At 34.2% G+C, this 94,862-nt stretch carries 93 protein-coding genes (1 of these 93 cut by a window edge); 42 read left to right on the top strand and 51 right to left on the bottom strand.

Annotated elements, in window-relative coordinates:
* From T367_RS23260 to T367_RS0119430, 3 genes are all read right to left on the bottom strand, one after another.
* Positions 1 to 2,183, bottom strand: a 2,183-nt coding sequence (locus T367_RS23260; RefSeq protein WP_035846383.1) for a hypothetical protein, incomplete at its 3' end; no start/stop codon positions are given.
* Between the two features lie 7 nt (positions 2,184 to 2,190).
* The gene (locus tag T367_RS0119435; RefSeq protein WP_027421320.1) at positions 2,191 to 2,574 is read right to left on the bottom strand and encodes a hypothetical protein; all 384 of its coding nucleotides are present in this window, start codon (positions 2,572 to 2,574) and stop codon (positions 2,191 to 2,193) included.
* A 274-nt stretch (positions 2,575 to 2,848) separates the two neighbouring features.
* Complete coding sequence (locus tag T367_RS0119430) at positions 2,849 to 3,625, bottom strand: murein L,D-transpeptidase catalytic domain family protein (protein WP_051568688.1); 777 nt, start codon at positions 3,623 to 3,625, stop codon at positions 2,849 to 2,851.
* A 94-nt stretch (positions 3,626 to 3,719) separates the two neighbouring features.
* Between T367_RS0119430 and T367_RS0119425 the strand changes: the two genes are divergently transcribed.
* The 6 genes from T367_RS0119425 to T367_RS0119400 all read left to right on the top strand — a co-directional run bounded on the left by T367_RS0119425 (position 3,720) and on the right by T367_RS0119400 (position 9,401).
* Positions 3,720 to 5,318 carry a peptide chain release factor 3 gene (locus T367_RS0119425; RefSeq protein WP_027421318.1) on the top strand — a complete coding sequence of 533 codons (1,599 nt, stop codon included), beginning with the start codon at positions 3,720 to 3,722 and terminating at the stop codon, positions 5,316 to 5,318.
* A gap of 3 nt (positions 5,319 to 5,321) precedes the next feature.
* Entirely contained in the window at positions 5,322 to 5,918 is a 597-nt protein-coding gene (locus tag T367_RS0119420; RefSeq protein ID WP_027421317.1) for an ACP phosphodiesterase, read from the top strand.
* A 61-nt stretch (positions 5,919 to 5,979) separates the two neighbouring features.
* The gene (locus T367_RS23255) at positions 5,980 to 7,416 is read left to right on the top strand and encodes an MltF family protein (protein WP_035846374.1); all 1,437 of its coding nucleotides are present in this window, start codon (positions 5,980 to 5,982) and stop codon (positions 7,414 to 7,416) included.
* Between the two features lie 112 nt (positions 7,417 to 7,528).
* Positions 7,529 to 8,101 carry a 30S ribosomal protein S16 gene (locus T367_RS0119410; RefSeq protein WP_027421316.1) on the top strand — a complete coding sequence of 191 codons (573 nt, stop codon included), beginning with the start codon at positions 7,529 to 7,531 and terminating at the stop codon, positions 8,099 to 8,101.
* A 25-nt stretch (positions 8,102 to 8,126) separates the two neighbouring features.
* On the top strand, positions 8,127 to 8,678 hold the full coding sequence (gene rimM, locus T367_RS0119405; protein ID WP_027421315.1) for a ribosome maturation factor RimM: 552 nt from the start codon (positions 8,127 to 8,129) through the stop codon (positions 8,676 to 8,678).
* Between the two features lie 12 nt (positions 8,679 to 8,690).
* On the top strand, positions 8,691 to 9,401 hold the full coding sequence (locus tag T367_RS0119400; protein WP_027421314.1) for a tRNA1(Val) (adenine(37)-N6)-methyltransferase: 711 nt from the start codon (positions 8,691 to 8,693) through the stop codon (positions 9,399 to 9,401).
* Positions 9,402 to 9,427: 26 nt separating this feature from the next.
* Here the strand turns inward: T367_RS0119400 and T367_RS23250 are convergent, their stop codons facing one another.
* From T367_RS23250 to T367_RS24780, 6 genes are all read right to left on the bottom strand, one after another.
* On the bottom strand, positions 9,428 to 10,234 hold the full coding sequence (locus T367_RS23250; protein ID WP_035846366.1) for an XRE family transcriptional regulator: 807 nt from the start codon (positions 10,232 to 10,234) through the stop codon (positions 9,428 to 9,430).
* Positions 10,235 to 10,319: 85 nt separating this feature from the next.
* A complete protein-coding gene (locus tag T367_RS23245) occupies positions 10,320 to 11,270 on the bottom strand; it encodes an ABC transporter ATP-binding protein (RefSeq protein WP_051568687.1) in 951 nt (316 codons plus the stop codon).
* Positions 11,271 to 11,334: 64 nt separating this feature from the next.
* Complete coding sequence (locus tag T367_RS23240; RefSeq protein WP_035846360.1) at positions 11,335 to 11,727, bottom strand: hypothetical protein; 393 nt, start codon at positions 11,725 to 11,727, stop codon at positions 11,335 to 11,337.
* Positions 11,724 to 13,244 carry an alkaline phosphatase PhoX gene (locus tag T367_RS0119380; RefSeq protein WP_027421313.1) on the bottom strand — a complete coding sequence of 507 codons (1,521 nt, stop codon included), beginning with the start codon at positions 13,242 to 13,244 and terminating at the stop codon, positions 11,724 to 11,726. The genes T367_RS23240 and T367_RS0119380 overlap by 4 nt, the downstream gene beginning before the upstream one ends.
* Before the next feature lie 10 nt (positions 13,245 to 13,254).
* Positions 13,255 to 14,265 (bottom strand): amidohydrolase family protein, encoded by a 1,011-nt coding sequence (locus T367_RS0119375; RefSeq protein WP_035846352.1) that lies wholly within the window; start codon positions 14,263 to 14,265, stop codon positions 13,255 to 13,257.
* 45 nt (positions 14,266 to 14,310) lie between these two features.
* Complete coding sequence (locus tag T367_RS24780; RefSeq protein WP_051568686.1) at positions 14,311 to 15,138, bottom strand: nuclear transport factor 2 family protein; 828 nt, start codon at positions 15,136 to 15,138, stop codon at positions 14,311 to 14,313.
* 93 nt (positions 15,139 to 15,231) lie between these two features.
* Here T367_RS24780 and T367_RS0119365 point away from each other — a divergent pair, with 93 nt between their 5' ends.
* The 7 genes from T367_RS0119365 to T367_RS0119330 all read left to right on the top strand — a co-directional run bounded on the left by T367_RS0119365 (position 15,232) and on the right by T367_RS0119330 (position 27,763).
* Complete coding sequence (locus T367_RS0119365; RefSeq protein WP_027421310.1) at positions 15,232 to 16,725, top strand: M16 family metallopeptidase; 1,494 nt, start codon at positions 15,232 to 15,234, stop codon at positions 16,723 to 16,725.
* A gap of 21 nt (positions 16,726 to 16,746) precedes the next feature.
* Positions 16,747 to 18,900 (top strand): M16 family metallopeptidase, encoded by a 2,154-nt coding sequence (locus T367_RS23235; RefSeq protein WP_157454321.1) that lies wholly within the window; start codon positions 16,747 to 16,749, stop codon positions 18,898 to 18,900.
* Between the two features lie 129 nt (positions 18,901 to 19,029).
* Positions 19,030 to 20,148: a fibronectin type III domain-containing protein gene (locus T367_RS24360; RefSeq protein ID WP_051568684.1), complete on the top strand. Its 1,119-nt coding sequence runs from the start codon at positions 19,030 to 19,032 to the stop codon at positions 20,146 to 20,148.
* A gap of 83 nt (positions 20,149 to 20,231) precedes the next feature.
* Positions 20,232 to 21,773: a replicative DNA helicase gene (dnaB, locus tag T367_RS23225; RefSeq protein WP_035846345.1), complete on the top strand. Its 1,542-nt coding sequence runs from the start codon at positions 20,232 to 20,234 to the stop codon at positions 21,771 to 21,773.
* Positions 21,754 to 23,019 carry a hypothetical protein gene (locus tag T367_RS0119345; protein ID WP_027421309.1) on the top strand — a complete coding sequence of 422 codons (1,266 nt, stop codon included), beginning with the start codon at positions 21,754 to 21,756 and terminating at the stop codon, positions 23,017 to 23,019. The genes dnaB and T367_RS0119345 overlap by 20 nt, the downstream gene beginning before the upstream one ends.
* On the top strand, positions 23,020 to 25,359 hold the full coding sequence (locus T367_RS0119335; protein ID WP_084274497.1) for an OmpA family protein: 2,340 nt from the start codon (positions 23,020 to 23,022) through the stop codon (positions 25,357 to 25,359).
* Between the two features lie 193 nt (positions 25,360 to 25,552).
* On the top strand, positions 25,553 to 27,763 hold the full coding sequence (locus tag T367_RS0119330; RefSeq protein WP_084274496.1) for an OmpA family protein: 2,211 nt from the start codon (positions 25,553 to 25,555) through the stop codon (positions 27,761 to 27,763).
* A 523-nt stretch (positions 27,764 to 28,286) separates the two neighbouring features.
* On the opposite strand, the gene rseP is transcribed toward T367_RS0119330, so the two are convergent.
* Complete coding sequence (gene rseP, locus T367_RS0119325; protein ID WP_027421306.1) at positions 28,287 to 29,600, bottom strand: RIP metalloprotease RseP; 1,314 nt, start codon at positions 29,598 to 29,600, stop codon at positions 28,287 to 28,289.
* A gap of 88 nt (positions 29,601 to 29,688) precedes the next feature.
* The gene (locus T367_RS0119320) at positions 29,689 to 30,042 is read right to left on the bottom strand and encodes a hypothetical protein (protein WP_027421305.1); all 354 of its coding nucleotides are present in this window, start codon (positions 30,040 to 30,042) and stop codon (positions 29,689 to 29,691) included.
* A 78-nt stretch (positions 30,043 to 30,120) separates the two neighbouring features.
* Here T367_RS0119320 and T367_RS23220 point away from each other — a divergent pair, with 78 nt between their 5' ends.
* The 4 genes from T367_RS23220 (at position 30,121) to T367_RS0119300 (ending at position 35,894) form a co-directional block, all read left to right on the top strand.
* Positions 30,121 to 30,642, top strand: coding sequence for a CvpA family protein (locus T367_RS23220; protein ID WP_051568683.1), 522 nt, complete (start codon positions 30,121 to 30,123; stop codon positions 30,640 to 30,642).
* A 240-nt stretch (positions 30,643 to 30,882) separates the two neighbouring features.
* Positions 30,883 to 31,584 carry a hypothetical protein gene (locus T367_RS0119310; protein WP_027421304.1) on the top strand — a complete coding sequence of 234 codons (702 nt, stop codon included), beginning with the start codon at positions 30,883 to 30,885 and terminating at the stop codon, positions 31,582 to 31,584.
* Positions 31,585 to 31,590: 6 nt separating this feature from the next.
* Positions 31,591 to 32,478, top strand: coding sequence for a lipoyl synthase (gene lipA / locus T367_RS0119305; RefSeq protein ID WP_027421303.1), 888 nt, complete (start codon positions 31,591 to 31,593; stop codon positions 32,476 to 32,478).
* Between the two features lie 260 nt (positions 32,479 to 32,738).
* Positions 32,739 to 35,894: a T9SS type A sorting domain-containing protein gene (locus T367_RS0119300; protein WP_027421302.1), complete on the top strand. Its 3,156-nt coding sequence runs from the start codon at positions 32,739 to 32,741 to the stop codon at positions 35,892 to 35,894.
* A 156-nt stretch (positions 35,895 to 36,050) separates the two neighbouring features.
* On the opposite strand, the gene T367_RS0119295 is transcribed toward T367_RS0119300, so the two are convergent.
* Complete coding sequence (locus T367_RS0119295; RefSeq protein WP_027421301.1) at positions 36,051 to 37,208, bottom strand: 3-hydroxyacyl-CoA dehydrogenase NAD-binding domain-containing protein; 1,158 nt, start codon at positions 37,206 to 37,208, stop codon at positions 36,051 to 36,053.
* Between the two features lie 4 nt (positions 37,209 to 37,212).
* On the bottom strand, positions 37,213 to 37,989 hold the full coding sequence (locus T367_RS0119290; RefSeq protein WP_027421300.1) for an enoyl-CoA hydratase-related protein: 777 nt from the start codon (positions 37,987 to 37,989) through the stop codon (positions 37,213 to 37,215).
* Positions 37,990 to 38,204: 215 nt separating this feature from the next.
* On the opposite strand from T367_RS0119290, the gene T367_RS0119285 reads away from it, so the two are divergent.
* A complete protein-coding gene (locus tag T367_RS0119285; RefSeq protein ID WP_027421299.1) occupies positions 38,205 to 38,966 on the top strand; it encodes an SDR family NAD(P)-dependent oxidoreductase in 762 nt (253 codons plus the stop codon).
* A gap of 2 nt (positions 38,967 to 38,968) precedes the next feature.
* A complete protein-coding gene (locus tag T367_RS0119280; RefSeq protein ID WP_027421298.1) occupies positions 38,969 to 39,505 on the top strand; it encodes a methylated-DNA--[protein]-cysteine S-methyltransferase in 537 nt (178 codons plus the stop codon).
* Position 39,506: 1 nt separating this feature from the next.
* Here T367_RS0119280 and T367_RS0119275 read toward each other — a convergent pair whose 3' ends face one another.
* Positions 39,507 to 40,232, bottom strand: a complete 726-nt coding sequence (locus tag T367_RS0119275) for a glycosyltransferase family 2 protein (protein ID WP_027421297.1) — start codon at positions 40,230 to 40,232, stop codon at positions 39,507 to 39,509.
* A gap of 98 nt (positions 40,233 to 40,330) precedes the next feature.
* Between T367_RS0119275 and T367_RS0119270 the strand changes: the two genes are divergently transcribed.
* From T367_RS0119270 to T367_RS0119260, 3 genes are all read left to right on the top strand, one after another.
* Complete coding sequence (locus T367_RS0119270; RefSeq protein ID WP_027421296.1) at positions 40,331 to 41,353, top strand: hypothetical protein; 1,023 nt, start codon at positions 40,331 to 40,333, stop codon at positions 41,351 to 41,353.
* 301 nt (positions 41,354 to 41,654) lie between these two features.
* Entirely contained in the window at positions 41,655 to 43,430 is a 1,776-nt protein-coding gene (locus T367_RS0119265; protein WP_027421295.1) for a right-handed parallel beta-helix repeat-containing protein, read from the top strand.
* A 104-nt stretch (positions 43,431 to 43,534) separates the two neighbouring features.
* On the top strand, positions 43,535 to 43,909 hold the full coding sequence (locus T367_RS0119260) for a VOC family protein (RefSeq protein ID WP_027421294.1): 375 nt from the start codon (positions 43,535 to 43,537) through the stop codon (positions 43,907 to 43,909).
* Between the two features lie 115 nt (positions 43,910 to 44,024).
* On the opposite strand, the gene T367_RS0119255 is transcribed toward T367_RS0119260, so the two are convergent.
* The 11 genes from T367_RS0119255 to T367_RS0119200 form a co-directional block, all read right to left on the bottom strand.
* Positions 44,025 to 44,723, bottom strand: coding sequence for a hypothetical protein (locus T367_RS0119255; RefSeq protein WP_027421293.1), 699 nt, complete (start codon positions 44,721 to 44,723; stop codon positions 44,025 to 44,027).
* A 70-nt stretch (positions 44,724 to 44,793) separates the two neighbouring features.
* Entirely contained in the window at positions 44,794 to 45,162 is a 369-nt protein-coding gene (locus T367_RS0119250; RefSeq protein WP_027421292.1) for a TRAP transporter TatT component family protein, read from the bottom strand.
* A gap of 17 nt (positions 45,163 to 45,179) precedes the next feature.
* Positions 45,180 to 45,665 (bottom strand): Tom20 family protein, encoded by a 486-nt coding sequence (locus T367_RS0119245; protein ID WP_027421291.1) that lies wholly within the window; start codon positions 45,663 to 45,665, stop codon positions 45,180 to 45,182.
* A gap of 39 nt (positions 45,666 to 45,704) precedes the next feature.
* Positions 45,705 to 46,763 carry an alpha/beta hydrolase gene (locus T367_RS0119240; RefSeq protein WP_027421290.1) on the bottom strand — a complete coding sequence of 353 codons (1,059 nt, stop codon included), beginning with the start codon at positions 46,761 to 46,763 and terminating at the stop codon, positions 45,705 to 45,707.
* Between the two features lie 102 nt (positions 46,764 to 46,865).
* Positions 46,866 to 47,225 carry a DoxX family protein gene (locus T367_RS0119235; protein WP_027421289.1) on the bottom strand — a complete coding sequence of 120 codons (360 nt, stop codon included), beginning with the start codon at positions 47,223 to 47,225 and terminating at the stop codon, positions 46,866 to 46,868.
* A gap of 58 nt (positions 47,226 to 47,283) precedes the next feature.
* Positions 47,284 to 48,477: a TlpA family protein disulfide reductase gene (locus T367_RS0119230; RefSeq protein ID WP_027421288.1), complete on the bottom strand. Its 1,194-nt coding sequence runs from the start codon at positions 48,475 to 48,477 to the stop codon at positions 47,284 to 47,286.
* Positions 48,478 to 48,601: 124 nt separating this feature from the next.
* Positions 48,602 to 50,248, bottom strand: coding sequence for an aryl-sulfate sulfotransferase (locus T367_RS0119225; protein ID WP_051568682.1), 1,647 nt, complete (start codon positions 50,246 to 50,248; stop codon positions 48,602 to 48,604).
* A gap of 93 nt (positions 50,249 to 50,341) precedes the next feature.
* Positions 50,342 to 50,707 (bottom strand): hypothetical protein, encoded by a 366-nt coding sequence (locus T367_RS0119220; protein WP_027421286.1) that lies wholly within the window; start codon positions 50,705 to 50,707, stop codon positions 50,342 to 50,344.
* 416 nt (positions 50,708 to 51,123) lie between these two features.
* Entirely contained in the window at positions 51,124 to 51,921 is a 798-nt protein-coding gene (locus T367_RS23215) for a DJ-1/PfpI family protein (protein WP_084274495.1), read from the bottom strand.
* An 8-nt stretch (positions 51,922 to 51,929) separates the two neighbouring features.
* Positions 51,930 to 52,433, bottom strand: coding sequence for a RidA family protein (locus T367_RS0119205; protein ID WP_027421285.1), 504 nt, complete (start codon positions 52,431 to 52,433; stop codon positions 51,930 to 51,932).
* 79 nt (positions 52,434 to 52,512) lie between these two features.
* Positions 52,513 to 53,082, bottom strand: a complete 570-nt coding sequence (locus tag T367_RS0119200; RefSeq protein WP_027421284.1) for a Crp/Fnr family transcriptional regulator — start codon at positions 53,080 to 53,082, stop codon at positions 52,513 to 52,515.
* Between the two features lie 299 nt (positions 53,083 to 53,381).
* On the opposite strand from T367_RS0119200, the gene T367_RS0119195 reads away from it, so the two are divergent.
* From T367_RS0119195 to T367_RS0119180, 4 genes are read left to right on the top strand one after another with little or no spacing between them, the layout of a single operon-like run.
* Positions 53,382 to 53,873: a GbsR/MarR family transcriptional regulator gene (locus tag T367_RS0119195; RefSeq protein WP_027421283.1), complete on the top strand. Its 492-nt coding sequence runs from the start codon at positions 53,382 to 53,384 to the stop codon at positions 53,871 to 53,873.
* Positions 53,873 to 55,000 carry an efflux RND transporter periplasmic adaptor subunit gene (locus T367_RS0119190; RefSeq protein ID WP_027421282.1) on the top strand — a complete coding sequence of 376 codons (1,128 nt, stop codon included), beginning with the start codon at positions 53,873 to 53,875 and terminating at the stop codon, positions 54,998 to 55,000. The genes T367_RS0119195 and T367_RS0119190 overlap by 1 nt, the downstream gene beginning before the upstream one ends.
* Positions 55,001 to 55,015: 15 nt before the next feature.
* Positions 55,016 to 58,159, top strand: coding sequence for an efflux RND transporter permease subunit (locus T367_RS0119185; protein WP_027421281.1), 3,144 nt, complete (start codon positions 55,016 to 55,018; stop codon positions 58,157 to 58,159).
* Complete coding sequence (locus T367_RS0119180) at positions 58,159 to 59,574, top strand: efflux transporter outer membrane subunit (protein ID WP_027421280.1); 1,416 nt, start codon at positions 58,159 to 58,161, stop codon at positions 59,572 to 59,574. The genes T367_RS0119185 and T367_RS0119180 overlap by 1 nt, the downstream gene beginning before the upstream one ends.
* Before the next feature lie 121 nt (positions 59,575 to 59,695).
* On the opposite strand, the gene T367_RS0119175 is transcribed toward T367_RS0119180, so the two are convergent.
* The 12 genes from T367_RS0119175 to T367_RS0119125 all read right to left on the bottom strand — a co-directional run bounded on the left by T367_RS0119175 (position 59,696) and on the right by T367_RS0119125 (position 69,855).
* Positions 59,696 to 61,705: a PKD domain-containing protein gene (locus T367_RS0119175; protein WP_027421279.1), complete on the bottom strand. Its 2,010-nt coding sequence runs from the start codon at positions 61,703 to 61,705 to the stop codon at positions 59,696 to 59,698.
* 169 nt (positions 61,706 to 61,874) lie between these two features.
* Entirely contained in the window at positions 61,875 to 62,390 is a 516-nt protein-coding gene (locus T367_RS0119170; protein WP_027421278.1) for a hypothetical protein, read from the bottom strand.
* Between the two features lie 126 nt (positions 62,391 to 62,516).
* A complete protein-coding gene (locus tag T367_RS0119165) occupies positions 62,517 to 63,731 on the bottom strand; it encodes a tetratricopeptide repeat protein (protein WP_084274494.1) in 1,215 nt (404 codons plus the stop codon).
* A gap of 196 nt (positions 63,732 to 63,927) precedes the next feature.
* Positions 63,928 to 64,386: a hypothetical protein gene (locus T367_RS0119160; protein WP_027421276.1), complete on the bottom strand. Its 459-nt coding sequence runs from the start codon at positions 64,384 to 64,386 to the stop codon at positions 63,928 to 63,930.
* Positions 64,387 to 64,564: 178 nt separating this feature from the next.
* Complete coding sequence (locus T367_RS23210; RefSeq protein ID WP_072032230.1) at positions 64,565 to 64,993, bottom strand: DUF2141 domain-containing protein; 429 nt, start codon at positions 64,991 to 64,993, stop codon at positions 64,565 to 64,567.
* On the bottom strand, positions 64,932 to 65,546 hold the full coding sequence (locus T367_RS0119150; protein WP_027421275.1) for a redoxin domain-containing protein: 615 nt from the start codon (positions 65,544 to 65,546) through the stop codon (positions 64,932 to 64,934). The genes T367_RS23210 and T367_RS0119150 overlap by 62 nt, the downstream gene beginning before the upstream one ends.
* Positions 65,543 to 66,028 (bottom strand): hypothetical protein, encoded by a 486-nt coding sequence (locus T367_RS0119145; RefSeq protein WP_035846270.1) that lies wholly within the window; start codon positions 66,026 to 66,028, stop codon positions 65,543 to 65,545. The genes T367_RS0119150 and T367_RS0119145 overlap by 4 nt, the downstream gene beginning before the upstream one ends.
* A gap of 78 nt (positions 66,029 to 66,106) precedes the next feature.
* Complete coding sequence (locus tag T367_RS0119140; protein WP_027421273.1) at positions 66,107 to 66,493, bottom strand: DoxX family protein; 387 nt, start codon at positions 66,491 to 66,493, stop codon at positions 66,107 to 66,109.
* Between the two features lie 123 nt (positions 66,494 to 66,616).
* Positions 66,617 to 67,273 carry a helix-turn-helix transcriptional regulator gene (locus T367_RS25645; protein ID WP_394331580.1) on the bottom strand — a complete coding sequence of 219 codons (657 nt, stop codon included), beginning with the start codon at positions 67,271 to 67,273 and terminating at the stop codon, positions 66,617 to 66,619.
* Positions 67,264 to 67,455, bottom strand: coding sequence for a hypothetical protein (locus T367_RS25225; protein WP_051568678.1), 192 nt, complete (start codon positions 67,453 to 67,455; stop codon positions 67,264 to 67,266). The genes T367_RS25645 and T367_RS25225 overlap by 10 nt, the downstream gene beginning before the upstream one ends.
* A 291-nt stretch (positions 67,456 to 67,746) precedes the next feature.
* Entirely contained in the window at positions 67,747 to 68,463 is a 717-nt protein-coding gene (locus tag T367_RS0119130; RefSeq protein ID WP_027421272.1) for a hypothetical protein, read from the bottom strand.
* A 489-nt stretch (positions 68,464 to 68,952) separates the two neighbouring features.
* On the bottom strand, positions 68,953 to 69,855 hold the full coding sequence (locus T367_RS0119125; RefSeq protein ID WP_027421271.1) for a LysR family transcriptional regulator: 903 nt from the start codon (positions 69,853 to 69,855) through the stop codon (positions 68,953 to 68,955).
* 93 nt (positions 69,856 to 69,948) lie between these two features.
* Between T367_RS0119125 and T367_RS0119120 the strand changes: the two genes are divergently transcribed.
* Positions 69,949 to 70,545 carry an NAD(P)H-dependent oxidoreductase gene (locus T367_RS0119120; RefSeq protein ID WP_027421270.1) on the top strand — a complete coding sequence of 199 codons (597 nt, stop codon included), beginning with the start codon at positions 69,949 to 69,951 and terminating at the stop codon, positions 70,543 to 70,545.
* 442 nt (positions 70,546 to 70,987) lie between these two features.
* Here T367_RS0119120 and htpG read toward each other — a convergent pair whose 3' ends face one another.
* Together htpG and T367_RS0119110 are read right to left on the bottom strand one after the other, a co-directional pair.
* Positions 70,988 to 72,889 carry a molecular chaperone HtpG gene (gene htpG / locus T367_RS0119115; protein WP_027421269.1) on the bottom strand — a complete coding sequence of 634 codons (1,902 nt, stop codon included), beginning with the start codon at positions 72,887 to 72,889 and terminating at the stop codon, positions 70,988 to 70,990.
* Between the two features lie 117 nt (positions 72,890 to 73,006).
* Positions 73,007 to 74,272 (bottom strand): hypothetical protein, encoded by a 1,266-nt coding sequence (locus T367_RS0119110; RefSeq protein ID WP_027421268.1) that lies wholly within the window; start codon positions 74,270 to 74,272, stop codon positions 73,007 to 73,009.
* A 114-nt stretch (positions 74,273 to 74,386) separates the two neighbouring features.
* On the opposite strand from T367_RS0119110, the gene T367_RS0119105 reads away from it, so the two are divergent.
* The 8 genes from T367_RS0119105 to T367_RS0119070 all read left to right on the top strand — a co-directional run bounded on the left by T367_RS0119105 (position 74,387) and on the right by T367_RS0119070 (position 80,315).
* The gene (locus T367_RS0119105) at positions 74,387 to 74,929 is read left to right on the top strand and encodes a hypothetical protein (RefSeq protein ID WP_157454319.1); all 543 of its coding nucleotides are present in this window, start codon (positions 74,387 to 74,389) and stop codon (positions 74,927 to 74,929) included.
* Positions 74,930 to 74,940: 11 nt separating this feature from the next.
* The gene (meaB, locus tag T367_RS23200) at positions 74,941 to 75,999 is read left to right on the top strand and encodes a methylmalonyl Co-A mutase-associated GTPase MeaB (protein ID WP_084274493.1); all 1,059 of its coding nucleotides are present in this window, start codon (positions 74,941 to 74,943) and stop codon (positions 75,997 to 75,999) included.
* A complete protein-coding gene (locus T367_RS0119095; protein WP_027421266.1) occupies positions 75,977 to 76,198 on the top strand; it encodes an RNA-binding S4 domain-containing protein in 222 nt (73 codons plus the stop codon). Before meaB ends, T367_RS0119095 begins: the two co-directional genes overlap by 23 nt.
* A gap of 27 nt (positions 76,199 to 76,225) precedes the next feature.
* On the top strand, positions 76,226 to 77,215 hold the full coding sequence (locus tag T367_RS0119090; RefSeq protein ID WP_027421265.1) for a LemA family protein: 990 nt from the start codon (positions 76,226 to 76,228) through the stop codon (positions 77,213 to 77,215).
* Positions 77,205 to 78,521 (top strand): TPM domain-containing protein, encoded by a 1,317-nt coding sequence (locus T367_RS25110; protein ID WP_027421264.1) that lies wholly within the window; start codon positions 77,205 to 77,207, stop codon positions 78,519 to 78,521. The genes T367_RS0119090 and T367_RS25110 overlap by 11 nt, the downstream gene beginning before the upstream one ends.
* A gap of 52 nt (positions 78,522 to 78,573) precedes the next feature.
* Positions 78,574 to 79,113, top strand: a complete 540-nt coding sequence (locus tag T367_RS0119080) for a hypothetical protein (RefSeq protein WP_027421263.1) — start codon at positions 78,574 to 78,576, stop codon at positions 79,111 to 79,113.
* A 124-nt stretch (positions 79,114 to 79,237) separates the two neighbouring features.
* Positions 79,238 to 80,008, top strand: a complete 771-nt coding sequence (surE, locus tag T367_RS0119075) for a 5'/3'-nucleotidase SurE (RefSeq protein WP_027421262.1) — start codon at positions 79,238 to 79,240, stop codon at positions 80,006 to 80,008.
* Between the two features lie 4 nt (positions 80,009 to 80,012).
* Positions 80,013 to 80,315 carry a hypothetical protein gene (locus T367_RS0119070; RefSeq protein ID WP_027421261.1) on the top strand — a complete coding sequence of 101 codons (303 nt, stop codon included), beginning with the start codon at positions 80,013 to 80,015 and terminating at the stop codon, positions 80,313 to 80,315.
* Here the strand turns inward: T367_RS0119070 and T367_RS0119065 are convergent.
* Positions 80,312 to 81,763, bottom strand: coding sequence for an oligosaccharide flippase family protein (locus tag T367_RS0119065; RefSeq protein ID WP_027421260.1), 1,452 nt, complete (start codon positions 81,761 to 81,763; stop codon positions 80,312 to 80,314). The two genes, T367_RS0119070 and T367_RS0119065, sit on opposite strands and share 4 nt — an antisense overlap.
* Positions 81,764 to 82,495: 732 nt before the next feature.
* On the opposite strand from T367_RS0119065, the gene T367_RS0119060 reads away from it, so the two are divergent.
* From T367_RS0119060 to T367_RS0119045, 4 genes are all read left to right on the top strand, one after another.
* On the top strand, positions 82,496 to 83,542 hold the full coding sequence (locus tag T367_RS0119060; protein ID WP_027421259.1) for a hypothetical protein: 1,047 nt from the start codon (positions 82,496 to 82,498) through the stop codon (positions 83,540 to 83,542).
* A 135-nt stretch (positions 83,543 to 83,677) separates the two neighbouring features.
* Positions 83,678 to 84,724, top strand: coding sequence for a hypothetical protein (locus T367_RS0119055; RefSeq protein ID WP_157454318.1), 1,047 nt, complete (start codon positions 83,678 to 83,680; stop codon positions 84,722 to 84,724).
* Between the two features lie 162 nt (positions 84,725 to 84,886).
* Entirely contained in the window at positions 84,887 to 85,603 is a 717-nt protein-coding gene (locus T367_RS24345) for an META domain-containing protein (RefSeq protein ID WP_169736089.1), read from the top strand.
* Between the two features lie 62 nt (positions 85,604 to 85,665).
* Positions 85,666 to 86,082 (top strand): hypothetical protein, encoded by a 417-nt coding sequence (locus T367_RS0119045; protein WP_027421257.1) that lies wholly within the window; start codon positions 85,666 to 85,668, stop codon positions 86,080 to 86,082.
* Positions 86,083 to 86,146: 64 nt separating this feature from the next.
* Here the strand turns inward: T367_RS0119045 and T367_RS0119040 are convergent, their stop codons facing one another.
* Positions 86,147 to 86,800, bottom strand: coding sequence for a L,D-transpeptidase family protein (locus T367_RS0119040; protein ID WP_245593080.1), 654 nt, complete (start codon positions 86,798 to 86,800; stop codon positions 86,147 to 86,149).
* A 36-nt stretch (positions 86,801 to 86,836) separates the two neighbouring features.
* Here T367_RS0119040 and T367_RS25105 point away from each other — a divergent pair, with 36 nt between their 5' ends.
* Positions 86,837 to 86,983 (top strand): hypothetical protein, encoded by a 147-nt coding sequence (locus T367_RS25105; RefSeq protein ID WP_169736087.1) that lies wholly within the window; start codon positions 86,837 to 86,839, stop codon positions 86,981 to 86,983.
* Here the strand turns inward: T367_RS25105 and T367_RS0119035 are convergent.
* From T367_RS0119035 to T367_RS23180, 10 genes are all read right to left on the bottom strand, one after another.
* Positions 86,980 to 87,396 carry a hypothetical protein gene (locus tag T367_RS0119035; protein ID WP_027421255.1) on the bottom strand — a complete coding sequence of 139 codons (417 nt, stop codon included), beginning with the start codon at positions 87,394 to 87,396 and terminating at the stop codon, positions 86,980 to 86,982. The genes T367_RS25105 and T367_RS0119035 overlap by 4 nt on opposite strands.
* A 125-nt stretch (positions 87,397 to 87,521) precedes the next feature.
* Complete coding sequence (locus T367_RS0119030) at positions 87,522 to 88,172, bottom strand: hypothetical protein (RefSeq protein ID WP_027421254.1); 651 nt, start codon at positions 88,170 to 88,172, stop codon at positions 87,522 to 87,524.
* A gap of 81 nt (positions 88,173 to 88,253) precedes the next feature.
* Positions 88,254 to 88,823: a hypothetical protein gene (locus T367_RS0119025; protein WP_027421253.1), complete on the bottom strand. Its 570-nt coding sequence runs from the start codon at positions 88,821 to 88,823 to the stop codon at positions 88,254 to 88,256.
* 195 nt (positions 88,824 to 89,018) lie between these two features.
* Positions 89,019 to 90,824, bottom strand: coding sequence for a helix-turn-helix domain-containing protein (locus T367_RS0119020; protein WP_211252735.1), 1,806 nt, complete (start codon positions 90,822 to 90,824; stop codon positions 89,019 to 89,021).
* Positions 90,825 to 91,120: 296 nt separating this feature from the next.
* Complete coding sequence (locus tag T367_RS25530; RefSeq protein WP_051568676.1) at positions 91,121 to 91,306, bottom strand: GNAT family N-acetyltransferase; 186 nt, start codon at positions 91,304 to 91,306, stop codon at positions 91,121 to 91,123.
* A gap of 11 nt (positions 91,307 to 91,317) precedes the next feature.
* Positions 91,318 to 91,608: a GNAT family N-acetyltransferase gene (locus T367_RS25525; RefSeq protein WP_051568675.1), complete on the bottom strand. Its 291-nt coding sequence runs from the start codon at positions 91,606 to 91,608 to the stop codon at positions 91,318 to 91,320.
* 53 nt (positions 91,609 to 91,661) lie between these two features.
* Complete coding sequence (locus T367_RS0119010) at positions 91,662 to 91,889, bottom strand: hypothetical protein (RefSeq protein ID WP_027421251.1); 228 nt, start codon at positions 91,887 to 91,889, stop codon at positions 91,662 to 91,664.
* A gap of 232 nt (positions 91,890 to 92,121) precedes the next feature.
* Positions 92,122 to 92,388 carry a type II toxin-antitoxin system RelE/ParE family toxin gene (locus tag T367_RS0119005; RefSeq protein WP_245593079.1) on the bottom strand — a complete coding sequence of 89 codons (267 nt, stop codon included), beginning with the start codon at positions 92,386 to 92,388 and terminating at the stop codon, positions 92,122 to 92,124.
* A gap of 29 nt (positions 92,389 to 92,417) precedes the next feature.
* Positions 92,418 to 92,660 (bottom strand): hypothetical protein, encoded by a 243-nt coding sequence (locus T367_RS0119000; protein WP_027421249.1) that lies wholly within the window; start codon positions 92,658 to 92,660, stop codon positions 92,418 to 92,420.
* A 470-nt stretch (positions 92,661 to 93,130) separates the two neighbouring features.
* Positions 93,131 to 93,673 carry an SRPBCC family protein gene (locus T367_RS23180; protein ID WP_157454317.1) on the bottom strand — a complete coding sequence of 181 codons (543 nt, stop codon included), beginning with the start codon at positions 93,671 to 93,673 and terminating at the stop codon, positions 93,131 to 93,133.
* A 203-nt stretch (positions 93,674 to 93,876) separates the two neighbouring features.
* Between T367_RS23180 and T367_RS0118990 the strand changes: the two genes are divergently transcribed.
* Together T367_RS0118990 and T367_RS0118985 are read left to right on the top strand one after the other, a co-directional pair.
* Positions 93,877 to 94,698: a hypothetical protein gene (locus T367_RS0118990; RefSeq protein WP_027421248.1), complete on the top strand. Its 822-nt coding sequence runs from the start codon at positions 93,877 to 93,879 to the stop codon at positions 94,696 to 94,698.
* Between the two features lie 28 nt (positions 94,699 to 94,726).
* Positions 94,727 to 94,862, top strand: partial view of a hypothetical protein gene (locus T367_RS0118985; protein WP_027421247.1) — the start only. The gene runs 362 nt beyond the window's last position; the window shows 136 of its 498 coding nt (coding positions 1-136); the start codon lies at positions 94,727 to 94,729; the stop codon falls past the right edge of the window.

The following is a 94,862-nucleotide window of genomic DNA, read 5'->3' as shown; positions in this document are numbered from 1 at the left end:
CCTGTTCCAATTGCAGGATCATTACCAGCCAATGTAGCTGTTCCTGGATCTTCACATACCGTTTGATCCTCACCAGCATCTGCTGTAGTAGGTTCTGCATCCACATTAATTGTGATTTCATCTACAGAACTTTCAGGACAAACAAGTGTTGAAATAGCCCATTGAAAAGTATTTACACCGACAGTCAAATCAGATATTTCTGAATCAAAATCTGTTGGTGAATCGATTGTTGCACCACCAGCAAGAACAGTCCAAAGACCAGTTCCTTCAACAGGCTCATTACCATCTAAAGTAGTAGTTCCCGGATCAATACAAAGTGTTTGGTCTGCCCCAGCATCTGCTACAGTCGGTCCTAGAACATAAGACGCAACTGTTATTTGAACTGTATCAGTACAACCATCATAAGCTTCATAAATCCCATAATAATCTCCAACACCAACAGCTTCCGTTACTGGTGCAAAAGCATCATCGAAATAATCATAACCTTCGTATGGAAAATCTGCAAATTCAATATTTGAACAATAAACTGCCACCGTTGTATCTGGAGGAAAACTACATCCTGAAATATTAACAGTTGTTTGAGTCGTTCCAATAATTGGACAACCATCCACATCAAAAACACCAGGATTACTACCATTATTAAAAACTGTTCCAGAAGATGGTCCAGTAGCATAAATAAATGCCCTATTGTCTACAATATTATCACAGAATAAGTTGATACAATCATCAACAATAACAGCAAGGAAAGTAAAAATTGTACTATCTGCACCAGTTGGATCGTTTAACACCGTTCCACCATCTGCATCATCCGCACCAGTTCCAATTCGAACTTTAATCGTTCGGTTAGCGGCATCATAATCCGCTTGATCATCACCAGCAGCATCTGTTTTAATTCCTAAATTCGGACCGTAAGTAATTTCAATTGAATTTGGAACATAATTTGCGTTCATTTCAATTGTATCGGTAACAAATGCATTGATTGCAGGATCAGATCCTATATTAATCCCTTTAACTGTATACTTTAATGTATCCCCAGGAAAAGCATCACCTCCATTTAAATCTTCAACAGTTACTGACGCTCTAACATCTGGTTCGTAAACATCAATTGCCAGTGTTATTACTTGGCTAAGTACTGTTTCACCACCAGTAGTCAAACGAATTTCTGCAGAAGTTGCAGAATTTCCAATAAAATCAAAGGCACTATTGTCTGGTGAAAAAATATCCGCATCAATACTTATATTATTTAAAATAAGTGGAGATTGAGAAGTACTAACTACATCTCGTTTTGTTATACTAAAATTGAAAATATCATCTATCGGGTTGGTTGTATTGAATATGTTTTGGTAGCCTGAACCTCCATCAAACAATAATTCATCCCCAACAAAACCTCTATCTCCATCATAGCCAAATACACCTACATCAAAAGTTACAGCTCCAGTAGGCGGTGTAATAAAACCATCAATACTTATATCAACATCTGTTAACCCTTCAACATTTACAACTCCATCATAAACCGTCAAATTTCGTCTTACTTCTAGATCATTTCTGTATACAATAACAATATTCCATCCACCCCAGTTATTTGTACCACTTATTCGCGCATACATATCTGCAACCGTATAAATAGCTTGCAATGGGTTTGACTGAACTAAGTCCGTAATATCAGCTCTACAGTGATAAGAGTCATACCCTTCTGTGTTATCAATTAAAGTATCTGAAGTTATGGTAGTATAAGCACCACCATCAACACCAATTTTTATTTGATTTCTATTCGCATACCTCGCATCAGCAGTTCTCACTTTTGCACCCCAATAAATTTCAGCAAATAATATTTCACTACAAGGTGCCAAATGAATACTATCAGAACTAGAACTAAACGTCAACGGGTCACTATCGATATCGATATAATCTACGCCATGATCATTGTTTTGACTAATGTCAGTAAATGTTGGAGGCGCTTGAGTATCTAAAACACCTAAGCCACATGCTAACTTACCTGCAACTGATCCACTTCCACCAATACTGGAATTACATTCAAGAATAGTATTGGTAATAAAATCGATATTTCCTCTTTGCGTAGTTTCAAAACGCTGATTAAACGACACCACTGTTTGTGAAAAGCCTGTTAAACCAATTGAAAGAGATATTAATAATAAGTATATGTTTCTCATAATTTCTTTCATTAAATATTTAAAATCTAATTACTTCTTGATAAAAATAATCTTCCGAAGAAACAGAAATTTTAATGCTAGAATTTTTAAATTTATCCATCGATAAAACCTTAAAAATTTGACCATTTATCATTTCTACTTCTTCAGTCAATAACACCTCTCCTTGTTCGGTTGTTATTGTAAAAACAGCTTGCTCGAATGGAATATCGGCAATGCAAGTAAAAAATATTTTACCCTTCGTTTGATCTACTTTATAAGTAAACGCGTCTGCATGTTTTGGTTGATCTTGTGATTGAACGGGCCATTCAATAACATCATTAACACCTGCGTATAAACTCGGTGATACCAAAATCACCAACCCTAAAGCGGCAATCCAATTCTTAATCTGTTTTTTACGTATCATAATATTTAATTCAATTAACTAAATTTAATCGGAGCAAAGATTAACAATAAAATGTTAGTAAGCTCATCTCGATTGATGAAATAAACTATTTACTCGATAGAATTACTACGTAAAAATTAACGAAAGGTTAGCTTTAAATTATATGTACGAACATGTATTCAATCAAGCTACTATGAATCAAACAATTCAAGAAATAGAATTATAACCACTGTTAAGCGTTAGGAATTAATTAGATACAGAAGTTTAATATAAAGTTAATATGAGAAAACAGACGCTACTGGAGGTATCCATTTAAATAATCATTCGAATTGATTAATTTAGAATGCATTTGATATACTTCATCAGGGTAATAAGCAAAGACACATGTTCCACCTTTAATCCAATCAACAACCTGATCGAATTCTTTATGCGGCAAAGCAGGACAACCATATGAACGACCTAATTGCCCGCCATTATTTCTTAGAAATTGTTTAGTTGCATAATCCGCAGCATGAATTACCACTCCCCTATCTTTAGCCTTACTATTTGTATATTCTAAACCTTCTAATCTTAAAGCCAAATCGAACTTTCCACGATAAGTTTCGCCTGTGAGATAAAAACCAATGCTACTTTTTAACGAATTAGGTTTATTGGAAAAATTTTCAGCAAATAAGCCCCCAGTATTTTTCCCATGCGCTACTAAACTTTTATGGAGAATTTTATTCGAACATAGATCGACGATATAAAACCTTTCGACGTTTGAAGGTTTTGAGAAATCAATAATTGCAAAAGTGTCGGTTCTGGTTAATTTATTTTGAGCAGCCAAAACATAGTATCCTTTTAAACCGGTTTTGAAAGCATGAAAATCAAGTGCTGTATCCGCTAAAATATGATAAAGATTTTCTGCATAATTATCAAACACTATTTTCTGCTCTATTGAAGTAGAATCAACTTCATCAATCTTCAACGAAACTGAAGAATCTAACTTACCGATCTTCCCGTCCTGAAACGAAAACGATATGAATAATAAGAAGAAAAATGTGAGTAAAAAATACGGTTTTCTTAAAAACATAAGCGGCAAATATAGTAAAAAGCTTACTTTTGTGCCTTATAAAAGCAATTTTGACAATTATAAGTTAAAATTCTTATTCTTTACAGAGCAATACATGAAACACAATTCAGATATAGAGAAAAGGAGAACATTTGCCATTATATCGCATCCCGATGCGGGTAAAACGACCTTAACTGAAAAATTATTACTTTTTGGTGGAGCCATTCAAACAGCCGGAGCAGTTAAAAATAATAAGATAAAAAAGACGGCTACATCCGATTTCATGGAGATTGAAAAACAAAGAGGAATCTCTGTTGCGACATCTGTAATGGCGTTCGAATATTTGAACAAACAAATCAATATTCTTGATACACCCGGTCACAAAGATTTCGCGGAAGACACATATAGAACTTTAACTGCTGTTGATAGTGTTATTCTAATTATTGACTGTGCGAATGGTGTTGAGGCGCAAACGAAAAGACTGATGGAAGTTTGCCGAATGCGTAAGACGCCGGTAATCATATTCATAAATAAATTGGATAGAGAAGGTCGTGAATCGTTTGATTTATTAGATGAATTAGAAGAAATTCTTAAAATTAAAGTTTGTCCTTTATCGTGGCCAATTGGAATTGGAGCGACTTTTAAAGGCGTTTATAACATATACAGTAAAGAGCTTAACTTATTTGCAGCGAACAAAACTAAAATCTCCGAAGAAGTCATTCAAATTGAAGATGTCAATTCGAGTGATTTGGATGAACAAATAGGAAACAACGAAGCTGATTTACTAAGAGAAGAATTAGATCTTGTTAGTGGAGTTTATGATCATTTTAATCGTGAGGACTATCTTTCAGGTGAAGTAGCTCCTGTATTTTTTGGTAGTGCTATTAATAATTTTGGTGTCAAAGAATTGCTTGAAGCATTCCTCGATATTTCACCCTCACCATTAGGCCGTGAAACAGACATGGGTTTTATAGAGCCAAATGATAAAAAATTCAGCGGTTTCATTTTTAAAATACATGCCAATTTAGATCCTAAACACAGGGATAGAATCGCGTTTTTAAGAATAGTATCCGGAAAATTCGAAAGAAACACCTTTTATAATCACGTTCGTTTAGATAAAAAAATAAAATTCGCGAATCCAACCTCTTTTATGGCACAGGACAAGAGTGTAATTGACGAAGCCTTTCCTGGTGATGTGATTGGACTTTACGATACTGGTACTTTTAAAATTGGCGATTCATTAACAGAAGGATCCGAATTTTCATTCAAAGGAATTCCTAGTTTTTCTCCAGAAATTTTCATGGAGCTTGAGAATAAAGATCCGATGAAATCTAAACAATTAGAGAAAGGAATTCAACAATTAACTGACGAGGGTGTTGCACAATTATTCATTCAACAACCTGGTAATAGAAAAATTGTTGGAACAGTTGGTCAACTTCAATTTGACGTTATCGCTTATCGACTTGAGCATGAATATGGAGCAAAATGTGCTTTTACCCCTAAAAGGTATTTCAAAGCATGTTGGATGACAACGGATAACCAAAAAGAATTGGAGCAATTTATTAAAGCTAAATCAGTATATATTGCAAAGGATAAAGATGATAACTTTGTATTTTTAGCAGAGACACCTTTCCTTTTACAAATGGCACAAGCTGATTATCCAAATATTAAATTCCACTTTACATCCGATTTTAAGGTTGGTATAGAAAACTAGGATTTGAATTTTATTGGACATGCCTATATCGCTCGTAATCAACCTCAATTAATTGCGGGCAACTTTGCTGGTGATTCTTATAAAGGTAATCTAGATAAATTCACTTATTTACCGGACCATATTCAACAAGGCATTCATTTACATCGATTCATTGATAATTTTACTGATACTTCGGCAAGAATAAAGTCTGTTGGAAAGATATTTCAAAATGAAGGCGTCACCAAGGTTGCTTTCATTGCCAGCGATATCCTTCTCGATCATTATATCATCAAGAACTGGTCGGATTATTCGAACGAAACATATGCTGATTTCATACAAATTATTTACAAAGAGACCGACAAAAATCTTATTTATTTAGAGGAGGAGTTTTGTTTCTTGTATCGGAAATTAAAACAATATAAGTGGCTATACCAATACGATACTGAAGAAGGCATAGAAATGATTCTTTGGCAATTTTCCAGAAGATTAGGTTTCAAGAATGACTTATTAAAGTGTATGGAGATCTATAAAAGAGAAAAAGACACTATAGATCAGCATTTTAAAATTTTCATGGATGAGATTTTAATGAATTCTAAGCGTTATATTGACGATTTGATATAAATTTTCTTAGTTTTATTGACGAATCAATTTGTTTGATTCTCAAATCATAAAATGAGGTACTATGCATAAATTCCTTTTTCTACTTTTTTTTGCGTGCCTAACAATTCAATCCTGTAGTGAAATCAGGAAGAAAAGGGCGAAGGTTGAAACCGTGCCCAGCCGAGATTGGAACGAAATCAAAAAGGATTCTGTACTTGTAGTCCTCGCAGAAAATAGTCCGGTAAGTTATTTTATCTATCGTGGGCGAAACATGGGATACGAATACGAGTTATTACACGAATTCGCTAAAGATAAAGACATCCGATTACAAATTCGAATGGTGAATGATTTGGATGAAATGCTCAACTTATTAGACAATAAAGAAGGAGACATCATTGCGTGCAATTTAACCATAACAGAAGAAAGGCAAGCCTATCTCGCTTTCACTGAACCTCATCTAATCTCACATCAAGTATTAATTCAACGTAAGCCTGAGAATCATAAAGAGTTAAACAAAAAAGAACTTCAAGACACTTTGATTCAAAATATCGAAGAATTATCTGGAAAAAAAGTTCATGTTTGGAAAAACTCATCTTACTTCAGTCATTTAGAATTACTGAACAAACAACTAAACTTATCAATAAATATAGCCCCAACAGATGGTGACCTGATTACAGCTGAGCTCATTAGAATGGTAAGCATTGGATTAATTGATTATACCATTGCTGATGAGAATGTTGCGAAAATAGATTTAAATTATTATCCCAATTTAGACATCAGTTTAAAATTGAGCGATGACCAAGCACTGGGGTTCGCTACCCGAAAAGACTCACCTGAATTAATTAATGAGCTTAACGAATGGCTTTTAGCCAAGGAAAACCGGTCGACGATAGCAGAAGTTAAACGCAAGTATTTTACGAGAAAAAATCTAACTAGAAAAGCCAATTCGAATTATTCGTCTTTAAGTGGCAATATACTTTCTCCATATGATGAAATAATAAAAAGTGAAAGCGAAAAGATTGGTTGGGATTGGCGCTTAATATCTGCAGTCATTTATCAAGAGTCAAAATTTGAAACCTGGAAAACCTCTTGGGCTGGAGCTTTCGGAATTTTTCAATTTATGCCTGCTACCGCAATAAGTTATGGTATTGATACGAGTTCATCTACAGAAAGTCAGCTTAGAGCTGGTATCAGAAAACTAAATAAGAATTATAGGCAATGGCAGAAAGTAATTAGTGACAGTTTAGAATGCATAAAATTCACTTTAGCCACTTATAATGCAGGAAGAGGACATATTGATGACGGAAGACGGTTGGCAAGAAAACACAATTTGAAGGATAGTATTTGGGACGATAATGTTGCTATTATGGTAAAAAACCTCTCACATCCAAAATATTATGGCGACAAAATTGTAAGAGCTGGTTATTGCCGAGGAATTGAGACTTTTGAGTATGTGACCGAAATTATGCAGCGATATGAGGAATACAAATCGGCATTCCCTGATATATCTAAAAAATAATAATTCTTAAAACATTGTTAGTTAATAAAAATAACTAAATTTGCACTCCCAATTTTGGGAAATAAATCATTATTAACTAGAGTTTCGAACTCTAAATTATAATTACAAGAGAATGGCAACAAAAATTAGATTGCAAAGACACGGTAAAAAGAAAAGTGCTTTTTATCATTTAGTAGCTGCTGACGAAAAAGCAAAAAGAGACGGTAAGTTCATTGAGAAATTAGGAACTTATAATCCAAATACTAACCCTGCTACTATCGATATCGATTTTGAAAGAGCGTTATACTGGGTAAAAGTTGGTGCACAACCTACTGATACAGCTAAGGCATTATTATCTTACAAAGGTGTTTTATTAAAAAACCACTTAGATAAAGGTATTGCTAAAGGTGCTTTAACTGAAGCTGATGCTCAAAAGAAATTTGATGCATGGATGGCAGATAAAACTGGTAAAATTACTGGTAAATCAGATTCATTAGCAAAAGCAAAATTAGATGAAATGGCTAAAAAATTAGCTTCTGAGAAAGCTGTATCTGAAGCAAGAGCAACTGAAATTGCTGCTAAAAATGCACCAATCGTAGAAGAAGTTGAAGAAGTTGTTGCTGAAGAGGCTCCTGCTGCTGAAACTGCAACTGAAGAAGCTCCTGCTGCTGAAGCTGCTGAAGATGTAAAGAAAGAAGAAGAGTAAATACAACTTTATACGGCGTTGAAAAATGTTTAAAAAAGACGACTGCTTCCGATTGGGTAACATAGTTAAGTTGCACAGTTTTAAAGGAGAAGTTACCATTTTTTTAGACGTTGATGAACCCGAAGAATTTAGAAAATTGGAATCAGTTTTCGTCGATTTTGACGATAAACTGATTCCTTTTTTTATTGAAAAAATTACCCTAAGAAATAATGGGTTTGCCGTTGTTAAATTCGAAGATAACGACAACGAAAGACAAGTTAAAAAACTAGTCAAATGTGGACTTTATCTTCCTTTAGAAAGTTTACCAGAATTAGATGGTGATGAATTCTATTATCACGAAATTGAAGGATATAAAGCAATTGATAAAAACTTAGGCGAAATTGGTATCGTCTCAGGCATTTTAGATTATGCTTCCAACCCGCTAATTCAATTGGAGTATCAATCCCGAGAAATTCTTATCCCGAAGCAAGATCAATTCATTGAAAGGTTAGACAAAGAATCGAAAACGATCTATTTAAATTTACCAGAAGGATTATTAGATATTTATTTTAATGATCATACAAATGACGAAAATTAATTAGCACTGTTTATGGCTAATATTTTTCGATTCAAAACGTTTGCTGTTCAGCAAGATATAAACACACAAAAAGTAGGTACCGATTCGATGTTATTAGGTGCCTGGAGCAAAGGTAATTTTAAAAGAGTGCTTGATATTGGAACTGGAACAGGAATTTTAGCTTTAATGCTAGCGCAGCAGAATCCTACGGCAAATATAACAGCGATTGAACCTGATTTAGATTCATTAAACGAAGCTAAACAGAATTTTAAAGGTTCTATATACAGTTCCCGCTTATTGGCAATCCATGCAACACTGCAGAACTTTGCGAGTATGGATAAATATGATTTGATCATTTCCAACCCACCTTATTTTAACAATACTTTTCTAAGTCAAGACGACAATAAAAATAGAACGAGACAAAGTGCTTCTTTGGCCCCTTTCGAACTTTATGAATCTGCGTCAGAATTACTTTCTGAAAACGGTCAAGTGAATGTTATCATTCCTTTTGAAATGGAAGATACACACCTAATTTACGCTGCCGATTCGAATTTGCATCCACAACAAATTTTAAGAACTGTTAAACCAGGAGGAGGTTATAAAAGATCACTCATTCAATTTTCATTCGCTTCTAACAATTGTATTGAAACCGAAATGATAATAAAAAACAGCTCAAATCAATATTCGCCCGAATATGTTGCTTTAACAAAAGATTTTTACGAGAAGAATTTGACAAGCTATTGACCTGCAAATAGGTTCATTAAATAGACTTATTTGGTTTTAGGAATATAGACATTCTTTAGATGCTTTACATCCGTTTGTAAATCTAAGATAGCCTGTGTTAAATCACTCTCCTTAAAAGATGTGCTAGGCATGTCAGACGAAATATAATTTACGAATTTCCAGATTTCTACGATATCATTTGCATGCACCTCATAAGGTGAAAACAAAGGATTTGTTGAACATAATTGGAATGATTGGTTATCATCTAAACGCTTATATACATTCTTAAATACAATGCCATCATCAATAGTGACCACAATATGAGGGAATCCATCCTTCACCGAATTCCAATTCTCAACATATTCAGCAACAACATAACTACCATCTGAAACAGGCGGCATAGAATCACCTTTAATAGGGAATGTTCTGTATTTTCGATCTCTTTTTAAGAAAGGTAAATTAAACGTTGGCAGGACACTAATAAATTCAGGATCAGAAAATCCAGTTGTATATCCAGCTCTTGCTTTTTTAGAAACCAATTCGATATTATCATTATCGTCATTATCTACAGTAAGTGCAATCACACGTAAACTTTTGCCATCAACATCGACATCAATACCCTTGTCTATTTTAGACCATTCATTTTCTGAAATTTTACCTAAATTCCTTTTAATCAATTTATCTAAAGAGATATTAAAATACTCGCTAAATTTGATTAGATTTTCGAGATTCGGCTCCGCTACTCCATTTTCATAACCGCTATAAGATGACCTTGTCAATCCTAATTCACTTGCAATCTCCTCTTGAGACAATTGTCTCCTCTTTCGCAATAATTTTAAATTTTCACCGATCATTTCAATAAGAATTTGAATTTTAGAGTGTTTAAAAACACTTAAAATGATTAATAATTAGTCAAATATAAATAATTTAGACAATATTTTAATCATTTATTTCCAATCTTTTCACAAAAATTTCATTTATTATGGAAATATCAGTCGTTGAATAGAGTTTGATTTTCTGTTGACCTGACTTAAAGTGGTAAACACTGTACCATCCCAAGTTTTCTTGTCGAATAAAAGTGAGTGTTAATTTAATAGAGAATTGTTTATTTTTCTTTAATCGATAAGCTTCAGGGCGAAAGTAAATTTTCTTCTCCTCTATTTTCACTTTATTAATTTCGCCAAAAAACCTTGCTTGATGTAAATTTTCAGGTTGATTGTAAAAATTGTCAGGCGTATCTACTCGCTCAATTTTTCCTTTATTCAAGAGTACAACTTTATCCGCCCATTCCATTGCTTCTATCCCATTATGCGTTACCATAATTGCAGCAATATTGCTTCGTTTTAAATAAGCACGAATATGAGATGCGATTGTCGCTTTTGTAGGAAAATCTAATTGGTTAAATGGTTCATCCAATAGAACTAATTCAGGTTCGTCTGCTAAAGCTCTAGCAATAGCCAAACGTTGTTTTTGTCCACCTGATAGTTCGTTCGCACGAAAAGCTTTGTACTTCGTTAATTTGGTCAATCGCAATAATTTCAGCACACGGTGTTGCTTATAAGCCTCATCATACTGCAATAATCTGAGTGCAATATTCTCTTCCACCGTGTGGAAATCTGCTAAATTAAAATCCTGATGAATTAGTTTGATTCGATCGTGGCCTGGTAATAATTTCTCATCTGGACCGGGTACATTCTCTCCTTGAAATTTAACAAATCCTGATTTTTTGGGTATTAATCCTGCGATAGTTTTCAGTAAAGTTGATTTGCCATCTCCACTTGCCCCTAACACAACTATTATTTCCCCTGCATCAAGTTCGAAATTGCAATTATCTAAAACTTTATTTTGACCTAGAATTACGGATAAGTTTTCTATTGCTAAAATTGACATGTGTCAAAATTATAAAAATTAGCACGTTAGATAAAGTGTGATTGAAAAATATATGAACAGTTTATTATTCGTAAACCGTTAGATTGTATATATCATATTCGTTTTCAGCAGCCCATATACTTAACTGGTAATGCCCTGTATCCGCAAAACTAATTGGATAATCCGTCGTTCTAGTTTCGTAAATATCTTCACATGCACAACTATTATATTCGATAATTAGACTTGCTTCCAATGTTTTGTCTTCCAAATTCGCATCAATCGAATGTAATTCTCCACAAGAATTCTCTACTAAAAATTCAATTGTCAGCGAATAAATTTCATTCTTCCTCAAACTATCTGGTGCATTTAATATGGATGCTGAACCACGTTTTTCTTGGCGACAATCATCTCCACTTTTTTTACAAGCAACTACGCACCCCAAAACAGACAACGTCACAAGCAATATTATTTTTTTCATTTCTTAAATCCCTCTACTATAACCGTACTCGATTTATTCAACTTACTATTATTTCGTGTACTAGGATGCATAATATTCATAAGCATGCTTCCATCAGGTAAAAATATTACGCCTGTAGTTTCAGCTCCAATAGGTGCTACACAGAATCGTAATAAATCAGCTCGACTGGGATTTTCAATATCCAATGGTAAAAAATAAATTTCGTTTACCATTAATCTTCTCTTCTCAGTCTCCGGACTAACCCGACCGCGAGAATACCAATTTATATCTTCACTAAGTACTAAATAATCTCTTCCATTTAACCTAACGGAAGTATTGCAGTCAGGGTTGGAAAAACAATGCAAACTATCCTCAATAAATCCACCTTCTAGTAAAACACTCATCTTATTTGTCACTGGATCGAACTCCAAAACACGTCCAAAAGTATCGTCAAAATCAGTTTCTCCAACGGCTAAATTTTCACGCATATAATTGGGTACTGTTCCTCCCCTAGCGATTGACCTTGCCCAAGAAAACGAATCCTCACCCGTTTCGTTTATATATAATTTACCATTCACTTCTTCAATCCATTCATGTCGAATGAACATAGTAGCACCTCGCGCGATTGCGGTATCTCTACAATAAATTAAAGAAATTGTATCCATCGGTAACTTTAACCAATTACCACTTTCCCCATCTTCTGTTTGTTGGTAAGCAAATAATTGGCCGTCCGAATAATCGTATGGTGTAAAAGTTTCGTATTTAAAAAAAATCCCTGGACTCATGTCATCAGTTAGGTAAACTGTTTTTCCATCAGGTGTACACAATGCATCCTCATGTACAAATTTCCCCAATTTATAGTGTTTCTGAATCACTTCTCTGGTACGCGGATCTACTTCAACCACATATCCCATGTTCTGCCAAACAGCAAGACCATTTACCCAAGAAGTGTCTGTATGTCCTTCCCCTCCTCTATACAAAGCTTCGGTATTCCAAGCCCAAGTTTCTTCGCAAGAAAAAACTGTATTATTCGGTGTTAAACTTCCCCCACAATTTCTATTTGTATATCCAACTGGTGCAAAATCTACATGATCAAAATCAGATGTGACTTGCCATTGCCCATCAATTAATTCAATTCCAAATACAGTTGCACCGCCACCATCACCAAGATTAGGATCGGCATATTTTGTTTCGTGACTGATGTAGATCAACCCTTTTGTTTCAGGCGCCTTTTCGTCTGGAATAAAAACACTTAAATCGTGATTGCCTTTAGCGGGAAATTTCTTTCCGTCAGCCCTTGTTACAAGATCTGTTTTTTCTTGGAATATAACGCGGTAAGTAAATCCTTCTGGGAGCACTAAATCTTGAGAATCAAAAATAGGATCTACCTGAATAAATGGAGGAGTTGTGTCAATGACTTCAATCATCTCCTCCGTTACAATGCTATCTAGAGTAATAACCTCCGCTTCTCTTTCCGTTTCACTACCTGTACAAGCCGCCAAAACGAATAATGCAAAGGCACTTACAATAAATTTCATAGGCTATTTTTTAAATAAAATCAGCTTTGTCTAATTTAAGCCAATTTAAAGTTGAATCACAAAACATATTATCGATATCCTTTTGAGGGATGTCACTGTCTTCAATAAATTTACCAAATTCAAGATCACCTAATGGAAAAGGGTAATCTGTACCTAAACACACTTTATTTGATCCTTGAACTTTAAGTATATATTTTAATAAATCAATATCATGTGTTATACAATCCGTCCAAAATTTCCCTAAATACTCTCTTGGATTTCTTTTATTATCCACAGCAACCAAATCAGGACGACAATTATACCCATGTTCAATTCGACCGATAGTTGGAATAAATGCACCACCTGCATGCGATAAAAGAATACGTAAATTAGGAAGTCGCTCCATTACGCCTCCAAAAATAAGCGAACACATGGCTCTTGAAGTTTCAGCCGGCATCCCAACTAACCAAGGCAACCAATATTTTTCCATACTATGAAACCCCATCATATCCCACGGATGAATCATAATCGCAATATCTAACTCGTCACAAGCTTGAAAAATGGGAAAGAATTTGGGATCACTTAAATTTAAATCGTTGATATTAGAGCCAATTTGAATACCTTTTATATTCAATTCATTTTTTAGACGATGTAATTCTTGAATTGCCAAATCGGCATCCTGCATAGGAATTGTACCTAAGCCTATATATTCTTTTGGGTAATCAGCTTGCAATTGCGCAATATGATCATTTAAAAATCTACTTAAATCTAAAGTGTCTTGTGCTTTTGCCCAATAAGAAAACATAACTGGAATAGTACATACCACTTGCACATTTGTGTTAAACGCTGCATATTCGTCAATACGTACTTTTGGATCCCAACAGTTTTCTTCTATTGTTCTAAAGAATTTACCGCCTTTCATCATATCTGCATATCCTGGTTTAGCTTGTTTTAACCAAATAAAATCTCCGTAGCCGAATTTTTCTGTCCAGTTAGGCATTTCAGGGGGTAGTATATGTGTATGCGCGTCTATTTTTAACATCTTTAGCTCTTCTTTTTTAATTTATCAACCATCAAATATACAATATTACCGTTGTCTCAAAAGAATAAAGTCTTTCATTTTTTCATTTTCTATCGTTACTGATAAATTGTATTGCGCTATCGACCAGACACCTTCTTGAAGTAATAAAACGCCAGACCCTCTGCACTCCTCCATTTGGGTATTCAACGATTCTTCAAACCAAGCAGTATTGCCATCTTTAGAGAAATACCAATTCCTCCAATTGGTTGTAAAGGTCCATGTTTTCCCATTTTTAACATGTGGCATGGTATAAGATTTAAAATCTTCTTTATTCCACCGTTCATGAGGATCTGTTCCAAGAAAAATAAAAGTAGAATCCATAAAGCCAAAATAATCACCCGCGTTTAAGGTCGCTATATCAGCATGCCATTTCAACATTAAACTATCCACAACTTTTTCTACATTTTGAAATTGAGTACCTTTATATTGACTGCTATATATTGATTCAATTTTTAAAACTTCCCCCATTTTACTGAAGCAGAAATGATCCATTCCCATATGGTTGAATTTACCATCTATAAAAAACGAAAATTCCACATCCGCATAAATTAAATCAGTAGCAGTATAATTGATATCAATTGATCTTACTTCCTCTTGATAAGATTTCGATTTAAATTTCGGTGCCACCTGTAAAAAAGTTTTCAGATCCAAAGTTAATACGTCATTATCCCCAATATGTTTGATCAATGCATGTTTGTGAAAAAATGCTGAAATTTTCATTTCATCCCCTGAATTAAGATCAATATAAAAAGCCCGTAATAAACTATCGACATTGGACTGAGCTTGCGTTACAAAGGCAAATAAAACTCCGCATACCACTATTATTAACCTCATACCTTTTAACTTAATTAAGAACCTATTATCATACAAATTTAAAATATTCTAAAACATCTGTTATTTTTGCAACAGACTTAAATTCTAATTCTTATGATTATACGCACCTTTATTACCGGTACATTACTTTTGAGTAGCATGTTCACATTTGCTCAAAAGAAAATTGAATATGTTGAATATGACTTACCGAATGGTATTCATGTAATTCTCCATGAAGACCACACAACTCCTATCACGGCGGTTACTATATTATATAAAGTAGGATCTAAGAATGAAGAAGTAGGACTAACTGGTTTTGCACATTTTTTCGAGCATTTGATGTTTGAAGGAACTGAAAACATAGATAGACATCAGTACGATAAATATGTTGAAGCAGCAGGTGGTACATTAAATGCTAACACTTCACAAGACAGAACATTTTACTATGAGATTCTTCCTTCAAATCAACTTGAATTAGGATTATGGTTAGAGTCTGAAAGAATGTTACATGCGAAAGTAGAGAACATAGGAATTGAAACACAAAGAGAAGTTGTAAAAGAAGAAAAAAGACAACGTGTAGACAACCAACCATACGGATCGTTCATGGCTGAAATATTTAAACGTGCTTATACAGAGCATCCTTATCAATGGACACCAATTGGAAGTATGGAAGATTTGGATGCGGCGCAAGAAAAGGATTATGTAGATTTTTACAGAACTTTTTATGTGCCTCACAATGCGACAATAACAATTGCGGGTGATTTAGATGTTAAGCAAACAAAAAAATGGATAGCAGATTATTTCGGTACCATTCCAAATGGTGATAAATTAAACGTTTATAGAGATAGAGAGTTTTTAGATTTTGAAAAGTTTCAAAATAACTATGCAAGTAGAGTTGGTAAGAAGGGCGCTAATGTTGAAGATTATAAGAAAGACTATAATGGAGAAATGAGCACTGAAGACTTTATTTTAAAGTATTTTCCCACTGTAAGTGAAAAACCTCATACTGTTCCAAGACCAACGATTAAGGAAGGATTAATTCAACAAGAAATTAGAGATACAATTTATGACAACATTCAATTGCCTGCAGTTGTAACAGGTTATAGAACTCCTGAACTAAACCATAAAGATTTTTACGCTGTTGATATGTTAACGATGTTATTGTCCGAAGGAAACAGTTCAAGATTCAATAAAAACATTGTTGAGAAACAACAAATTGCAACCGTTGCTTTTTCATTCCCCTTCCCGCTTGAAGATCCAGGAATTGCGATTTCATTGGCATTAGCGAGAGTTGATGTTGACTTAAAAGATTTAGAGGCAGCTTTAGAAAAAGAAGTAGAGGATATTCAGCAAAATTTAATTTCTGATTTAGAATTCGAAAAATTAAGAAATATGATTGAAAGTAATTATGTTTCATCAAATTCGACAATGGCAGGAATAGCGGAATCATTAGCTGATTACCATGTTTACCAAAATGACACAGAATTAATCAATACAGAATTAAGTAAATATATGACTGTTACTAAAGAGGATATCAAACGTGTTGCAGCTACCTACTTTACAAAGAACAATAGAGTAGTATTATATTATTTACCGAAAGAACAATAAACCTTGCCAAAAAATAGAGATATGAAAATTTTATTGACATTATTAACAGTATTTACATTTGCTTGGCAAGCTAACAGCCAAATCAACAGGAAAGAAGCTCCAAAAGCTCAACCTAATCCTGCTATTGCGATTGAAATTCCGGAAGAAATGATTTTTTCTAATGGATTAAAAGTAATTGTAGTAGAGAACCATAAATTACCACAAGTATCTTTTCAATTATTTGTTGATTATCCAGAATTAACTGAAAAGGATAAAACTGGACTCGCTAGTGTTTTCGGTGAAATGTTAGGCTCAGGAACTAAAACGACGACTAAAGACGAATTTGATCAACAAATTGACTTTATGGGCGCTAGTTTTTATGCTAGTTCAACTGGTTTTTACGCTTCTTCTTTAACAAAACATTCTCAGAAATTACTAAAACTTTTAGACGAAGTAATTAGAGAACCTGCATTTACACAGGATGATTTCGATCGAATTATTTCAGCAAATTTATCCAACTTAGCTGCGATTCCTTCTTCACCTGATGCAATGGCTGAGAACGTAAGTTCTGTTGTGAACTACGGTAATAATCATCCTTATGGTGAAATAACTACTGAGGCAACTTTAAATGCTATCACTTTAGATGACGTTAAGGAATTCTATAAAAACTACTTTATTCCTAACTATGCTTATTTGGTAATTGTTGGAGATATTACGACTAAAGAAGCAAAAGAAATAGTTGACAATTACTTTATTTCATGGCCAAAAGCTGCAGCTATTGAGCAGCCTAATTATACTGTACCAAGAGCAAGTGGTCAACAAGTTTATTTTGTTGAAAAACCAGGAGCAGTTCAAAGTGTTATTCAAGTTACAAATAACATTAAATTGACACCAGGCCATGCTGACGTATTACCGTTAAATGTGATGAATAACATTCTAGGAGGCGGAACATTCTCTGCACGTTTAATGCGTAACCTGAGAGAAGACAAAGCATATACATATGGTGCATACTCTTCTATTTCAAGTGATCCTTTAATTGGATATTTCAACGCAAGTGGTAATTTCAGAAACGAAGTTACAGACAGTGCTATTGTTCAACTTTTAAAAGAGATTAAAACAATTTCAACTGAAGAAGTTACTGATTACGAGTTAGATTTAGTAAAGAAATCAATGACTGGAAGTTTTGCAAGATCACTTGAAAGACCACAAACAATTGCCAATTTCGCATTAAACATTGTTCGTTATAATCTTCCAAGAGATTACTATACCGACTATTTAAAACGACTAGAAGCATTAACAAAAGCTGACATTTTAGCTGCTGCTAAGAAATATCTTACTCCGGATGATATAAATATAATTGTTGTTGGTAGCGAAGATGTTGTAGAAAAATTAAAAGTGTTAGACAGCGACGGTGAAATTGCATACAAAGATTATTATGGTGAAGAAAAAGCATTGACTAAACCCGCAGCAGAGGGTGTTACCGCTCAAACTGTAATCGACAACTATATTCTCAAGACTTTTATGGTGGCTGACAAAAGTGAATTACCAAAAAAGTTGAAGAAAATAAAAATGATTGAAACAATTTCTAAATCAGAAATGCCTGAATTTAGTGCAACAATTATAATTTATAGTTTAGTTGGCGCTGAGAATATGGTAGCGGATTATATGATGATCAAAAGTCCAATGGGGAACCAAGTTGCGCAAAAAAAATGGTTTAACGGAACAAATGGTGTTGAAACAGCAATGATGGACACAAAAGCTATTGAAGGTGATGATTTGAATATATTAATGAATAAAAACGCAATCTTCCCTCAGCTTAAATACGGACAAGAAAATGTGAACACAATTGAATTGATAGGTGTTGAAACAATCTCAGATAAAGAATATCATAAAATCAAAGTAACACCTGCTTTCGGGACTGATTATTCTTTCGAGTATTACAGTGTTGAAACTGGTCTTTTGATGATACATGAAATTTTCTCAAGTGATGCTGAAGGCAACCCAGTAACCGTTCGTTATGAACACAGTAATTATGAAGCCGTGAATGAGCAAATGCTTATGCCTAAAGCTTCAAAACTAAATGCTGGTGGTCAAATATTGGATTTAAAAGTTACTGAAGTGACAATCGGCAAAAAAGCGAAAGCGAAAGCATTTGATGGTGACTTTACAGAAATAGCAAACAAATTATCGAAATAATACAAGGACTGTTTATCAGTAATCTAAGTATTTAAACGGATTTGATTTTATACTTTTACTTACTTTTTGTATTTAAATACGTAACTTCGTTGATTGAACGTTGTTATACAACAAATTGCAAGTTAAATTATGAGAAGCGTATTGCTCATTTTCTTGGTCTTCCTTAACGGAGTTTCTGGCTCCGGGCAAATCGTGTTCAGTGAAGAATTTGATGAGATTGACATGACTACTGGTGGAGCTGATGCTATCGGCCCAACAGATTGGAATACGGCTTGTTTCGCTTGTGTGGATGCTGGAGATTATTTTTACGTTCTAGGTAATGAATTAGTTGCGCAAGACATAAATGGAACGGGAGCAACCTGGACGACGGATCTTTTTGACATTTCAAGTTGTGTAGGACTGACCATTTCAATGGATATCGATCAAGTCGGAACGATGGAAGGTTGTGGCGATTGTGGTGCTGGAGATGGAACTGCCTGTGTTGATTGGATTAAATTAGAATATAGCTTTGACGGAGTAACATGGATCGAAGTTGTTGGTACAACATGTGCTCTTTTGCTTGCTCCTGGTGAACTAATTCAAATTGGTGATATTGCCGGCGCTACACCTTGGGCTTACGAAAGTCCATGTGTTGATTTCGGTACAGATTTAGCGATTAGAATAACTGCTTTAAATTGGGAAGGTGGTGAAAATTGGATTTTTGATAATATCATTGTAGAATGTAATGATTGCGTTCTCCCTATCGAAATCGAATCCTTCGATATCAAAAAATTAAACGACGAAATTCATTTAAATTGGGAAACGTCATCTGAGAGGAATAACGATTATTTTGAAATTGAACGTTCATACAATCATAATAATTTCGAGGTCGTTGGAAAAGTGGATGGTGCAGGAAATTCAACATTAAATCAACAATATCAATTTATCGATTCTGATTTTCATGGAATTAATGCGATGGCATATTATCGTTTAAAGCAAATTGACTTTGATGGAGCTCACACTTATTCTGAGACAATTTCTCAACACTTAGGGAATCATAAAGTTTATTATCTTCCAAACGAATTGCATTTAGATGGACTTGGAAATGACATTATAAACGAATTCGTTTATACAATTTACAATCTCACAGGTAAAGTTGTACACCAAGGAATTTACAGCGCGAATGAAATAATTGATTGGCAAATGAAAGGTTATTTCATCATTGAAATTCCAGAATTAGGGTTACGTGAAAAGTTTATTGCTTATTAAATTTACAGATTAATTTTCTGTTAATAAATTAATTCACATGGTTTCTCTAAAATCACCTTGTGATTATCTATATTTGCGTACTCATGGAACAGGAAAATAAAGCAAAACCAACACACAAAAGAAGTCTTATTAAGTCTAGTGTGAACGCAATATCTGAAATAGGTAAATTACCTCCACAGGCAATTGACTTAGAAGAAGCTGTATTGGGTGCTATGTTACTTGAGAAAAATGCAGTTAACGATGCCATTGACATTCTTCAACCGGAGAGTTTCTACAAGGCAGAGCATCAAAAGATATTCTCTGCAATTTTGGAATTATTCGCCAGTTCAGAAAGTATTGATATTTTAAGTGTTTCCGAAAAACTTCGTAAAAAAGGTGAATTACAGTTCGTTGGTGGACCGGGTTTTATTGCTCAGTTAACAAATAGAATTGCCTCTGCTGCGCATATTGAATATCACGCAAGATTAATATCTGAAAAATTTATTTTACGTTCATTAATTGAAGTTTCATCGGATGTAATTAAAAACGCTTACGATGAAACTCAAGATGTATTCAACGTACTAAACGAAGCGGAGGAAGGCTTATTTAAGATTGCTGAAGGTAACTTGAAGAAAAGTTATAGTAAGGTGAACGATTTGGTTCAAGAAGCCATGGAGGAGATTGAAAAAGCCAGTCTAAATACAGATGGTGTAAGTGGTGTTCCTTCAGGTTTCACAGATTTAGACCGTTTGACATCTGGATGGCAAAAATCAGATATGATTGTATTGGCAGCTCGACCTGGTATGGGAAAAACAGCATTCGTACTTTCGATGGCTAAAAATACAGCTGTTCAATTTGGACAAGGTGTCGCTGTATTTTCATTAGAGATGTCAAGTGTTCAATTGGTTAAACGTTTGATGGCCATGGAGACGGGGATTTCTTCTGAGAAATTAAGAAAAGGATTTACCAGTCAAGCAGATTGGGATCAATTACACAGTAGAATTAATGCATTGGCGGAGGCGCCTATTTTCATCGATGACACACCTGCCCTATCGATTTTCGAATTGCGTGCAAAATGTCGTAGAATGAAAATGCAACACGACATTCAATTGGTAATTATAGATTATTTGCAATTGATGACCGCCGGTTCGAAAGGCGGTAATAGAGAGCAAGAGATCAGTACAATTTCACGATCAATAAAAGAGATCGCTAAAGAATTAAGTATTCCTATCATTGCCCTATCGCAATTAAGTCGTTCTGTTGAAACAAGGGGAGGTGATAAACGACCAATGTTATCCGATTTACGTGAATCTGGAGCGATTGAGCAAGATGCAGATATGGTAATGTTTATCTACAGACCGGAGTATTATGGTTTGGTAGAAGATGAAAATGGTATGCCTACTGAAGGAATTGGCGAGATTATTGTAGCAAAGCACAGAAATGGATCATTAGATTCCGTCCGTTTGCGCTTTATTAAACAACTTACTAAATTTGATAACTTAGATAGTTTTGATGCAGACGATCACAGCAGTGGTTTTTCACCAAATAAAGAATTCGAACAAAGTTCTGACACCATTACGTTAGGCAGTAAAATGAATGATGAAAATGATTTTTTAACAAACACAAATGAAGAAGTACCTTTTTAGAATAACGCTTTTCTTCCTTTTTTGCTTGCCGATTCAAACATTTGCGGGTGCTATTCTGGTACCCATGGATGAAACACAAAAGAATCATTTAAAAGCATACGGAATAGCCTATTGGGTGCTGGACAACGATGTAGTTATGGAATGGCTTTTGAATTACCGTGGCGGAAGTTTTCTCTTTCCACAGAATGCCATGATTGAGGCCGAATTAAAAATTAAAGGTGTTTCTTTTTCAATTCTACCCGATGCTAAAGTCAAACAAATAAAATCTGAGATTGCAAATCCAGAAGTAAATATGGAAGTTGTCCAATTAGAAACAGCTCCAAAAATCGCAGTTTATACACCCTCTGGCAAACAACCTTGGGATGACGCTGTTACTTTAGTTTTAACCTATGCCGAGATTCCTTACGAAGAAATTTATGATTCATTAGTCGTTAAAGGTGGTCTACCTGAATTCGATTGGTTGCATTTACATCACGAAGATTTTACAGGTCAGTACGGTAAGTTTTATAAAAATTACCACAACCAATCCTGGTATCAACAACAAGTTAAAGACAATGAGGCTACAGCAAAAATGTTAGGTTTTTCTAAAGTTTCTCAACTTAAATTAAATGTTGCTTTAAAAATAAAAGAATTCATGGCGGGCGGAGGCTTTCTATTTACAATGTGTTCGGGAACAGATAGTTTTGACATTGCACTCTCAGCTCAAGAAACTGATATCTGCGAACATATGTATGATCACGATCCTGCGGAACCTAATTTTCAGAATAAAATAGATTACTCCCAGACTTTAGCCTTTACAGATTATACGGTTTCAACTGATCCTATGGAATATGAATATTCGAACATAGATGGAACGAAAAATCACAAGGTCCCAGAAAATCAAGATAAATTTTATTTATTCGATTTTTCTGCAAAATGGGATATTGTACCGACTATGTTATGTCAAAATCATACACAAGAAATTAACGGTTTTATGGGACAAACAACAGACTTCAATAAAGACTATATTAAGTCTGAAGTCTTGGTACTAGCAGAGAATAAAGCTCTTGGAACTGCGAGATATTTACATGGCGAATATGGTGAAGGCACGTGGACATTTTATGGAGGACACGATCCTGAAGATTATAGACATTATGTCAATGATCCACCAACTGATTTAAATTTACACCCGAATTCTCCAGGATATCGATTAATTTTGAATAATATTTTATTTCCAGCTGCGAAAAAGAAAAAAAGGAAGACTTAGATGAAAAATATAAAGTTACGCACACTTTTAACGCCTAATTTAAAAGCATTATCGCTTTTCACATTGGTAATTAGCATGTTCTTAACACTCAATGTGAATGGGCAAAGTAAAGGTATACTTGCGTGGCGTGCGCACAATAAAGTTAAAAAAATTGACTATTCTAACGCTGTACAACTCTACAAAAAAGCGTTGAATGCCGATGCAGAATATTATAAAGCCAATCGTGGTTTAGCGCAAATTTATTTGTTCGAATATGAACTTTATGATTCTGCCGAATATTTTTTTAATAAGGCTTTAGCTAATCCTAAAAAAGATACCAACTATATCGACCTATTCAATTTAGCCTATACTTATAGGTTACAAGAAAAGCCAGGTGAATCAATTCATAAAATGAATCAATTCTACAAAGGTTATTTAGAAGGTAATAAAGATAAATATCCCTTACTTTTTGAAGCGTACAATCAGAACATGAAGTATGCACAAAACGCACTCAACAACACCTACTCATTCGACAAGGATAAGGAAGTCAAAAATATGGACTTCTATATCAATTCAATTCAAAGTGAATATACACCTGTTTTTATAGCTAAAGACAGTGTACTTATTTACAATGCACGATATAAAGACAATAAAAAAGAAAAACAATTCGAAGATGACAAGTTCATGGAGAATCTTTACTACTTCAATCTTGAGGAATCTGTCTCTACCACTTTTGACGAATCAACAGAACAAAAAAGTCACCACGCTATCGTGAGTAATAGTATCGATAGTGATACATTGATAATTTTCTATAAAAACATACTTTGGTCGGCAAAAATAGCCGCTGGTAGAATGAGTAAACCAGAACCTCTACCTCGTATTTTAACTAAGTTTTATTTCCAACCTCATGGTGTCTATTCGAACGATCGTAAAACGTTTATCTTTAGTGCATCAAAAGAACCTACAGACGATCTTGATTTATACTATTCTACCCTAGCTGAGGATGGAAACTGGAATGCTCCTGTTCTACTTTCAGACAAAATAAATACGGAATTGAACGAGGATAGCCCTTTCATGTCAGCCGATGGAACAAAATTATATTTCTCATCAAAAGGACATGATTCATTTGGTGGATATGATATTTTTGTTTCTAACCTTGATGCGGAAGGACAATGGTCGGCTCCAAAAAACTTAGGTAGACCATACAATTCAGCAGGTGACGATATCTATTTTGTCTTGTCAAAGGACGAATCATTTGGTTATTTATCTTCAAATAGAAACGGTGGCTTTGGTTTAATGGACATCTACAGTATTGGCGAACCAACTGAAGAAATCAAAGAAAAAGTAGAAGATGAAAATATTGCTGAAAACAAAAGTGAAAACTTAGAAGAAATTGCGACAGAAAAATCTAATGATTCAAAATTAAACAATACTGATACTGCAGCAGACGCAGCTATTGAATCTACTAATAATGACGTTGCTGAAGTTATTGAAGACACATCGCGCGAAGAAAATAATAGTGAAGACGATAATATAACCGTTGATACAAATGAAAAAAAGGATACTGATGTAGCTGCTAATAAGTCTGAAAAAATTGAATTAAGCGGATTTCAATTTAAAAAAATAAAAGGAGAACAAAGTAAACTTCGTCTTTCTGGAACGAATGACGACGGATTTGAATTCAAGTCTTATACATGGAACGTTAATGGTAAAACCATCGAAACGACTGAACCAGAAATCGAATTTCCTTTTACCAAACCAGGTAAATATCCAGTAGAATTATTTATTGAAGCTGTTGATGAGAATGGAGATACCCGCATTTTACACTATAATGCAGTTGTTGAATATTTCGAAAGTGACTTTGTTGTAAAAGACTTAACACTTATTGATAATGATAAAAAGAACGACACTGAAGATTCGTTTGAAGTGGAACTGAGCAAGGATGACGGATTCGTTCCTCAAGAAACAGTAACTGAAACCCTGAATAAAAATGATGCCAAAGAAGATATTAGCACCTTTAAACCTATTTATTTTGGATTCGACAGATACGATTTAACAAGTGCCTCAGTTGCGGATTTAGATGCTTTAATAGATTATTTAAACACAAACAAATCTACTAAATTGATCATTCAGGGACATACTGATGCTATTGGTAGTAGTGCTTACAATAATTTATTAGCTAAAAAGAGAGCAAATGCTGCTGTTAATTATTTAAAAAAGAATGGCATTGAAAGCGTTCGCATTTTGAAAACTGTTAGTTTGGGTGAAGCGAAACCTGCTGCTCCAAATACACTTCCAAACGGAAAAGATAATGCATCTGGCAGAAAGCTAAATAGACGTGTCGAATTTATTGTTCAATAGGTAAAAAAATATTAAATTCTTGAGCACAGTTATTAAGTAATCATTAATGTTTACATTTTTTTACTTTTCGTGCAATTTCCTTATTGCTTACTAATCAATTTATTTTAATTTTACGTGCTAAATGTAAATTACACATTTAGCTGATATAAAAACGAATAAGGTTTTTATATGTATATAGAATTAAGAGACCGCTATGAGAAAATACTTTATCTATCCCACAATATTCTTGTTGACTTTAAACATAATGTTGCCGACTTCATTACACGCGCAAAAAAATGTCAATAGTTTATTAAATGAAGCTGAACAAAAGAAATCTGACTTTGAATTTATCCAAGCGATTGACCTTTACAAAAAAGTACTAAAAGAAGAGCCTTCGAATCAGTGGGCGCTAGAAGGACTGGTAGAATTGTATTTATATAAATATGAAATTTTCGATTCTGCAGCGATGTATATCGAAAAGCGCATTCAACATATGCCGAAAGACACCAACTACTTAACGTTTTTTGATTATGCTAATTGTTTGAGGATGCAAGAAAAACCAATCGAAGCAATTAAGTATTACAATCTATTTAAATCATATAGTGGCTCTATTAAAAGATATTCGAAATTTCTACCTGAAGTTGAAAAGCAATTGAACGCCTGCAGAAACTCTGTAAAGAATAAAACAATCAAATCAGAAACAAGTGATTTTGAAGTCTCTAATATGGATTTCTTTGTCAACTCAATCGATCCTGAATATACACCTGTATTTATTGAAGATGAAAATTTATTACTTTTTAATGCCCGCTATAAAGATTTTGAATCAGAAGAAATAACAAAGGACAGTAAATACTATGAAAACATTTATTATTATGATATTGAAGAATCTGTTTCCTCCAGTTACAACCCAGATATTGATCAAGAAAGTCATCACGCCGTAGTAGGTAAAAGATATGACAGTGATACTATTTTAATTTTCAATAAAAATAAACTTTACGTTACTACATTAAATCAAAATAGACTAAAAAAAGGAGATCCTCTACCAAAGGAATTATCTAATTTTTACTTCCAACCGCATGGTGCCTTTTCAGACAGAGGAAATACATTTGTCTTTAGTGCTATGATAAAAAAAGAAGCGAATGGTGGAAATTTAGATATTTATATCAGTCATAAAAAGAATGGTACTTGGTCGGAACCAATACCAATAAGTGTATTGATCAATTCAAGTCAAAATGAGGATAGTCCGTATTTAAGTAGAGACGGTAAAACGCTTTACTTCTCTTCTAAAGGACACAATAGTTCTGGTGGATATGATTTCTACAAATCAGAATTGGTTGACGGAAACTGGACCACTCCTGAGAATTTAGGCTATCCTATGAACTCTGCAGGAGATGACATCTACCTTATCTTCTCTGAGGATGAAAAAAAGGGATTCTTTGCATCTAATAGAAATGGTGGTTTTGGAGGAATGGATATCTACTCTTTTGAAGTCAATAAAATAAAATTGAGTGGATTTGTAATTGACAAGGATGGAAACAAATTAGAAAACGCGAAACTAACGTTTACAAATCTTAGCGATGAGTCTGAAATAGAATATATAACGGATGCATCAGGAGAATACGAATTCAATGTCGAACCAGGTATCAAATACCAATTAAAAGGTAGCAAAGATGATTATTTCCCTAATAATTCTTCATTCTTTCAAGAAGATGCAAGTGAAAACATTCGACAAAACTTCATACTAGAAAAAGATCCAGGGCTTTCTTTAAGCATGGTTATTACTGATAAAGAAAGTAATACACCAATCGATGCAGCACAAATTGTTTATATCAATAATATGACTGGCGTATCAAGCACACATACAACTGATGCCAACGGTCAATTTCTGAAACCACAAACTGATAAAAAAATTGGTGATCGTGGTAGTTATAACTTGACGATTTCAAAAGAAGGATATCTGGCTAAGACAGTTACATATAACGTACATTTTAAAGAACAAGGAATCTATAGTGTAAGTGATAGTTTAAATTTAAGTTTAGAAAAAGTAGCTATTGGACAAGACATTTCTAAAATTGTAGACATTCAACCTATTTATTTTGACGTTAATAAAGCAACCATCAAACCTGCCTCGGCGATAGAGTTAGATAAGGTTGTAACTGTTATGAACGATAATCCTAATATGGTTATTGAACTTGGTTCTCATACGGACTCGCGTGGCAGTGCCAAATCTAACGCAGCATTATCCGAACGTCGCGCATTTGCTTCAGCAGAATATATTAAGTCACGAATTTCTCATCCTGAACGAATAGAAGGTAAAGGTTATGGAGAATCGAAACTGGTGAATGAATGTGCTGACGGTGTAAAATGTTCGCCAGAACAACATCAAGAAAATAGACGAACAGAATTCATCATCGTTAAGATGTAATTCAAAATATTTCAAATGAAAAGAGACTGGATTTATCCGGTCTTTTTTTTGCCCATATATCCTACTATCATTCCAGCTATTATTATTGATTTCGCAAGGAACCGTAAAACGAACAAAAGCAGACACGCTTGTCATTTGAATTTCATTTTAAGGCATAGGTAGATAATGACTTTCTTTATAAAGTAAAACACTTAAGCAAACCGAATTTACAATATGGAAATCGAATTCAGTTGTGTCCAACACCCACTCTCCCCTCTTACCTTGCTATTTAAATGCTAATTCCTGTGGTACAACATTGCGCTAAAGGTTGAATGAGAATAGTAAGCCCGCTATTCTGGCATTTGATTGATAAGTCATTAAATCTTCTTCCATCAAGCCTAGTCAATTCGATTGCTATGATTCATTTGATAATTATTCATGCAAGCGATCTCAGTGTAAATGTCTTAATTCTTGGAATATATAAAACAAAAAAAAGTCCTGCAGTTCTAGACTACAGGACTTAGATTATGTAAAAATATATTATTTAGAAAAATGCTTTAACAATATCATTCCCATTTGCATAGATCAAAAGACCTAACAATAGAATGATTCCAGCCATTTGTGCATATTCCATGAATTTCTCATTAGGTTTTCTACCAGAGATTATTTCATACATTAAGAACATGATATGTCCACCATCTAAGGCAGGTATTGGTAAGAAGTTCATAAATGCTAACATGATAGAAATAAATGCCGTCATCATCCAGAACACATGCCAATCCCAAGTTGGTGAGAATAAAGAACCAAATGCACCGAATCCACCAATACTTTGTGCTCCTTTTTTAGTGAATAAAAACTTTAATTGTGATACATAATCACTTAATGAATTCATTCCTAATTTAAGACCACCAGGTATCGCTGTCATGAAAGTATAATCCGTATGTGATACAATTGATTCTGACAAACCAGCAGTACTAACACCGATCGTACCTAACGAATCTGTTTCAACTTGAGCGCGAACAGTTTCGCCAGCTCTATCTACAATAATCTCTAAAGTTTCATTTGGTCGACTTTGAACAGCATCAGTGAACTCATTCCAGTAAGCAATCTCTTGACCATCTACAGCAATGACACGATCACCATTCTCTAAACCTGCTTGTTTTGCTGGTCTATCAATAATAACAGAATCAATTAAGGATGAAAATCTAGGCGTAATACCATTCATTGCACTCGACTTGAAAGCAATCATGTCAATATCTTCAGGTAACTGGATATCCAACTGCTCCCCTGCTCTTGTAATTGTTACAACTTCGGCACCACGTAATAAAATAGTTTTATTGATATCACCAACATCATGAATTTTCTCACCGTTTATTGCCACAATATCATCCCCATCTACAAAACCTACTTCCTTATAAATTTCATGGAATGAATAACCGTTTGCAATATCTTCAGGAGCAACGTAATCATCTCCCCAAACCAACAATACACCGATATAAATAATTACACCAACAATTAAATTCACAACTACACCGCCAATCATAATGATTAATCGTTGCCATGCTGGTTTAGATCTGAATTCGTACGGTTGAGGCGGTAATGCCATTTGTTCTTTTTCCATCGACTCGTCGATCATACCAGAAATTTTCACATATCCACCTAAGGGTATCCAACCAATTCCCCATTCGGTATCACCAATTTTTTTCTTAAATAAAGAAAATTTATAATCAAAAAATAAGTAGAATTTTTCAACCCTTGTTTTGAACCATCTTGCAGGAAGATAATGTCCAAATTCGTGTAAAACAATTAATATGGATAAACTTAAAATAAGTTGCCCCGCTTTGATTAGAATTTCCATTCACTAAAATTTTAAGGCACAAAGATAAGGTTTAGATTGGCTAATCGAAACGATTTTTATTTTTTTAACCGATTGGAGAGAGATAAACCTATTCGTTTGGCGCTACGTACTCGTTTGTTTCAAAATATCCGATGGTCGCTTCCTTCAATAAATGTTCCTGTTCACGACCAGCAATATGCGGAATTGCTTTCAACTTTTCATAATGAGGCCAACCGTCTTCATCGTTCGATATAAACCGATAGACACCATAAGGTTCTAGAATTGTGCAAATTGCTATATGCATCAAATTCATTTTTTCATCCTTTGAGAAATCTTTATAACCCTTGCCTAATTCTTGAATACCAACCAATAAAAGTACGGTATCCAATTCAAGCCCTTCCCCGAATTTAACTTCAAGTTTTTTAATCAATTCCTGGAATTTCAATTCTAACGCGTAATCCATCTCTATAAACAGTCTTTTGTTTGAAAGTTAAACAGTACATATTAACAGGTACAAAGTTCTGAATTATTTTTGTTAAAAATGAATTACCTCGATTTTATATTTTTAATTCCAATTATTGTAAGTGCTTGGCGCGGATTTAAAAAAGGGCTGGTTATCGAACTTTTCACTTTGCTAGCGCTATTACTAGGCATCTACGGTGGAATTCATTTTTCTGATTACGCGGCAAACTTTTTAAAAGTACAGGTTGGTTTGGATAGCGAGTACCTTCCTGTCGTTTCTTTTACATTAACATTTTTAGCGATTGGCGCCATGGTTTATTTTGCAGGTAAAATGGTGGAACAAGGTTTGAAACTGGTCGCATTAGGCACCCTGAATAAGTTTGCAGGTATGGTTTTCGGTATCACAAAAATGGTATTTATTCTAAGCGCTATTTTAGTTATTCTAGAATCTTATGATGAAAAAAGTAAATTTATTCCAGATGATTTAAAAACCGAATCATTATTATATCAGCCCCTTAAAGCGACCTCGTTAAAAACTATCCCTGCTTTAGAATACAGCGATTTATTTAGGAAAACACTTTTTTCGACTGAAGAGGAATAACATCATTTTCCCATCTCACTTCGATCCTTAATTTGACAAAATCACACTAGATTATTATTGATACACAATCAAATTAATTCCCCTATTTTTATTCCTTAGTTCAATAATTAACCGTTCACTTGTAAAAAATTTAATACATATTATAATGTTTGTTTGATAAAAGAGTAGTTGACTCAACAAGAATTCATTAAATTTGTACCTATGCTTCAAAAATACTTATGTATCCTTTTAACTTTTGTTATGTCAACTGGCATAGCACAAGAATTGGACAAAGAAGATGGCAATACAGTGATGCGTAAAGATTATACCTTTGGCATAAACTTCAATGCCAATAACGGAGCAACAGGTTGGGGATTTGCTTTCGACTACGGTTTTCAGAAGAATTATAAATACAAGAATTTAATCAGTTTAACTGTTACGAATATTCGTCATCCAAAAGAATTTAAAATTTTCAATCCCAACAGTAATTCGAGAGGCTATTATTATGGTAAACTTGAATCCCTAGTAAATATTCGACCAACATATGGCGGAAAGCGCGTAATGTACAAAGCCAGTAGAGAAGAAGGTATTGAAATTTCGGCAAAATGGTCTATTGGCCCATCTTTTGGAATCTTAAAACCAGTTTATCTGCGCATTCAAAAATTCAATTCACCGCTGCTTGACGAAAAGTACGATCCGACTGTACACAATACTGAAAATATTAACTCTCGATCGAACTATTTTAAAGGATTAAGCGAAGCTAAAATTAGAGTTGGTGGCTTTGCTAAGCTTGGAATTGATTTTAATTTCTCTACAAAAAAAGATAATATTAGTGGTGGAGAGGTCGGAATTATGATTGATTATATGACAGGAAGTCCTATCGTTTTATTAAATAACAATGCAGGCAAAAACATTTTTGGTGTTTTATATCTGCAATTCAATTTAGGTCAAAAACTATATTAAAGTGCAATGGAATTAAGTGTAAAAGATAAAGAAACGACCAATAAAAGTGGTGTACGCATAAAAAAACCAAGTTGGTTACGAGTAAAATTGCCTACGGGTGAAAATTATAAAAAAGTTAGAGGGTTAGTAGACGAGCATAAATTACATACTATTTGTGAGAGTGGTAATTGTCCTAATATGGGTGAATGCTGGGGTGAAGGCACGGCAACATTTATGATTTTAGGAAATATTTGTACGCGCTCATGTGGATTCTGTGCTGTTACGACCGGTAAACCATTAGAAGCAGACATATTTGAGCCAGCAAAAGTCGCTCAATCAATACAGCTAATGAAAATAAAACATGCTGTAATTACCTCTGTTGATCGCGATGATTTAAAAGATGGAGGTGCATCTATTTGGGTGGCGACTGTAAAATCTATTCGTCGTAAAAGTCCTGGTACAACAATGGAAACACTGATCCCTGATTTTGGAGGACATTGGGAAAACTTAGCTGAAATTATTAAAGTTGGACCAGAGGTTGTTTCACACAATCTGGAAACTGTTCGACGTTTGACAAAACAAGTTCGAATTCAAGCGAAATACGATAGAAGCCTTGAGGTACTTGTTCGTTTAAAAAAAGGTGGAATGAAAACTAAATCAGGCATTATGCTTGGCTTAGGAGAAACCGAGGCTGAAGTTTACGAAACGATAGATGATTTAAGTAATGTTGGCTGTGACATTTTAACAATGGGACAATATTTACAACCAACACCTAAACATTTACCGATTGTAGAATTTGTGACACCAGAACAATTTGATACTTATAGAGAATATGCTTTGAAAAAAGGATTCAGATTTGTTGAAAGTGGACCATTGGTACGTTCGTCATATCATGCTGAGAAGCATTTGTTCTAAATCAATTTACCTATTAATAGATTAAAAATAATAGAGATGTATAATTTTGTAAGAAATTGATACATCCCTCTATAGAAACATAAAAAATAATATCGATATTAGCTTTAAAATGTGGGTATTGTACAAATAATTATTCTGCTATTACTTTAATGCCGTCGGTATTCAGCTGATTTGGGTCAAAACAAATTTAGTTTTCGAAGATAGTCGACGCATAAGTTTTAAGATATTAGTTGTATATTAGTCGCTCTAAACGCGCTTAGATGAAAAATACAAATATGAAGAAAAAAGCATTACTATTTGGGACTTTACCTGTACTGGCATTAGCCGCAGGCATGTTCTTTATTAACTCTGATGATGAAAAGGGAGCATATCAGCCTAGAGCTACTGCTGAATTTGCCAATCCTACCCTTGGAGAAAGATTCGAATTATACGAATTGATGAAAGGTGACGTTTCAAAAGAAAATTGGGAAAGAATTAGAGCTCAAGCTAATGCTATTCCTCAAAATAGAGCAACATTTAATTGGATTGATGAAGGTCCAGACAATATTGGTGGTAGAACAAGAGCTATTGCTATAGACAGAACGAATCAAGGGCATATTTATGCGGGATCTGTTTCTGGAGGGTTATTTGAGTCGGTTACTCGTGCAAATAACTGGACAAGAGTTGAGGAGTTTACTTCTAATCTTGCTATCTCTTCTATTTGTCAAACACCTGACGGAGTTTTATACGTGGCTACAGGTCATTTACAAGAAAGAGTTTCTGGAACATCTGGTTCAGTTGATTCTGGCGCTAATGGTGATGGTGTTTATAAAAGAGCAGCAGATTTATCATGGTCAGTAATTCCTGGAACTGAAGATTTTACATTTATCAACGAAATTGTTTCTGACGATGTTAATAATATCGTTTGGATGGCAACAAATGATGGTTTAAAAAAATACGATCCAGTTACAGATGTTTTATATGATATTGATGGTGGTATTGGCGGTGGTACTTGTACTTCGTTAGCTATCTCTAAAGATGGAACTTTACTTGTTGTAAATGCTGGTGCTGGAACAAAAACTTATGTATCAACTGATGGTGGTGTTACTTTCTCAGACAGAAGTGACGGAGATTTACCAAATCCAATAGGAACATCAGGTTCAAGATTTGAATATGCTATTTCTCATGAGCGATTAGACGGAAACTACGTTGTTTATTGTTCTGCCGCTTCAAGTTTTTTAACTGGCGTATACCGTTCGGCTGATAATGGAATGAACTGGTCATTAATTGCTCCAGGTCATAATCAAGTAACAGGTCCTTTACCTGGAACATTCGCTCCATTCTCTTCAGGAGGAAATGGTCAAGGTACTTACGATAATATTATTACTGTAGTACCTGGTTCACCAAATAGAATTTTATTAGGTGGTATTGATTGTTATACATGGGCTTTAGGTACTGTTAACTGGAAAAGAGTATCACAATGGTTTTACTCTCCAACAAGTTTTAAATATGTGCACGCTGATAACCACGAAATGGTTTGGGATAATTTAGGTAGACTTTATATTGGTAATGATGGAGGTATTTCTTTTTCTGACAACGCAAAGACTTCTATTGATCCAGATTTTCACCATGCAAACAGAGGATATAACGTAACACAATTTTATGCAATGGGCTTCTCTGCTCATGGAGACGTAATTGGTGGAGCTCAAGATAATGGTACTACAGTTAATTATCACGATAATTCAACTTGGTCTGAACATAAAAGATATGGTGGCGGTGACGGTTTTACAGCTGACATTTCTTTTATCAATAGAAACTTAGCTTTTGGTACTGTTTATTTTGCTTCTATGTACAGATCAAATGATAGAGGTGCAAATGCTTCTACTTTTGGTCCTGATTTAGAATCAGAATATGGTTGTGTTACTGGTATGATTGGTGGAACTGGTTGTGGTAGCTTTTATACGGTAATTGAATTATGGGAAAATCCTAACGATTTAGCATCTGAAGATTCAATTAAATTTATCCCACAACGTGCTTATGAAACAGGTGAGAATGTAGAAGTACCTTCTATGACTTCTCAAATGATCATTAATTACACTTCACCTATTGATGTAGTATTTGACGATACACTTTATTTTGATCCTTCATTAACTGAAGATGATCCAGTTGTAAGAGATCTTTTAACTGGTGCTGAATTTAATTTAGATATTGTTGAATTTTCATTTATTTCAGGTGCTCCAGATTTAGATCTTGGTGATAGTTTATTAATTGTTGCTTTAAATGATACAATTATTATTGACTCTATCTATGCTAAAGATCATTATTATGGAAGTAATCCTGATCGTCCAGGTCAGAAAATTGACATGGGTGATAAAACGCATTTATCAAATATCTCTTGGGATACATTAACAGTACAAGATCCTTACCAATCATGGTTTGCTCTTGGATTAGGTGACGGCCAAGGTATATGGATGACAAGAAATGCATTAAGATTCTCTGCTCCTAGAGAGGATTGGATTTTAGTTGCGGATGGTTTATCAGCGGTTTCAACATTAGAATTCTCTAAAGATGGCGATTACTTATTCGCTGGTACATGGAATGGACAACTTTATCGTTTAACTGGTTATAACGGTATTTATTCACCTGAAGCTGGTGTTGATACTTTAATGGATATTAGAGAAACTGACCATACACAGATTACTTCTTTCGAAAGAATTGGTAATTTCAGTGGAGCTCCAGTAACTGGTATTGCGAGTGGAGCGATTGATGATCCTGATCATTTAGCTGTTTCATTGGGTCTATTTGGTGAAGATGAAAGAGTATTAGAGACAACAATTGCAACAGGAGTAGCTGCTGCTGTAAGCTCTTCATGGTCTGACATGAATTTCCCGGCTGGAATTCCTTGTTATGGTATTGTAATTGAAAGAAATGATCCAAATACAATGCTTGTAGCTACTGAATTCGGAGTATATGCTACTGAAACAGGTGGTTCATCTTGGGAAAATGTTTCTGGTGACTTCGGTAATACACCAGTACATGACATCGGACAAAACTGGAGAACGTGGGATGAAGGTTGTTATAGACCAGGTGAGATTTACATTGGAACACATGGACGTGGAATCTGGAGTACTAGTACTTTCTTAGGTACAACTAAACCAATCGCTGATAGAGAAGATGAGTTCAAATCTAATCTATTACTTTATCCAAATCCCGCAGTTTCTGATGCTACAATTTCTTTTGACTTAGAAAGTGATGCAAAAGCAACAGTTCAAGTGTTTAACTTAAATGGTCAAGTTGTTCTTGAAATACAAAAAGAAAACTTATCAGCTGGAAATAATTTAATTAAATTCGGTGTAGATCAATTAACAACTGGAACGTATATCGTAAGATTAACAACTGGTTCTTCAACTTCTACTACGAAGTTTATTAAGAAATAATTAGTCTAACTATAATATAAAGGGCGTTCATCATTCGATGGACGCCCTTTTTTTATACAGTAACTTGTCATATAATTTCGCTCCAAACTAGAAAGGTTTGGACATAAAAAAAGCCCTTCACTAATAGGCAAAGGGATTTGTATTTAATCGTTTTTCTTAAAGATCGAATGTTTCTTTTTGTGCAACCATTCTTCTTAATAATACACTTGCTCTATATTTTTCGTCACGATAAGCATCGTATAAAGTATCTAATTGATTCAATACATATTCTAACCCAATCTCATTTCCCCAAGCTAATAATCCTTTAGGATAATTTACACCTTTGGTCATCGCCAAGTCAACATCCTTTGCCGAAGCAATATTTAAGAATACAGCATCTATCGCTTCATTGATTAATAATACTAGAATTCTATTTAAAATTACTTCTCCTACTACCTTATCTTCATTTGGTTGAATTACTTCTGCTCCTTCAGCATAATTATAATACCCCCTACCCGATTTGCGTCCTAACCATCCTGCTTCAGAATGACGTTTCTGAGTAAATGAAGGACGATATCTTCCATCATAATAAAAAGCAGCGAATACCGTTTCAGTTACTGTATAATTTATATCATTACCGATATAATCCATTAAAGTAAAAGGTCCCATTCTAAAACCTCCCAATGTTGTCATTGCCCAATCAATTGTTGCAAAATCAGCAATTCCTTCTTCATAAATCTTTAAAGCTTCACCATAGAATGGTCTCGCTACACGATTCACGATAAAACCTGGTGTATCTTTTGCCAATACCGTCACTTTTTTCCACGAATCTATTAATGCTCTTGCCGAATTAGTTGTTGCTTCAGAAGTTTGCACTGCTGGAATAATTTCAACCAATGGCATTAATGGTGCAGGATTGAAAAAATGAATTCCAATTACACGGTCAGACTTTTCACATGCCGCTGCGATTGATGCAATAGATAAGGAAGACGTATTTGACGCCAAAATACAATTGTCATCAACAATCCCTTCTAATTGTTTGAATACTGATTTTTTAATTTCTAAATTTTCAATAATCGCTTCAATAATAAGTCCTGCTCCAGCAAAACCTTTCATATCTGAAATGTATACAATTCGAGATTCAATTCCATCAGCTGTTGCTCGATCAATTTTCTCCTTCTCAACCAAACGTGCCATTATCTTTGCCAATTGCACTTTTGCTTTTAACAATTGCTCTTCATTTGTATCAAATAATACCACCTCATGCCCCGATTGTGACGCAACTTGTGCAATACCTGACCCCATCGAACCAGCACCTATAATTCCAACTTTTATCATCTTATTCTCCTTTAAATTCTGGTTTTCTTTTCTCTAAAAATGCAGCAACACCTTCGTTATAATCATGTGTTTGACCTGCAGCAGACTGTAATTCCTCTTCTGTCTTTAATTGTGTTGTTAAATCACTAATCATAGAAACATTCAAAGCTCTCTTTGTCCAGCCTAAACCTTTTGTTGGCATCTTCGCCAATTTCTCAGCTATTTTTAATGATGACGCAGCAAATTCTTCGTCAGAAAAAGCTTTATAGATCATGCCCATTTCTTGTGCTTCTTGTGCTCCAACTTTATCACCCAACATCATCAATGCAGTGGCACGTTGAAATCCAACCAATCTCGGTAAGAAAAATGTTCCACCAGAATCTGGAATTAAGCCAATTTTACTGAAAGCTTGAATAAAGCTTGCTGAAGCAGTGGCTACACAAATATCACAAGCCAATGCAATATTCGCACCTGCGCCCGCCGCTACTCCATTAACAGCAGCTACAACCGGTTTTTCAATATTTCTAATACGCTCTATTATCGGATTATAATGCTCCCTTACAATCGATGTCAAATCTGGTCCGTCAGGATCAGTCACCTCTTGCAAATCTTGACCGGCACAAAATGCTTTTCCTTCTCCAATGATATAAATTGCTCGAACTTCAGCATTTTCATCACAATCATCTAAAATAGATTGCATTGATTTTGCCATTTCTTTGTTAAAACTATTGAATACATTCGGTCTATTTAATCGAATGATACCAACGTTATTTTCTATGTTGAATAGTATTGAACTCATAATTTTATTTTTGAATGGCTAAGTTAAGTATCACACGTTAAAAATCAATTTTTAAGAGGGATAAAACGTTAGATATTGATTTGATAAATAATCCTAATCCATTATTATTTACATTCATTTCAAGTTCAGTTCTTTAATTTAAATAATGTAATCTGTCTATCTTTTTAGGAATAAATTAACATATCGTCATTGCTATTTTCTGTAAATTTGAGCGTATGAAAAAAACCGTATTTATTACTGGAGCAACATCTGGTTTTGGTGAAGCTACTGCCAAATTATTCGCTCAAAATGGCCACAACATTATCATTACTGGTCGAAGAAATGAGCGTTTAATAGCGTTGCAAAAAGGCATAGAAAGTTCATACGGTACACAAGTTTTACCACTCTGTTTTGATGTTCGAGATGAGCAAGCCGTTACAGAAGCAATTGCAAGTCTACCAGAATGGTGGAAAAATATTGATATTTTGATCAATAATGCGGGATTAGCAAGTGGTTTAGAACCAATTCAAGAAGGAAGTACTGAAGATTGGGAGAAAATGATCGACACCAACGTCAAAGGATTACTTTTTGTATCCAAAGCAATCATTCCAACCATGACCGCAAATAAAAAAGGACATATTATTAATATTGGATCAACTGCTGGTAAGGAAGTTTATCCAAACGGCAATGTTTACTGTGCTTCAAAACATGCGGTTGACGCAATAACTAAAGGTATGCGTATTGATTTATTACCTGAAGGAATAAAGGTGACACAAATCGCACCTGGTGCAGCGAATACTGAATTCTCTACGGTTCGTTTCCATGGTGATACTGAACGTGCAGATAATGCTTATAAAGGTTATCAACCTATGGTGGCTGAAGATATCGCTGAAGTGATTTATTATACAACTACCCTGCCCGATCATTTGTGTATTAATGATTTAGTGTTAACTTCATTGGCTCAGGCAAATAGTTATGTCATTCACAGAAATGAATAAATATGAAATCAACGCTTTACACTGCTAATTTTAGTACACCGATTGGTGAAATGTACGGACTTGCAACAGATGATGGAATTTGTTTGTTAGAATTTGCAGAGCGTAAAGAGTTGAAAGAGGAAATTGCATCACTAAAGGATTATTTTAAATCTGAAATTCTTGATGATGAAAATGATCATTTACTATTACTACACAAAGAACTACACGATTATTTTAAAGGAAAATTACAAAAATTCACTGTTCCAACTTTATTGATTGGAACGGATTTTCAAGTCAGTGTTTGGGAATCACTCAAATCTGTTCCTTATGCCGAAACTAGATCCTATCTCGAGCAGACTGAATCTATTGGCGAGCCCAATGCTATTCGAGCAGTAGCAACTGCAAATGGGAAAAACAAATTAGCCATTATCATTCCTTGTCACAGAATTATAGGATCTGACGGAAGTTTAACTGGTTATGCTGGTGGAATTGATCGCAAAAGATTTTTACTAAATCTCGAACGTGAAGTTGCTGGGCCAAAAGACCTATTTTCAGCATAAACTATTTTGAACGGAAGAGTCCGTATTTTAGAATACAATAAATGGCTCTAAATCCATCTTTCCATCCAATTTTCTTCCCCTCTTCGTAAGTTCTTCCATAATAAGAAATCCCTACTTCATAAATTCGAATTTTAGGAATACGCGAAATTTTAGCTGTTACTTCCGGTTCAAATCCAAAACGGTTTTCTTTGAGTTTTATACCTTGAATGATGTCTGTTTTAAACATTTTATAACAGGTTTCCATATCCGTTATATTAAGGTTAGAAAACATATTTGATAAAGACGTTAAAAATTTATTCCCAATACTGTGCCAATAAAACAATACACGATGTGGATTACCACCAATAAAACGGGAACCGTAAACAACATCCGCAAAGCCTAATAATATTGGCTTTAATAAGTCATTATATTCATTCGGATCATATTCCAAATCTGCATCTTGAATGACTAAATATTCGCCAGTCGCCTTTGAAATACCAGTGTGTAAAGCAGCTCCTTTTCCTTTATTTTCCTCGTGCTCAAAATACTGAATATTATAATCAGGATGCCCCGCAATATAAGCCATGATTGATTCCTTCGTGTTATCTGTAGAAAAATCATTCACAATAATCAATTCCTTTTTAATATTCCCAGCCAATTCAACTTCTTTTATTTTATCTAAAATCAAATGAATGGTTGGCCCTTCATTAAAAACTGGAATGATGATGGAAAGTTTGTTGATTGTCATTATAATCGTCTTTAAAAGCCTAAAAATAACACTATCTTTACAAAAACATCGAATTTCACTAAAGAGTTATTTTTAAGTCATAAAAAATAAAGAAAAACATGAAATATTTGTTACTGATTCATCCCAATATTTATCGATTTGGCATACCATTATTAATTATCCTAAGTTCGGTACTCTTAGCCGTAAACATCTCGTTTTTTCAAGAGGATTCGAATCTTTTAGCTTTAGGAATCACTTTAGATCTTGTTTTATTATCCCCGTTAGTTTACTTTTTGCTCATTCGTAAATCAAATATTTCAAAATTTACAATTACACCGTTTTTTGTACTTGGTTTAGTCCTGAGTTTCATATTTATCCCAAAAGAAAATCAAGCTGCTTTAAACTTCATTATAACCTATATCCTACCCTTTATTGAATTGTTAATTGCAAGTGTAATCCTCATTCAAATATTAAAAATCCGGAAACATTATCAAGTCAATAAAAAGGAACAACTTAACTTTATTGACACCCTCGAATTGGCAGTATCTAAACAATTCCCTAAAAAAGTAGCTTCCGCTGTAGCCATTGAAGTCGGCATGTTCTATTATGCCTTCTATAAATGGAATAAACCAAAGTATTCAGCTAACGAATTTACTTACCATAAAAACAGTGGAATCCTCGCTATATTAATCGTTTTGTTATTCGTTGCATTCATTGAATTATTTGCTTTGCATCTTTTATTACACTCTTGGAGTATAACAGCAGCTTGGATATTTTCAGGCATTAGTATTTACGGGATTTTTCAGATTTTCGGACTCATAAAATCCATTCCACGTACCCCTATTCAATTTAAAGAAAACACCATTGTTTTTCGGTTCGGAATTTTTCTAAAAACAATAATTCCCTATCAATCTATTCAATCATTCGAATTGACAACGAAGGATTTGCCAGCAGATGATAAATCCTATCAAAAAATAGTCTTCAATGATTATAATATACTATTGCACTTAACTGACCAAGGAACCATACACGGTTTATTCGGTATAAAACGTAAATACCAGCACCTTGCAGTCTCAATCGATGACAAAGAAAAATTTAGTGAAGTGCTGTCTGAAAAATTGAATTTAGATGCATTGGCTTAATAAAAATCTAATTTTAGATTAATTTTTTTTACGATTACTAAAATTTATAGAATTTTATATCTAAAACCCTTGAAATTATTGACTTCTCAATCCTAAACTTCATCTTTTTGATGGCCCATAATTGAATTCAATTTTAAAACAAATCGACATAGCTCAAACCTCCTGTTTTACTGATAATATGAATTCCATTATTCATTAATTTACCAATAGTTATTTTTGACTTTAAAGCCCTTTACTCTAAAAAAGAGAATGCAACTATCTGATTATTCGCTCCGTTTAGCTAGTAATTAAATCTTAAGCTATGAAATATCTTTTACGTATACTAACATTTACTTTTTCATCACTCTTTTTATTAATTTGCAATGCGCAAACATATGTTCCAGGCGGTACATTGGCTTCTGCAAATTGGACGAGTGACGCATCCCCTTACATCATTCAAGGAGATATAGAAATCACAGGTAAATTAAAAGTCGGACCCGGTGTAGACGTTCAAATAGATGGGTATTATCAGATTGTTGTAATTGGTCATTTACAAGTAGATGGAACTGAACTTATGCCGGTATCTTTTTCGGCAGTAGATACCACTGGGTGGCATCTCGACATCAGCACGAGTGGCGGTTGGCGAGGAATTTATGCCAAAGTGAATTATACACCTGACAGTTCATATTTCAAACATTGTTTAATAAAGGATACAAAAAGTAATAATAATGAACTGGCAAACGGTGAAGCTGCATTAAGAGCAGAAAGAGAAATTTTTTTAGATCATTGCGAATTCACACACCATAAACACTATAATCTTACTTATGCCAACCAAGGCGTCATTCTTTGGATGTCATCGGTAATAGAAGATCAAAATACTGTTGTTCAGAATTGTAAGTTTCACAATAATAAAGCCTTTTACAGTGTAATTTTATACAACGGTATTATTGGAGGTACTTTTGAATTAAAAAATAGTCATATTCATCACAATTCAGAAGGTCTTGGCATTAATCTGTTAAATACACATGCGTTAATTGAGAATAATGAATTTGATCATAATGTTGTTACACATCCATTCTCTGCTGTCATTCTCGCTGGTCCCGGAGAACACATCATACGAGGGAATAAAATACATCATAACAAAACCTATAGAACTGCAGCTTTAACATGTTTAGATACCAAAGCAATTATTGAAAAAAACTTAATTTGCAATAATGAAATGACATATGGTAATTGCGGTTTAACAGATGGAGGTGGAGGAATTCATATAGCTGGTTTAAACGGTTGGAGGTATGAAACGCACTACACAGTACGTGATAATATTATTGCGAATAATAAAACAGCTCATTATGCTGGCGGCATATATATACACACTTGTAATGCAGATATTTACAACAACACCATCGTCAATAATTTCGCAGAAACCGGATATTCAGCAGGAATAAATGTTTATGGTACTGGAATATTAAATTTGCACAACAATATAATTACAGGAAACGAAAATGCTGCAGGATCTTCAAGACAGCTATCAATTTTAGCCCCTGTTGAGCTACATTTTAATCATAATTATTTAGGCACTTCAGTTTATGAATCCTTAGCATACAACGAGGATTTTGATTGTGATACATTAAATTGTGTGACAGATACTGAAGTTAATTTCGTCAACCCAACTTTAACAAGTGATTTTACAGAAGATGCCACCACAAAGAATTTTGCATTGCAGCCTTCTAGTAGTTGTATTAATGCAGGAAGTATGGAATATACATTTGTAGGACATACTGATTTCTCTTACAGTCCTAGAGTACAAGGTGAAAGTATTGATATAGGGGCAATAGAATATTTTAAAACGGTGAATACAGGTTTAACGGCCGTAAATAAACCTAGTCTCCACATATATCCGAATCCACATAATGGCCAATTTACTTTAACAGGTTTATCTGATGCCGCAATTGTAACAATGTTTAGTCTAACAGGGAAAAAAATTGGTTCATTTTATGGTCCTCAATCTCCTGACTATTCACATATAGAACCAGGTGTATATGTATTACAAATTGAGGCAGATGGGAACATCAATTCTCTTAAGGTTATTAAAAAATAGAGGGCTTCATTACTTGTCGTTCATCAATCCAGTCGTAGATATCATAACAGATTGGGGGATCCATTCTATTCATTTGAATATATTTGTTACACAATAAATAATTCATGAAGTTTAGACTTGCCCGGCACACCAATTTTCTCGACCCGATAATCATCTTTTATACCCAAGTATTAGGTATGGAATTAAAAGGCAAGTTCGAAAAACATGCAGGTTATGATGGTGTCTTTATTGGACCTGTAAATGCTGATTGGGAATTGGAGTTCACCGTTTCGTGGGAACAGCCATTACATCGTCCCGACGAGGATGACGTTTTAGTATTTTATCCAAAAAATAGTGAGACCTTCGAGTTGATTGTCAAAAAGCTAAAACATGCCAATATCAAACCTTCAAAACCCAAGAATCCCTATTGGCAATTGAATGGAATTATGGTGCTAGATCCCGATGGATATGGCGTTGTTATCGTTCGGCCGACTATTTAGGGGCGTCTCCCAATCGAATTGGGAGTCGGGCTCTCCAGCGTCGCTTTGCTAAAAAAGCAAGAGCTCCACAATGCTTCCTATCCCTTAGCCGAAAGGAACTAAAAAATTCACAACCTCAACATATTAATAGTAAACGGTGTTCTCCTTTTTTCTCTACCGGAGCGCGGTGAACACAAGGCTGCACCAGACTTTCAGGATGATCAACAGCTAACCTCCACAAATTACCTACTCCTAAGTTGGTAGGTTGAGCATTTGGCTTAACTTGGTAATGTAAATCAAAGAAAAACTCAGTTAAAAAAGATTCAAAACCTTCATCTACTCCATCATATAGTTTTTTGAGTTCAGCACGAATTTCTGGCACTAATATTTTTTGTTCTGCTTGTGCATTGGCCATAATTTCACTCGCAGCGCCATAATAGGTGCATAAAAAAGTATCAACAGGAATTGGAGAGCGATCGACGTGATAAGAATAAACATCCGTTGGGAATGGCGGATAAGCATCATCGCGTTCATAATACTTAATCATATTTAAAATCGGAGATCCGCCATGCGCTGTCAATACTTTCATGTCATTTAAAAGAATGTCACGCGCAAGCTGCCCTTGTGCACTCAAATCAAGTCCGAGAAGTTCATCTTGATCAATTTCCGCCATGTTTTCGTCTAGGCTAATCTTTTCAATAATCTCTGAAAAATCACCGATCAGTTCCCGTGTCCAACATAGCGCATTAACCTCATCTTTAAAGGGCGTGTTAACTAGTTCTTGAAAATTTTTAACACATCGAATTTGATTCTCAGCATGTGATAAATCTACCATAAAGGGCAATATTAGTATTTAAAATCGTTGAATAACAACGTGAGATTCACTATCCTTTTTGTTTTAAGAATTATTTCTTTCCTGCCAACATTTTCCACGCATCCTCTTGAAAATAAACATTCCAAGGATAAGTATTCCCTTCTTTACTTGGGTTTTGAGCAATTACCCACTGTAAATCGGACTCAAATTCGGCCATTTCACCAGTTAAATCATAAAGATATTTAGCTCTTCCCCAACGATGAATCAAATAATTGGGCCCAATTTCAATTGCTTTTAAAAATTCATTAGCAGCCAATGGTTTACTACCTCCAAATTTTGCTGGTACAGCAATATAATACAAAGCTCTCGAAAAATAATTTGCACCTCCAAACCAAGTAGAATCTAATTCATCAATCCTTTGAATCATGGCGTTATTTTCAATAATTATGTCCGTATTCATTAATCTACCAAGCGGTTTTAAACACTCTTTAAAATAATAAAACCTGCCGTATACCAATTGCCCATTGCATCAACCTCATTGACAGATAGTTTGTCAAAGGCATTTGGAACCTCATCTACATTATTTAGTTCGTTCGAAAAATCCTCGTTTACACTCATTGCTTTCTCACAATATTTAATTGCCTCACGGTAGTAAGTTTTCTTGTCTTTAACTTTGTTAGCGTAAGCTGCTCCCATTAAAATATTGTAATTCCCAATATTCCATAATGCCTCATAATTATTAGGATCTGCTTGTTCTACTTTTTTAAAAGCATCAATAAGCAATTGTAAACGTTCTGCCGTTCCAGCTGTCGATTCAATTTCATAAGCTTCGGCTAATAATTCAGCAACGTTTTCAGAATTATTCTTTTCGTTAAACGCCCCCCATCCAGGTTTAAAATTGACACAAGACGCCAAGCTAGCCATCAAACTAAAAATGATTAATCGACCAATATATTTATTCATGTTCTTCATTTTATTCTTTATTTAAATCTCTAGTGCGTATTAAAAGACGATATCAAAACCAACACCTTTTTTACTTAAAATAAATTGATTTTGTTGAGAAAAATCAATTTCTAAACCGTGAAAAGAATCTGAATAGAAGCTGCGTATATTCTCGCTTTCATTCGGAATATTGCCTATAAAATAAGTATGTGTTGTTCCAGTTGGAAAACGGAAGCCTACAGCTTTTGAAAACTGAACATAATTTGCGTTCTTAGCGATTGGTAGTTTCGCTTTCTCCCCTAATTGATTGCCACTTCTTGAAAATATATGAAGTCCTTTTAAATTAAAGTCCGACTTATTATTCGTTATATAAATTCTTTTCTGCAAAGCAATCTTCTCGACCCACGCCTTGTGTTTTTTTTGATTTACTGCTGCCGAATTGATAATTATATTTTCGAATATAATCTCGTGCTCTATTTCTTCAGTAGCATCGTTCACTATATTCTCCAGGTATAAATTTCCAAGACTATGCAATAACATTGATAATTTAGCCTGCTCTTCAAAAGCTTTATTTGATTTTTTAAAAACATCCATAAAACTCAATAGTTCATTAAAATGATGCATCGATTTTAACACATTTCGCTTGGAGTTATTCAAATTTTTTAAGCCTGTTAAATCTTTAACCTTACTCGGCCAACTGAAAACAATCACATTAATATTATGTGTTTTTTGAATTTTAAAACCTCGCTTCACTGATTGTTCGTATGTTTTACTATCACCGTGTACAAAAAGTAACCAATCAGAGGTTTTAAGACAGACCTGTGTCATAAAATCATCATAGGTTAACGCGTGACTGACAGTTTCTTCAGATTCATTTAAAGTGACGCTTAAATACACAAGTGATGCATTTTCATTCACCTGATTACTAAAGTATAAATCTTCGCGTGTTGAATCTACAGTTCTGTTGGTGACAACATAAAGTGTATCTCCACTCCTTAAATCGTTAAACGAATCGGAAGTATTCGACTGAGCATGAAATGAATGAATACAGAAAAGTAAAACAAGAATAGCCTGGATTGAAAAAATTTGGTTGCTGCTTATATTTGGAGTGAGTTTCATATTGATTCAATACTATTTTAAAGTTTGGGAACAGTATTCGTATTCAATATACCTACTTTTCAACTTAATATCGCACAGTTTACAAAGATATTACCTGAGAATTTAAATGTACAGTTTATTCATATAAATATTTGAAATAATCAAAATCCCCATTAGAATAAAAAGTAAAATCATTATTCCAATAGAATCTTTGTGTGCAATATGGGCAACAACTGCAGTTACTAGAAATAAACCAACACCTGCATAAGTCCATTCTTTTACTGGCAAGGATGTAAAAGTAAATGGCAATAATAATATAATAGCTGCAATCAGTTTCAATACGGCTAATTCTATTCTGAAAAAATCAGGAAAACCTAAATCTTTTATTCCATCAATCGTGCTTTTACTAAACAAATAGGTATAAGAACTTAAGAATAGAAATGCAGAAATTATTAAAGTAGATGACCAATATATTGTTTTCATAGTTACTGCTTATTAAATATTTTTACTCCTTTATTAACCTTCTAAAATGAATCAACTTTTATGGTTTCATTAAAAATTGGTTGTCTTTACTTTTATCCTCTTTTATTATTTTCCAAAAATTCGTTTTACGGGTCTCCTTTTTAAGCACTATTCCATATTCCTTTTCAAGTGTTGCTATTGCTTTTTCAAAATCATCCATACGCAATTTAATATCATATCTAATTTCACTCGATTTTTCAATTATTATTAATTGACCGTAATTGTTTTCTAAAAAATCTTTCAACCCCTCTATAGTTACACTTCGAGCCTCCCAATACTTTCGATTCGAAGATGCACCTGCATTTTGATGTTTGGTAACATGTTCACTTAACAATGAATTATTTGCTACCTCTAAAACACTCACGGTAGTATCTTTTTCTATTTCTAATAATTCAAAACCCAACTCTTGTGGTATTAAAACCTTTACCATTTCAATACAATTTGCTTCAGTTGTGATTTTTTTATCAGCATTTAAAGTCAAATCATAACATGTCTTTAATAAAACTGAATCCTTCGTAAGGATCCTTGATTTATTGATCTCATATAAAGTTTTAAGCATAGTTTCTAGATCATAATTCAATATGTTAATCTCAAAAGGATAAAAGTGCATATAGCTTAACTTCCCCATCTCAAGAAAATGTTCCTGCATTGTAAAAGTATAAGCCGAATTCTCTACAGGAACTTCACCATTGTTTATATTCAAGTTAACTGTTTTTGTTTCTCGACCCAATGATTCATATATTACCTGCTCATCAATATGTGTTGTGTGACCTTGCCATATTATTATCCCCTCCTCATTAATCAGATAAGCTTCAGGAAAACAAGAAACTTCATAAGCATCAATAATTCTTCTATCAGGGTCGGAACCAACAGGATAATTCATGATCATTTTATCTAAGAATTTATCAATCTCTTCTGGTTTGTCAAATGTGATAGATAGAAATTCTATTTCTGGAAATTGTTTGGATAAATGATTTAATTTAGGAATAGAGGCCACACAAGGTGCGCACTTTATGAACCAAAAATCAAGGAGAATAATTTTACCCGTTAAGTCGTTTGGCGTGTTTTTCCTGTCAATCAATTTAATTTTAGGATCTATCCAATTTTCAAGTTCAATTGGCGGCGCTTTTTGCCCAACTTTGTCTGGATTACATTGAGCAGTGCCTATAGAAGCATAAACAATCAATATGATTATTAAAATCGTATTTTTCATGTAGGTAGTTAGGTGTGAATCAAATATACAACTTCTCTACCGATATATTTAAGTGCATTAGATTATACTATTGGTCAATAACCCCAATTTTTCCGTATCAAGGCTACTTATAGTGAATACTATTTTACTTTTCAATTATTATTTTTCTAGTCGAATACTGCCCATTTTCAAACAATAGCTTTGAAAGATAAACGCCATTTTGAAGTTGCGAGGTGTTTATTAGGATGCTTTTTTCAGTTGTAAATTGCTCAATAACTACCGCTCCTATCATATTATAAATAGTGATTGAGTTGAATTGGTCACTCGCAGCTATTGTAATACTATTTTTAGCTGGATTGGGATATAATGAAGTTTCTATTTCAAACGATTCGTCATTTATTCCCGTAGTGAATAAATCGCAAATAAATGTCGACCCACTTTCGATATAACCTTCGGGTGTTAATGTATGCCCACCGAATCCACTATAATCGACAGGATATCTATAAGTTCTAAAAACCATATTCTGTGTTACAGGACTGCCTTGTGCGATAATTCCTGTATTGGTAACGGGATTTATATATTCCCATACGATCGCTCCACTATAATCAACTTCAAAAAACTTTCCTTCCGGACCATTACAAATGAGTGTATTTCCATTGGGTAATCTTTCTGCTCCAGAAATATTTGATGCATAAAAATCAGTTGGTGTGATAGATCTATAAGTCCAATGAAAACTTGAAGGGGCATACGCTGAACCATCGTAAGTATAATGACCACCAATTTCAATAGGCGGATTTATGATGTTTACTTCCGAATAGTTTGCAGGAGAACCTGCTTGGTTATTAAACACCATTATCATTCCTCCATCAGTTAATGCATCAGCTATCCAATGTGCATCATGTTGTTTAAACAGTAATTGGTCAGCTGCTGTTCCTTGGTTATATGTTTGAGGATTCCCCCAGCGATACAATAAATCTCCTCCTTTACCATAATCACCACCTGCATGTCTGGCTGCTTGAGTTGTACTTGTGGAATGATCAATAATCCAAATTTCACTAAAGCTATGACTACTTAATATAATCTGATCTAATTCAACATTGTAATCAATTGAATTCATATGTAGCCAATCTTCATTCATTGGAGCGCCAGATGTAAAATTAATATCTAACAATTCGGGGGAATCTGCTATTGTACCGAAATTAGCTTTTGTGATATCGAAATCTTGTACTAAATGATCCCATGCATTCCATTCCCAAACAATTGTTCCACCACCGTCTATTAAATTGGGTTGTATTTCTATTATTTTTTCAGACCAAATAGTAGCACCTACTATATTCCGCCCAGCATCTATTGCTGCTGTTGATGTTTTAGCATCCCACACAATCGCTAAAATATTTCCGTTGGGCAAATATTCAATATCATGATGTTGACATTCGGTATCCGAAGAGATGGTATACTCCCAAATAATATTCCCGTCCCAATATAACAGCTCTATTCCACCGCCAGAACCGCCGGCTGTAAATGTAGAATTATTCGTATTTCGGGTTCTTAATAGCGTTCCATCTTCTAAGAAATAAGCTGAAAGTCCCGGTCTATAATCAGAATTCCAGCTATGTACTTTTTCACCACAATTATCAATTAAATAGGTTGTGGTATTGGTTATAGGCGCGAATAATGTATAACCATTGTATGCGTCGATTGTATTTGAAAATAATCCGACTGTTTGCTGCCCAAATAACGTAGTATTCGCAAGTAAAATAACTATTAAATAAATCGTTTTTAAGGTCTTCATTTTATTATTTATTAAATGTCAGCGTTAAGACTTCAAATAAGATGAATAGTTTAATCTCAATGACAGAATACCTTCCCTAATTCCTGTTTTTAATCATTCTTCGCATTCACCTGTGATAAGATTTACAGAACGCGCAAGCGCAAAAGAGACCTGCATTGCGTCCATGTCCCACTTTGGTGTTAAAACTTCGGAAGAAAAGACAGGACAGTCATCACAATCCTGATCTATGCGCCAAAACCCTTTATAAAGTTTTACTTTTACACATCTAGAGCTGCCATTACCCGGCATTGACATCCATTTTTTTTTCTCTAGAATAACGATTGTGTATTGACCATCGGGACTTGTAGATGAAGCGATTTCAATCGATGCAAATTTGGAATAGGCTTTTACACCAAATATTCCTCCGAATAGTACAATTATGACTATTAATAGGATTGTTTTTCTTGTTTTTCTGCTCAAATTAATACTTTTTTAGCAACACAACCAATATAAAAATACAGGGTTGACCTATTCTTGCTTTTCGTTCATATTTATTTCTCGGACTTAGATATCTAAGTATGTCTAACATATTTTAAACTGCCATCCTTTTGATATTCTCGAATGCAATGTTCTTTGGAAGCTCCACATTTTCATAATTAATAACTTCACATTTTTGTTGACCCGCTTTGTTGTACTTTTTAAACTCATTTAGTTTGATGCCCATGTTTTAAGGTATCATGTTTAGGATAAATAACAGGAATATTTTTAGGTTCATAACCTTCCCCAAATCTATAAAGAAAAATATGATGCAAATAATAATTATACATTTTATGTGTTTTGCTATTGCTATCTTACAATACCTTCAAATTTTCATCTAGATAAGTAATTTTAAGATCTTAATGATTAGCAACCGCATACTCGTTGAGCGCCTCTAAATAAAGTGTGTTAAAGTAACCGCTTGAAAAAGGATTCTGGCTGGTTACTAAATTTCTATCCTTTACTGCATAATTTGCCTTGGGTAAACCACTGCTATATTTCAATCCTAATTTTCTTAATTGTTTCGCTATTTTTCTTTTCGTAGGCTTACCTTTCATTATGAATTTTTCAATAACGTACTCCTCGAATGGGGAGACCGAATTGACTTTAAAACCGATGTATGGATTTTCTTCCTTTGGTATCGTTAAAATAAGACTCGGCGCATGACAAATCAAACCAGTTGGCTTTTGCGTTTTTGCAAATTGTTTCAAAAGAATTGGGATATTTTTATTTTTTATTAAATCGATCATTAAACCTTGCCCTCCTGGAATAATTAAACCGATATAATTCTCATGATTTTTAATGGCCTTTGCAAGCGTAACAGGAGCATTAAAGCCAGTGTCTTTCGTTACAAAATGTATTGCCTGATTCTTTATTTCGAGATTGTCCAACCAATATTTATCGTTGATACTTTCCTTATCAATTGTGGCAACTACACCATTCGGCGTTGCGAATTCTATTACGTATCCATTTTCTAAAACAGATTTATATGCCAAATAGAATTCATTTAAAAAGACACCCGTTTGTCGCGTTTTTTGTCCTTTATTCAATGCTAAAGTGTCTGCGGCACTTAAAACAAATAACACCTTTTTGTTTTGAGCGATTAGAGAAGAATTTGTCATCATTGCGAATATTAAAAGTAAAATTATCGTCTTCATTTTTAATATTATTTAGCTGCAATAATTTCAATCTCAATCAGGCAATTTGGAGCTGTTGCCAATACAGGTAATGGTACAATAGTACTCGCAGGGAAATCTTTTACCCTCCACTCTTTAGCTGCTACATTAATAAGTATCTCTTTTTTCGCCGGCGTAAAATCAACAATATAAACGGTTTGTTTCACCACATCATTAATTGATAATCCCACTGCTGCTAAGGCCTTTTTAACATTAGAAACAGTTTGCTTCACTTGTCCTTCAAACGCTTTGGAAACTAATTCACCATTCGTATCTGATGCCCATTGACCTGAAAAATAATAGATTTTTTTCCCTTCGGGTACGCTTACAATATGCGAAAAACCATTGTTCTTTGGATTAAATAAGTCCTTAGGATTGATAAAAGTGTTTTCTTTTCTTGTCATTACATTCTTTTTTTGAGTGTTTGAATCTTGTGACTTTGCACACCCTAACAAGAGTAGTATTATACAAAGCATCATTATTCTTCCAGTCATCTGTTCATATTTAAATTATATGACAAAGGAAGTACACAATTGATTCGTATACATTTACATATGTAAAGAAAACTAGGCTTTACTTTTTTTGACTTCTAATGCGACTTAATTGCGTTGGAGTTATACCTAAGTATGAAGCAATATGGTATTGGGGAATGATTTGTTCTAATTGAGGATATTCTTCCTGAAAAATAGCATAGCGTTGATTGGCTTCCAATAAAACAATTTCTACTTCACGTTTTTCTTTGTCGACAAAATAGCCTTCCGCTATTTTTCTTAAAAGCCTTTCTAAATCTTGATGCTTATCTAGTAAATCTAATATACTTTGATAATTTCCAACCAACAATTCGCAATCAGTTAAAGCTTGTTGATTTATACTATTGGGAAGATTCGATACCAAAGAGGAATAGCCACCAACCATCGTATTATTTATAAAAAAATGCTTATTGTATTCAACACCATCCTTATTTCTATAAAAAGCTCGAATCACACCATTTTTCAAGAAGCCAAATACTTTCGTGACTTTACCAGCTTCAATAAAATACTCCCCTTTTTTTAATGAATATTCACTAAAAATATTCTTAACAGCATCCCAAGTATCCTCTTGAATGGGAGAAATGGCATTAAAATATTTGTATAAATCGTTCAAATTGAGATGATTTTAATGTTGACTATGATTTGGTAAATGTAGTTTTTTTGTTCGTTTACTGAAACATGCTTCGCTTGTAAATATCAAATTCATTCTCGGCTACCTCAAGGGTATAAAAAAAAATACTGGAATAGAAACCTGTATTAAAATGGATTAAGAGCATTACTCGACAAGAATTTAAATTTTAACAAATATATAACTTCGTTTAGTCCGGTTAAAACCGAACTAACTTATAACTTTGCATCTGTTATTTAGTATTTGGGTAAAATAAATACAGAAAACATAGAAAAAAAACAGCAATGGAAAAGAATGTTTGCAAAATAAAAATGGGCCTAGTGGAGAAGCTAGGTGTCCATCTCGAAAATAGAGAGCAATTGGCCCCTGTCGCTGCACGTATTTTATCTTACGTAATTCTTACAGGAAAAAAGGGAAGTACTTTTGAAGATATGGTTGCTGTTCTTGGTGCAAGTAAAAGTACAGTATCAAGTCATCTCCAACATCTTCAAAACTTGCAAAAAATCGAATACTTTACGAAGACCGGGGATCGAAAAAAATACTTTATAATCGATAAAGACATGGTTGTTCACCATATTGATAGTATGATGCAACAATGGAGTGAAACAAAACAACTTCACTTAGAAATCAAAGAATACAAAGAAGTGATCAATAGCGAATTCATTGGTGACGAATCAGAAAAATTCGATTTAAACTTCCATAACGATTACATCAAATTTCTAGACGGAGCGACTGCTTCAGTAGAAGAATTAAGAAAAAAATTAATAGAAAAATAATGAGCCACAAAAAAATAATATCGGCATTAGTACTTGGACTAGTTTTGATCCTTCAAAGTTGTTCGGCTGAGCAAGAGAATAATACAAAAATGGCGCCTGCTCCTACTTTTCCGGTTTCGCAAATAGAAACAAAAACGGTTACAGGTTTTGAAGAATATCCAACCAGTTTAGAAGGAATTGTAAATAGTGATGTGCGTGCAAAAATACCAGGTTATATTCAAGCTGTTTTAGTAGATGAGGGAGAAAAAGTACGAAAAGGACAGGTTTTATTTAGACTAGAAACGCAAACATTGAGTCAAGATGCTGGAGCAGCTAAAGCAAGAATCAATGTAGCACAAGTTGAAGTCGATAAATTGATTCCCCTTGTTGAAAAGAATATCATTAGCGCCGTTCAATTAGAAACAGCAAAAGCTAATTTAGCACAAGCCAAAGCCAATTACAGCAGTATTTCTGCAAATATTGGATATGCCACTGTAAAAAGTCCAGTTGATGGTTATGTAGGAACGATAAACTACAGAGAAGGTTCTTTGGTGAGTCCTAATGATGTCAACCCTTTGACAACTTTGAGTGATATCAGTAAAGTATATGCTTTCTTTAGTTTAAACGAAGTACAATATTTAGACTTTCTTGAAAACGCAGAAGGAAAAGATGTAGCTGAGAAATTAGCAAAATTTTCGGCTGTTAATTTGATTCTTGCCAATGGCAGTGCATATGCCGAAAAAGGAAATATACAAACCAGTTCTGGACAAATTAATTCGAAAACAGGAACGGTAAGTTTGAGAGCTATATTTGACAATCCCAACCAATTATTAACGAATGGCAACAGTGGAACGATTCAAATTCCAAGTGTATATGAAAATGCAACTGTAATTCCACAAGCGGCTACTTACGAGCAACAGGGGAACATCATGGTGTTTAAGGTTGATGATACCAATAAAGTTACCACTGAAATAGTAAAGGTAAAAGCGAGTATCGATAATCTATATGTATTAGAGTCAGGCTTGGAGAGTGGCGATAGAATTGTTGTTGCAGGTGTTGGAAAATTGAAAAATGACATGGTTATCAATCCCGAAATAACGTCTTTTAAGGATGTAATTCAACCTATTGAAACTTTATTTAAAAACTAAATTCCCCCATTCATAATGTTAAAAAAGTTTATTGAAAGACCGGTATTGTCTACCGTTATTTCTATTATTATATTAATTCTTGGGGCCATCAGTGTAACAAGTTTACCGATTGAAGAATATCCAGATATTGCCCCACCAACCATTAAGGTAGTCGCCAATTATCCTGGAGCGAATGCCGAAACGGTATTGGAAAGTGTTATCATTCCTATTGAAGAGCAAATTAACGGTGTTGAGGGAATGACTTATATCACTTCAACTGCATCGAACAATGGTACTGCAGAAATTACGGTTTATTTTGATCAAGAAATGGATGCAAATATTGCTGCTGTTAACGTTCAGAACCGCGTTGCTGCTGCTAATCCTTTATTGCCTGCAGAGGTAATTCAAACGGGTGTTACAACCAAAAAGCAAGAGACCAGTGCTTTGATGTTTGCCGCTATGTATTCAGAAAGCGATAAATACGACGCTACATTCATTCAAAACTACTTAAAAATAAATGTAATTCCGGCGATGCAACGAATCAATGGCGTTGGAGATGTAAGTTTATTCTCACAACAGGATTATGCCATGCGAATCTGGTTGAAACCAGAAAAATTAGCTGCTTACAACTTAATTCCTTCGGATGTTACTGCAGCTTTAAAAGAACAAAATTTAGAGGCTGCTGCCGGAGCACTTGGTGAGAATAACGGACAAGCATTTTCTTATATTTTAACGTATAGCGGTCGATTTAAAAAAGAAAATCAATACGCCGATATCGTGATTAAAGCATTGGGGAATGGTGAATACCTGCGCTTAAACGACATTGCCACTATCGAATTGGATGCCCAGTCTTATGCTTCTAATGCGATGAGTTTAGGTAATCCAGCGGTGTTTATGGGGATTTTTCAAACGAAAGGTTCCAACGCCAAAGTTATTATAGAAAATATTAAAGCGACCTTGGAAACGGTAAAGAAAGACTTGCCAGAAGGATTGGATGTTTTCATTCCTTACGACACGAGTTTGTTTTTGAATGCCTCTATTGAAAAGGTGATCATGACCTTGTTAGAAGCTTTTGTTCTTGTCTTTTTAGTTGTATTTCTTTTTCTACAAGATTTTAGATCGACTTTAATTCCGGCGCTTGCTGTGCCTGTATCCATTATTGGAACCTTCTTCTTTTTGAGTGTTTTTGGGTATTCGATCAACCTTTTAACCCTGTTTGCATTGGTATTGGCGATTGGAATTGTTGTGGATGATGCCATTGTGGTTGTTGAAGCGGTTCACGCCAAGTTGGACGAAGGGATTAAAGATCCAAAAGCAGCGACAGTTACGGCAATGGGCGAAATATCAGGCGCCATTATATCAATTACATTGGTCATGGCGGCAGTATTCATCCCTGTCACATTTGTGACTGGTCCAACGGGTGTTTTCTACGAACAATTCGGGGTCACCTTAATTATTGCGATTCTAATTTCTGCCGTAAATGCATTGACTTTAAGTCCTGCTCTATGTGCTTTATTATTAAAACCACACAAAGAAGACGCTGAACTAAAAGACAAAGGACCTTTAAAACGTTTCTATACCTTATTCAACCGTGGCTTTAATGCAACGGTTAATAAGTACGGTCAATCCCTTCATTTTTTATACAAAAAAAAATGGATCCCTGCTTTATTATTGGTTTTAGCATTGGTTGGAATTTTCTGGTCATCTGCAACAACACCTACAGGATTTGTACCAAATGAAGACAGAGGAATTATTTTCGCAAATATTGAATTACCAGCAGGTGCATCTTTAGATAGAACGAGTGCAGTAGCTAAAGATTTGTACAATAAAATATCTAATGTCGATGGAATTGTCGGTGTAAATTTAATTCGAGGACGTAGTTTATTGAACGGTTCTGGAAGTAATTATGGGTTTGGTATTATCAAATTAAAAGATTGGAGTGAACGTACGGATCCTGAATTGTCAGCCGATGCAATTAGCAAGAAATTATTTGGAATTGTTGCGGGTATTCCTGAGGCAAATATCATCTTCTTTTCTCCGCCTAGTATTCGTGGATTCGGTAACTCTTCTGGTTTTGAAATAAACCTATTGGATAAATTTGGTGGTGAGTTTAAAGATTTGGATATCGCGAATCAAGAGTTTGCTGCTGCCTTAACAAAACATCCAGAAATTAAATACGCACAATCTTCATTTAGTACGGAATATCCACAATACGAAATGGAAGTCAATGTTCCTTTGGCCAAAGAAAAAGGTGTTCCAGTAAATAGCATTTTCTCCACTTTACAAGGATATATTGGCGGTGTTTACGCATCTGACTTTTCTCGCTTCGGGAAACAATTCAGAGTTTACATTCAAGCTTTACCAGAAGACAGAGCAGATGTGAATGCTTTAAATAGTATGTATGTAAAAACTGAAACAGGTGAAATGACACCTATTACCCAATTTGTAACTTTAAAAAGAGTCTACGGACCTCAATCCGTAACACGATTCAACCTGTTTAACTCTACCAAATTAACAGGTGCGACAAACGATGGTTTCAGTACAGGAGATGCTATTAAAGTGATTGAAGAAGAAATAGCGAAATTACCAAGTAATTACACCGTTGCTTATTCAGGATTGACACGTGAAGAAGTAAGTGCGGGGAATCAAACAACATTCATTTTTATCTTGAGTATTTTGTTTGTGTATTTCTTATTGAGTGCACAATACGAAAGTTATTTATTGCCATTTGCGGTTATATTCTCTATTCCTTTCGGTGTATTTGGGGCTTATATCAGTACGAAGTTATTCGGATTGGAGAACAATATCTACTTCCAAATCGCCTTAATCATGTTAATTGGTTTGCTGGCCAAAAACGCCATTCTAATCGTTGAAATTGCGCTGCAAAAACGACGACAAGGAGAAAGTATTGTCGAAGCAGCTATCGACGGAGCTAAATCACGTTTACGCCCTATCCTAATGACATCATTCGCCTTTATTCTAGGTTTGATGCCTTTGGTATTGGCAAAAGGCGTTGGTTCGGAAGGGAATCGCTCTATCGGAACAGGTGCCGTTGGCGGATTGCTAATTGGAACCATTTTAGGTGTATTCGTCATTCCTATTCTATTTATATTATTTCAGTGGTTACAAGAGAAATTCTCAAGTAAACCTGCTGTACAAACGATTGAAGACAAGCAATAATGAAAGCAATGAGAACAATAAAATATATGCGTAAAGGAATTGTGTTTGTCGTATTAATTGGAACGCTACAAAGTTGTTTAGTCGCTAAAGACTATGAGCGTCCAGAAATAACGATAACGGATTCACTTTATCGAACAGATAATTTATCAGCAGATACTAATTCGTTGGCTGATGTATCTTGGAAAACCCTTTTTACGGATCCCGAATTGCAAAATTATATTGCAGAAGGATTGGAAAACAATATGGATGTTCGAATTGCCATTCAGCAAATGATCGCAAGTGAAGCTTATGCTAAACAAGGAAAAGCAGGTTATTTGCCAACAGCAAATGTAGGCGTAAACGGATCCCATCAGGAATTTTCAGCGAATAGTCAATTTGGTTCTATTTTTAGTGGCGGTCTGAACAGTTTCGATATTACAGGAAATGTATCCTGGGAAATTGACCTTTGGGGTAAAATTAGAAGTCAACAAAGAGCAACACAAGCAGCATATTTACAAAGTTATGCAGGACATCAAGCCATTAAAACACGTTTGATTTCTAATATTGCCAGCACGTATTACAACCTCTTGGCATTAGATGCGCAACTGGAAGTTACACGGGAAACGATTGCTTCTAGAGAGAGCAGTGTAGCTACAATTACGGCTTTGAAAGATGCTGGGCAAGTTACACAGGTTGCGGTCGACCAAAATATAGCACAATACAATAGTGCACGCGCTTTAGAAGTAGATCTTGAGACTGCGATTTTTAAGACAGAAAATAAATTGAGCATTCTTTTGGGTAGACCAGCACAAGGTTTTGAAAGAGGAAGTTTAGACGCACAAGAAATAGATCAGGAATTAAATCAAGGTGTTCCAGCTGCTTTGTTAAGCAATAGACCAGATGTATTGGCTGCTGAATATAATTTAATTCAAGCTTTTGAAATGACGAATATTGCGCGGACCAATTTTTATCCTTCTTTGGCTTTAACTGCTTCTGGAGGATTCCAAAGTATAGAATTGGACAAATTACTGAGTGTAAATTCTTTATTTGCAACAATTGCTGGTGGATTGACACAACCGCTGTTGAACCAAAGAAAATTAAAAACGGAAAAAGAAGTCGCTTTAGCGAATCAGGAACGCGCATTATTGGAGTTTAAAGAGACTTTACTTATTGCTGGAAATGAAGTTTCGAATGCCTTGTATACTTATCAGAACGAATCGAAAAAAATGGTTTTTCGTGAGAATGAAGTGGCTGCATTACGAACAGCAGAATCGAACTCAGAAGAATTATTAAAAAGTGGTTTCGCGAATTACCTGGATTTATTAACAGCACGACAAAGTGCTTTAAATGCAGAGATCAACAGTATTAATACCAAACTTCAACAATTAGAGTCGGTTGTCAATTTATACGAAGCCCTTGGAGGCGGTTGGAAATAAATAGGTCCTATTCAGTTTTAATACTACCTCAACACTGCGCTCCATATGAAGTGCAGTGTTGAATTACATTTCTAAACCTTAATTGAGGATAAAGACTTTAGATCTTAAAACGAAAAGTTGATTATCTCAATAAAGTAAAAGTACCACGATCTGTCTTTTTTTCATCTGACGCTAACAAACCAAAGTCAACTTGCCAAACATAGACACCACTTTGGCATAATCCAGAACCACCATAACTTCCATCCCATCCGTAAAAAGAATCAAACGATTCGAATACGACTTCGCCATATTGATTAAAAATTAGCAAGTGGTAATCATATACATCGTAACCTGAAGTGAAGACTGGTTTAAAGTCTGCATTAAACCCATCGTTATCCGGTGTAAAAGCATTGGGTACATAATATAAAACAACATCCTTAATTGTTATACTTTTTTCAGCAATAGAGATACAATTAGCATCATTCGTAGCTGTCAGCTCTACGTCGTATGTTCCACCTGTTTCAAAAGGATAGATATGGATTGGATTAATATCGTTTACTTCACCCGAACCATCACCAAAATTCCAAGTTACATCTGTTGCTAAAGCCGATTCGTTGATAAAGTTAACTTCAGGATCCAATGCGTCTATATCAGATGATTGGAATGAAAAAGCAGCAACTGGACTTGGTAAAGTTTCAATATAATCTGTTCTCGACAATTCTGCCACACATCCTTCTGCAGATTCTACACGTAGCGTCACATCATAAATTCCTGGAGAATTATACGTATGTGTTACAGGACCACAAATATTCGAAATACTTCCATCTCCAAAATTCCAACTACAACGGAATGATTCGCTAGAAAGGTTCGTATAATTAACAATATGCTCAGGACAATCAAATAAATTATCCCCGAAAAAGTCAACAACAGGTAAAGGATTAACGACAACATCTACATCGTCCATTTGAATACATTCTCCACCACAAACAGCGGCAGTTACTGAATAATTCGTTGTTCCTATTCCAGGAACAAAAGCTATACCATCTGCAATTATAGGCGTCCAACTAATTGCAGCCCCATCAGGATTAAAAGCAGTTAATGTAACCTCTGAACCTTCACATAATGCTTGATCCAATCCAGCATCAACACTAGGCGTTATAACCTCAATATTAATAATTTGCGTCACATTGATTGAATTCCCACAAGCATCTGTAATTGCATAAATACGAGAAATACTTTCTAGATTACAAACGTCACCGTCCGAAGTATCAGAAATAAAAGTAACAGTCGGAACCCCACAATTATCTGCTGCATCCGTCACAACTGTAGGATCAGGTGCAGGAACATCAGACGCACAACTTACAGTAATTGCAGAGGGATTAGATCCTGTTGGACTGATAATATCATTTACGGTTATCATTTGAGTTACAGCAAGTGTATTTCCACATTCGTCAGTTACAGCATAAGTTCGAGTAATTGTTTCTGGGCAAGATGCACCGTCCGAAACATCTGATAAAAAAGTAACCGTTGGTACGGAGCAATTATCCATCGCATCAGTAATAACTGCGACATCAGCAACTGGAATATCAGCAACACAACTTACATTAATAGGTAACGGACTAGATGCAGTAGGTGCAATATTATCATACATTTGAATTAATAAGTCTTCCGCAATAATTTCCCGACCAGCATCAGCACCAGCAGAAACTGAATGGATAATAAAATTAAAACCTGTCGTTGATGGTAATCTAAAAGTCAATCGGTGCATTTCGTAAATTTGTCCCAAAACAACATTGGTTGTAGTTAAAGTAACTCCAAAATCATCCTTAACAATTAAGTCAATATCCATTGGTGCACCTGTAGACATTCTCATGGAGAGAGAGATGGTAATTTCAGATGATAAACAAGCATCAAAATGACGGTCGTAGACATCGACATCAGCTAAACCCGTTGATACATTAAACCATCCATAAGGAGTACCATCAAAGGTATATGCGATATCATCATTTGGACCAGCAGGTCCTGTAAGATTCGATCCTACTTCGCCAATTATAGGCCCCGTATTAAAATCTTCAGACAATAATGTAGTAGGACATTGTGAATAAGCATTATAACTTCCAATAATTAGGAAAAGTGCTATAAATAATTTCATATTTTTTATTATTGATTCATCGTCTTTTGAGGAGACAAGGCGCAATGTAGGGGTTCCTATTCGGTTTTAACAGAACTATTCGATAACGTTAAATTTTTATACGATTAGTGGTAATCCTAGATTATTAAAGGAAAATACGCGACGCGTATCCTCCATTTAGTGAAGGTTTTTATTGGAAAATTGGCGCTGAATCAATTTTCATCTCCACTTCTTCATGATCTCTCCAAAACAAATTATAATCGAATGACTTATTGGGCTGCTGAGGATATGGACTCAAATATTTATTTTCTTCTAATTTCCACAAGTACAATGTATCAACTATCATTATATCAATTACTGTTGAGTCCATCCCTTTTAAAGCGAAGTCGTATTGATATCCAATAGTATCTTTTAGAATAATTCGATCCTCATGATAGGTATAGTGCCCAAAAATATAAGACGGTGATCCAAATGTGTTCCAGTGTAATAAGAAAAATGTCTCATCCTCATATAACGTTAACTTTTCCCCGACATCTCTTCCTCCATGAAAGTAAATTGATGAATTTATTGCGTCAAAGGATTCTACAATAATTTCACTTTTGTTTATTGTCTGATCTTCTATGCCATTCAAATTTGATTCTCCCTTTTTGCTCTTGCATGATGCAAGAGTAAAAAGCATAATAAAAACAAAATAATTTTTATTCATTCCAAAATCATCTAGGTATTAGAATAAAATTAACCATTATTATATTCACTAAAATCGTAGATTTAAATGAATATAGAATCCATCAAGATTAAAACCTACAGCTAAATTCTTTCTAAAATTAACAAGTCACCTTAATTCAGACCTTAAATAAAGCATATACTTTGCGCTATTCTCCGAATAAAAGGGGAATTCTTGCTCAGGTAAATATTGATCCAATAAATCAATTAATTCTTTAGCGAGCTTCTTCTCCCTATTCTCCAAATAGTATCGACTTCGAACGAATACCCGATATCGAATTCCCACTATCAATCTGCGTTCTTCGTTACTATTTTGATTGACCATTTCGCACAATTTTAATATACTCAAAAGTTCTTCTTTAAACACTGCATGTGTCACGAGCTCACCAATATTCTCTGTTAATTTATCAACGATGACATTATTCCTGCAATATGCTCCTAAAGAAAGCCTTTGATTTTCTCTAAAGTAGGAAGTAAAGTAGATCTCCCTTTCAAATAAATTCGCTTGCATTAGTGAAAGCAACACTCGGTCCGACCTCAGTAAAAAACTATCATTATAACTCGGCTGAAGCATCCATTTAAAATCTCCGATTGTTACCAAGCTATCTTTCCAGGGTAAATAAGACAATGAATCTAATACTGGTTTTGAAAGGTTAAACTTAATTTGCCTTTTGTCCATTAAATAATTAGGATACCAAATTGTACTCATCAAACCGGATTCGATCAATACAACATCCGTTCTATAATTTTCCATTACTTGTACATACCAAACTGAATAGCCATTATTGTCACCTGCAGATAACAGTAAACCGTTTTTATCACATGCGTCTAAAAGTAACCTTGCTCTAGCCAATATAAAATCGCTGTACCCGCCTTTTTTTTTACCTTGTTTAAATGCCCATTTTGCCGAATCTAATTTGCTGTGATGCATGTAATGTACAGCAAGTACGCCCCATTCGGCTGTAATTTTAGCATAAGGATCAAGAATTACAAGTTCACCTTTATAGTAAGGTGATATTTTATTCACCTGTTCAAATTGTTCACTTATTTTGATCGTAGATTCAAGACTTGTAATAAATGCCAATGTCTCATCTTTACCGTCAACTCGGCTGTAGGCATACCCTAAAAAGTAATGCGCTTCCGCATTATTCGGTTCAATTTTCACCGCTTGTTCAAACGCTTTAACTGCAAGTTTGTAATCGGGTTTAAGATTTTCAGTACTAAATTCAGCCTTACCAACAACCATTAACGAATCGAAAAGAGAATTCTGGGTGAAAATGATATTTAGATAGAATAGAGCAACTAAAGTAAATAGTATTTTCATTGATTTTATATTTGATACCTACTTTTAAAAACCTGATTGATAAACCTTTTAATTAAATCAGTCAACTCATTGACTTGGGTTGTTCCTTTTAATCAAATATAATGTTTCTATTAAGAATGAGTGTTTTGAGAGCGGAGGAGAAAGAAATGTAAGGTTAATTGGTGGAGCAATTCCAATACGAGGAAGCTGTATGTTTTCATTTACAATGACTCAATTTCCACAGTTCTTCTAACTCGATAAGTAAACCATTTATAAGTAGATTATCGTACTTGACTAGCTCCATATTCTTTTCAAGACAATGGGCATACCTTATAGTCCTGGGAGTTTGCCAACTAAAATAAGTTGACAAGGTCTTATAAATATCCATAAATTCAAGGACTGATATTTTATAGCCAGTCTTAATTTTCGGATCATTGAAAGTTACGATTTGTGCTATGTTTAAAGAATCCAATTTGGGAACTTGTTTTAACAGTTCTGTTGGTATAAAAAGGGAATCATTAATAATCTTGAATCGATTTTCTACAATTCGCAATGGGCTTGCCATCAAACGATTTATCGATGTCCCCCCTATAAAAATGTACTCCTGCCCTACCGCTAACCCCATATTATTCAGTATTGAAGATCCTTCAATTCCAGTATCGTTTCGGAATTTCATTTTTTTACAAAGTCGGTTTTTATTTTTAATCCATGTAGCTACTTTAATTTTAACCTTTCGTTCATCGGCGGAGACAACTGTTCCTCTACAGATAGTTGGATATTTAGTTAAATAATAACTTAGACTGTAAACCGTAGGTTTCGGTAATTATTATATTCTTCAAGATGATAAATTAGAATTAAAAGTACGACATGCTAATTGTTACATTCATAGACTTGTTAAAATTGAATTTTGCATCCTCGTAACTAGGAGGACTCATAAAACCTGTCGCATTATTCGATGCTCCCGCACCTTCCTTTGGTATTCCAATAAAGTTTTGATCAAGTTTGCCATTGTTATTCTCATCATGAATTAAGGCAAAAGCATATTCCCCATTTTTTAAACCATCAATGTAAAATACAACTTGACCGTTTGAAGGAATTGTTATTCTTTTTCTTAGAATAGCATTTTCTTTTTTCATTGGATAGCCCTTTTCATTGTTAAAGATGTCAAGAATAACTTGTCCTTCATGGTTTTCTATATCTGTTACATGAATTGTCAACCTCTTATTCTGAGCAATCAGGTAAGATGACATGATCATTAAAAGTGGTATCAAGAATGTTTTCATAAATATTATTGTTTAACTGTTTTATTTTAGAGAGTATAGATTCAATTTTAGGATGGTCACCAAAATGTTTACCATAGTGTGCCATCCGTATCACTCCATCGGGGCCTATTAAAAAATTCGCTGGCATCAGATTCGGGTCTGTATCTATTATAACTTTCTTAGGCTTGAATTTTAATGCTTTAACAATCAATAAAGGATAAAGCAGAAGTTTAATCATACCTGTAAATGACGATTCTGTAACTCCATATGCTTTATAGATGCTCTTACCCTTGTCTGACACCATTAGAAAAGGTGGTTTTTCTTTTCCTACAAATCGCAGTAAGTTCTCTTTGTCAGAAGGCCAGAGAGACACTATCTCTACATTATGATTCTGAAATAGTGCATAATTTTGAATCAATTCATTCGTTCTCAGATTACAAAACGGACAAGCAGCAAAACGGTGAAAAGATAAATAAATCCATTTGCCTGGAGCGGGAATATTAACCAGACTTCCCCACAAATCTTTTGTTTGAATAGCTGGGGCAAAATCTCTGACTTTTATAATTCTTTTCATTTGTACATTTTATGGTTCAGAATTTTGAATATCAACGCCTGTATTACGATTAGCATGGGTACATAAACCGACACTGTAAAATAGTTGGCTCCAAGGGGCAATTCATAAACTTTTTCGCTCATCGCTAAAGTCAATACCATAATAATATCTACCGTACTTACTAAAGAAAAAAACCAAGTAAATCCAATTGCAGACTTCTTGTTGGTTTTGAGCAATAGAAGAGCTATTAAAGCTAAAATTCCAGAAATAAAATCACCATATGATATTATCTCTTTTAAATAGAGCGGAAAATCACTCGAAACCTGCCCAGGCATAAATAAAGAAAGTGGTAGATAGCGAAAGACATTTACCAAGAGCAGAAAAGCAAGAATATCCAACTTGGTATTCTTAGTGATTTTTGGAATCACATACCATTTGAGCATAAGAAAAAATACCAGTATGCTGAATGCACATTGCACAGCTAATACGATTAAAGAGTTCATATTATATTGATTTAAGATTACTAATAGAAAAAAACATAGTGTGAATCAAATGAAAAAATCAAAGCGTAATAGCTATATTTAGATCATTGGAAGGATTGAAAATTCAGATTTACTTTTAGGTCTGGTAGCCCAAGAAGTAATTACTAGACTCAGAATCAATGTTGGTATGATTATCATTTCCAAAGGGGCCCCCATACTTATTCGTGAAAACGATGCTCCCGATAAATCGAAAAGCATTCCAGCATATGCCCACTCTTTTAGTCTAATCGTTTTGGGCAATAGTATAGCAATAGCTGCCATGATTTTCCAAAAACCTAAGATTTTCATAAAGTACAATGGATACCCTAATTGAATCATATCTGTTGAAATATGTTCGTTTCCAATACTATTTAAGACTCCTGTTGTAACAAAAGCACCAGCGATAAGTATAGTACTAACCCAATACAATGTTGATTTAAGTTTCATAATTTGCTATTTATTTTTTTTAAGTTATTTACTTAAACAAATTTATCGCATATGAATTCATCAGAGCTGTGATAATAAGTCCAGATGATAGGACTTATGGTTCAACAAATATGGATTGGTTTATTATTGATTTGATTTTCGGTAGTCCGAAGGTAGAATATTAAATTTACGTTGAAATAGTCTAGAGAAATAAGAACTATCTTCATAGCCTATTTGAAAACTAATTTCACTTACGGTAAGTGACGTATGACGCAAAAGATCAGCTGCTTTTTTCATCCGTTTATTACGAATATAACTGGCTGGAGTATCTTCAAAATACTTCTTAAACTCCCTTTTAAAAGTAGAAAGGCTTTGACCTGACAAAAATGCCATCTGTTCAAGGCTTAGATTGGAATAAAGATGAGATTCTACAACTCCTGCAATACTTGCCTTTTGGGGTGTAAATAAAAAACTATACAACTCAAGTATGGTTTCGGCTGCTTCGGTATGAAGCAAGAGTAAAACTAATTCTTTGATTTTGAGATAGAGTATTTCTTCTTTTGCCATCTCAGGATTATCAAAATAAAAATTGAGGCTTTGTATAAAATGATCAATGACGTTCTTCTGAGAAAGGCTAAAGCTATAATTATTGGATTTTCGCTGCTTCACAAAAAATGGAATCTCCTCCTTAAATATTCTTTCCAGAATATCAGGAAATAAATGAATGACACAAACTTCACAAATTTCTGAAATACTATTTTCAAATAGTTCGGCGAAATAGGTACCACATTTTAATAAAATACTCTCCTTCTCATTAATGGTGTTTTTTTGTTTGGAGCAAAAACATGAGAGCCACCTTCATTAAAATAAAGGAAACAAGCTTCATCTTGAAAGACCGGGTTTTGACGCAATGGCGGAATAACTTTTAATTTTTCAATAATAGTTCTTCCTTTTAAGTCAATATGTTGTCTGCTTTTTATCAATGTTTTAATGGTAGGTAGATGAATATTTGGTTTCTTGGTCTCTTTTTTTAATGCTTACAAACACTATCTTATCGTCCTGAAATACAGTTGTTTGTTTTCTTATTTTTCTGTGGATTTTTTTCTTTTTTAACAAATAAACATTAGATTAAAGTAATTATTTTATTAGCCCAAAAAAGGGAAATTGATTACGATATTTTGTTTAAGAAATGTATAACACTTAAAAAGTACTTTCGTTTCGATTTATTACTTGGCTAAATATAAATGTTTTATTTTTCAAGAAAAATCTCAACTTTATTCTGTTTTAGACAAGGTAATGAAATTACAATTTAAGTCCATTGCTTTTGTTTCAATACCTAATTCTGAAAATACAAATTGTAGTTCTTCTAAATTATCTGGCCAAATCGTATTGATACTAACCAATTCGTTGCAATTGTGATTATTATCTATTTCAACGGCACTAATTTGAGCTAAAAAAGAAACAAATTCATCAAAAGGACAATTGACAATTGTCAAATTATCGCCGACTCCCTTCAGCACTTTTGATTCGTTTGGTATTGCTTTTTGACCTGTTGGGCAGTTAAATATTTTTATTCCTTTCTCAACAATATTAGCACTATCCACCTTCAAGGCTAAAAAGTTTAAAATTTCTGAGCGAATTTCTTTTTTTGAATTACCTGTTGGATATTTTATTTTAAGATTAAAGAATTCCCCTTCTTCGTAAGTGCTTTTAATTCGTCTAAGAGGGATTTCAAATAGTGTTGAAATAATTAACGCGTCACTTCCTCCTGCCAATTGAAAAAGCGTATCATTAAATTCTCTTTGATAAAAGTTTGCACACTGTGCATTCAAAACAGTATCTAGCTTATTTTCACCTGTATATATAATTTCACCATAACCATCTATGTTGGTCAGATTAACACGCTTTTTATCTAACTTCACTCCTTCACAAGACGAAACATGATAGATAATTATTAGCAAGAATATATTTAAGAACTGTCTTTTTTTCATATTTATCAAAAATATAAATAATTTGACTTCTTTGACTTTACCTTGGCCAATGCTTTTTTATCATTCTGAAAAGCAGTTGTTAAAATCTATTTTTTTTGCAATCAATTCCTCGTTAAAGTACAGTAATTTTATTCTTTCTCGTAAAAAAGTGAGATACATAAAATGGGGGAGTAAAAATTTAGAACTTTTAAAGCAAAGCTTCCTGCGATTTTATTTTTTTTATTTGTACTATTTTCTAGCATTGATTTTCACCCATCAATTTCACTGAATTTTGGATTCGTGCATTTTTGTCACAAATTTTTTATCCAATATTCGCTTTTCTTGTTTTGTCGATTCGTTATCCACTCAATATTTATTTAAAATTCAAGTTTAATTAGAAGCCGTATTTTGTATGGTTATTATCCTTTATAATCTGCTAATCTAGCAAAAACAAACTGAAAATAAATCAGCGAGGATTAGCAATGAATTAAACATGACGTACTACTGCGTTTATTTCATTTTTGATGTAAATATATGCTTAATCGTATCTAATTCTTTTTTGTATTTCAAATCTGTTCTTGATGCAAAATATAAGGTGTTTTCCGTTTTTACTGTTCCTTCCCAAACTAAATTAATTTCGTTTCTTAAAATCTGTTCTTGACATAAAAAATCGGGAACCAATGCAAGTCCGTTTCCATTGATTAAACATCTTATAATAGAAGTAATGTTTGGTAAAATATAGTTGGGTTTGAACGCAGGTTTTTTATTAAAATTCTCAAACCAAAAACGTCTAAAATGTTCCATTTCGTTTGATGAACTATACCAAATATTTTGAAGTAGTTCGTCTTCTAACTTGTTTATATTATTAGAATTAATGTGTTTTTGTATTTTAGTTGTATCCGTTTTATTTCCTGCTATTAAAACGATTCTTTCTTTTGAAAACGGAATATAATCAACTAATGATTTTTTTTCGTTCTGTTTTTTAGGTGTTATTACTAAACCTAAAATGCCGTTGTTTAGGTCTTTTATTAGATCTGTATGTGCTCCAAATCTCGCCACTAGGTCAAAGTCTAGTTGGGGAATTTCGGGTTCAATAATTAGTTGAAACATTTCAGAACACATGCCAATGTTCAGGGATGGATTTTTTTCTTGTGTTGTTTTTTTAAAATGCTGTTCCGCTATTTCAAGTTTTTTTAAAGACTCAATAATATATTCATATAAAAATTTCCCATCTTCTGTTGGAATCATTTTTCTGGAAGTACGTTCAAATAGTTTTTTGCCCACATAAGCTTCTAGAGCATTTAAGTGTACACTAACTCCAGGCTGGGAAGCATATAAAGCAATGGAAGCTTTGGTTAAAGTCCCGTTTTCATATATTTCTTTAAATGTTCTATACCATTCTAAATTCACCATAACTATTAAAATATTAATACAAATTTATAATTTATATTATTTTTATAATAATAAGTATTGCTTTAATTTTGACCTATATAAAATAAGAGACAAATGAAAAATATATTTATAATTAATGGTAGTCATCCATTTGCACATTCAGGTGGAAGATTTAACGAAACACTTTTCACTAAAACTATTTCATATTTTGATACCCTTAAAGAATTTGAAGTGAAGTTTACTCAAGTAGGTGAAAATTATAACGTAAAACAAGAAGTTGAAAAATTTAAGTGGGCAGATATAGTGATTTATCATACTCCAATTTGGTGGTTCCAAATCCCTTTTGGATTTAAAAAATATATAGATGAAGTTTTTACGGAAGGTCATCAAAATGGAATTTATGCAAATGATGGAAGAAGTAGAAAAAATCCAAACATTAATTATGGGACTGGTGGTTTAATGCACGGAAAAAAATATATACTGACTACAAGTTGGAATGCACCTAAAGCTGCATTTACTTTAGAGAAGGAATTTTTTAATCAAAAAAGTGTCGATGAAGGTGTTATGTCTGGGTTTCACAGAATGAATGCTTTTACAGGAATGGAATTATTAGCAACACATCATTTTCACGATATGGAAAAAAATGCTGATGTTCCTTCTGAATTGAATAAATACAATACTTTTTTAAATGATTTAATGATTAATTTGTAATTAGCTGGTTTCATTTCGGAACCGACTAAAACACACCAATGTGTTTTAGTCCTTTTAAATGTGATTGTTGCGCTAAAATAGTGAATCAATTGGATTTTTAATATTTTAATACTTAAGAATTTGACGATCCTCAACAGACCAATAGATTGGAAGACAGATTTTTGTTGGCCAAATACAAATTAGGTTCTGCCCTTTTGCGTTAGGGATTGAAGTGGATATCCTTTTTTCCGTCCGCTTGAGGAGGAAAAAAGATAAGAACGGAAAGCCCGCCCGATTCGCTCCGACCTGTACTGAACTTGCGAGGTGCGTTGTGAGCGAAGGGGAACGCCCAAATAATTCTGATCAATTTGACCATTGTTTGCCCTCCTTATTTTAAACCACAAAAAAACCAGTGACATTGCTGCCACTGGTCCTTATTAAATCTAAATAATAATTATAACTACTAGTCAATCAAATCTACGCTACGTTTGATGAACTCTGTTAAGGCTGCTCCTGTTAACATACCTTGTGATAACATGGCTAAATCAGTTAACTGTTTCGCTAATTTTTCTTTGTTATCTTTTTCTTTACTCAATATTGCACCAACTTTTGGGTGGTTTACATTAACTACCATATTGTACATTTCAGGGAACGAACCGAACATGTTCATTCCGCCGCCACCGCCCATACGTTGCTGCTCTTGCATTCTTCGCATAAACTCTGGTTGTGTGATTACAATTGGTGCTTCTGTTTCACTCATATTTGCAAACTGAACTGTAAACTTGTCTTTGCTTACAACGCCTTCAAATATTGGCTTAAGTGTTTCTTTTTCTTCGTCTGATAATTTAGAAGGTACTTCGACATCTGTTTTAATTAAGTTGTCTAAAGTATCTGCATCAACTCTTGCGAATGTTACATTCTCTAACTTACTTTCTAACTGAGAAATATAGTGTGGTGTTAATGGACTGTCCATTATCAATACGTCATACCCTCTTTCTTCAGCATTGGTAATAAATTGGTGATGCGCTTCTTGATTGTTCGCATATAGAATAACCAACTTACCGTCTTTATCGGTTTGTGTTGCTTTGATTTTTTCTTGGTACTCATCTAAAGTAGCATATTCAGCTTTAGAGTTTTTTACCAATGTGAATTTCTCAGCTTTTAAGAAGAATTTGTCGTCAGTTAACATACCGTACTCAACAAATACTTTTAAATTATCCCATTTCGATTCAAAATCAGCACGATCGTCTTTGAACATGCTATTTAATTTATCTGCTACTTTTTTAGTGATATGTGAAGAGATTTTTTTCACATTTCCATCAGCTTGTAAATACGAACGAGATACGTTTAATGGGATATCTGGTGAATCAATTACACCGTGTAATAAAGTTAAAAATTCTGGTACAATTTCCTCAACCGAATCAGTAATGAATACTTGATTAGAGTACAATTGAATTTTATTTTTTTGAATCTCTAAATTCTCTTTTAATTTCGGGAAATATAAAACACCTGTTAAGTTAAAAGGGTAATCTACATTTAAGTGAATGTGGAATAATGGATCTTCAAATGTCATTGGGTACAACTCGCGGTAAAACGCTTTGTATTCTTCGTCTGATAAATCAGCTGGAGCTTTAACCCATAATGGTGTTGTATTGTTAATGATATCATCAACTTCAACATCAACTTTTTTAACTTTTCCTTCGTCGTCTAATTCTCCTGTTGGATCGTCTTCTTTGATTGTTTTTGTACCAAACTTGATTTCAACTGGCAAGAATTTACAATATTTATCAAGAATACCTCTGATTCTACCATCCTCTAAAAATTCCTTAGAATCGTCTGAAATATGTAAAACAATTTCTGTTCCTCTATCCGATTTTTCATAATCTGAAATTTCGAATTCAGGTGTGCCATCACTTTCCCATTTCACTGCTTGCGAACCTTCTTTGAAAGACAATGTTTTAATTTCAACTTTTTTCGCTACCATGAAAGCAGAATAGAAACCAAGACCGAAATGACCGATTATTTGCTCTGCACCTTCTTTACCTTCGTATTTTTGAACAAATTCTTCAGCGCCAGAAAATGCAATTTGATTGATGTATTTTACAATCTCATCTTCTGTCATCCCAATCCCTTTATCCTTTACGGTTAAAGTTCCTGCTTCTTTGTCTAATATTACTTCAACTTTTAAGTCGCCCAAATCACCTTTAGCTTCACCTGCAGCGCTTAAAACTTTTAATTTGCTTGTTGCATCAATTGCATTTGAAACCAACTCACGTAAAAATATCTCATGATCACTGTATAAGAACTTCTTAATTAGTGGAAAAATATTCTCAGTTTGTACATTAACTGTTCCTTTTGTTGCCATTGTATATATTTAATTTTAGTTTGGAAACAAAAGGTCAATACTTGTGCCAAGGAAGGAATTACTGTCAGATTGTCGGAAATGATGCAGAGATAACTGTCAAGATTTCAATTCGTACAACTAAATGTCAAATCGCGGATTAACAACCGAATTGTACATAGAGCCGAATGAATAGTTAATACCTGTGCTCATCCAATACGAATAAGCCGATCCTAATTGTTGTTGCTGCAATAATACATCTTCAATACTCACTCCTTGTTTTGCTATATTCACTTGATTTTGATTGAAGTTAATTTTACCGTTCAACCGCCATGAAAAGCCTTTAAATAAACGCACTTTAAAATTAAGCCAAAGAGACAATGAATTCAATTTAAAATCATGTAAGTAATTATGGTAAGTTAATGTGGATGACATATTGCCCCAATCTTGTTTTACTGTTCCACCTAGGGTAACCTCTTGAAAACTGAGCACTTCTGCCGACTGATTAAATACAGTTGTATCATAATAATCATTGTATCGCGCTCCTAAATTATAGGCTACAATTGCTTGCTTATTAAATGCTTCAGCATATTCAAAAAAATCATATTCCAATCCTGTTTTTAAAACTGAATATAACTTATAATTGCTGTAGATTGAATTTCCAGCATCGGCAAAAAAACCGTACGAAAAATGATCGTTGATGGTTAGAACATCTTGTGCACTGCCCCAGAAATCACGTTTTTTAGAAGCCGTTTTTACGTTATTATAATTGTACACTTCTTTGGTTTGATTGAATCCCGCTCTGACAATAAATTTATTTTGCGCTGTTATTCTGCGCGCATTGATATTCCCGTTAATATTAAAGGTGTTTTTTGTTTCTTCTCCTGTTGCCCAACCTCCAGCGTTTAACGAATAGACCCAACTATTCCAAGGATCCGTTACCTCTTCAACACTAACCTTTTCGTCAGCATACACAACCAATTCTAATAAATCTACTTGTCCGGCCTCTAACCGATACCGCACCAATCCTAGTTCGACATACTTTAAAGCTTGTTGTCTTTCTTCTTCAGTCGAATTTGTCGGTAAAGTAGCGTAGGTTAAAATATCTGACAAATGTTTAAATGCACCTAAACCTATGAATTGAATGCGTTCTAATTTACCACCTGCTCCGCTAGATTGACTTGTAAATAACAAATGTACATCTGCCATTTGTCTGTCTCTAACGAATTGAATATTATTGATTTGCTGAGTTAAAAAAGTTTGATCACATTGCTGACAATCAATAAAGACTTTCAACGCGCTTAAATCTAATGCAGGAGTTTTAATTTCTTTCACATCTGTTTGTCCAAAAGATTGGCATACTATTAGCAGACTTAAAACGTTAAATAAAAGAGACTTCGTAACCATTTCTTGTATAATTTGGTATAATTCAAAGAATACAAAATTGATCAGAAAACGCTATTATTTGACACTAAACAATAACAATAAGCTAACATAAAACGGTTAATAAACATATCATTATTGCTGGGAACTTTATTGCTTTTCGGCCAGACCAATCCTGCTAAACAAATTCATTTGGCAGTGTCTATCTGTGCGAATGCTCATTCGCAAATGTTAACTTATGCTTTTATCACAACAAGAAATGGCAAGGTGGTGAGTTCACAAATTGTACCCGAACAAAACTTTATGTACATGGCTTTAGGCTATTGGCCGAGTGCTTACAACCAAAAAAAGGAGAATGTTTTTCAGAAAAATGGCATTGATAGTTGCTGGTTGGTTGAAGACGAAGATGGCCGCATTGCGGGTTTTACAAATACGCCTTTTAAGAATTTATGGAAAATTCGTTTTTACGAACATCCAACAATATACGACGAAACGGGCTGGAGCAAAGGGCGCTACAAACCATCGAACGCACAAATGGAATTTTTACAGCGCGAATATGGTGTAACAAATTTACAAACCGAGTATATTTACGGTGATAGTTTGTTTAAGTTGCTCCGAGATGTACAAGATCCAGCTTGGGTTGAAGCTTATTCGAACATTGTTGAAAAATCAACGGAATAACCGTTTTTATAATGTCTGACAATACTCCAAATTCTAAAAAAATTGAAGCCTTATTGGCGAAGAAGAAAGCGCATGCCGCATCTTTAAATGTTGATGAATTATCAAGTAAAATTTTTGCAGGTGATTTTAAAGCCTTAAGTGAAACCATCACCTTAATTGAAAGTACCAATCAACAAAAAAGTGAAATTGGGCAAGCTGTGGTGGCAAAGTGTTTGAATAAAAATACGGATGCGATTAGAATTGGAATTACGGGTGTTCCCGGGGTTGGAAAGAGTACCTTTATAGAATCTTTTGGGCTGTATTTGGTCAATAAAGGATTAAAAGTGGCTGTGATGGCGATTGATCCGAGTAGTGAAAAATCGCATGGTAGTATTTTGGGGGATAAAACACGTATGAATAAATTAGCTGTGCATCCCAATGCATTTATTCGACCTACAGCCTCAAGCGGATCGCTTGGTGGAGTGGCAAGAAATACCAGAGAGACCATATTTTTATGTGAAGCTGCTGGCTTTGATATTATATTGATAGAAACAGTTGGTGTAGGACAATCTGAAACGGCTGTTCATTCAATGACAGACTTCTTTTTATTGCTCATGCTCGCAGGTGCAGGTGATGAATTACAAGGAATTAAAAGAGGAATAATGGAGATGGCCGATGCCATTCTAATTACAAAAGCAGATGGTGAGAATGTGAAGATGGCTAATATGGCGCGATCAGAATATAAAAATGCCTTACACCTCTTCCCGGCCAATGACAATGAATGGATTCCGAAGGTTGAAACAGTGAGTAGCATAGAAACCAGAGGAATTGAAAAAGCGTGGGATATTGTCGATGCATTTAATAGATTGACAATTAGCAATGGTTCAAAACAAGCCAATAGAAACCAACAAGAGGTTTATTGGATGAATGAAACCGTAAAAGAAAATTTATTAAAAGAATTCTATCAAACAGATGGAATTGAAGCAGAATTAACAAAAATACAATCCGAATTAATAGACGGGAAAATAACGTCGTATAGAGCGGCCGAAAAAATTATAAAATATTATCATGAGCGAAAAAGAACAATTTGAATTAAAAGAGAATTCCGAATTTATTGAGTTAATCAAATTATTAAAGATTCACGAAGTAGCACAAACGGGTGGCCATGGTAAAATTATTATTGAGGATGGTTTGGTTCATGTAAATGGTGAACAAGAGTTTAGAAAACGTAAAAAATTAAGAAAAGGGGATTTGATTGAAGTTGAAGGGAGACAAATAGAAATAGTTTAATTAAATTCGAAGAACTATTTAATAATTATGGAAGCTGGATACAACGAAGAGAAATTCAAACAACATATTAAAACTGTCGTTCAGGCAGCTGAAGGTAACAATTCATTAGAGGAACGCCCTTTAACACTAGGCGAACTGAGAGAATTGGCTATTAGCATGGGCATGAGCGATACTGAATGGGAGGAATTGCAAGCCAGCGCTGTCATTCACTTAGAAACTGCTCAACGTCATTTAGATGCTAGGAATTTTAATGAAGCAATAGCGGATGCCGAAAAAGCAACGGCTATCAATCCTTATTTAGCGAACGGGAATTCTGTTTTAGCCAAATCGTATCAAATGTTATGGCTTGAAGACAATGATATTAAAGCGAGAGAAAAAGCTGAATATTATGCCCGAAGAGAATTAATTGTTGATCCAACTGACCAGGTTTGTATTAATATTTTAAGTACAATTAATAAAAAATCGAAGATTGGAGCGAAAGACGAAAAGTCGAAAAAACTCTATTTTATCGTAGGTGGAATTATTGTTTTTTTATTGTTGTTTTTTTATTTTTCAGCAGGAAGTAGCGGCGGTGAATCGAGCACTGAAAATGAATTAATTGTTGCGCAGGAAGAAATGCATTCTAAATACGATTTGGTGCAAACGGCAATTGATCAACGCAATAATATGTTACCGGATCTTTTCAGTGCAATGGGCGGAAACAATAGAGAATTAAGCCAGTTAAATGCAGCGATTAAAAGTTTATCTGAAGAATTAAAAACAGCTGAAGGTGCTAATCGATACCGTATTGAAACGGAGATTGACGATAAAATTAAAGCAGCTAAAAAGATAGCAACCCAATCAGGTAGTTCTGAATCTATTGCAACGGTACTCAATAATATTGAAGGTGCAGAAAATAGAATTGCCTACGAGAAAAAGTCTTATAACGATGCTGTAAAAGCATACAATATCATCATCAAACAGAACAAAGGAGATTTTGATGATTACGAGATTCAACCCTATTATAATGAACAGTAAAATTGCATTACATCGACTTTTAACTTTGTGTTTTGTTTTTCTTTTTTTTGGAAATATCCAAGCGCAGTTCAGCCTGCCATCATCGGCTCAAGCGAAAAAGAATTACAAGAATATTAATACCAACGGAACAATTGAAGATTATAAATCCGTTCCGAATGTTAAGGTAGCATCGAATCAAAATATTTATGATCCGCATAACCTATTAACAAAAAAATCAATCACATATTTACAATCCGTTATTGATGGATTGAATACAGAGAAAGATTATGAGATCATGATCGTTTGTTTGAATTCGATTGGTGGCGCAACGCCACGAACTTGGGGAACAGATTTATTCAATTATTGGGGTATTGGCGATAAGGAAACTGAAAATGGATTATTAATTCTTGTGGTGAATGATGTGCATCGTTTAGAGTTTATTACTGGTAGAGGATTAGAATCCGTTTTAACAGATACAGATTCGAAAAAAATTCAGGATACCTATATGTTCCCTTATTTTAAAAAGAACGATTATGTAGGTGGAATTGTGAGTGGAATGGATGCTGTTAGTGCTCATTTATACAATAAAGCAGTCTTATATGATAGCAATCCTGATGATGTTGGAAACGAAACTAAAAAGGAATCTATCCCCTTTTATAAGAAACCTTTATTTAGATTCTACGCCGCTTTTGTAATATTATTGACATCAGTTTATCTCATTTTTCTTTTCATTTCCTTTTCAAAAAGTGATTTGTACAAGCGGTACCAAACAATGCGTTATTTTTCGTTGTGGGTTTTTCCGATCCTTGCCCCTATTCCTTTTCTGATCCTGATCTTTTATACTAAAAAATTATTGCGCGATTGGCGAAATACCGAACGTATTAGTTTTGATAGTGGGGAATTAATGCACAAATTAGAAGAGAAAGAGGAAGATGAATTTTTGAGCAAAGGTCAAATCGCTGAAGAGGTTGTTCATTCCATAGATTATGATGTTTGGGTAACTGTAGATCGAAAAGAAGTCCTTATTTTAGCCTATAAATCGTGGTTTAACAATTATAATCGCTGCGCTAAATGCAATTTTTTAACTTATACCAAGTTATACGATAAGGCGATTGTATCGGCAAGTTACTCCTCAGCAGGCAAAGGCGAGAAAAAATATACTTGTAGCAATTGCGGACATGAAGTAGTAAAACACTATAAAATTCCACGGAAACAAAGATCCCGAAATACCGGTAGCTTTGGCGGAGGATCGTTTGGCGGCGGAGGCGGAGGCGGTTCATTCGGCGGAGGGAGTTCTAGAGGTGGTGGATCTGGTGGAGGATGGTAATTAAAGAATTAACCTTGGCATAAATTTTGAATGAATTAAGAAAAAATTAGATATGAAATTAATTATTGTTTTACTTTGTACTGTTACAGCTTTTGGAAGTTTTGCTCAAGGAAAAAAACCAAGACTAACCACGGCGCAGCACCCTGCTGATTCTAAAACTTTATCAAACACGGTTAAACCTTCAGGTGGCATTAGCAAATCTGATGCGAACCTATTATCAAGAGAATTGATTATCGGAAATTATAAGATAGATACGATTTATACGTATAACGAAGAATACTCGGAAGAGGAGTTACCGACATTTGCCATCAATGATACGGTGGGTATCACAAAAGATAAAATTATTTTAAAAGAAGGAAATCAAGAGTTTATGATTTTTGATTCTGAAGAAATGCCAAAAGCAGATTATTTCTATCGAATGTTTTTAGTCACTGGTGATAATTATCCTGCTGACTTACCAGAAAGAATTGCTGTTCATAAAACTGATAATCCACATATATATGGATTGGGTTTATTGACCAATGGTACGATACTACTACCTTTTGAAGGGCAACTCATCATATTGAATGAGATTGTGCCTGAAAAAAAATAACTTGCCATACACGCCCTTATTTTGTATCCTATTTTCAACTCATCTGACTAATGGTTAAAAAAACATAACCTTAAAATTTAGTAAGACGAAAATAAATTGCCAAATTTGTGATAGAAATAAAACCATGGCAGATAAACCACTTATTTTAATCACGAACGACGACAGTATCTATGCCAAAGGCATCCATCAACTCGTTGAATCAATGAAACCTCTTGGAGATATTATTGTAGTTGCACCAGACCAACCTCAAAGTGGAATGGGACATGCTATTACTATTAAAGACCCACTTAGGTTAAGAAAATCAAGTCAATTTCCGGGTATTGATGCTTATACATGTACAGGTACTCCTGTTGATTGTGTAAAGTTGGCAATTTATGAAATCATTAAAGACCGACCAGCGCTTTTAGTATCAGGAATCAATCACGGATCGAATGCTGCCTCTAACGTTTTGTATTCGGGAACAATGTCTGCCGCAGTTGAGGGGGCTATTGAAGGTATTCCGAGTATCGGCTTCTCTTTATTAGATCATAGTTTCCATGCCGATTTTGAAGCCAGTGGTCATTTCGCCCACAAAATTGCTAAAACTGTTATTGAACGAGGTTTGCAAAAAGGAACTTGTTTGAATGTGAATATTCCTAAAGGGAAATTAGCAGCTATTAAAGGCATGAAAGTTTGTCGTCAAGGACATGCATATTGGGAAGACTCTTTTGATAAAAGAACGGATCCTTCAGGAAACGAATACTTCTGGTTAACGGGTAATTTTAATACCACTGACAAAGGTGAAGACACCGACATGTGGGCCTTAGATCATAATTATGTATCTATCGTACCTACTCAGTTTGACATGACAGCACATCACCTGATTTCGGAATTAAACGAATGGGATTTAAAATAAAATTATGAAAGAAAAATTAGATAAAACATTAGTAGGTATTCTTTTCGGAGCAGTTTTACCTATCGTTGGCTTTTTAATCTCTTTCCCTATCAAAACGAGAGGAAGAGGAATTGGAATATCTGAATATGTTGATATGGCTTTACACAGCTCATCCAACCAACAGGATATTTTAATTTTTTGTATGCTACCCAATATGTTTTTATTCTACTTCACTAATTTTAGATGGAATATGTACGAGTTTACAAAAGGACTTGTAGCTATGACGTTATTATTAGGATTGACTTTGGTGATTTTTACCTACAATTAATCTTCTGACTTGGTTATCAGTATTTGCTTGATATCTTTTAAATTAAATAATTTAAGCAAAATTGCAGCCACCATACCTAAGGTCATTGTTGCGAGCATGAGGTAAATTACATTCCACGTTATCATGGCTTTACCGTAATGGTTAATCCCAACTAAAAACGATACAAAAACTACCACAACTGCTATTAATTTGAAATTTATCGGCAGTTTAAATATTTTATAAGCCAACCATATTTGTATAATGGCTGTAACGAATTGCGTTATCAATGTCGCCATTGCAGCACCTACCGCTTCGAATTTTTGAATTAGAATCAGGTTCAATACCACATTTAAAATCAATCCAAAAACTGCCATTATATTCAAGTGCCGTAAACTCCCATTCGCTGTTAATAAGGTACCAAATACATAGGTCATTGAGATTGGAACAAAACTTAGAATTAAATAACCGAAAGCTGTGGCCGCTTCGACTGGACTATTGGGATAGCGTAATGCCAATAATTCTTGCTGATAAAAATATGCTGTAATAGCAAAAATCGAACTAAAAACAAAGAGGATACGAAATGCCAATGTAAGCATTGCATTGATCGAGCTTTTCTCTTTGATCAGTCGCGCGAAAATGGGCAATAATAATCCTGCGAACAATAATGCGAACATGTTTACGGCATCTAAAATCCTGAATCCTTGGGCATAAATCCCTGCTTGCTCATCCCCATTAGGTAAAAATCGTTCTAACATCACTGCATCAATCCTATTGTACATCATCATTAAAAGAATCAGCAAAGCATAAGGGAAACTCTTTTTTAATACTGCAGATGAATATGCCTTTTTTAAATTGAATTTAATTCGACCGACTTTATTGTACAATAATGCCATTGAAAAGAAGGCGGTTAAACCATAAGCAAAGGTCTGCGCATAAATAAACCACTCAATTCTCAACTCACCGTCAAACCAATTGGTCCACAATAAGGCAGAACAAATAATGATCAATAAACTCCGATCGATGACAGAGATAAATGCATCTGTTTTAAATAGGTGTAGTCCTGTAAAATTAGACCGCGTAAATTGAATAATAGCGACAAAAAATTGGTTCACCATTAAGAGACTGAGCAAATAAAATTCGTATCCAGAATAACCTATCAACAGACCGGTAAAACCGGTAAATACAGCATATAGAATGAAAAGCATCATGCGCAATGACATGATTTTATAAAAGTGATTCGTGATTAATTTGGGATGCTGCGCAATATTCCGCGTATTGTAATTGGTTAAACCTAAATCTAAAAGGATATTTAAAAGGAATGAAAAATTGAGTAATGAGAAATAGTTTCCATAGACTTCCTCCCCTAACCTCACTTGAATTTCGGCATCAATTCCCAATAAATAAAATGGCTTAATTAAAAGGTTCAATAGAACGATTAAAACCAGATTTGATAAGAATTTTTTTTGCATGTGCTATTCGCTTGCCATTAAGTACGCATAAAAGTAAGGAATGTTTAAATGTAGCCACAAAAACTTTGTAACTTTCTATCTTTATTAACTGCTTAATTATCTATTAAACATAGATAATAGCCATTCATACTTTTTTAAAAGGAATTAAATTTCTTATTTCAATTGACTCTTTGCTGTTAATAGAGAATCAGTCATAAAATGGGTTTGTTTATATGATCACTTAAACAAGAAGAAAATGTTTTGGAATTACTGATGATACAAATATTTTCATTTAAACGTTTATAGTGTTGTCCAAAATGCTTCACTAATAACTAAGAGCGTCGATGCCATTCTTTTAAGAACCATAAGAAATGAATTGAAATTGGCTAAAAAGTGAGGAAGCTCCAATCTTTGATTGGAGATCGCCGACCTTTTCCAATTACAAGAGTGGTGTTGGTGAGTAAAAGCGGGCTATTGGATGTAGGCCCAGCCAGGCAGCCTTTTTTGCTTACTTTTTTTGCTGTAAAAAAAGTAAGAAGAAATAAAAGTTGTACGATTGCCAAACGTGTTTTGAATTTCTCTGATGCTTCTAGTATAAGTACAATGTTCCAACCATCAACTGCCTGCTAATTTAATTTGAGTTGAACATTTGACAAAATCAGAAGTAAGGAATGTTTAAATGTAGCCACAAAAACTTTGTAACTTTCTATATTTAGCCTCCTATACAATCGATAACGGAAAAAATTACCCGCTATGAAAAAATTAATACTCAGCATCATTCTTCTATTAGTTAGCGGTGCGGGCATTAGTCAAAACTTACCCCAATACAATAAGGCCTATTTCACAGGTTATTCAACTTTTAGCCATTTACCGGTGCGGCATCAAGTTAAAAAAGTTGTGCCCCAAATCACTTATAAAATTGAGAATATTCAAAAAGGGACGAGTAAATATTATGTAAAATTATTTGATACCAACGGAAATATGACCAGCTTAAAAGGTTATGATGCGAAGGACAGACTGATTTCAGAAATTAAAGCTGAATATGCCAATGGGAAAATGCAGCACTACAGCACTTATATTCGAAATAGGCTAGAAAAATCGATGACCTATGCTTGGAATGCCGATCGTAAAATGACCTTGATGGAAGAGCGGAATAGAAAGAATAAGGTGGTCAATAAGAATACCTGGACCTATAATTCGGACAATTGCCTAGAATCGTCCATTGATTATAAAAAAGGAACAGAAAAAATTGATTTAGCTTGGTTTTACGCTTATCATTCTGCTTGTAATAAATCAAAATCAGTACTTAAAAATGGCAAAGGTGAAGTCCTAAAAACATGGACTTATGCACAGAAAGACGCCAGTGATTCAGTGAAAACGAAGCAAAAAAAGAATTCAACGAATAAATGGGAGGAAGTTGATCAGATTTATTTAATCTATGTCAATCAATCGTTTGATGAAAAAGGAAAAGTGATCAAGAATATCACCAAGGTAAATAAAAGTGATTCGTCAATGGTGGAATATAAACGGTTTAATTTTAAAGAAGAATTGATTTTTCATGCGACTTACCTCAACAGTCGAAAAAGACCGCTGAAGGTATTGACCTTTAAAAATAATAAGATCCTTAATTTGAATATTTACGAATACGAAAATGACCTCCTTATTTCGCATGAGACGTCTTATAGAAACAAGTACAAAAGAACCACCAAATACCAATACAATGCCGACGACAATTTGATCAGTTTAAAAGTATTCAATAAAAACGAGCAGCTCATATCATATACTTCCATTACTTATTAACAGGCGCTCTTTTCAAACGAGGATTAGCTTTCAGAACAAAAGGAAGCTGGGTTTTTAATTAATTTTCAAATAAATATGTAACTATTTGTATGATCAACAGTTATAGCATACAACCACTAATTAAAAATAACCCCTATGTTAAAATCAACGCTTCTCATCATGAGTTTTGTCTGCGTTTCTATTGTCAACGCACAAAATAATTCGGAATACAATTTCGCGCAATATATGTCTACCATTCCATTCGACTATATGCCCGTTAAACATAAGATAGTAAAGCCTTCCGAAAAAATTTCATACGAAGTTTTTAAACCTAAAAAAGGAACGGCAAAAAAATATGTCAAGATATTTGACGCTGACGGCAATATGATCAATTTTTCAGGTTTCAACGAAAAAAACAAAGTGATTTCAGAAGTGAAAACGGATTATGAAAACGGCCAACTTAAAAATTATACAAGTTATAAGAAGGGTAAATTGCAAACCACCATTCATTATCAATGGAATGATGCTGGTGATCTGATCTTCTTTGAAACTTTAAATAAAAAGAACAAAATCACAACAAAAAATACATGGACCTACAATCAAGATGGTTGTGTAGCGCAATCAAAAACCTTTAAAAAAGGCGGAGAAAAATTACACCGCCAATGGGATTATGAATATTTTTCGGAATGCACAAAATCCAAGTCGACGCTATTAAATGGCAAAGGAAAAATTTTGAAAGAATGGACCTTCGACTGCAAAGACGAAGGAGAGGTATTGGAGAAAAAGAAAAACACCAATCAAATTTGTAAATGGGAAGAAGTAGACAAAGATTATTTAATTTATGTGCAGGAAACTTTCGATGAAAAAGGTAAAATAATCAAATTCATTTCAAAAGTAAATCGTGCAGATTCATCATTGGTTGAGTATAAAAAATTTGATAGTAAAAACCAATTGCTTTATCATGCTACCTATTTAAATGATAGAGAAAAACCAATATTTAGCAAGAGTTATCACAAAGGCAAAGTCTTGAGTAATAACGAATATAAATATGAGAACAACCAGGTTGTTTATCATAAATCATCTTACAAAAAAAGATATACATATACCACTAAATATGCTTATAACGAAGATGGAAATGTAACCGCATTGGAACGTTTCAATAAAAAAGACGAATTGATTAAAAGCACAACGATAACTTATTAACCTACTTTCGCTCCCCTTCTTCGTAAATCGATGCAGGTTTGGAGGGCTAAAATGGTTACTTAATCGAAATTATTAAAAAAGACACCTAATTAGCGGTGTCTTTTTTATTTTTGCATCAATTCGGCACGCTTTTTAGGGTTGAATAATAAAAAATGAATGATGATGAAATTGAATATTATAGCACTCCCCTTCTTCTTACTTTTGTTCGCTGCCTGTGGTACGACCAAAGATGCAGTAGAAACTGAAATAAAAGACATGGTTTTAAACGAAGACGAATCTATTATCTGGGTGAATAGTTATTATAGTCAATGTGCTGGTGTTGCACCAATGCCTTGTTTGATGATTCAAGAGAATGAAACAATCACAGAAGGTGCTTGGAAAAATACAACCGGTAGAATTGATGGATTTGATTATCAACCTGGTTATAAATATAAATTGGTAGTGCGCACGGTCAAGTTAGATCCTGAAACAATCGCAGCAGATCGTGCGACGATTAAACGCGTATTGGTGAAAGAAATCTCAAAAGAAATGGATGTCGAATATTTTAGAATTCATGATATATGGGCATTGACGGCAATTGGTGGTAAAACAATTGAAATTACAAGTCAAAGACCTAGTATTGAAGTCAATGCCAACGAATTGAGATTGTTTGGCAATGGTACTTGTAATACAATTAATGGTCGTATTGATTTATTGACGCCAACTGAATTAAAATTTGGACCAGTTATTTCAACAAAGAAATTCTGTCCGGAACAAGAAATTGAAACTGCCTTTTTATTAGAATTGAACAAAGTAGCCAACTATACAATTAAGGATTTGAGTCTGATTATGATGGACACAAAAGGCAATGAATTATTACAATTTAAGAAAGTAGATTAAAGTAAATTAATAATAGGAAATAAAAGAAGTATATTTTATTTTTGCACAAAAAATAACACGATATGTCAATTGGAGAATTATTTGAAACTGGTGGTCGCAAAAAAGACCGTAGCCATTTCAGAAATATGATATTAATAGCAAAAGCTGATGGTGTAGTTTCTGACGAAGAATGCAAGCTTTTACACAAAATGGGGCATAAAATTGGTTTGAACGAGGATCAAATTAATGAGATTATTGAAAACCCTAGAAAATTGGCTATTCAACCACCAGTAGATCGTCACGAACGATTCGAACAAATTATTGAGTTGGTGAAAATGGTACACGCTGATGGTAAAATTGGTGAGAACGAAGAAAAAGTATTGGAACGCGTAGCTGTTGGAATTGGTTATAAAAGTTTAGATGACGTTGATGTTGAAAGTATTTTAGCATTGATTCTAAGAGGAGAACCTACTGAAGTAATTATGACTGAATTAGGTTAAGCCAATCAAAAATTATTTAAAATCCGTTCTTTCCATGATTGAACGGATTTTTTTATGCCCCTTTTTAATTAAATTGATAATCCCCTTTTGCGTCAATACTAAAACCAAGCGGCTTCAAATTCGAATGGAACTGTTGATACCCCATTTGCAGATTCTTCCAGAATGACATCAGTTTCGGTCGAGTACTGTATTTAACAGTGGCCACCTCCATTTGTTGATCGGTCATTTTAAACGGAAAAACATACACAGGAATCTTGCTTTGCCCATTGTTCTTCGCCATTATCGCGTAGAGATAGATCTCTTTGATTTTATCATTTGTCATGGGCAAACAACCAATGGTCACACATTCCCCATGAATAAAGATGTCACCACCTAGATTATTGCCCTCTCCTTTAATTCTATCTGCATTGTTGGGGTAATTGATGCCCAATGATAAATAATACGAACTAGCGGGATTAAAACGATCGATATGGTAGAATCCTTCCGGCACTTGCAAGTCGCCTTGTTTGCGTTTCGGTCCTAATTCACCCGATGACGCACAGACTTTATAAGTCTGTATCTTTTTATACGCAGTTGCCGCTTGCTCTTTGCCGTATATCACCAATTCCTGTTCAGCTTTATACGCCACAAGTAATAAGTTCAAGTCGTTGGTAGGAATCGAGAAAGCGTTCAATTTTTCTGATACCTTCTCCCCTTTTTCAGCGAATGCTGTTCGCACCCGTTGGTATTTTTTTTGGTCGGTAACGAAATCGGGTTGAATATAGAATGCGGACAGGATGAGGATGGAGAGAGTTACGAGGAGGATGGGTTTGGTTGGCATTGGTTTGATGTGGTTTGGTTTGGTTTGGTTTGGTTTGGTTTGGGTATAACGTTGGATGGGGGATTGGTTTCAGGGAGTTAGTTATTTTTAGATAAGATAATGTGATTCGGCATATAATTACTAAATATTAGTGCGAGATAGTACCCTATGCCATATAATTTCAGTTCTACAAAATTATTTACATCCTTAATTTGTTGATGTTCTTGTGCAAAATATTCAGTAATTGGCTCTATTGCTGGATAGGGAAAAGCATAAGGATCTATATCAAAAATATTACAGCCGGACAATCTTGTAAACCAAATTTGATTAATTACACTAGCCTCATTTCCAATCAATATATTTTCATTTTTAGCATATATAAACTTGACGCTATCATCAGACCGAGCTGCGATCAATATACCGGATGATTTTAATTCCTCAATTGAATCTCCTAACTTAACGTCAGGAAGCGAGTATTCTTGATTGAGTTTGAAAAATTTGATTTGTTTGTCCATTTTGATGTGCTTGACGTAATGAATAAATATAAGCATTTCCGGGTACGTGAAGCGATAATATTTAGTAGAGCGTTCTTTTAATCTGACAAGCCAAGAATCTCTATTCCTGACTTGTCAGATAACCTTTAAAAATTAACGCCTAAATAAATCTGTGGCTCAAGCAAAAAATAGTTTCTCCATTTATCGTTCAACTGTCTAAATCCAGCAGGGGCGTTGTTGTCTCGCGTCCAAAGCATACAATTAATCTGTGGCTCTATGAAAAATCGCTTTTTCTTAAAAAAGGAGAGATGGTAGCCTAAATGAATCGAGTTATAAAGTTTAAAACCATTTTTTATTTTATCGCCGTCTAGATCTAAATAGGTTTGAAATTGTGGTAGCACTTCGGCTGTTGCAAATAACCCTTTCCATATCATACGTTGGTACGTTAATCCGACACCAAATGTTCGCACATGACCAGGATAGTATTCAGTTCCTGATTCTATTTTATCCAAAAGACCATCCCACCAAGTGATTCCCATTGACTGAAACAATCGAAAGTGGGCAAATTTTAATCCTATAATGTTCTTGTTATCCAGGTTTCGTTTTACATGAAGCTCCAAGTGTTGTACACTTGTGTGGTCGTTCCATTTATCCACGATAAGTCCTTCAGGCACAAAATAGGGTATACTTATCCTCCACTTATAGGTAACGTCTGGATCTTTTAAATTGGTTGAGTCAGTTTGAGCAATTGCACTAATCGTGCAAGAAAATAAAACAATTGCAAATAAAATTTTCATGATAATATTTTTTTATTTTTTAATAATTTCGATCGCTATAAAGCACTTTAGTTTAAGTTGTAGTGTGTTGTTTTTTATCTACTAAAACCTATATCCTATTCGCAAGTGCATATTTAATTCCATCTCACTTTTATCCTTTTCATAACCAGCGCGTTTAGCAAATGTGTGACTAAAGCCTACTCCAAGCCCTGCTTCATAATTAAAATGTTCCCCAATATTTCTTCTAATTCCCCACGTAGGTATAATTGAAAAGTCACTTACAATAGGAGCATTGTCTCCATTGAATAAAACAAACAAATCTGAATGATATCCTGCTTTAATAGCAATGAAGTCTCCACTATTCCCATCGGTTCTTTTCGAATTCTCTGAACGTTTTTTAAGGTTATAATAGAATCTTGGCTCAAGCACTATAACCGGTGTGAGTAAGAATGGAGAATTATAATCATCATAAAAGGTAGTTTCCCAAATACCAAAGTCAAATCCAATTTCAGTTCTTAGAGCAAAGGCATTTGATAGTTTAGCTTCGTTATACGCCCACACTCCTAAAACGCCAGATTGAATGCCGAATGTTGATTTTTCTACACTTGCATTTTGAGATTTGGCGATTAATGTTAATCCGCACAAAGTCAAGGTTAATAATGTCCTCTTCATAATTTATTATTTTAAAAATTTCTATTTCTCAAAGAATTTCCCGCTTTACTTAATCCATTTTTTTAAGCGGATTTCAATGATTATTGATACTGCCTAATCGATTTGACGGCGCAAAGATGAATAGAATTCAAGGATGAATCGTTCTACATTATAATTGCAAACTTAAAAGTGAGATTTAGTACTTTTTAAAGAGGTTTAAGCTTGATTTGATCTCAACCATGTTTTTGGTGTCATCCCTTCGACTTTTTTAAAGAAGGTATTGAATACTGTTTTGGAATTAAATCCACTGTCGAAGGCTAGCGCTAAAAGGGTAAGGTGACTATTGGCCGAATTTAATGCTATATTTTTAAAATTTTCTAAACGATAACCGTTGATGAATTCATTGTAGTTTTTGCCAATTCGTTCATTCAACAACCAGGATAATTTATTACTGCTAATATTTACATTTTCTGACACATCGCGCAAAGATAAAGATGGATTTATAAACCACTTTTCTTCCTTCATTCCTTTTTCCAATTTTTTTAAAACCATGTCGATTTCAGAATCTGAAACTAAGGCTTTAAGAGAGGTAACTTGAATTTGTTCTTCGGAATTAGGTAGTAAAAATTCCAATCGGAAGTTAACATCTAATAAATCTTTGAATCTCTTATATTGGTGTAAAGGTTTAAGGAATGGGATATTCATAAAGTTTATGATTTGCCCTGTACGCATCTTGCTATTTTCTTCCAAATAGTCTAATGCCATTTCGTGTTTCCCTAGATGGACTAATAAAAACAGTTGCCAAGGAAATAGCGCTGAACCAATATCTTCTTTTATCATTGCACTCACATTACTAATATCAATATCGACCTTTTCTTCAGGATTTACCAACTTGTACAATACTCTGCATTCTTTTGGTTTTTCTGCCAAAGGAGTATTGTTTAAGAACTCATTTAATTTATCGTAATCTTTGATAAGAATTAAACACAGTTGCTTTAGTGCAATAGGATGAGTAAAATCGGGATTAATACTCAATGAAGTCTCTATGCATTCCAGCGCTTTTGTATAATCCTCTTTTAAATAATGAATATTAGCTTTGGTAAAATAATGATTGGGTGACAGTGGATTTATTCTTAAAATATTATCGGCATGCCATAATGCTTTTTCGAAATAACCTGCTGCGGAATACAATTCACATAAACATTCTTCGGCTTCAGTATAAGCTGGATTAAGTTCTATTGCTTTTTGAAAAGACTTATGTGCATTAATGAAATCCCAATGCCCCCAAAAGGACAGTTCTCCTTTACTAAAATACCCTACATAGGATTGTTTGTCTAGTTCAAAGCCTTTACTAAGGTTTTCTTCTGACAACTGTAATAAGTTTTTATCATTTCCCCATGATCCGTACATGGCATAACAAAATGCCAAACCAAAGTATGGTAAAGCAAATGAGGGGTCTAACGCTACGCTTTCTTTATAGTGAGCAATTGCACTGACGATTCCTGGACCGTCCCACATTAATTGATGATGACGACCTTTAAGGTATAGATCGTAGGACGCTATATTTTGTGTAGGCGCTTCAATTAGATGTTCTTGAATATTGAGGTGACCAAAATTTTCCCGAATCTGGTCGGCAATTAGCAAACTTATCTCGTCTTGTACTTCGAAAATATCTTCTAAATCCCGGTCGAAATTCTTCGACCAGAAGTGAGTACCGTCAACAGTGCTGATCAGCTGCGCTGTGATGCGAACCCTGTTCTTTGATTTGCGGACACTCCCCTCCAAAACCGTACTTACACCTAACTGCTCACCAATGGTACGCACGTCTATATTTTTATTCTTAAACGCAAATGAAGAGGTGCGAGCAATGACTTTCAAACCTTTCACTGTGGTTAGGGCGTTGATTATTTCCTCTGTGATACCATCGCTAAAATACTCATTGTCTGGATCGGAACTCATATTGACAAATGGGAGAACCACAATGGATTTATTGGATGATGATATGGACAGATAGTTGCTCATTTTCTGCTATAACTGATTGATTCTCCTTAAAAGTGACATCAGTTTTTCAATGATTATTTTTTTAAAATTGATTGTAATAATTGAATAAAAATAGGCATTTACTTTGGAAACTGAAAACCTGGTTTAGATTCATGAAGAATCCCATTGAAGTGTGGAAAATTTTACTTTTTTACCAATTCGTTTTCTCTTTCCGACGTGCTACGAAATTCAAGAATCCAATTCTCCCCTATTTTCGGTATATAAGCTGAAAATTTCCTCTATTTCATTCTATTATTTTTTCAATGCATAAACTTTTACTAATTGATTATCTTCAATAATCTCCTTTTCAAATTCAAAATTAGTTTTTGAAGCACTCGAATTGAGCCTGCATTCTCTGATAGTACCATCGCAATCATTCTGTTCAAACCAAGCTTATTAAAACCAAAGTTTACACTTGCTTTTGCTGCTTCAGTAGCAAATCCTTTTCCCCAATATTTTTTCATGAATCGATAACCTAGATCAACTTCTCCTTATCTTCAAGATACTTTAGACCAGTAAATCCTATCAATTTATTTTCTTCTTTTAATTCGACTGCAAGCCGTCCAAAACCATATTTTTCATAATCACCGAATACATTCTCAACAATCCTTCTTTCAATTTCACTTTTAGACACAACTCCTCCGTCTCCTTTGTATTGGCTAACTTCTGCATCTAAATTCATGGCATAGGCAGGTGAAATATCTTCCAACTTAAATGGCCGTAATAATAGTCGTTCTGTTTCAATAATTAAATTTGAATTCTGCATTATTTTTATCGTATTCGATATAAATCCTTATAAACCTTAATGTTCAAGAAATATCAACTCAATTCACAAGGCGTCAATGCAACGACAACGTCATTTACCGTATCTTCAATTATAAGCGCCTCACAATCACTTTTAAACTGCTCAACTTTACTACCACTTGATTTCAAATAATCTGTTGAGAGAATGTCCCCGTATGAATTTTTACAAGTGCAAGTTGCATCCTTTATGCAAGAGGTTGTTGATAGAGCAATAATGATTAGTGGGAACAATAATTTTTTCATAATTTATTTTTATTAAATAAGTGCATTCAAGTTAGGTACTCGGGTACTTTGTTTCTCAAATATAGTATTCCTTGTTAAATATTAGTAATCTACTGAGCATTAACAGTGAAAAGGCTTTGAAGATATTAATATTTAGGGTTAAGTTAGACTACCAAGTGAAAGGATTTACTTAGTCGAATTTCATGGCGCGCGGTAGCAGAGAGTGTACAATGGTTACTTTTTTATAGTAACCTTATTTTTTGTTATCTAAAATTTTTAAAAGCTCTTTAGGATTTTGTCTATTATCCCAAAACGCTGTTATTGTAATTTCTTCGTCATTGAATTTATAGTAAATGCTAAAATTCCCAAGAGATGCAACGCTTGTATCTTTAAAATCAGTCGCTTTGAAAATTAATGGTTGTTGGGCTATTTGTTTCGTTCTGTCCGAAACTAATTTTACAAGTTTTTTTGAGTATGTATTGGACTTATTTTTATTTACCCAATACTTTAAAATTCCCACGAATTGGATGTCGGCTGTTCGAGTCCAAATTACATTGCGTTTAGCCATTCCAGATTTCTTTTATCCATAGCTTCTTGAGAAATCAGTTTTCCTGTTTTAATATCTTGTTCGCTCATTTCCAGCATACTTTTTTGCTCTTTAGTCAAATTAATAATGTCAGATTCCGAAGAACTTGAAGTAATTAGTTTGTCAAGAGCGACTAAAAAATCTTTATTTTTAATCGATAGTATTTTGTCTATTAAACCGTTCCGTATATTATCTACCGTTGCCATATTACTTAAATTTAAGTTCTAAATATCTGAAAAATTGCTGGTTTTTCCTAATGTTGCCCAACGTTTGGGACTAAGTACATCGTGAGGTACTACCGAGATTATGTTCTCGAAGTTAAGATTACTGAATTGGTGACGCCATATGGAAAATAATATCTTTTTGCTGCTGCTTATTTGGTCCTCGATTATAGGATAGTTTACACCGACAATTAAATCTTTTTCAGTGTTAATTCCCCAGTAAGTCGTTAAAGTTTAACATTAGTAATCTACTGAAAATTAGCAAAAAAAGGCTTTACCAAAGTTAGTATTTAAGATACAGTTATAAAACCACACGATAGAATCGTGCGGAATCGGGACTTGCGGTAGCGGGAATGGAACTGGTTTTGGGAAAATATTTTAGGACTTTTTAAGACCACTACAACAAACAGCGTACAGAAATCACTTTCTGCACGCTTTAAAAGGTTTGGCGAAGATTAATTATTCTCCTTTTCTATTAATTCTTTTAATCTTTCTAATCCTAATTTATTCGTTTCTACCATTTTCTTTTTCACGCCAAATAGTTTTGTCATAAAATATGAAAAACGACTGAAATGTAAGTTGAAATGTTGTGCAAGAATTATTGATCCATCTTTTTCAATAATATCATACTCAAAAACGGGATGCCCTACAAATGGTATTTCCATGGTACAGTCGAATTTTATATAGTCGTTTCTTTTTAACGAAGAGAGCGTTTGAAAGCCTTTACTTTTTTCATCAACACCTTCCCAATGGAATGTTGAACCTACTTCGCCATTATTCCCAGTAACACTATTTTTTTGATTTGGGTCGGTAACTAAAAAAGGTGACCATTCTGGATAGCGCTCAAGGTTTTTGAGCAAGTTATAAACTTCAGATTTTGTTGCATTGATTTCAATTTCTGTTGTAATTGAAATGCTCTTTTCTTGTGTAAAAGCTGAAAAATTTGCAAAAACCATAATTGGTATGATCAGCAATTTGAATTGGTTGTTCGTTGTCATAATGAGATATTTTATTGTTTATACCTCTATTACGATTGACATTTTCTTAATAGGACAGATTTATTACAATTTTTTCGAATGTTGTATTATAGTTATAAAAATATAAGTTTTACTGTTGAATATGGGGAATTTATAGTGTATTAAAGTTTAAAAAAATTATATAATTTTTATATCTTGCCGGCTTAATTCAAAACTGAAAAAATATGTTTAAATCTCTGTGCTTATTGTTTTTATCAGTTTTAACAATTACTGTCGGTTATTCCCAAAAGGAACGTTTTTTACAATTTTATGGCACCCCTTTTATCAACTCGTTTCAAGATCCCAACACTGAGTTTATTCAAAAATCTAGTCCACAAACTTTAGCGAATTACACAAAAACAAAGTCAGGTGAAGTTGGTTTAATTTACCGGAGGAAATTTGAGAACAACCTCAGTTGGGGAATAGGCATTGGTATTCGATTTGATAATTATTCGGTTGATTTCGCCGTGATTGATATTTACATTGATGATGATATTGAGAGAAGTGAAGGACTAGATGCTTATTTTATTAATTTATATATTCGTAAATCGAATCTAAGACTCCAATTGGCTTACGACTTCACAGAAAGATTAGGCGTTGGACTAAATTTAAACACTTATTTCTCGACTATTTCAACCCCAAATATGAATTATGCTGTAAGAAGCAGCCGCGGAAGTAGTACTTTGCATATCAGAGGGGATTCGTCCTGGCGAACAACTAATTATGGTTATAGTGTAGATCTAAGAATATTAGGAGACAATATTTCTTTGGTTCCTGAATTGTTTGTTAATGCTGAATTAATTAAAGGACTAAATCTCGTTTGTGGCGTTAAATTAGCGTTTTGGGGCAAGAATAAGCGGTATTTTGAAATCGAATCAGAAGGTGTTTTTCATCCAGGGACAACTGGTAAGTCGAGAGAATTATTGCATGAATCAGCGATTACTGCGCGAGACCTCAGTTATTTTTTAGGGTTTACTTATGATTTGCAAATATTTAAAAGAAAATAGCGTTTTACGTTGAAGTTATAATTTAGGAATGAAATTCATTATCACCTTATTTTCACTTCTATTACTAGCATTTGTATCTAAAGGTCAAGAAGGATATAGCACCTATTTTTATCCAGATTCGGTAAAAATAAATAATGAAATTATCGCCGTTGACTCAACAGAAT

Origin of the sequence: Crocinitomix catalasitica ATCC 23190, from assembly GCF_000621625.1 — a bacterium.
Lineage (GTDB): Bacteria > Bacteroidota > Bacteroidia > Flavobacteriales_D > Crocinitomicaceae > Crocinitomix > Crocinitomix catalasitica.
The sequence above is the reverse complement of the archived record's forward strand: the minus strand, read 5'-3'. Positions and strand labels throughout refer to the sequence as shown.

Bases quoted from the DNA above. Each gene is read 5' to 3' on its own strand.
- meaB (WP_084274493.1), top strand. From the start codon at position 74,941: ATGTCTGACAATACTCCAAATTCTAAAAAAATTGAAGCCTTATTGGCG.
- T367_RS0119120 (WP_027421270.1), top strand. From the start codon at position 69,949: ATGAAAAATATATTTATAATTAATGGTAGTCATCCATTTGCACATTCA.
- htpG (WP_027421269.1), bottom strand. From the start codon at position 72,889: ATGGCAACAAAAGGAACAGTTAATGTACAAACTGAGAATATTTTTCCA.
- T367_RS0119165 (WP_084274494.1), bottom strand. From the start codon at position 63,731: ATGAAAATACTATTTACTTTAGTTGCTCTATTCTATCTAAATATCATT.
- T367_RS23255 (WP_035846374.1), top strand. From the start codon at position 5,980: ATGCATAAATTCCTTTTTCTACTTTTTTTTGCGTGCCTAACAATTCAA.
- T367_RS24345 (WP_169736089.1), top strand. From the start codon at position 84,887: ATGAAATTGAATATTATAGCACTCCCCTTCTTCTTACTTTTGTTCGCT.
- T367_RS0119170 (WP_027421278.1), bottom strand. From the start codon at position 62,390: ATGAATAAAAATTATTTTGTTTTTATTATGCTTTTTACTCTTGCATCA.
- T367_RS0119025 (WP_027421253.1), bottom strand. From the start codon at position 88,823: ATGAAGAGGACATTATTAACCTTGACTTTGTGCGGATTAACATTAATC.
- T367_RS0119190 (WP_027421282.1), top strand. From the start codon at position 53,873: ATGAGCCACAAAAAAATAATATCGGCATTAGTACTTGGACTAGTTTTG.
- T367_RS0119430 (WP_051568688.1), bottom strand. From the start codon at position 3,625: ATGTTTTTAAGAAAACCGTATTTTTTACTCACATTTTTCTTCTTATTA.
- T367_RS0119225 (WP_051568682.1), bottom strand. From the start codon at position 50,248: ATGAAGACCTTAAAAACGATTTATTTAATAGTTATTTTACTTGCGAAT.
- T367_RS0119435 (WP_027421320.1), bottom strand. From the start codon at position 2,574: ATGATACGTAAAAAACAGATTAAGAATTGGATTGCCGCTTTAGGGTTG.
- T367_RS0119185 (WP_027421281.1), top strand. From the start codon at position 55,016: ATGTTAAAAAAGTTTATTGAAAGACCGGTATTGTCTACCGTTATTTCT.
- T367_RS0119020 (WP_211252735.1), bottom strand. From the start codon at position 90,824: ATGAGCAACTATCTGTCCATATCATCATCCAATAAATCCATTGTGGTT.
- T367_RS0119265 (WP_027421295.1), top strand. From the start codon at position 41,655: ATGAAATATCTTTTACGTATACTAACATTTACTTTTTCATCACTCTTT.
- T367_RS0119280 (WP_027421298.1), top strand. From the start codon at position 38,969: ATGAAATCAACGCTTTACACTGCTAATTTTAGTACACCGATTGGTGAA.
- T367_RS24780 (WP_051568686.1), bottom strand. From the start codon at position 15,138: ATGAGGTTAATAATAGTGGTATGCGGAGTTTTATTTGCCTTTGTAACG.
- T367_RS23250 (WP_035846366.1), bottom strand. From the start codon at position 10,234: ATGATCGGTGAAAATTTAAAATTATTGCGAAAGAGGAGACAATTGTCT.
- T367_RS0118990 (WP_027421248.1), top strand. From the start codon at position 93,877: ATGTTTAAATCTCTGTGCTTATTGTTTTTATCAGTTTTAACAATTACT.
- T367_RS0119055 (WP_157454318.1), top strand. From the start codon at position 83,678: ATGTTAAAATCAACGCTTCTCATCATGAGTTTTGTCTGCGTTTCTATT.
- T367_RS0119310 (WP_027421304.1), top strand. From the start codon at position 30,883: ATGTCAACTGGCATAGCACAAGAATTGGACAAAGAAGATGGCAATACA.
- T367_RS0119140 (WP_027421273.1), bottom strand. From the start codon at position 66,493: ATGAAACTTAAATCAACATTGTATTGGGTTAGTACTATACTTATCGCT.
- T367_RS0119270 (WP_027421296.1), top strand. From the start codon at position 40,331: ATGAAATATTTGTTACTGATTCATCCCAATATTTATCGATTTGGCATA.
- T367_RS0119030 (WP_027421254.1), bottom strand. From the start codon at position 88,172: ATGAAAATTTTATTTGCAATTGTTTTATTTTCTTGCACGATTAGTGCA.
- T367_RS23180 (WP_157454317.1), bottom strand. From the start codon at position 93,673: ATGACAACGAACAACCAATTCAAATTGCTGATCATACCAATTATGGTT.
- T367_RS0119365 (WP_027421310.1), top strand. From the start codon at position 15,232: ATGATTATACGCACCTTTATTACCGGTACATTACTTTTGAGTAGCATG.
- T367_RS0119285 (WP_027421299.1), top strand. From the start codon at position 38,205: ATGAAAAAAACCGTATTTATTACTGGAGCAACATCTGGTTTTGGTGAA.
- T367_RS25525 (WP_051568675.1), bottom strand. From the start codon at position 91,608: ATGCAGAATTCAAATTTAATTATTGAAACAGAACGACTATTATTACGG.
- T367_RS0119230 (WP_027421288.1), bottom strand. From the start codon at position 48,477: ATGAAAAATACGATTTTAATAATCATATTGATTGTTTATGCTTCTATA.
- T367_RS0119065 (WP_027421260.1), bottom strand. From the start codon at position 81,763: ATGCAAAAAAAATTCTTATCAAATCTGGTTTTAATCGTTCTATTGAAC.
- T367_RS0119320 (WP_027421305.1), bottom strand. From the start codon at position 30,042: ATGGATTACGCGTTAGAATTGAAATTCCAGGAATTGATTAAAAAACTT.
- T367_RS0119245 (WP_027421291.1), bottom strand. From the start codon at position 45,665: ATGAATAAATATATTGGTCGATTAATCATTTTTAGTTTGATGGCTAGC.
- surE (WP_027421262.1), top strand. From the start codon at position 79,238: ATGGCAGATAAACCACTTATTTTAATCACGAACGACGACAGTATCTAT.
- T367_RS0119250 (WP_027421292.1), bottom strand. From the start codon at position 45,162: ATGAATACGGACATAATTATTGAAAATAACGCCATGATTCAAAGGATT.
- T367_RS25530 (WP_051568676.1), bottom strand. From the start codon at position 91,306: ATGAAAAAATATTGGGGAAAAGGATTTGCTACTGAAGCAGCAAAAGCA.
- T367_RS0119260 (WP_027421294.1), top strand. From the start codon at position 43,535: ATGAAGTTTAGACTTGCCCGGCACACCAATTTTCTCGACCCGATAATC.
- T367_RS0119345 (WP_027421309.1), top strand. From the start codon at position 21,754: ATGAAGAAGTACCTTTTTAGAATAACGCTTTTCTTCCTTTTTTGCTTG.
- T367_RS0119205 (WP_027421285.1), bottom strand. From the start codon at position 52,433: ATGACTGGAAGAATAATGATGCTTTGTATAATACTACTCTTGTTAGGG.
- T367_RS0119035 (WP_027421255.1), bottom strand. From the start codon at position 87,396: ATGGACAAACAAATCAAATTTTTCAAACTCAATCAAGAATACTCGCTT.
- T367_RS0119275 (WP_027421297.1), bottom strand. From the start codon at position 40,232: ATGACAATCAACAAACTTTCCATCATCATTCCAGTTTTTAATGAAGGG.
- T367_RS0119290 (WP_027421300.1), bottom strand. From the start codon at position 37,989: ATGAGTTCAATACTATTCAACATAGAAAATAACGTTGGTATCATTCGA.
- T367_RS0119425 (WP_027421318.1), top strand. From the start codon at position 3,720: ATGAAACACAATTCAGATATAGAGAAAAGGAGAACATTTGCCATTATA.
- T367_RS0119145 (WP_035846270.1), bottom strand. From the start codon at position 66,028: ATGAACTCTTTAATCGTATTAGCTGTGCAATGTGCATTCAGCATACTG.
- T367_RS0119130 (WP_027421272.1), bottom strand. From the start codon at position 68,463: ATGAAAAAAAGACAGTTCTTAAATATATTCTTGCTAATAATTATCTAT.
- T367_RS0119400 (WP_027421314.1), top strand. From the start codon at position 8,691: ATGGCTAATATTTTTCGATTCAAAACGTTTGCTGTTCAGCAAGATATA.
- T367_RS0119410 (WP_027421316.1), top strand. From the start codon at position 7,529: ATGGCAACAAAAATTAGATTGCAAAGACACGGTAAAAAGAAAAGTGCT.
- T367_RS0119175 (WP_027421279.1), bottom strand. From the start codon at position 61,705: ATGAAATTATTTATAGCACTTTTCCTAATTATTGGAAGTTATAATGCT.
- T367_RS23215 (WP_084274495.1), bottom strand. From the start codon at position 51,921: ATGAAGACGATAATTTTACTTTTAATATTCGCAATGATGACAAATTCT.
- T367_RS0119090 (WP_027421265.1), top strand. From the start codon at position 76,226: ATGGAAGCTGGATACAACGAAGAGAAATTCAAACAACATATTAAAACT.
- T367_RS0119335 (WP_084274497.1), top strand. From the start codon at position 23,020: ATGAAAAATATAAAGTTACGCACACTTTTAACGCCTAATTTAAAAGCA.
- T367_RS0119180 (WP_027421280.1), top strand. From the start codon at position 58,159: ATGAAAGCAATGAGAACAATAAAATATATGCGTAAAGGAATTGTGTTT.
- rimM (WP_027421315.1), top strand. From the start codon at position 8,127: ATGTTTAAAAAAGACGACTGCTTCCGATTGGGTAACATAGTTAAGTTG.
- T367_RS0119000 (WP_027421249.1), bottom strand. From the start codon at position 92,660: ATGGCAACGGTAGATAATATACGGAACGGTTTAATAGACAAAATACTA.
- rseP (WP_027421306.1), bottom strand. From the start codon at position 29,600: ATGGAAATTCTAATCAAAGCGGGGCAACTTATTTTAAGTTTATCCATA.
- T367_RS0119330 (WP_084274496.1), top strand. From the start codon at position 25,553: ATGAGAAAATACTTTATCTATCCCACAATATTCTTGTTGACTTTAAAC.
- T367_RS0119300 (WP_027421302.1), top strand. From the start codon at position 32,739: ATGAAAAATACAAATATGAAGAAAAAAGCATTACTATTTGGGACTTTA.
- T367_RS0119375 (WP_035846352.1), bottom strand. From the start codon at position 14,265: ATGTTAAAAATAGACGCGCATACACATATACTACCCCCTGAAATGCCT.
- T367_RS0119235 (WP_027421289.1), bottom strand. From the start codon at position 47,225: ATGAAAACAATATATTGGTCATCTACTTTAATAATTTCTGCATTTCTA.
- T367_RS0119195 (WP_027421283.1), top strand. From the start codon at position 53,382: ATGGAAAAGAATGTTTGCAAAATAAAAATGGGCCTAGTGGAGAAGCTA.
- T367_RS0119380 (WP_027421313.1), bottom strand. From the start codon at position 13,244: ATGAAATTTATTGTAAGTGCCTTTGCATTATTCGTTTTGGCGGCTTGT.
- T367_RS0119125 (WP_027421271.1), bottom strand. From the start codon at position 69,855: ATGGTGAATTTAGAATGGTATAGAACATTTAAAGAAATATATGAAAAC.
- T367_RS0119150 (WP_027421275.1), bottom strand. From the start codon at position 65,546: ATGAAAAGAATTATAAAAGTCAGAGATTTTGCCCCAGCTATTCAAACA.
- T367_RS0119160 (WP_027421276.1), bottom strand. From the start codon at position 64,386: ATGAAATTCCGAAACGATACTGGAATTGAAGGATCTTCAATACTGAAT.
- T367_RS23240 (WP_035846360.1), bottom strand. From the start codon at position 11,727: ATGAAAAAAATAATATTGCTTGTGACGTTGTCTGTTTTGGGGTGCGTA.
- dnaB (WP_035846345.1), top strand. From the start codon at position 20,232: ATGGAACAGGAAAATAAAGCAAAACCAACACACAAAAGAAGTCTTATT.
- lipA (WP_027421303.1), top strand. From the start codon at position 31,591: ATGGAATTAAGTGTAAAAGATAAAGAAACGACCAATAAAAGTGGTGTA.
- T367_RS0119110 (WP_027421268.1), bottom strand. From the start codon at position 74,272: ATGGTTACGAAGTCTCTTTTATTTAACGTTTTAAGTCTGCTAATAGTA.
- T367_RS23210 (WP_072032230.1), bottom strand. From the start codon at position 64,993: ATGAAAACATTCTTGATACCACTTTTAATGATCATGTCATCTTACCTG.
- T367_RS0119010 (WP_027421251.1), bottom strand. From the start codon at position 91,889: ATGAAAAAATTATTGTTCCCACTAATCATTATTGCTCTATCAACAACC.
- T367_RS0119095 (WP_027421266.1), top strand. From the start codon at position 75,977: ATGAGCGAAAAAGAACAATTTGAATTAAAAGAGAATTCCGAATTTATT.
- T367_RS23245 (WP_051568687.1), bottom strand. From the start codon at position 11,270: ATGTCAATTTTAGCAATAGAAAACTTATCCGTAATTCTAGGTCAAAAT.
- T367_RS0119080 (WP_027421263.1), top strand. From the start codon at position 78,574: ATGAAATTAATTATTGTTTTACTTTGTACTGTTACAGCTTTTGGAAGT.
- T367_RS0119070 (WP_027421261.1), top strand. From the start codon at position 80,013: ATGAAAGAAAAATTAGATAAAACATTAGTAGGTATTCTTTTCGGAGCA.
- T367_RS0119255 (WP_027421293.1), bottom strand. From the start codon at position 44,723: ATGGTAGATTTATCACATGCTGAGAATCAAATTCGATGTGTTAAAAAT.
- T367_RS24360 (WP_051568684.1), top strand. From the start codon at position 19,030: ATGAGAAGCGTATTGCTCATTTTCTTGGTCTTCCTTAACGGAGTTTCT.
- T367_RS23220 (WP_051568683.1), top strand. From the start codon at position 30,121: ATGAATTACCTCGATTTTATATTTTTAATTCCAATTATTGTAAGTGCT.
- T367_RS0119060 (WP_027421259.1), top strand. From the start codon at position 82,496: ATGAAAAAATTAATACTCAGCATCATTCTTCTATTAGTTAGCGGTGCG.
- T367_RS0119045 (WP_027421257.1), top strand. From the start codon at position 85,666: ATGTCAATTGGAGAATTATTTGAAACTGGTGGTCGCAAAAAAGACCGT.
- T367_RS23235 (WP_157454321.1), top strand. From the start codon at position 16,747: ATGAAAATTTTATTGACATTATTAACAGTATTTACATTTGCTTGGCAA.
- T367_RS25110 (WP_027421264.1), top strand. From the start codon at position 77,205: ATGAACAGTAAAATTGCATTACATCGACTTTTAACTTTGTGTTTTGTT.
- T367_RS0119240 (WP_027421290.1), bottom strand. From the start codon at position 46,763: ATGAAACTCACTCCAAATATAAGCAGCAACCAAATTTTTTCAATCCAG.